78 protein-coding genes and 1 other RNA gene are annotated in these 108,682 nt (G+C 60.5%); 20 read left to right on the forward strand and 59 right to left on the reverse strand.

Going from position 1 to position 108,682, the window contains the following annotated elements; genetic code table 11:
* The 4 genes from cysC to cysG all read right to left on the reverse strand — a co-directional run.
* A partial coding sequence (cysC, locus tag B3797_RS03730; protein WP_311790424.1) for an adenylyl-sulfate kinase occupies positions 1–520 on the reverse strand: 520 nt, incomplete at its 3' end.
* Complete coding sequence (gene cysN / locus B3797_RS03735; RefSeq protein ID WP_311783931.1) at positions 520–1,947, reverse strand: sulfate adenylyltransferase subunit CysN; 1,428 nt, start codon at positions 1,945–1,947, stop codon at positions 520–522. The genes cysN and cysC, both read right to left, overlap by 1 nt.
* A gap of 10 nt (positions 1,948–1,957) precedes the next feature.
* Positions 1,958–2,866 (reverse strand): sulfate adenylyltransferase subunit CysD, encoded by a 909-nt coding sequence (cysD, locus tag B3797_RS03740; RefSeq protein ID WP_311783930.1) that lies wholly within the window; start codon positions 2,864–2,866, stop codon positions 1,958–1,960.
* Positions 2,867–2,875: 9 nt separating this feature from the next.
* Positions 2,876–4,291 (reverse strand): siroheme synthase CysG, encoded by a 1,416-nt coding sequence (gene cysG, locus B3797_RS03745; RefSeq protein WP_311790425.1) that lies wholly within the window; start codon positions 4,289–4,291, stop codon positions 2,876–2,878.
* 253 nt (positions 4,292–4,544) lie between these two features.
* Between cysG and B3797_RS03750 the strand changes: the two genes are divergently transcribed.
* Positions 4,545–5,564: an aminopeptidase gene (locus B3797_RS03750; RefSeq protein WP_120454437.1), complete on the forward strand. Its 1,020-nt coding sequence runs from the start codon at positions 4,545–4,547 to the stop codon at positions 5,562–5,564.
* A 73-nt stretch (positions 5,565–5,637) separates the two neighbouring features.
* Here the strand turns inward: B3797_RS03750 and B3797_RS03755 are convergent, their stop codons facing one another.
* From B3797_RS03755 to cysJ, 3 genes are read right to left on the reverse strand one after another with little or no spacing between them, the layout of a single operon-like run.
* Complete coding sequence (locus B3797_RS03755; RefSeq protein ID WP_311783928.1) at positions 5,638–6,372, reverse strand: phosphoadenylyl-sulfate reductase; 735 nt, start codon at positions 6,370–6,372, stop codon at positions 5,638–5,640.
* Positions 6,369–8,093, reverse strand: coding sequence for an assimilatory sulfite reductase (NADPH) hemoprotein subunit (gene cysI / locus B3797_RS03760; RefSeq protein ID WP_311790426.1), 1,725 nt, complete (start codon positions 8,091–8,093; stop codon positions 6,369–6,371). Before cysI ends, B3797_RS03755 begins: the two co-directional genes overlap by 4 nt.
* The gene (cysJ, locus tag B3797_RS03765) at positions 8,093–9,898 is read right to left on the reverse strand and encodes an NADPH-dependent assimilatory sulfite reductase flavoprotein subunit (protein WP_311790427.1); all 1,806 of its coding nucleotides are present in this window, start codon (positions 9,896–9,898) and stop codon (positions 8,093–8,095) included. Before cysJ ends, cysI begins: the two co-directional genes overlap by 1 nt.
* Before the next feature lie 296 nt (positions 9,899–10,194).
* On the opposite strand from cysJ, the gene queD reads away from it, so the two are divergent.
* Positions 10,195–10,554, forward strand: coding sequence for a 6-carboxytetrahydropterin synthase QueD (gene queD / locus B3797_RS03770; protein ID WP_120454443.1), 360 nt, complete (start codon positions 10,195–10,197; stop codon positions 10,552–10,554).
* A gap of 128 nt (positions 10,555–10,682) precedes the next feature.
* Positions 10,683–11,279 (forward strand): inorganic diphosphatase, encoded by a 597-nt coding sequence (locus B3797_RS03775; RefSeq protein ID WP_120454445.1) that lies wholly within the window; start codon positions 10,683–10,685, stop codon positions 11,277–11,279.
* A 40-nt stretch (positions 11,280–11,319) separates the two neighbouring features.
* On the opposite strand, the gene queE is transcribed toward B3797_RS03775, so the two are convergent.
* The 6 genes from queE to rlmD all read right to left on the reverse strand — a co-directional run bounded on the left by queE (position 11,320) and on the right by rlmD (position 19,838).
* Positions 11,320–11,991 (reverse strand): 7-carboxy-7-deazaguanine synthase QueE, encoded by a 672-nt coding sequence (gene queE / locus B3797_RS03780; RefSeq protein WP_311790428.1) that lies wholly within the window; start codon positions 11,989–11,991, stop codon positions 11,320–11,322.
* A gap of 172 nt (positions 11,992–12,163) precedes the next feature.
* Entirely contained in the window at positions 12,164–13,462 is a 1,299-nt protein-coding gene (gene eno / locus B3797_RS03785; protein WP_120454447.1) for a phosphopyruvate hydratase, read from the reverse strand.
* Positions 13,463–13,538: 76 nt separating this feature from the next.
* Complete coding sequence (gene pyrG / locus B3797_RS03790) at positions 13,539–15,176, reverse strand: glutamine hydrolyzing CTP synthase (RefSeq protein WP_311783923.1); 1,638 nt, start codon at positions 15,174–15,176, stop codon at positions 13,539–13,541.
* A gap of 229 nt (positions 15,177–15,405) precedes the next feature.
* Positions 15,406–16,194, reverse strand: coding sequence for a nucleoside triphosphate pyrophosphohydrolase (mazG, locus tag B3797_RS03795; RefSeq protein WP_311790429.1), 789 nt, complete (start codon positions 16,192–16,194; stop codon positions 15,406–15,408).
* 62 nt (positions 16,195–16,256) lie between these two features.
* Positions 16,257–18,488 (reverse strand): GTP diphosphokinase, encoded by a 2,232-nt coding sequence (relA, locus tag B3797_RS03800; RefSeq protein ID WP_311790430.1) that lies wholly within the window; start codon positions 18,486–18,488, stop codon positions 16,257–16,259.
* Between the two features lie 33 nt (positions 18,489–18,521).
* Positions 18,522–19,838 carry a 23S rRNA (uracil(1939)-C(5))-methyltransferase RlmD gene (gene rlmD / locus B3797_RS03805; protein ID WP_311790431.1) on the reverse strand — a complete coding sequence of 439 codons (1,317 nt, stop codon included), beginning with the start codon at positions 19,836–19,838 and terminating at the stop codon, positions 18,522–18,524.
* 87 nt (positions 19,839–19,925) lie between these two features.
* Between rlmD and barA the strand changes: the two genes are divergently transcribed.
* The 3 genes from barA (at position 19,926) to B3797_RS03820 (ending at position 23,296) form a co-directional block, all read left to right on the forward strand.
* Positions 19,926–22,673, forward strand: a complete 2,748-nt coding sequence (gene barA, locus B3797_RS03810) for a two-component sensor histidine kinase BarA (RefSeq protein WP_311790432.1) — start codon at positions 19,926–19,928, stop codon at positions 22,671–22,673.
* Positions 22,674–22,745: 72 nt separating this feature from the next.
* A complete protein-coding gene (locus B3797_RS03815; protein ID WP_311783918.1) occupies positions 22,746–22,985 on the forward strand; it encodes a type II toxin-antitoxin system CcdA family antitoxin in 240 nt (79 codons plus the stop codon).
* A gap of 2 nt (positions 22,986–22,987) precedes the next feature.
* Entirely contained in the window at positions 22,988–23,296 is a 309-nt protein-coding gene (locus B3797_RS03820; RefSeq protein WP_311790433.1) for a CcdB family protein, read from the forward strand.
* Positions 23,297–23,353: 57 nt separating this feature from the next.
* Here B3797_RS03820 and lplT read toward each other — a convergent pair whose 3' ends face one another.
* From lplT to B3797_RS03880, 12 genes are all read right to left on the reverse strand, one after another.
* Positions 23,354–24,559 carry a lysophospholipid transporter LplT gene (lplT, locus tag B3797_RS03825; RefSeq protein ID WP_311790434.1) on the reverse strand — a complete coding sequence of 402 codons (1,206 nt, stop codon included), beginning with the start codon at positions 24,557–24,559 and terminating at the stop codon, positions 23,354–23,356.
* Positions 24,556–26,706, reverse strand: coding sequence for a bifunctional acyl-ACP--phospholipid O-acyltransferase/long-chain-fatty-acid--ACP ligase (aas, locus tag B3797_RS03830; protein ID WP_311783915.1), 2,151 nt, complete (start codon positions 26,704–26,706; stop codon positions 24,556–24,558). The genes lplT and aas overlap by 4 nt, the downstream gene beginning before the upstream one ends.
* Before the next feature lie 77 nt (positions 26,707–26,783).
* Positions 26,784–28,172: an efflux transporter outer membrane subunit gene (locus tag B3797_RS03835; RefSeq protein ID WP_311790435.1), complete on the reverse strand. Its 1,389-nt coding sequence runs from the start codon at positions 28,170–28,172 to the stop codon at positions 26,784–26,786.
* Positions 28,173–28,175: 3 nt separating this feature from the next.
* Positions 28,176–31,277, reverse strand: coding sequence for an efflux RND transporter permease subunit (locus tag B3797_RS03840; RefSeq protein WP_311790436.1), 3,102 nt, complete (start codon positions 31,275–31,277; stop codon positions 28,176–28,178).
* Complete coding sequence (locus B3797_RS03845) at positions 31,274–34,474, reverse strand: efflux RND transporter permease subunit (RefSeq protein WP_311790437.1); 3,201 nt, start codon at positions 34,472–34,474, stop codon at positions 31,274–31,276. Before B3797_RS03845 ends, B3797_RS03840 begins: the two co-directional genes overlap by 4 nt.
* Positions 34,471–35,700, reverse strand: a complete 1,230-nt coding sequence (locus tag B3797_RS03850; RefSeq protein WP_311790438.1) for an efflux RND transporter periplasmic adaptor subunit — start codon at positions 35,698–35,700, stop codon at positions 34,471–34,473. Before B3797_RS03850 ends, B3797_RS03845 begins: the two co-directional genes overlap by 4 nt.
* Positions 35,701–35,843: 143 nt before the next feature.
* Positions 35,844–37,241: an efflux transporter outer membrane subunit gene (locus B3797_RS03855; protein ID WP_311783910.1), complete on the reverse strand. Its 1,398-nt coding sequence runs from the start codon at positions 37,239–37,241 to the stop codon at positions 35,844–35,846.
* Entirely contained in the window at positions 37,231–40,368 is a 3,138-nt protein-coding gene (locus B3797_RS03860) for an efflux RND transporter permease subunit (RefSeq protein WP_311783909.1), read from the reverse strand. The genes B3797_RS03855 and B3797_RS03860 overlap by 11 nt, the downstream gene beginning before the upstream one ends.
* A gap of 10 nt (positions 40,369–40,378) precedes the next feature.
* Positions 40,379–41,515, reverse strand: a complete 1,137-nt coding sequence (locus B3797_RS03865) for an efflux RND transporter periplasmic adaptor subunit (RefSeq protein ID WP_311790439.1) — start codon at positions 41,513–41,515, stop codon at positions 40,379–40,381.
* 173 nt (positions 41,516–41,688) lie between these two features.
* Complete coding sequence (locus tag B3797_RS03870; RefSeq protein ID WP_311783907.1) at positions 41,689–41,877, reverse strand: toxin-antitoxin system HicB family antitoxin; 189 nt, start codon at positions 41,875–41,877, stop codon at positions 41,689–41,691.
* 411 nt (positions 41,878–42,288) lie between these two features.
* A complete protein-coding gene (locus tag B3797_RS03875) occupies positions 42,289–44,016 on the reverse strand; it encodes a penicillin-binding transpeptidase domain-containing protein (RefSeq protein WP_311790440.1) in 1,728 nt (575 codons plus the stop codon).
* A gap of 273 nt (positions 44,017–44,289) precedes the next feature.
* Positions 44,290–46,563: a molybdopterin guanine dinucleotide-containing S/N-oxide reductase gene (locus B3797_RS03880; protein WP_311790441.1), complete on the reverse strand. Its 2,274-nt coding sequence runs from the start codon at positions 46,561–46,563 to the stop codon at positions 44,290–44,292.
* Positions 46,564–46,741: 178 nt separating this feature from the next.
* Between B3797_RS03880 and galR the strand changes: the two genes are divergently transcribed.
* Positions 46,742–47,743: an HTH-type transcriptional regulator GalR gene (galR, locus tag B3797_RS03885; RefSeq protein WP_120454479.1), complete on the forward strand. Its 1,002-nt coding sequence runs from the start codon at positions 46,742–46,744 to the stop codon at positions 47,741–47,743.
* Here the strand turns inward: galR and B3797_RS03890 are convergent.
* Both B3797_RS03890 and lysA read right to left on the reverse strand, forming a co-directional pair.
* On the reverse strand, positions 47,740–48,192 hold the full coding sequence (locus B3797_RS03890; RefSeq protein ID WP_311783904.1) for a GNAT family N-acetyltransferase: 453 nt from the start codon (positions 48,190–48,192) through the stop codon (positions 47,740–47,742). The genes galR and B3797_RS03890 overlap by 4 nt on opposite strands.
* 12 nt (positions 48,193–48,204) lie before the next feature.
* A complete protein-coding gene (gene lysA / locus B3797_RS03895) occupies positions 48,205–49,461 on the reverse strand; it encodes a diaminopimelate decarboxylase (RefSeq protein WP_311790442.1) in 1,257 nt (418 codons plus the stop codon).
* 97 nt (positions 49,462–49,558) lie between these two features.
* On the opposite strand from lysA, the gene B3797_RS03900 reads away from it, so the two are divergent.
* The gene (locus tag B3797_RS03900; RefSeq protein ID WP_311783902.1) at positions 49,559–50,479 is read left to right on the forward strand and encodes a LysR family transcriptional regulator; all 921 of its coding nucleotides are present in this window, start codon (positions 49,559–49,561) and stop codon (positions 50,477–50,479) included.
* On the opposite strand, the gene B3797_RS03905 is transcribed toward B3797_RS03900, so the two are convergent.
* The gene (locus B3797_RS03905; RefSeq protein WP_120454487.1) at positions 50,476–51,639 is read right to left on the reverse strand and encodes an MFS transporter; all 1,164 of its coding nucleotides are present in this window, start codon (positions 51,637–51,639) and stop codon (positions 50,476–50,478) included. The genes B3797_RS03900 and B3797_RS03905 overlap by 4 nt on opposite strands.
* Before the next feature lie 353 nt (positions 51,640–51,992).
* Between B3797_RS03905 and B3797_RS03910 the strand changes: the two genes are divergently transcribed.
* Positions 51,993–52,619 (forward strand): serine protease, encoded by a 627-nt coding sequence (locus B3797_RS03910; RefSeq protein ID WP_120454488.1) that lies wholly within the window; start codon positions 51,993–51,995, stop codon positions 52,617–52,619.
* 46 nt (positions 52,620–52,665) lie between these two features.
* Here B3797_RS03910 and lysS read toward each other — a convergent pair whose 3' ends face one another.
* Entirely contained in the window at positions 52,666–54,189 is a 1,524-nt protein-coding gene (gene lysS, locus B3797_RS03915) for a lysine--tRNA ligase (RefSeq protein WP_311783901.1), read from the reverse strand.
* Positions 54,190–54,198: 9 nt separating this feature from the next.
* Positions 54,199–55,297 (reverse strand): peptide chain release factor 2 gene (gene prfB, locus B3797_RS03920; protein WP_311783900.1). Its coding sequence is split into 2 segments (ribosomal slippage): positions 54,199–55,221 and positions 55,223–55,297, totalling 1,098 coding nucleotides; the frame shifts between segments, so codons are not numbered across the junction.
* A 66-nt stretch (positions 55,298–55,363) separates the two neighbouring features.
* On the opposite strand from prfB, the gene B3797_RS03925 reads away from it, so the two are divergent.
* Positions 55,364–55,798 carry an Rpn family recombination-promoting nuclease/putative transposase gene (locus B3797_RS03925; protein ID WP_311790471.1) on the forward strand — a complete coding sequence of 145 codons (435 nt, stop codon included), beginning with the start codon at positions 55,364–55,366 and terminating at the stop codon, positions 55,796–55,798.
* A 7-nt stretch (positions 55,799–55,805) separates the two neighbouring features.
* On the opposite strand, the gene recJ is transcribed toward B3797_RS03925, so the two are convergent.
* Genes recJ through xerD form a run of 3 tightly spaced genes read right to left on the reverse strand, consistent with a single transcriptional unit; the run spans position 55,806 to position 59,171 of the window.
* Positions 55,806–57,539, reverse strand: coding sequence for a single-stranded-DNA-specific exonuclease RecJ (recJ, locus tag B3797_RS03930; protein WP_311783965.1), 1,734 nt, complete (start codon positions 57,537–57,539; stop codon positions 55,806–55,808).
* A gap of 6 nt (positions 57,540–57,545) precedes the next feature.
* Positions 57,546–58,256: a bifunctional protein-disulfide isomerase/oxidoreductase DsbC gene (gene dsbC / locus B3797_RS03935; protein WP_311783899.1), complete on the reverse strand. Its 711-nt coding sequence runs from the start codon at positions 58,254–58,256 to the stop codon at positions 57,546–57,548.
* 21 nt (positions 58,257–58,277) lie between these two features.
* Complete coding sequence (gene xerD / locus B3797_RS03940; protein WP_311783898.1) at positions 58,278–59,171, reverse strand: site-specific tyrosine recombinase XerD; 894 nt, start codon at positions 59,169–59,171, stop codon at positions 58,278–58,280.
* 102 nt (positions 59,172–59,273) lie between these two features.
* Between xerD and fldB the strand changes: the two genes are divergently transcribed.
* The gene (gene fldB, locus B3797_RS03945; protein ID WP_311783897.1) at positions 59,274–59,792 is read left to right on the forward strand and encodes a flavodoxin FldB; all 519 of its coding nucleotides are present in this window, start codon (positions 59,274–59,276) and stop codon (positions 59,790–59,792) included.
* An 8-nt stretch (positions 59,793–59,800) separates the two neighbouring features.
* Here fldB and B3797_RS03950 read toward each other — a convergent pair whose 3' ends face one another.
* Both B3797_RS03950 and sdhE read right to left on the reverse strand, forming a co-directional pair.
* A complete protein-coding gene (locus B3797_RS03950) occupies positions 59,801–60,214 on the reverse strand; it encodes a protein YgfX (protein WP_311790443.1) in 414 nt (137 codons plus the stop codon).
* Entirely contained in the window at positions 60,189–60,455 is a 267-nt protein-coding gene (gene sdhE, locus B3797_RS03955; RefSeq protein ID WP_120454504.1) for an FAD assembly factor SdhE, read from the reverse strand. The genes B3797_RS03950 and sdhE overlap by 26 nt, the downstream gene beginning before the upstream one ends.
* 218 nt (positions 60,456–60,673) lie before the next feature.
* Here sdhE and ygfZ point away from each other — a divergent pair, with 218 nt between their 5' ends.
* Positions 60,674–61,657: a tRNA-modifying protein YgfZ gene (gene ygfZ / locus B3797_RS03960; RefSeq protein ID WP_311783895.1), complete on the forward strand. Its 984-nt coding sequence runs from the start codon at positions 60,674–60,676 to the stop codon at positions 61,655–61,657.
* Positions 61,658–61,702: 45 nt separating this feature from the next.
* Here ygfZ and trhA read toward each other — a convergent pair whose 3' ends face one another.
* Positions 61,703–62,353: a PAQR family membrane homeostasis protein TrhA gene (gene trhA, locus B3797_RS03965; protein ID WP_409373297.1), complete on the reverse strand. Its 651-nt coding sequence runs from the start codon at positions 62,351–62,353 to the stop codon at positions 61,703–61,705.
* A gap of 177 nt (positions 62,354–62,530) precedes the next feature.
* On the opposite strand from trhA, the gene B3797_RS03970 reads away from it, so the two are divergent.
* Entirely contained in the window at positions 62,531–63,250 is a 720-nt protein-coding gene (locus tag B3797_RS03970; RefSeq protein WP_311783894.1) for a MurR/RpiR family transcriptional regulator, read from the forward strand.
* Positions 63,251–63,363: 113 nt separating this feature from the next.
* Complete coding sequence (locus tag B3797_RS03975) at positions 63,364–64,803, forward strand: 6-phospho-beta-glucosidase (RefSeq protein WP_126690073.1); 1,440 nt, start codon at positions 63,364–63,366, stop codon at positions 64,801–64,803.
* Positions 64,804–64,843: 40 nt separating this feature from the next.
* Here the strand turns inward: B3797_RS03975 and B3797_RS03980 are convergent, their stop codons facing one another.
* The 8 genes from B3797_RS03980 to B3797_RS04015 form a co-directional block, all read right to left on the reverse strand.
* A complete protein-coding gene (locus tag B3797_RS03980; RefSeq protein WP_311790444.1) occupies positions 64,844–65,596 on the reverse strand; it encodes an SDR family oxidoreductase in 753 nt (250 codons plus the stop codon).
* A 60-nt stretch (positions 65,597–65,656) separates the two neighbouring features.
* Entirely contained in the window at positions 65,657–68,530 is a 2,874-nt protein-coding gene (gcvP, locus tag B3797_RS03985; RefSeq protein WP_311790445.1) for an aminomethyl-transferring glycine dehydrogenase, read from the reverse strand.
* An 83-nt stretch (positions 68,531–68,613) separates the two neighbouring features.
* Positions 68,614–69,000: a glycine cleavage system protein GcvH gene (gcvH, locus tag B3797_RS03990; protein ID WP_269949887.1), complete on the reverse strand. Its 387-nt coding sequence runs from the start codon at positions 68,998–69,000 to the stop codon at positions 68,614–68,616.
* Between the two features lie 22 nt (positions 69,001–69,022).
* A complete protein-coding gene (gcvT, locus tag B3797_RS03995; protein WP_311790446.1) occupies positions 69,023–70,117 on the reverse strand; it encodes a glycine cleavage system aminomethyltransferase GcvT in 1,095 nt (364 codons plus the stop codon).
* Positions 70,118–70,559: 442 nt separating this feature from the next.
* Positions 70,560–71,762 carry an FAD-dependent 2-octaprenylphenol hydroxylase gene (ubiI, locus tag B3797_RS04000; RefSeq protein ID WP_269949885.1) on the reverse strand — a complete coding sequence of 401 codons (1,203 nt, stop codon included), beginning with the start codon at positions 71,760–71,762 and terminating at the stop codon, positions 70,560–70,562.
* A 13-nt stretch (positions 71,763–71,775) separates the two neighbouring features.
* Entirely contained in the window at positions 71,776–72,954 is a 1,179-nt protein-coding gene (gene ubiH, locus B3797_RS04005; protein ID WP_311790447.1) for a 2-octaprenyl-6-methoxyphenyl hydroxylase, read from the reverse strand.
* On the reverse strand, positions 72,951–74,273 hold the full coding sequence (pepP, locus tag B3797_RS04010) for a Xaa-Pro aminopeptidase (RefSeq protein WP_311790448.1): 1,323 nt from the start codon (positions 74,271–74,273) through the stop codon (positions 72,951–72,953). The genes ubiH and pepP overlap by 4 nt, the downstream gene beginning before the upstream one ends.
* A 50-nt stretch (positions 74,274–74,323) precedes the next feature.
* Positions 74,324–74,902, reverse strand: coding sequence for a YecA family protein (locus tag B3797_RS04015; RefSeq protein WP_120454524.1), 579 nt, complete (start codon positions 74,900–74,902; stop codon positions 74,324–74,326).
* A gap of 170 nt (positions 74,903–75,072) precedes the next feature.
* Here B3797_RS04015 and zapA point away from each other — a divergent pair, with 170 nt between their 5' ends.
* The 3 genes from zapA to B3797_RS04030 all read left to right on the forward strand — a co-directional run bounded on the left by zapA (position 75,073) and on the right by B3797_RS04030 (position 76,294).
* On the forward strand, positions 75,073–75,402 hold the full coding sequence (zapA, locus tag B3797_RS04020) for a cell division protein ZapA (protein ID WP_120454526.1): 330 nt from the start codon (positions 75,073–75,075) through the stop codon (positions 75,400–75,402).
* 39 nt (positions 75,403–75,441) lie between these two features.
* A non-coding RNA gene (ssrS, locus tag B3797_RS04025) (6S RNA) lies at positions 75,442–75,625 on the forward strand.
* Between the two features lie 75 nt (positions 75,626–75,700).
* Entirely contained in the window at positions 75,701–76,294 is a 594-nt protein-coding gene (locus tag B3797_RS04030; RefSeq protein WP_311790449.1) for a 5-formyltetrahydrofolate cyclo-ligase, read from the forward strand.
* Positions 76,295–76,395: 101 nt separating this feature from the next.
* On the opposite strand, the gene serA is transcribed toward B3797_RS04030, so the two are convergent.
* Positions 76,396–77,634: a phosphoglycerate dehydrogenase gene (gene serA, locus B3797_RS04035; protein ID WP_311783886.1), complete on the reverse strand. Its 1,239-nt coding sequence runs from the start codon at positions 77,632–77,634 to the stop codon at positions 76,396–76,398.
* 280 nt (positions 77,635–77,914) lie between these two features.
* A complete protein-coding gene (rpiA, locus tag B3797_RS04040) occupies positions 77,915–78,574 on the reverse strand; it encodes a ribose-5-phosphate isomerase RpiA (protein WP_120454532.1) in 660 nt (219 codons plus the stop codon).
* Between the two features lie 207 nt (positions 78,575–78,781).
* Here rpiA and B3797_RS04045 point away from each other — a divergent pair, with 207 nt between their 5' ends.
* The gene (locus B3797_RS04045) at positions 78,782–79,687 is read left to right on the forward strand and encodes a LysR family transcriptional regulator ArgP (protein ID WP_033752211.1); all 906 of its coding nucleotides are present in this window, start codon (positions 78,782–78,784) and stop codon (positions 79,685–79,687) included.
* Positions 79,688–79,727: 40 nt separating this feature from the next.
* Here the strand turns inward: B3797_RS04045 and B3797_RS04050 are convergent, their stop codons facing one another.
* From B3797_RS04050 to epd, 6 genes are all read right to left on the reverse strand, one after another.
* Positions 79,728–80,465 carry an oxidative stress defense protein gene (locus B3797_RS04050; protein ID WP_120454534.1) on the reverse strand — a complete coding sequence of 246 codons (738 nt, stop codon included), beginning with the start codon at positions 80,463–80,465 and terminating at the stop codon, positions 79,728–79,730.
* 142 nt (positions 80,466–80,607) lie between these two features.
* Entirely contained in the window at positions 80,608–81,231 is a 624-nt protein-coding gene (gene argO / locus B3797_RS04055) for an arginine exporter ArgO (RefSeq protein ID WP_311790450.1), read from the reverse strand.
* Between the two features lie 126 nt (positions 81,232–81,357).
* A complete protein-coding gene (mscS, locus tag B3797_RS04060; protein ID WP_311790451.1) occupies positions 81,358–82,230 on the reverse strand; it encodes a small-conductance mechanosensitive channel MscS in 873 nt (290 codons plus the stop codon).
* A gap of 187 nt (positions 82,231–82,417) precedes the next feature.
* Entirely contained in the window at positions 82,418–83,497 is a 1,080-nt protein-coding gene (gene fbaA / locus B3797_RS04065) for a class II fructose-bisphosphate aldolase (RefSeq protein WP_120454540.1), read from the reverse strand.
* A 104-nt stretch (positions 83,498–83,601) separates the two neighbouring features.
* A complete protein-coding gene (gene pgk / locus B3797_RS04070) occupies positions 83,602–84,765 on the reverse strand; it encodes a phosphoglycerate kinase (protein WP_120454542.1) in 1,164 nt (387 codons plus the stop codon).
* A gap of 51 nt (positions 84,766–84,816) precedes the next feature.
* Entirely contained in the window at positions 84,817–85,836 is a 1,020-nt protein-coding gene (gene epd, locus B3797_RS04075; RefSeq protein WP_311783883.1) for an erythrose-4-phosphate dehydrogenase, read from the reverse strand.
* Positions 85,837–86,357: 521 nt separating this feature from the next.
* On the opposite strand from epd, the gene B3797_RS04080 reads away from it, so the two are divergent.
* Positions 86,358–86,897, forward strand: coding sequence for a polymer-forming cytoskeletal protein (locus B3797_RS04080; RefSeq protein ID WP_311790452.1), 540 nt, complete (start codon positions 86,358–86,360; stop codon positions 86,895–86,897).
* 41 nt (positions 86,898–86,938) lie between these two features.
* Here the strand turns inward: B3797_RS04080 and tkt are convergent, their stop codons facing one another.
* The gene (gene tkt, locus B3797_RS04085) at positions 86,939–88,930 is read right to left on the reverse strand and encodes a transketolase (RefSeq protein WP_311790453.1); all 1,992 of its coding nucleotides are present in this window, start codon (positions 88,928–88,930) and stop codon (positions 86,939–86,941) included.
* A gap of 272 nt (positions 88,931–89,202) precedes the next feature.
* On the opposite strand from tkt, the gene B3797_RS04090 reads away from it, so the two are divergent.
* On the forward strand, positions 89,203–89,961 hold the full coding sequence (locus B3797_RS04090) for a M48 family metallopeptidase (RefSeq protein ID WP_311783880.1): 759 nt from the start codon (positions 89,203–89,205) through the stop codon (positions 89,959–89,961).
* Between the two features lie 38 nt (positions 89,962–89,999).
* Here B3797_RS04090 and B3797_RS04095 read toward each other — a convergent pair whose 3' ends face one another.
* The 6 genes from B3797_RS04095 to B3797_RS04120 form a co-directional block, all read right to left on the reverse strand.
* Complete coding sequence (locus tag B3797_RS04095) at positions 90,000–90,443, reverse strand: YidB family protein (RefSeq protein WP_414693028.1); 444 nt, start codon at positions 90,441–90,443, stop codon at positions 90,000–90,002.
* A gap of 17 nt (positions 90,444–90,460) precedes the next feature.
* A complete protein-coding gene (speB, locus tag B3797_RS04100; RefSeq protein WP_126690062.1) occupies positions 90,461–91,384 on the reverse strand; it encodes an agmatinase in 924 nt (307 codons plus the stop codon).
* 187 nt (positions 91,385–91,571) lie between these two features.
* Positions 91,572–92,792, reverse strand: coding sequence for an HlyD family type I secretion periplasmic adaptor subunit (locus B3797_RS04105; RefSeq protein ID WP_311790455.1), 1,221 nt, complete (start codon positions 92,790–92,792; stop codon positions 91,572–91,574).
* Positions 92,789–94,960, reverse strand: a complete 2,172-nt coding sequence (locus B3797_RS04110; RefSeq protein WP_414693029.1) for a type I secretion system permease/ATPase — start codon at positions 94,958–94,960, stop codon at positions 92,789–92,791. The genes B3797_RS04105 and B3797_RS04110 overlap by 4 nt, the downstream gene beginning before the upstream one ends.
* 5 nt (positions 94,961–94,965) lie before the next feature.
* On the reverse strand, positions 94,966–96,417 hold the full coding sequence (locus B3797_RS04115) for a TolC family outer membrane protein (RefSeq protein WP_311790457.1): 1,452 nt from the start codon (positions 96,415–96,417) through the stop codon (positions 94,966–94,968).
* A 76-nt stretch (positions 96,418–96,493) separates the two neighbouring features.
* On the reverse strand, positions 96,494–108,631 hold the full coding sequence (locus tag B3797_RS04120; RefSeq protein ID WP_311790458.1) for an Ig-like domain-containing protein: 12,138 nt from the start codon (positions 108,629–108,631) through the stop codon (positions 96,494–96,496).
* Positions 108,632–108,682 lie beyond the last annotated feature (51 nt).

Below are 108,682 nucleotides of genomic sequence, written 5' to 3' on the forward strand. Positions count from 1 at the left end.
TTTCCGGCTGCTCCGGCGCCTCATAAACGCTGTCGATGCCGGTAAAATTACGCAGTTCGCCCGCGCGCGCTTTTTTGTACAAACCCTTGGGATCGCGCGCTTCGCACACCGCCAACGGCGTATCGACGAACACCTCGATAAAACGCGCTTCCGGCAGCATATCGCGCACCATCTGGCGCTCGGCGCGGTGCGGCGAGATAAAGGCGGTCAGCACCACCAGCCCCGCATCCACCATCAGCTTCGCAACTTCGCCGACGCGGCGGATATTCTCTTTCCGATCCGCGTCGCTAAAGCCCAGGTCGCGGCACAGGCCGTGACGCACGTTGTCGCCGTCGAGCAGATAGGTGCTGACGCCGAGGCGATGCAGCGCCTGCTCCAGCGCGCCGGCGACCGTCGATTTGCCGGAGCCGGACAGGCCGGTAAACCAGAGCACCGCGCCCTGATGGCCATGCTGCTGTTCACGCGCGTCGCGCGTAACCGGATGGTCGTGCCACACCACGTTTTCGTCGTGCTGCGCCATTACTTACCGCCCAGCAGATCGCGCGCGTTCCAGTGCGGGAAGTGACGTCGGATCAAGGCGTTCAGCTCCAGCTCAAACTCGCTGAACTCACCCGCCTGCCGCGCCGCGCCGCTCAGCGGCTGATGGATCATCCCCGCCCCGACGGTGACGTTGCTCAGGCGATCGATAAAAATCATTCCGCCGGTCACCGGGTTCTGCTGGTATTTATCCAGCACCATAGGTTCGTCGAAGGTCATTTCCACCAGGCCGATGCCGTTCAGCGGCAGCGTCTCGGCGGCGCGCTTCTCCAGCGTATTGATCTCAACCTGATGAATGATTTTCTCTATGCGGCCGCGCGCTTTCTTACCGGCGATTTTAATATCGTAGCTCTGGCCCGGCTGTAACGGCTGCTCCGCCATCCACACCACATCGACGGTAGCGGACTGCACCGCCTCCAGCGTGGCGTCGCTGTCGACCAGCAGGTCGCCGCGGCTGATATCGATCTCGTCTTTCAGCACCAGGGTGATAGCTTCGCCCGCGCCCGCTTCCTGAAGGTCACCGTCAAAGGTAACGATGCGCGCGACGGTAGACTCTACGCCCGACGGCAGCACCTTCACGCGCTGACCGACCTTCACCGCGCCGGAGGCCAGCGTGCCCGCATAACCGCGGAAATCCAGGTTTGGACGGTTAACATACTGTACCGGGAAGCGCATCGGCTGCTGATCAACCACGCGTTTCACCTCGACGGTCTCCAGCACGTCGAGCAGCGTCGGGCCGCTGTACCACGGCATGGTCTGGCTCGGCGTCGCGACGTTATCGCCCTCCAGCGCCGACATCGGCACGAAGCGAATATCCAGGTCTTCCGGCAGCTGCGCCGCGAAGTCGAGATAGTCCTGTTTGATCTGCTCGTAGGTCTGCTGGCTGTACTCCACCAGATCCATCTTGTTGATCGCCACCACCAGATGCTTAATGCCCAGCAGCGTCGAGATAAAGCTGTGACGACGCGTCTGATCCAGCACGCCCTTGCGCGCGTCGATCAGCAGGATCGCCAGATCGCAGGTCGAGGCGCCGGTCGCCATATTGCGGGTGTACTGCTCATGCCCCGGCGTGTCGGCGATAATAAATTTACGTTTCTCGGTAGAGAAATAGCGGTAGGCCACGTCGATAGTGATGCCCTGCTCGCGCTCCGCCTGCAGTCCATCCACCAGCAGCGCCAGATCGAGCTTCTCGCCCTGGGTGCCGTGGCGCTTGCTGTCGTTGTGCAGCGAGGAGAGCTGATCCTCATAAATCTGGCGCGTATCGTGCAGCAGGCGGCCGATCAGCGTGCTTTTGCCGTCGTCGACGCTGCCGCAGGTAAGAAAACGCAGCAGACTTTTATGCTGTTGCGCGGTCAGCCAGGCTTCCACGCCGCCCTGATCGGCAATCTGTTGTGCAATAACGGTATTCATCTGCGTCTCCTTAGAAATAACCCTGACGTTTTTTCAGTTCCATCGAACCGGACTGATCGCGGTCAATCACGCGGCCCTGACGTTCGCTGGTGGTGGAGACCAGCATCTCTTCAATAATCTCCGGCAGCGTCTGCGCTTCGGATTCCACCGCGCCGGTAAGCGGCCAGCAGCCAAGCGTGCGAAAGCGCACCATGCGCTGTTTGATCACTTCGCCAGGCTGCAAATTGATACGGTCGTCATCCACCATCATCAGCATGCCGTCGCGCTCCAGCACCGGACGCGGCGCAGCGAGATAGAGCGGCACGATTTCAATATTTTCCAGGAAGATGTACTGCCAGATATCGAGTTCGGTCCAGTTCGACAGCGGGAAGACGCGGATGCTTTCGCCCTTGTTGATCTGGCCGTTGTAGTTATGCCACAGCTCCGGACGCTGGTTTTTCGGATCCCAGCGGTGGAAACGGTCGCGGAATGAGTAGATGCGCTCTTTGGCGCGCGACTTCTCTTCGTCGCGGCGCGCGCCGCCAAACGCGGCGTCAAAGCCATATTTGTTCAGCGCCTGCTTCAGCCCTTCGGTTTTCATAATATCGGTGTGCTTGGCGCTACCGTGTACGAACGGGTTGATGCCCATCGCCACGCCTTCCGGATTACGGTGAACCAGCAGCTCGGCGCCCATCTCTTTCACGGTGCGATCGCGAAACGCATACATCTCGCGGAATTTCCAGCCGGTATCGACGTGCAGCAGCGGGAACGGCAGCGTGCCGGGATAGAAGGCTTTACGCGCCAGATGCAGCATCACCGACGAATCTTTGCCGATGGAGTACATCATTACCGGATTGCTGAACTCTGCCGCGACCTCGCGGATGATATGAATGCTTTCCGCCTCTAACTGACGCAGATGAGTGAGTCTTTTTTGGTCCATGATTTTTCCTCAAGCCAGATTGACAACGGCGGACTCTCGGGTCGCCTGCTGTGCAGAATGTTGAAACCAGGCCAGCTGCCCGTGCAAATTCACCACTTCCCCGATAACCAGCAGCGCTGGCGTCGGCGCGGCGGCAGCCAGCGTCTCAAGGTTAGCCAGCGTGCCGGTCAGCACCTGTTGATCCTGCCGCGTGCCGCGGCCAATCACCGCAACCGGCGTCGCGGCGTCACGGCCGTGACGTATCAGGCCTTCGCTGATCTCCGCCGCTTTTACTGTGCCCATATAGATAGCCAGCGTCTGACGCGCACGCGCCAGCGAAGGCCAGTCGATATCGTCGCCGTCGGCGCGGCAGTGTCCGGTAATAAACAGCACGCTCTGGGCGTAGTCGCGGTGCGTCAGCGGAATACCGGCGTAGGCGGTTGCGCCCGCAGCCGCCGTTACCCCAGGCACCACCTGGAATGGAATGCCCGCCGCCTGTGCCGCCTGCAGCTCTTCGCCGCCGCGGCCAAAGATAAAGGGATCGCCCCCTTTCAGGCGCACCACGCGTTTGCCTTTGCGCGCCAGCTCCACCAGCAGACGATTGGTCTCCTCTTGCGGTACCGAGTGCGCTCCGGCGCGTTTGCCGACGCAGATTCGGTCGGCGTCGCGGCGAACCAGATCCAGCACCTCATCGCTGACCAGATGGTCATAGAGCACCACGTCGGCCAGCTGCATCACCTGCAGACCGCGCAGCGTCAGCAAGCCGCTGTCGCCGGGACCGGCGCCGACCAGAATGATTTCGCCCTCGCGGTTCGGCTCTTCCTGCAGTTCGCGCTGTAGCGTACGCGTCGCCTCATCTACGTTGCCCGCAGACATCTGGCTGGCGAACAGGCCGTTAAAGGCGCGCTCCCAGAAGCGACGACGGTCGGACATGCGGCGAAAGCGCTGTTTCACGCTGTCGCGAAACCCGCCTGCCACCTCCGCCATCTGCCCCAGGCTGGCAGGCAGCAGCGCCTCCAGCTTTTCGCGCAGCATACGTGCCAGCACCGGCGCGGTGCCGCTGGAGGATATAGCGACCACCAGCGGAGAGCGATCCACAATAGAGGGGAAGATAAAGCTGCACTTCGGCTGGTCATCCACCACGTTGACCAGCCGGTGACGGGCGTTGGCCTCGTCATAAACCTGACGGTTGAGCAGGTTATCGTCGGTGGCGGCGATGGCGAGAAAAACCGCGTCCAGCTGCGCCGGATTGAACTCCGTCGCCAGCCACTCAAGCTGTTGTTCCTGATGTAACGCCTGAAGCTCGGGGCAAAGCTCGCGCGATACCACGCGTACCTGCGCAGAGGCGCGGCGCAGCAGTTCGATTTTGCGTGCCGCGACGTCGCCGCCGCCCACCACCAGCACCGGACGACCTTTGAGATCGGCGAAAAGAGGCAAATAGTCCACGATAACCCTGGTGTTGTAACCGTAATTTAACGCGACTATACGTTGCGCCCTTCTGGCAGATGAAATTACGAATTGGAATGAGTAGTTACCGAATGGAATAACGCCCCAGGGAAGCTCATAACAAAATGTGCTTAACAGATGATCTGACAAGGCTTTAAGAGCAAATCAAATTGTTTAATGTCGATCACAGTTTCATACTGAACGGCAAAAAATTTTGGCTTTTCGCCACAGGATGACCCACAAGGAACACAGCATGTTTGCCTTTCTCCGCCTGACCGCGCTGGCTGCGCTGTTAAATTGCGGTTTCGCTCTGCACGCCCAGGCCGCCAGCGTCGCGCCGGGAGAGTTTGCCGAGCAGCAGCTTCGCCACATCGCCACTTACTTCCCTGGCCGTATGAGCGGCAGCCCGGCCGAAATGATGGCGGCCGACTACCTGCAACAGCAGTTCACCGCGCTCGGTTTTCAGAGTAATACCCGCCAGTTCAATACCGGCTATCGCTGGCGCGAAGCCAATGGCGATCTGCGCCTGCATAAAGTGACGGCAACCTCGGTAATCGCCGCGCGCGCCGGCAGCGCGCCGCAGGAGATCCTGATTGTGGCGCATCTCGATACCTGGACGCCGCTCAGCAGCAGCGAGGCGGAGCGTAATCTTGGCGGCCTGCGCCTGCAGGGGGTCGATGACAATGCCTCAGGGCTGGGGGTGATGCTGGAGCTGGCGCAGCAGCTGAGTCAGCGGCCGCTGCACTACGGCGTGCGGTTCGTGGCGCTGAGCGCAGGCGAAAACGCGCTGGGCGGCATGCAGGATTATGTGGCGCGCATGAGCGAAAAAGAGAAAAAGAACACGCTGCTGGTGGTGGATCTCAACAGCCTGATCACCGGCGACCATCTCTACTTCAACAGCGGCAGCAATACGCCGCGCGCGGTGCGCAAGCAGACCAGCGAGCGCGCGCTGCGCCTGGCGCAGCAGCTTGGCATCTCCGCCGCCAGCCATCAGATGTCGGCGCGCGACTATAGCGGCATCAACGCGTTCGATAAGGCGGGCTTTCCGCTGCTGGACGTGACGGCAGCCAACTGGGCGCTGGGCGGCAAAGATGGCGCGCAGCAGCGCAGCCGCTCGAAGCGTTTTCCGGACGGCACGACGCGTCATCAGACCGACCGCGATAATCTCAGCTATCTGGATCGCTGGCTGCCAGGACGTATTTCACTGCGCACGCGCGACAGCGTGAAGGTGCTGCTGCCGCTGCTGGGCGAACTGACCAATCCAAAGGTATAAGGGTTTAACGCCAGCGAGAGGGTTAAGCGGGACGCGCGCCGCCTGAGGTGAGTCAGACAGCGCGCGGTAAGACTCAGCCTTCGTGCAGGCCGCACTCACGCTTCAGACCGAAGAAACGCGTCTCCTCTTCCGCCATGCCGGGTTCCCATTTGCGCGTGGTGTGGGTATCGCCCACTGACAAATAGCCCTCATCCCATAGCGGATGGTATTTAAGGTTATGCTGCTGCAGATAGTGATGAATCTGGCGATTGTCCCAGTCGATAATCGGCAGCACCTTGAAAACGCCGCGCTGCACGCCGAGCACCGGCAGATTCGCGCGGCTGCCGGACTGATCGCGACGCAGCCCGGCGAACCAGGTCTGCGCACCCAGCGTCTGCAGCGCGCGGTTCATCGGCTCGACCTTGTTGATCTGGTTGTACTGCTCAATGCCTTCCACGCCCTGCTCCCACAGCTTGCCGTAGCGCGCTTCCTGCCAGGCCGCCGACGTTTCGGCGCGAAAAACCTTCAGGTTCAGGCCGAGCTGTTCCGTCAACTGATCGATAAAGCGATAGGTTTCCGGGAACAGATAGCCGGTATCGGTGAGGATCACCGGAATATCCGGCTGCTGGCGCGTCACCAGATGCAGCGACACCGCCGCCTGAATGCCAAAACTCGATGAGAGCACAAAGGCGCCCGGCAGGTTCTCCAGCGTCCAGCTGACGCGCTCCTCCGCCGAACTTTTCTCCAGCTGCGCATTGGTGGCCGCCAGCGCCAGGGTGCGCTCGACTTTGTTCATTTCACTCAGTGCTGCGAGGTCAAACTGACTCATACTGCCTCCGAATCCCAGAAGTCTCGTGCCGGATCGACCACCGGCTTGACGATGCCCGCGCGGATCGCGAAGTCGCCGAAGCCCTCTGCGCCGTGGCGCTCCCGCGCCCAGCGTCCCACCAGCTCATCAATGCTGGCGAGGATTTCGCTTTCGGTGATGTTCTCGCGGTACATGCGAGGAATACGCGTGCCGATGCGGTTGCCGCCAATGTGCAGGTTGTAGCGGCCCGGCGCTTTGCCAACCATGCCGATTTCCGCCAGCATGGCGCGGCCGCAGCCGTTGGGACAACCGGTCACGCGTAACACAATGTGCTCTTCGCCCACGCCGTGACGGTGCATAATCTCTTCCACTTTTGTCACGAAGGCGGGCAGGAAACGCTCCGCTTCCGCCATCGCCAGCGGACAGGTAGGAAACGCCACGCACGCCATTGAGTTTTCGCGCTGCGCGGTCACGTTCTCCATCAGGCCGTGTTCACGCGCAATCGCCTCGATTCTCGCCTTTTCGTTCTCCGGCACGCCGGCCACGATCAGGTTCTGGTTCGCGGTCAGGCGGAAATCGCCCTGATGGACGCGCGCGATAGCCGCGATACCGCTTTTCAGCGGACGATCCGGATAGTCGAGCAGGCGGCCGTTTTCGATAAACAGCGTCAGGTGCCACTTATTGTCGATGCCCTTGATCCAGCCGAAGCGGTCGCCGCGCGTCGTAAATTCATAAGGGCGAATCGGTCCGAACGTCAGGCCGGCGCGCTTCTCCACTTCCGCTTTGAACGTTTCAACGCCGACGCGCTCAAGGGTATATTTGGTTTTGGCGTTTTTGCGATCGGTACGGTTGCCCCAATCGCGCTGCGTGGTCACTACCGCAGCCGCCACTTCAAGCGTTTTCTCCAGCGGCAGATAGCCGATCTCGCTGGCGGTACGCGCATAGGTCGCTTTATTGCCATGCTCAATCGACAGGCCGCCGCCGACCAGCAGGTTAAAGCCGATCAGCTTGCCCTTCTCCGCCACGGCGATGAAGTTAAGATCGTTGGCGTGCAGATCCACATCGTTGTGCGGCGGGATCACCACGGTGGTTTTGAATTTACGCGGCAGATAGGTTTCGCCGAGGATCGGCTCCTCATCCGTGGTCGCGACCTTCTCTTTATCCCACCAGATTTCGGCATAGGCGCGGGTACGCGGCAGCAGATGCTCCGAGATTTTCTTCGCCCACTCGTAGGCTTCCTGATGCAGCTCCGACTCCACCGGGTTTGACGTGCAGAGCACGTTGCGGTTTACGTCGTTGGCGGTCGCCAGCGCGTCGAGCCCGACTTCGTGCAGCATCTGGTGCGACGGCTTGACGTTCTTCTTCAGAATGCCGTGAAACTGGAAGGTCTGGCGGTTGGTCAGGCGGATGCTGCCGTACAGGGTTTTCTCAGTGGCGAACTTGTCGATCGCCAGCCACTGTGTCGGCGTGATAATGCCGCCCGGCAAGCGGCAGCGCAGCATCATAGCGTGACGCGGCTCCAGCTTCTGTTCGGCGCGCTCGGCGCGGATATCGCGGTCATCCTGCTGGTACATGCCGTGGAAACGGATCAGCAGAAAGTTATCGCCGCTAAAGCCGCCGGTCAGACCTTCGTCGAGATCTTCCAGAATGGTGCCGCGTAAATAGTTGCTCTCTTTTTTAAGACGCTCGGCGTCAACCAGCTTGCCTTCTACAACCAGCGGTCCGGGGTGTTTTTCGCTCATCAGTAAACGTCTCGTTGATAACGGCGCTCAATGCGCAGCTCACTTAAAAATTCGTCGGCCGTTTCACGATCCATTGCGCCGTGTTCGACCACCACATCCAGCAGTGCCTGCTCGACATCTTTCGCCATACGGTTGGCGTCGCCGCAGACATAAATATGCGCGCCCTCTTCAATCCAGCGCCATACCTCCGCCCCTCTGGCGCGGATTTTGTCCTGCACGTACACCTTCTGCTCCTGGTCGCGCGACCAGGCGAGATCGATACGGGTCAGCAGGCCCTCTTTTACGTACTGCTGCCATTCAACCTGATAAAGGAAATCTTCGGTGAAGTGCGGATTGCCGAAGAAAAGCCAGTTTTTACCGGTGGCGCCGTCATGGTCGCGCTGCTGCATAAAGGCGCGGAACGGCGCGATGCCGGTGCCCGGCCCGATCATAATGACCGGCGCGTCAGGGTTGGCGGGCAGACGGAAGTTATCGTTGTGCTCGATAAAGACGCGGATCGCCGCATCCTCTTCCAGACGGTCGGCCAGATAGCTGGAAGCGCCGCCTGCGCGGGCGCGGCCGTCGATATCAAAGCGCACCGCGCCAACGGTAATATGGACTTCGGTTTCATTCTCCGCCTGCGACGAGGCGATAGAGTAGAGACGCGGCGTCAGCGGACGCAGCAGCGTGGTCAGCTGCTCGGCGTTGAGTTCGGTCGGCGCGTTTCGCACCATATCGACGATGGGGAAAGTCTGCGCGTAGTGCTGCAGCTTCGCCTTGTCGCCCGCCAGCGCCAGCAGGGTTTCGTTGCGCGACAGCGCGGCGTACTGCTCGACAATCTGCGCGGTATTAACCGTCAGTTCGAAATGCTTTTGCAGCGCCTCGCTGAGCGGCAGGGTTTCGTTTTCGATCTGCACCGGCTCGTCGCCTTTCAGCCACAGCAGGCTCAGCAGTTCGGCCACCAGTTCAGGGTCGTTTTCATACCAGACGCCCAGCGCGTCGCCCGGCTGGTAGCGCAGGCCCGAATCGCCCAGGTCGATTTCGATATGACGTACATCTTTATCGGAGTGACGGCCGGTAATTTTCTGGTTTAGCGCAAAGCTGGCGGTCAGCGGCGCCTCTTTAGTGTAGGGGCTGCTGTGTACTTCATTGAAGCTGCCCGTTGCATTGGCGATCGCCTGCGCCGACGTCTCGCTCGGCACGCGCTGTTTCAGCACCTCTACCAGCGCGCGACGCCACTCTGCCGCCGCTTCAGCGAAATCAACGTCAGCGTCGACGCGGGCCAGCAGGCGCTCTGCGCCCAGCTCCGCCAGACGGCTGTCAAAATCTTTGCCCGCTTTGCTAAAGAATTCATACGAGGTGTCGCCGAGGCCCAGCACCGCAAAGGCGGTACCATCCAGCTTCGGCGCTTTTTTCGACATCAGGAACTTATGCAGCGCCACCGCCTCTTCCGGCGGATCGCCTTCACCCTGGGTGGAGGTCACCACCACCAGCAGCTTCTCCTGGGCGATCTGCTTGAATTTGTAATCGCCGGCGTTGACCAGCTTCACGTTCAGCTTCGCCGCCTGCAGATCGTCGCGCAGCTGCTCTGCGACGCGGCGCGCGTTGCCGGTTTGCGACGCCGAGATCAGCGTAATCGCCGGGATCTCCGCCGCCGCTGGCGCGCTGGCCGCGACGCTGCCGGGCGTCTGATTAATCATTCCCCAGAAATAGCCAGAGAGCCACGCCAGCTGGGTGGGAGAAAAATCAGTCGTTGCCGCCTGTAAGCGCGCAAGTTGCTCCGGATTAAGCGGGAGCAGTGAGCCTGGGGGTGCCTGAGTCGTCATCGCGTTAAAAATTCCAGTATCTGAAGTCCGGACGGTAAAGTAGCGGGAAGAGTGGTAGGTTACCGGCCCGCATATTAACGATTAAATACGGCTTCGACATAATTAATAACCAAAATGACTAAGCGGTTTTTCAGGTAGTTATAATCAGTAAAACTGGTAAACAAAGATCTTCGTTATCAATAAGTTACACGAGGGTATCTTATGGCGTTCGGCAAAAATTAGCCATTCTGGCGCGATGGATGCGAAAATTCCGTATTTCAGGTAGAATTCCCCGGTTTTTAAGCCTGAGAGCCATTATGTCTACCACACTGTTTAAAGAGTTCCAGTTCGAAGCCGCTCATCATTTGCCTAACGTCCCGGAAGGACACAAATGCGGACGCCTGCATGGCCATTCGTTTCTGGTGCGACTGGAAATTACCGGCGAAGTGGATGCGCATACCGGCTGGGTGATGGATTTCGCCGAACTCAAAGCGGCGTTTAAGCCCCTTTATGACCGCCTCGATCATCATTATCTGAACGAGATCCCCGGCCTGGAAAATCCCACCAGCGAAGTGCTGGCGAAATGGATCTGGGATGAGATGAAGCCGCTGCTGCCTGAGCTGAGCGCGGTAATGATCAAAGAGACCTGTACGGCAGGCTGCGTCTATAAAGGTTAATCCCCGCCAGGGCTGTGGTTGCACAGCCCGCTAATTCTGCTCTACGCTTCTTTACGTCCGCGTCATCTCTCTGTCATCTGCCCCCTCTACGTTGTCCTCTCCTTCATTAAAGATCAAGAGAATCAACGATGAAACTGAAATCCCTTGCCGCCATCGCGCTGCTTTTTACTGCCTCTGCCGCCGTTCAGGCGCAAAACGTGCTCGACTTTCCCCAGCCGGAAAACGTGCCGGATGAGTTCTATGCCGTCACCGAAATCCCGGCGGGCGGCATCATCAAATATGAGACTGACGCCAAAACCGGCTTTATCGTGGCGGATCGCTTTCAGTCGATGCCGGTAGCCTACCCGGCTAACTACGGCTCCCTGACCCAGTCGCTGGGCGGCGACAACGATCCGCTCGACGTGATCTTCTACACCCGCGCGCCGCTGCAGCCGGGCACGCTGATCAAACTGCGCGCCATCGGCGTGCTGAAGATGATCGACGGTGGCGAAGTAGACGATAAGATCGTCGCGGTGCCGACCAGCAAGATCGATCCCACCTGGGACGACGTGAAAAGCATGAGCGATCTGCCAAAGATCGAGCAGGAGCGTCTGGAAGCCTTTTTCCGCGTCTATAAGCAACTGCCGGACGGCCGCAAGAAGGTCGAGCTAAAGGGTTTTGAAAGCGCCGATGTGGCGAAGAACGAGATTAAACAGGCGTTTGACGCTTATAAAGCGAAGCAGTAATGGGGGCGGGCGACGCGCAGCGCCGCCCTGCTCTTTGCCGTCAGGCGATATTCAGATACTTATGGGTCTGCATAGATAAGCGCCAGTTGCGCGCGATGCAGGTTTCAATACAGAGTTTTGTCGCCGCATCTTTGCGGCTGATGGGCTGCAGCGCGATAATGCGCTGTTTGCTGTCGCTCAGCGTCGCCAGCAGTTCGTCCAGCGCCTCTACGTCACGCTCGCGCGCTACCGGGTGTTTGATCTCATCCGCACGCTGCAGCGCCTGCGCCAGCACATCATAGCCGCCGCGCATATTCACCTTCGGCGATACCGTCACCCAGGTTCGCTCAGAGCAGCGCACTTCATGCGTGCCGCTGGTTTCAATCTGGCACTGAAAGCCCTGCGCTTCCAGCGCCGCGGTCAGCGGGCGCAGATCGTAAATCGACGGCTCGCCACCGGTGATCACCACATGGCGCGCCGTCCAGCCCTGGCGCTGAATAGTCTCCAGCAGCAGCGACGCATCCGCGTTGCCCCAGGCATCGCTCTCAACCGTTTTCACCAGAATATCGCCCAGCGCCGTTTCCCGATCGGCCAGTTTTTCCCAGGTATGTTTGGTATCACACCAGCTACAACCTACCGGACATCCCTGTAAGCGGATAAAGATGGCCGGGACGCCGGTATAAAATCCTTCTCCCTGCAGCGTCTGGAACATTTCGTTAATCGGGTATTGCATTACGGACTCGCTAGAAAAAAACAGGGCGCTGATTATGGCAGATTTGTCGCGCAGCTCAACCACGCGTCGTGCCTTTTCTCAGTGCCAGCTCTACATCAATAAAGCAAAAGCCCCGCGCAAGGCGGGGCTTTATATCAGGCGAATGCCGTCCGCAGACGGCATCGTCAGGCGATTACGCCTGGCCTTTCACTTCTTTCAGACCGTTGAACGGCGCTTTTGAACCCAGCGCTTCTTCAATACGGATCAGCTGATTGTACTTGGCAACGCGGTCAGAACGGCTCATAGAACCGGTTTTGATCTGGCCTGCTGCGGTACCGACCGCCAGGTCAGCGATGGTGGCGTCTTCGGTTTCACCTGAACGGTGTGAAATCACCGCGGTGTAGCCTGCGTCTTTCGCCATCTTGATCGCCGCCAGCGTTTCGGTCAGAGAACCGATCTGGTTGAATTTGATCAGGATAGAGTTAGCGATGCCTTTCTCGATGCCTTCTTTCAGGATTTTGGTGTTGGTAACGAACAGGTCGTCACCTACCAGCTGGATTTTGTCGCCCAGCACTTTGGTCTGGTAAGCGAAGCCGGTCCAGTCTGACTCGTCCAGGCCATCTTCGATAGAGACGATCGGGTACTGTTTGGTCAGATCTTCCAGGAAGTGAGTGAACTCTTCAGAGGTAAAGGCTTTGTTGCCTTCGCCAGCCAGCACATATTTGCCGTCTTTGTAGAATTCAGACGCTGCGCAGTCCATCGCCAGGGTGATGTCTTTGCCCAGCTCGTAGCCTGCTGCTTTTACCGCTTCCGCGATAACAGCCAGCGCTTCGGCGTTAGAGCCCAGGTTCGGCGCGTAGCCGCCTTCGTCGCCGACTGCGGTGTTCATGCCTTTCGCCTTCAGCACTTTCGCCAGGTGATGGAACACTTCAGAACCCATGCGGATCGCTTCTTTAACGCTGGAAGCGCCGACCGGCTGGATCATGAATTCCTGAATGTCGACGTTGTTGTCGGCGTGCTCACCACCGTTGATGATGTTCATCATCGGCAGCGGCATAGAGAATTTGCCCGGGGTGCCGTTCAGTTCAGCGATGTGCTCATACAGCGGCTGACCTTTAGAGGCTGCTGCTGCTTTCGCTGCTGCCAGGGAGACCGCCAGGATGGCGTTTGCGCCGAAGTTGGATTTGTTCTCAGTACCGTCCAGGTCGATCATGATCTTGTCGATGTTCGCCTGATCTTTCGCGTCTTTGCCTTTTACCGCATCCGCAATCGGACCGTTAACCGCAGCAACTGCTTTAGTTACGCCTTTGCCCAGGAAACGAGATTTGTCGCCGTCGCGCAGCTCCAGCGCTTCGCGTGAACCGGTAGAAGCGCCTGACGGTGCCGCTGCCAGACCAACAAAACCACCTTCCAGATGAACTTCCGCTTCTACAGTTGGGTTGCCGCGGGAGTCGATGATTTCGCGACCGATGACTTTAACGATTTTGGCCATTACGATTTTCCTCAGTACAAGTTAGTCAATCCTAAGACAAACAACGCGCGAGAAGTTCGCGCGTTGCTCGTGAAACTTACTTCGCTAAACGCTTCTGGTGATCCTGCGCGGCCTTAACAAAGCCGGCGAACAGCGGATGACCGTCACGCGGTGTTGACGTGAACTCCGGGTGGAACTGGCAAGCAACAAACCAGGGGTGGTTCGGGATCTCGATGATCTCAACCAGCTGGTCGTCGCCAGAACGTCCGGCAATGCGCAGTCCTGCGGCTTCAATCTGCTTCAGCAGCAGATTGTTGACTTCGTAGCGGTGGCGATGGCGCTCGACGATGGTATCGGAACCGTAGAGCTGACGCACTTTGCTGTCCGGCGTCAGCTGGCACTGCTGGCTGCCGAGGCGCATGGTGCCGCCCAGGTCGCTGGTTTCAGTGCGCTGTTCCACATTGCCGTTTTCATCGCGCCATTCGGTGATTAACGCTACCACCGGGTATTTACAGTCTGGCACAAATTCAGTGGAGTTGGCGCCTTCCATCCCGGCGACGTTGCGTGCGAACTCCATCAGCGCAACCTGCATGCCGAGACAGATGCCAAGATAAGGCACGTTATTTTCACGCGCGTACTGCGCGGTCATCAGCTTGCCTTCCACCCCGCGGTAGCCGAAGCCGCCCGGGATCAGAATCGCATCCAGATCTTTCAGAATTTCGACGCCGCGCGTCTCGACGTCCTGCGAGTCGATCAGCTTGATGTTTACCGTCACGCGGTTTTTCAGGCCGCCATGCTTCAGCGCTTCAATCACCGATTTGTACGCATCCGGCAGTTCGACATATTTGCCGACCATACCGATGGTCACTTCGCCGCCCGGGTTAGCCTCTTCGTAGATCACCTGTTCCCATTCGGACAGGTTGGCTTCCGGCGCGTTCAGATTAAAGCGTTTACAGATATAGTCATCCAGACCCTGCGATTTCAGCAGGCCCGGGATTTTATAGATGGAATCGACATCTTTCAGCGAAATTACCGCTTTTTCCGGCACGTTACAGAACAGCGCGATTTTGGCGCGTTCGTTCGCCGGTACGGCGCGGTCGGAGCGGCAGATCAGCACGTCCGGCTGGATGCCGATAGAGAGCAGCTCTTTAACGGAGTGCTGGGTCGGCTTGGTTTTCACCTCGCCTGCCGCCGCCATATAAGGCACCAGCGTCAGGTGCATATACATGGTGTGCTCGCGGCCGACGTCGACCGCCATCTGACGAATCGCTTCCAGGAACGGCAGCGACTCGATATCGCCAACGGTACCGCCGATCTCCACCAGAACGACGTCGTGACCTTCGCCGCCTTCGATAATACGTTCTTTGATGGCGTTGGTGATATGCGGAATAACCTGAATGGTCGCGCCGAGATAGTCGCCGCGGCGCTCTTTGCGCAGCACTTCAGAGTAGATACGGCCAGTGGTGAAGTTGTTGCGGCGCGTCATTTTAGTGCGAATGAAGCGCTCGTAGTGACCTAAATCCAAATCGGTTTCGGCCCCGTCGTCGGTGACGAATACTTCACCGTGTTGGGTAGGGCTCATGGTGCCCGGATCGACGTTGATATAGGGATCCAGCTTCATGATGGTCACGTTAAGACCACGTGCTTCGAGAATGGCTGCGAGGGAGGCTGCGGCAATGCCTTTACCCAGAGAGGAAACGACCCCGCCGGTCACAAAAATATAATTCGTTGTCATGCTGAACCTGAGAGTTTAGGTTTAAAGACGGTGGAATAACCAGGACGGGAAAACAGTATACCTGAAACCCCTGTCAGCCACAATTGATGAATCACCGCCATCCTCCAACGCATTGCAGCGGGTAACATAGCGGATAGCTGACAAGGAAATGTTGACGCAGGTCACAACTTTTTTCTTGCGCTGAATCGAGTAAGCGTGAACGGCTAAATAGTATGCACTGCTGGAATAATCAGCGTTTTTCTGCGGCTTTAACCTGCTGCCAGGCCGCCTCCATTTGCTCCAGCGTCGCCTCCGGCATGCTCAGACCCTGCGCGGCGATAATCGCCTCTACGGCGCGGAAGCGGCGCTCAAATTTGTCGTTCGCTTTTTGCAGCGCGGTTTCCGCCTTGCTGCCCAGATGGCGCGACAGATTGACCGTGGCGAACAGCAGATCGCCTATCTCCTCTTCCAGCTTGAGCGGATCGATGGTCGCCTGCTGCGCTTCGTGCATCACCTCGTCGATCTCTTCGTGCACCTTATCCAGCACCGGCCCGATGGAAGTCCAGTCAAAGCCGACGTTATGGCAGCGCTTCTGGATTTTATGGGCGCGCATCAGCGCCGGCAGCGCTTTAGGAATATCGTCGAGCGCCGAGTGCTGCGCCTTTTCTGCCCGCTCCGCGCCTTTGATCGCCTCCCAGTTCTTCAGCACCTCGGCGCTGTTCTCCACGCTGACGTCGCCGAAAATATGAGGATGGCGGCGCTCCAGCTTGTCGCTGATGGCGTCGCAGATATCGTCAAAGGTAAAGCGATCCTGCTCGCTCGCCATCTGCGCGTAGAACACCACCTGAAACAGCAGATCGCCCAGCTCGCCGCGCAGATCGTCGAAGTCTTCGCGCTGGATGGCATCCAGCACTTCATAGGTCTCTTCCAGCGTATAGGGGGCGATAGAGGCGAAAGTCTGCTCGCGATCCCACGGGCAGCCGCGTTGCGGATCGCGCAGGGTTTGCATAATGCCCAGCAGGCGATCGAGTGAGCTCATAATTAATCCTTTTAAAACACGGGACGAAAGTGCAGGGATGAGCGCGCGCTCATCCCGCAAAATCAGTGAAGACGTCGGGCGTCGATGATATCAGGCACCTGGTTCAGCCGCGACAGCACGCGGCCCAGTACCTGCTGATTGTAGATTTCAATATCCATATCGATCGTGGCCAGCTGCTTTCTGGTGTCGCTACGGCTGGAGACGCCCAGTACATTGACCTTCTCGTTGGCGAGGATGGTGGTGATATCGCGCAGCAGCCCGCTGCGATCGTTGGCGGTAACGCGCACCACCAGCGAGTAGCCGCTGGAGTAGCTTTCGCCCCACACCGCGTCAACGATGCGTTCCGGCGCATGAGCGGTCAGCTCCGCCAGCTGGTCGCAATCGGCGCGGTGAATAGAGATGCCGCGCCCCTGAGTGATAAAGCCGACGATATCGTCCCCTGGAATAGGCTGGCAGCAGCGCGCAATATGGTGCATCAGGTTGCCGACGCCTTCGACCACCACGCGGCCGCTCTCTTTACGCGACGGCGGCGAGTAGCTTTTCTGCGTCAGCTGGCGCAGCGCCTCGCGATCTTCCTCTTCCGCGCTCGGCTTGTTGAGCTTCGCCTGCAGGAAGTTCACCATCTGGTTAAGGCGAATATCGCCGCCGCCGATCGCCGCCAGCAGTTCATCCAGCGAGGTGACGTTATAGCGCGGCAGCAGCAGTTTTTCCGCTTCGCGCAGGCTGATATCAAGCTGGTTGAGTTCGCTGTCGAGGATCTGACGCCCCGCGGCGATATTTTTGTCGCGATCCTGCTTGCGGAACCAGTTATGGATCTTGGCGCGCCCGCGGCTGGTGGTGATATAGCCGAGGTTCGGATTCAGCCAGTCGCGGCTCGGGTTCGGCTGCTTCTGGGTAATGACTTCGACCTGATCGCCCATCTGCAGCTGATAGGTAAAGGGCACGATGCGGCCGCCGATCTTGGCGCCGATGCAGCGGTGGCCGATATCGCTGTGAATATGGTAGGCGAAGTCGAGAGGCGTAGAGCCTGCAGGCAGATCCACCACGTCGCCTTTTGGGGTAAAGACATAAACGCGATCGTCGAACACCTGGCTGCGCACCTCTTCCAGCATCTCGCCAGAGTCGGACATCTCTTCCTGCCAGGCGATCAGCTTACGCAGCCAGGCGATGCGCTCTTCGTGTCCGGAGGCGCCGCGCGCGCTGCCGGTGGTCGGCCCCTCTTTATATTTCCAGTGCGCGGCCACGCCCAGCTCCGCGTCTTCATGCATCTGACGGGTACGGATCTGGATTTCCACGGTTTTGCCTTTCGGCCCGAGCACCACGGTATGGATCGACTGATAGCCGTTCGGCTTGGGATTGGCGACATAGTCGTCAAACTCTGCCGGCAGATGGCGATAGAGCGTATGCACGATGCCGAGCGCGCCGTAGCAGTCCTGCAGGCGCTCGGCGACGATGCGCACCGCGCGCACGTCAAACAGCTCATCAAACGCCAGCGACTTCTTCTGCATCTTGCGCCAGATGCTGTAGATATGTTTCGGTCGGCCGTAAACCTCGGCGCGCACGCCCTCTTTCACCATCTCTTTGCGCAGCGAATCGACAAAGTTTTCGATGTACTGTTCGCGATCGATGCGGCGCTCGTGCAGCAGTTTGGCGATGCGTTTGTATTCGTCAGGGTGCAGATAGCGGAAGCAGTAATCCTCCAGCTCCCATTTCAGCTGGCCGATGCCGAGCCGGTTAGCGAGCGGCGCATAGATATTGGTGCTCTCTTTCGCCGCCAGCACGCGCTCATCTTCCGGCGCGTCTTTCATTTCGCGCAGGTTCATGATGCGTTCTGCCAGCTTAATCACCACGCAGCGGAAATCTTCCACCATCGCCAGCAGCATGCGGCGCACGTTGTCTACCTGCTCGGAGGCCATCGAGTCGTTGTGGATCGCTTTGAGCTGACGAATGGCGTCCATATCGCGCACGCCGTGTACCAGCGTGACGATGCCGCTGCCGAAGGTTTCGCTCAGCTCCTCTTCGCTCACCACTTCCGCATTCGCCAGCGGGAAGATCAGCGCGGCGCAGGAGCTTTCGATATCCATGCTGAGCATCGACAGGATCTCCACCATTTCGATGCCGCGCCAGAGCAGCAACGACTGATCGGGGTGATCTTTCGTCTGCGCTTCGCAATAGCGCCAGGTCTCAGCGATGCGTTCACATGATTGCGGGTTGGCAATGCCAAGAGTGGCGATCCACTGATCGAGAGCGAACTCTCCTGCCGTATTTAAATGCGCACTTCTGACCGCAACCATATCCTCTCCTGCCACAGCAGCATCAATTGCCGCTTATGTTTTACTGAACAGCACCATGGATTCGAGATGACGGGTATGAGGGAACATATCCAGCATCGCGACCCTTTCCAGATGGTAGCCCGCCGACAGCAATGTCTGGCTGTCGCGAGCAAGCGTTGTGGGATTACACGAAACATAGACCACGCGCTCAGGCGCAAGTTTAACCACATGCCCCATTACGCCCGCGGCCCCGGCGCGCGCCGGATCGAGCAATACCTTGTTAAATCCTTGCGCCGCCCACGGCTGACGCGCAACGTCTTCCTCCAGGTTGTGCTGGAAAAAGCGGACATTTTTAAGATTATTCAGCTGCGCATTATACGCTGCCTGTCGCACTAATGCTGCAACGCCCTCCACACCCACAACATTTTGTACGAATTTTCCTACAGGGATCGTAAAGTTTCCCATGCCGCAAAAAAGATCCAGCACGCGGTCTTCCGGCTGAAGATCGAGCCAGTCTAGCGCCTGCGCCACCATCTGCTGGTTAACGGCGTCGTTAACCTGAATAAAGTCCTGTGGACTAAAAGTGAGCCGCACATCCCCGGAGTGGTAAAAGGGTTCGTCGCCGCGCACCTGCTCCAGCTCATCGCCGCCGCTGTCCAGAAACAGCATCAGGTTGTGCTCATGCGAAAAGCGTTCCAGTTTTTCCCGGTCGGTGGCGTGCAGCGCATCCAGATGGCGCAGCACCATCAGCGGGCCGTTGTCCGCCAGCACCAGCTCGATGTGTCCCAGCCGGCTGGCTCCCTTCAGCGCGCTGAGAGAGTCGCGCAGCGGCAGCAGCAACGCCTCAAGTTCGGGCGCCAGAATGGGGCATTCGCGAATCGCCACCAGATCGTTGCTCGCCTCCTGGCGAAACCCCATCTGCAGCTCGCGCGTTTTAGGCTGCCACTGTAAACCAAGCCGTGCGCGACGACGGTAGCCCCAGGCAGGCCCGGCGAGGATCTCATCCACCGCGACAGTGCGCTGCGCCGCCTGGCTCAGCATGCGCGACAGCGCCGCCGCTTTGCTGCGCTGCTGTAGCGGCTCAGCGGCGTGCTGCTGCTGACAGCCGCCACAGCGGGTAAAGTGCGGACAGCGCGGCTTGACGCGCTCCGGGCTGGTGCTTAACAGCCGCGTCGCTTTGCCGCGCGCGTACTGACGTTTCTCCTCCACCAGCGTCACTTCCGCCTGCTCGCCGGGCAGCGCGCCGCTGATAAACAGGGTTTTGCCCTGATGCCGCGCCACGCCCTGACCAAAGGGATCGAGCTCGTCCACGGTGACGGTGATGCGTTGCTTAGTCGTCACGCGCTGTTTTGCGGAGTAAAATTGCGCCATAGTGTTTTACATTCTCAATAAAAATTCAGCGTGCGCGCGCTTCAACGCGGCACAGGGATAACGGGCTGGCAAAAGCCGACGACTATTATGACGAAATACAGCCTGCGGGCGCGAATGATGATTTTAATACTGGCGCCGACCTTAATGATTGGGCTGCTGCTCAGCTCCTTTTTCGTGGTGCATCGCTACAACGAACTGCAGTCTCAGGTGGTGGAAGCAGGCGCCAGCATTATCGAGCCGCTGGCGGTCTCCAGCGAATACAGTATGACCTGGCACGATCGCGACGCCATGCGCGCGCTGGTCAGCCTGCTGCACCGCCGCCACTCCGATATTGTCCGCGCCATTTCGGTGTTCGACAATAATAACCGTCTCTACGTCACGTCGAATAACAACCAGAACCTGAGTTTGCTGCAAAAAGAGGATATCCGCGCGCTGCCTGATGAGGTTTCGATGGAGCGCCACGGCACGCTGCTGATTTTACGCACGCCGATTACGCCTGAACACCATGCGGTGGATGAGCTATCCAGCGAAGAAGCCAAACCGGCGGGCAACCCGCTGGGCTACGTGGCGATAGAGCTTGATCTCCAGTCGGTACGCCTGCAGCAGTATAAAGAGGTGTTCGTCGCGACCCTGATGCTGCTGTTTTGCCTTTGCATCGCCATGCTGTTCGCCTACCGCCTGATGCGCGACGTTACCGGCCCAATCCGCAATATGGTCACCACCGTCGACCGCATTCGCCGCGGCCAGCTCGACAGCCGCGTCGAGGGCTATATGCTGGGCGAGCTGAGCATCCTGAAAAACGGTATCAACGCGATGGCGATGTCGCTCACCGCCTACCATGAAGAGATGCAGCACAATATCGATCAGGCGACCTGGGACCTGCGGGAAACCCTGGAGCAGCTGGAAATTCAAAACGTCGAGCTGGATCTGGCGAAAAAACGCGCTCAGGAAGCGGCGCGCATCAAGTCGGAGTTCCTCGCCAATATGTCCCATGAGCTGCGCACCCCGCTTAACGGCGTGATTGGCTTTACCCGCCAGATGCTGAAAACGCCCCTCAGCACCACGCAGCGCGACTATATGCACACCATAGAGCGTTCGGCCAATAATTTACTCAGCATTATCAACGATGTGCTTGACTTCTCTAAACTGGAGGCGGGCAAGCTGGTGCTGGAGTCTATCCCCTTCCCGCTGCGCGCCACGCTGGACGAAACCATTGTGCTGCTGGCGCCCTCGGCGCATGAGAAAGGGCTGGAAATGACGGTGCTGTGCGACTGCAGCGTGCCGGATAACGTCATCGGCGATCCGCTGCGCCTGCAGCAAATCCTGATTAACCTGCTGGGCAACGCCATTAAATTTACCGAGCGCGGCACCATCGATCTGCGCGTCGAACAGCGCAACGTCAGCGCCACGCGCGTCGAGCTGGAGATTCAGGTGCACGACTCTGGCATCGGCATTTCCGAACATCAGCAGACGCAGCTGTTTCAGGCGTTTCGCCAGGCTGACGCCAGCATCTCTCGCCGTCACGGCGGCACCGGGCTGGGGCTGGTGATCACGCAAAAACTGGTCAGCGAAATGGGCGGCGAAATCGCCTTTCACAGCCGCGTCAATGAAGGGTCAACCTTCTGGGTGCGGATACAGCTCGACCTTAATCCCAACGCTCCGACGCTGCCGCGCGCGCTCGACGCCCTGTCGCGTTCGCGCATGGCCTACGTAGAGGCGCACGCCGCTTCCGCCGAGGCGGCGCTGAAGATGCTGCGCGTCACGCCGCTGCAGGTTGAATACAGCGAAACGCTGGCGGGCCTGCGCGAACCGCACTATCCGCTGCTGCTGGTGGGGCTGCCAATCGATATCACGCAGCAGGAGCTGCTGGATGATGCCTTTATCGACGCCCTGCTCAATCGTGCCGACTGCGTGCTGCTGGCGTTGCCGAGCGCCATGATGCTGCTGGCGGACCGACTCAAGGTGCGCGGCATTCACGGCTGCATCACTAAGCCGGTTTCCACCACGCGTCTGCTGCCGCTGCTGGCCGATCTGCATACGCGCCAGCGCAGCGAACTGCCTGACAGCGTGCGCCTGCCGCTGCGGGTTATGGCGGTGGACGATAACCCCGCTAACCTCAAGCTGATCGGCGCGCTGCTGGAGGAGCAGGTGCAGCACATTCTGTTGTGCAACAACGCCGAGCAGGCGATCGCCGCCGCACGCGAGCAGCCGCTGGATATTATCCTGATGGATATTCAGATGCCGGAGATTGACGGCATTCGCGCCAGCGAAATCATTCGCGGCCTGCCGCTGCACGCCAGCACGCCGATAGTGGCAGTCACGGCACACGCCATCGACGGCGAGCGCGAACATCTGATTAAAGCCGGTATGAACGACTATCTGGCGAAACCGATCGACGAAAGCCGGCTCAGTCAGTTGCTGGCGCGATACAGCCCGCCGCTGCCTGCGCTGCTGCCGCCGGTGCCTGCTGTTTCGCCGTCGCTCGACTGGGAGCTGGCGCTGCGTCAGGCGGCGAACAAACCCGATCTGGCGCGCGATATGCTGAAGATGCTGCTCGACTTCCTGCCCGAAGTGCACGAAAAGCTTGATGCTTTTATGGCGGCACACGACGTGCAGGGATTACGCGAGATTATCCATAAGCTCCACGGCAGCGCCAGCTACAGCGGCGTGCCGCGCATGAAGCAGCTCTGCCGCCAGCTGGAGCAGAACCTGCGTCAGAGCGACGATATCGACGCGCTGGAGCCGGAGCTGCTGGAGTTGCAGGACGAGATGGAAAACGTGGCGCGCGAGGCGCGGCGGCTGCTGGGGCACTCACTGGAACAGCCACCTGTTTAAATGTGTATATTTTTTAGGCGGAAAACGCTATATTCCGTACACGTGCCACTACACGTGTACGGAGAGATAAGCATGAGCATTTCAGCAGGTCGCCTTAAAAAAACGGTAAGCGTTACGCTTGAGCCTGCTCTTCTTGAGCAGGCTCGTAGCGAAGGAATTAATCTTTCTGCTACTTTAACGGAGGCGTTAAAACGTGAAATCAAAAAAGCGGAAGCCGAAAAGTGGAAGCAGGAAAACAAACGCGCCATTGAAGAGTTAAATCGCATTACAGACGAACATGGCTTGTTGTCGGATGATTACAGGACGTTTTAAGTATGCAATTTACTGTTTACCAAAATAATGGAAATAGCCGGGACTATCCTTTTTTGCTCGATATCCAGAGCGATATAATTGATGATTTGAACACCCGCCTGGCTATTCCCCTTTATCCTCTAGCCAGCTTGCGCAGCCAGACTCCACTTCGCTTAACCCCTCTTCTGGAAATTAACGGTGAGCCTTATTTGTTATTAACACATGCAATGGCGAGCGTTCGCAAAGCACAGCTTGGCGCAGAAGTTTGTAGCGTTGAGCAATATCGCTATCAAATTAAATCAGCTATCGATTTTCTACTGGATGGGTTTTAAAAAAGTACAAGCGCAGCAATTCATCTCTTTTTTAACACTGAGATGAATTGCTGCCTGCTAACGTGACGCTTGTTTTTTCGGCCGCCATATCCACAGCACCGCAATCGCCAGCGCAAACAGCGCGCCGAAGCCGATGCCGGTCGCGACCGCGGGCGCGCCCGCCTTCACCGCCAGCGTATACAGCCCCAGCATCACCAGCATGGCGATATTCTCGCCGAAGTTCTGCACCGCAATCGCATTGCCTGCGCCGACGCTCGCCTTGCCGCGCGCCTGCAATACGGCGTTGAGCGGCACCACGAAAAAGCCGCCCAGCGCGCCTATCACCATCAGCAGCAGGTAAGCATTCACCAGCGAATGCTGCAGAGAGAAGATCACCACCATCACGCCAATCAGCACGCCAGCGGGCATACAGCGCCGCACCGTCTCCAGCGTCACCAGCTTCGCCGCCGCGCCCGCGCCAACCACGATGCCAATCGCCACCATGGCATTGAGCGTGGTCGGCGTGGTGTTGTCGTTGATGCCGAGCGCCACCGGCACCCACAGTACCAGCAGGAAGCGCAGCGTCACGCCCGCGCCCCAGAACAGGCTGGTGCCGAGGATAGAAAAGCGCGTCTCCGCGTTATGCCACAGCAGACTGCACGCCTGGAAAAAACGGCGCAGCATCGCGGCGGGGTTCCAGCTCTGCCCCGCCCGCGCCGCCGCCAGCTTCGGAATAAAGAGGTTCGCCGCCACCGCCGCCGCGTAGGTAACCGCGCACGCCGCCAGCGCCGCCAGCAGGCTCCAGTCGGCGAGCGCGCCGCCCGATACCGACCCCAGCAGGATCGCGGCGATGGTGGAGCTCTCCATCATGCCGTTGGCTTTCACCAGCTTCTCGCCGGAGGTCAGCTCGGTAAGGATGCCGTACTTGGCGGGTGAGTAGGCCGCCGCGCCGATGCCTACCAGCGTATAGCCCACGAAAGGATTAAAGCCGAAGCAGATCAGCAGCGCGCCCAGCAGCTTCAGGCTGTTGGCGAACATCATCACCCGGCCTTTGGCGAAGCTGTCCGCCAGCTGGCCGACAAAGGGCGCCAGCAAAATATAGGCCGCGACGAACAGCATCTGCATCACCGGCTGGCTCCAGTCGGGATAAAGCTCGCTTTTCAGCAGCGCCAGGGTGGCGAAGAGCAGCGCATTGTCGCCAAAGGCGGAAAAGAACTGCGCGCCCATAACCGCCAGCATCCCGCGCGACGTCAGCGACATCTCCTGCGTATTCAGCGTGTTCATGCCTGCTCCTCTTCCGCCATTTTTTTCAGGCTGACATAGTCCGGCTTGCCGCTGCCCAGCATCGGCAGCTGTTTCAATACGCGGATATCACGCGGGACGGCAAGCTCCGGCGCGCCCAGCTCGCGCGCCGCCTTTTGCAGCCCGTCGCGTTTCAGGTCGCCGTCGGTGGTAAAGAGCACCAGCGCTTCGCCGCGGTTGCCGTCTGCGCGCAGCGACGCCGCATGCTGTTTTTCCGGCGACGCTTTCAGAGCGATCTGCTCGACGCTCTCCAGCGACACCATCTCGCCCGCGATTTTGGCGAAGCGTTTGGCGCGTCCCTGAATCTGGCAGAAGCCGCCCTCGTCAAAGCTGACGATATCGCCGGTATCGTACCAGCCCGCCTCCATCTGACCCTCGCCGTTGTCGGCGGCGGGCGCTTCCAGCACGCCGGGGTTTTCGACGCGCAGATAACCTTTCATGATGTTGGGCCCGCGCAGCTGCAGTCGCCCGCCCTGCTCAATGCCTTCAACCGACATCAGGCGCGAATCCATGCCCGGCAGAATGCGGCCGACGGTATGCGCTTTCGCCGCCATCGGTACGTTGATCGCCACCACCGGCGCGCATTCGGTCACGCCGTAGCCTTCAAGGATACGGATGCCATATTTCTCCATATAGATCTGGCGCGTCGCTTCCTGCAGCTTCTCCGCCCCCGCCACGACGTAGCGCAGACGCGCAAAATCGTAAGGTGCGGCAAAGCGCGCGTAGTTGCCGAGGAAGGTCGAGGTTCCGAACAGCACAGTACAGTTGCGGTCATAAACCAGCTCCGGCACGATGCGGTAGTGCAGCGGGCTGGGATAGAGAAACACCTGCGCGCCGGTCATTAGCGGCGTAAACAGACCGACCGTCAGGCCAAAGGCGTGGAACAGCGGCAGCGCCGACATAAATTTATCGCGCGGGGTAAAATCCGCCACGGTGCGGATCTGCTCCACATTCGCCAGCAGGCTTTTATGGGAATGCACCACCCCTTTCGGATTGCCCTCCGAGCCGGAGGTAAACAGCACCATCGCCGCCTCTTCCGGCTGCTGCGCCACCTGCGCGCGGCGCGGGAACAGCAGATGCGCCAGGATCCAGAGTTTATCCTGCGTCGTCACGCTGCCGCGCAGATCCTCCAGGTAGATCCATTCGATATCGCTCAGCCCCTGCGGCAGATGCCAGAGGTTGCCCTTCTCAAGGAACTGACGCGAGGTAAAAATGGTTTTGACCTGCGACGCGGTCAGCGCCGCGCGCATGCCGTTTACTCCGGCGGTGTAGTTGAGCATGGCCGGAACGCGGCCGCGCAGCGAGGCGCCAAGGATCGCCGCCGCCGTTACCGTGGTGTTGGGCAGCAGCAGGCCGACAATCTCGCCCGGCTGGCTGTAGCGCTCAAGAATACGCCCGACGCCGAGCGCCTTTTTCAGCAGTCCGGTATAGCTGTCGGGCTTCAGGTTAACGTCTTCGATGCAGCGCTTGAACGCCCCGTAGCGGGTACGGGCGCTGAGGAAGGCTTCAAACAGCGTTTCACGCGGGCGCACCGCCATGCGCGCCTCCATCATAATATGGTGGAGGTGTTCGCCCGCCAGCTGACGGCGTTCGCGCGCGCGCTTCGCTTCCGGCATCGGAATGCGGGTGGCGGGCAGCAGCGTCAGCGTGATGCGGGGAAAAAGGCGGCGCTTAAAGATGCCGGCCAGGCGGCCAAAGGGGGTGTACTCCGCACCCTCGATGCGCATCGGCACCACGCTGGCCTGCGATCGGGCGGCGACAAAACCGGCGCCGCTGTAGATCTTCATCAGCGAGCCGGTAACGGTGATGCGCCCTTCCGGGAAGATCACCACCGGACGGCCGCTGTCGATCAGCCGCACCAGCTGCTTGATCGACATCGGACGGGTCGGATCGAGCGGAACGAAGTCGATCAGCGGCTTCACCAGGCGCATATACCACTGCTCGCTGACGGAGGAGTAGACCGCGAAAACCGGCCTGATCGGCAGAAACAGCGCCAGCAGCACGCCGTCAAGAAAAGACATATGATTCGGCGCGATCAGCACTTTTTCCTGATGCAGCGCAGCGGTGTCGCCGCGCAGTTCCACCCGCCACAGCAGGCGGCAGACCAGACGTAAAAATGTAAATAACATGCCAGCTCCATAGCATCGCTAAAAAGGTTCCTAACGATGCAGGATCTGACGTCGTTCGACAAGCGTAAAGGCGCGATTTAAGGCGTCGCCTGCCATCCGCCGCCGAGCGCAGCGATCAGCGCTACGCTGGTGACCCACTGCGTGCTTTGCAGCGTCAGCAGGCTCTGCTGCTCGCTGAGGCTGCTGGTCTCAGTGGTGGCGACATCGAGATAGTCGATCATTCCCGCTTCATACTGGTTGCGCGTCACGCGCGCCGACTCGCGCGCGGCGTCGCTGGCGCGCTGCTGCGCCGCCAGCTCGTTGTTTAGCGTAGCCAGCTCCACCAGATAGTCCTCTACTTCCTGCATCGCCGTCAGCACCGCGAGACGATAGCTGGCGACGCTGGCGTCATACGCGGCGCGCGCCTGCTCCACCTTCGCCGAGGTGGCGCCGAAATCGAGCAGCGTGCCGCTCAGATCGGGGCCGAGCGACCAGACGCGCCAGGGCAGTGAGAAAAGATTATGCAGCGCCGAGGCGCTGGTGCCGCCGCTGGCGCTCAGCGTCAGGTCGGGATAGTAACCGGCAATGGCCACGCCGACGGCGGCGTTGGCCGCCGCGACGTTGCGCTCGGCATAGGCGATATCGGGACGGCGCTGCAGCAGCTGCGACGGCAGCGCCTGCGGCAGCGGCGGCAGCGTCGCGTTCAGCTTCGCGACCGGCAGGCTGAATTCGGCGGGCGTTTTCCCCACCAGCAGCGCGATGGCGTGCTCCAGCTGGGCGCGCTGCCACTGGTAGTCAAGCGCCGAGGCGCGGGCGCTCTCCAGCTGCATCTGCGCCTGCGCCAGCGTGGCGCGTGACTCGCTGCCGGCCTGGTATTTATTCTCGATCACCTTCAGATAGCGCTCATAGGCCGCAATGCTCTGCTGATAGAGCGCGATCTTCTCATCCATAATGCGCAGCTGAAAGTAGTCCTGCGCCAGCTCCGACTGGGCGCTGAGCGTTACGTTCGCCAGCTCGGCGGCGCTCGCCTCGGCGCTGGCGGCGTTCTCTTCACGGGTGCGGCGCAGTTTGCCCCACAGATCCAGCTCCCAGCTGGCGCTCAGCTGCGCCGAATTGCTGTTGATGGTGCTGCGCGCGCCGCTGTTCGCGGAGCGGGTGCCGCTGCGCGTGCCGCTGACGTCATAGCCGAGCGTCGGAAAGAGCGCGGCGCGCGACTGGGCGGCCAGCGCCTGGGCTTCGCGGTACTGAGCGGCGTAGCTGGCGACATTCTGGTTGGAGATGCTGACCTGCTGCAGCAGGCTGCTCAGGGTGGCGTCATGATAGACCGCCCACCATTCGCCTTTGCTCTGGTCGTCCTGCGGCGTGGCGCGCTGCCAGCCTTTGGCCTCTTTATAGTGCAGCGGCACGCTGGCGGCGGGACGCTGATAGTCGGGGCCGACGGCGCAGCCGCCAAGCAGCAGCAGTAAAGCGAGAGAAACTTTTTTCATGGATCACGATTCCGCATGGCGCAAACGGCGCCACTGACGTTGGGTGGCCCGACTCAGACGGTCGAACCAGAGATAGACTACCGGCGTGGTAAACAGAGTCAGCAGCTGGCTCAGCGCCAGGCCACCGGCGATCGCTATACCGAGCGGACTGCGCAGATCGGCGTCACCGCCGCTGCCGAGCGCCAGCGGCAGCGCGCCGAAGAAGGCCGCCAGCGTTGTCATCATGATGGGACGGAAGCGCATCAGGCACGCCTGAACAATCGCCTGCTGCGGCGAGAGGCCAAGGCGGCGTTCGGCGTCGAGCGCAAAGTCGATCATCATAATGGCGTTTTTCTTCACTATGCCGATCAGCAGAATAATGCCGATCAGCGCGATTACCGTCAGCTGGGTGTTGGTGAGCAGCAACAGCAGCAGCGCGCCGACGCCCGCCGACGGCAGCGTAGAGAGAATGGTCAGCGGATGCACATAGCTCTCGTAGAGCACGCCCAGCACGATATAGACCGCCGCCAGCGCCGCCAGGATCAGCCAGGGCATGGTCGCCGTCAGCTGGGCAAAGGCGGCGGCGGTACCGGCAAAACCAGCCTGAATGGTTGAAGGCAAACCGAGCCTCGCCATCGCCTGCTTAATGAGCACCTGCGCCTGCTCCAGCGAAACGCCGTCGTTGAGGTTAAAGGCGATAGTGCTGGTGGCCGACTGTCCCTGATGCGCCACCGACAGCGGCGCGTTGCCGGTAGTCAGGCTGGCGAAGGCGGAAAGCGGCACCCGATCGCCGCTGTCGTTAATTACGTAAAGTTCCTGCAGAATCGCCGGATCGCGCGTGTAGCTGCTGTTGAGCGACATCACGACGTGATACTGGTTAAGCGTGTGGTAAAGCGTGGCGACCTGGCGCTGGCTGAAGGCGTTATTCAGCATGGTATCAAGCATCTTTACGTTCACGCCGAGGCGGGTGGCGCGATCGCGGTCGATATTAATTACGATCTCCTGCCCGCCGGTTTGCGAGTCGGAATCGACGCTGTTGAGCTGCGGGATCGCCGCCAGCGCCGCCTGCACTTTCGGCGTCCAGGTACGCAGCAGATCGAGGTCGTCCGCCTGCAGGCTGTACTGATAGCTGGCATTGGCGCTGCGGCCGCCGATATGCAGATCCTGCGCCGCCATCAGAAACATCTGCGCGCCAGCGATATGGCTGGTTTTCATACTCAGCCGGTTGGCCACTTCGGTGGCGGTGGCGTCGCGCTGGTCTAAGTCTTTAAGCCGCACAAAGAAGTTGGCGCTGTTGCGCGAGCCGAACATACCGCTGCCCATCGAGGACATCACGCTCTCTACCGCCGGGTCGGACTGGATAATGCGAGTAAACATCAGCATTTTCGGCTTCATCGCCTGAAACGAGATATTCTGGTCGGCGCGCAGCGCCCCCATCAGCAGGCCGGTATCCTGATTGGGAAAGAAGCCCTTCTGCACCACGCTGTAGAGAAACAGATTAAAGAGAACGGTAAGCAGCAGGCTGAATATTGTCAGCTTCTGGTGGCGCATCACCCAGTTAAGCCCGCGCGCATAGGCCGCCAGCAGCGCGTTAAGCTGGTTTTCAATAAACTGATAAACCGGATGCGGCCGCCGGGTGACGCGCGGTTTGCGCTTCAGCAGCCGCGAGCAGAGCATTGGCGTCAGGCTGAGAGAGACGAACATCGAAATCAGCAGCGATACCGTGAGCGTAACGGCGAACTCGCGAAACAGGCGGCCCACGATGCTGCCCATCAGCAGAATGGGAATAAACACCGCCACCAGCGACACCGTCATCGACAGCACCGTAAAGCTTACTTCGCGCGCGCCGCGCACCGCCGCGCGTACCGGCCCCAGCCCCTCTTCAATGTGACGCGTAATATTTTCCAGCACCACGATGGCGTCATCCACCACAAAGCCGGTGGAGATGATCAGCGCCATCAGCGACAGGTTGTCGAGGCTATAGCCGAGCAGATACATCACCGCACAGGTGCCGATCAGCGATACCGGCAGCGCCAGCGCCGGGATGATCACCGCCTGCAGGTTGCGCAGAAAGATAAACACCACGGCGATCACCAGCAGCACCGCGATCAGCAGCGTCTCTTCGGTATCGTAGAGCGAGGCGCGCACGCCCGGCGACCGGTCAACGACCACTTTTAGCTGCGTATCGGCGGGCAGATTCTTCTCCAGCGCCGGCAGCTGCGCCTTAATCGCGTCGATGGTTTCGAGCATGTTGGCGCCCGCCTGGCGCGTAATGCCGATCATCACCGAAGGGGCGGCGTTGAGATAACCGGCCTGATACTGATCTTCTACCGAGTCATAGACGGTGGCGACGTCGTGCAGACGCACCGCCTTGCCGTCCTGATAGGTGACGATCAGATCGCGATACTGCGCCGCCTTGTCGAGCTGACCGTTGCTGTCCACCACCCACGACTGGCTGCTGCCCTGCAGCATCCCTTTCGGCAGGTTAGTGGTGCTGCTGGCGATGGCGCTGCGCACGCTATCGAGCGAAATGCCGTAGTGCGTCAGCTTCTGCGGCTGTAAATCGATCCGCACCGCAGGCAGTGCGCTGCCCATCAGCGACACCTCGCCGACGCCCTTCACCTGCCCCATCGCCTGCTCAATCTTGCTTTCGGCCAGATCGTACAGCTCGCCGGGCGTGCGCGTTTCAGAGGTGAGCGCCAGCATCACGATGGGCGCGTCGGAGGGATTGGCTTTGCGGTAGGTCGGCAGCGACTCCATGCTGCTCGGCAGCAGGCTGCGCGAGGCGTTGATAGCGGCCTGCACGTCGCGCGCCGCGCCGTTGATATCGCGGTCCAGCTCAAACTGCAAAATAATGCTGGAGGAACCCTGCGAGCTGCTGGAGGTCATTTCGGTAATGCCCGCGATTTGCCCCAGCGCGCGCTCCAGCGGCGTCGCGACCGTCGCCGCCATGGTTTCCGGGCTGGCACCGGCGAGGCTGGCGCTCACCATAATGGTGGGGAAATCGACCTGCGGCAGCGGCGCGACCGGCAGCAGCCGATAACCGAGCGCGCCGAGCAGCAGGATCGCCAGCGTCAGCAGCAGCGTCGCAACCGGGCGGAAGATAAACAGCCGCGTCAGGTTCATGACTCGCCTCGCGACTGCTGCTGGCGGCGTTTCACCCAGGCGTTACCGCGCTGCGCGATGGCGTCAAACCAGAGATAGATGACCGGCGTAGAGAAGAGCGTCAGCACCTGGCTGACGATCAGCCCGCCGACGATCACCAGCCCCAGCGGCTGGCGCAGCTCCGCCCCCGAACCCGACGCCAGCATCAGCGGCAGCGCGCCAAGCAGCGCCGCCATGGTAGTCATCAGAATCGGACGGAAGCGCAGCAGGCAGGCCTGATGGATCGCCTCGCGCGGGCTGAGGTGCTGCTTGTTCTCCGCCTCCAGCGCAAAGTCGATCATCATAATGGCGTTCTTTTTCACGATGCCGATCAGCAAAATCACGCCGATCAGGGCGATCAGGCTGAATTCGCTGCCCGCCAGCAGCAGCGTCAGCAGCGCGCCGACCGCCGCCGACGGCAGCGTCGAGAGAATAGTGACCGGATGGATAAAGCTCTCATAGAGAATGCCCAGCACCACGTACATGGTGAGCAGCGCGGCGAGGATCAGCCACAGCGTATTGCCGGTCGCGCTCTGGAAAGCGGAGGTTTCACCCTGATAGCGCAGCGTTATGCTCGACGGCAGCTGCAGCTGCCGCTCTACCTCGGCGATCGCCTTTTGCCCATCCTCCAGCGAATAGCCGCTGTTGAGGTTAAAAGAGATCATCACCGCCGGGAACTGGTTGAGCCGCATATGCATCAGCGAACCGGCGCGCTGGTGAATGGTGGCGACAGAGGTCAGCTTTACCATGCCCTTGCTGGCGTTGCTGCTGGCCGAGCCGGATGTCGTCGTCGAGGAGGTCGAAGTCGAAGCAGAGGTCGAGGTCGTCGCTGAGCTGGTGCTGGTGCTGGTCGACGGCTGGAGATAAACCTCCTCAAGGGAGGCTGGCGACTGCTGCCAGGCAGGCGCGACTTCCAGCACCACGCGATACTGGTTTGACTGCGTAAAGATGGTCGACACCAGACGCTGGCCGAAGGCGTTATAGAGCGCGGTATCAACGTCCGACGCGGTAATGCCGTAGCGCGCCGCTTTGTCGCGGTTCAGCTCCACCCAGGCGACGCGCCCCTGATCCTGCAAATTACTGACCACGCCGTTAAATTCCGGGCGTTTTTGCAGCGCCGCCACCAGCCGCGGCGACCAGGTGACCAGGTTTTCGCTATCGGGGTCGTCAAGGGTGAACTGATACTGACTTGGCGTGACCTGATCGTTGACCGTCAGATCCTGCGCGGGCTGCATATAGAGCTGAATGCCCGCCACCTGCGCCGCCGCCTGCTGAAGCTGCTTAATCACCACGTCAGCTTTGACGTCGCGCTCGCTGAACGGCTTCAGGTTAATCTGCAGCCGCCCGCTGTTAAGGCTGGTATTGCTGCCGTCGATGCCGATAGTGGATGAGACGCTCTCCACGGCTGGATTCGTCAGCACCGCTTTCGCCAGCGCCTGCTGACGCTTCGCCATTTCGCTAAAGGAAACGTCCTGTGACGCCAGCGTAATGCCCTGAATCAGTCCGGTATCCTGCGTCGGAAAGAAGCCTTTCGGCACCGCCAGATAGAGCAGCGCGGTAAGCGCGAAGGTCGCCAGCGCCACCAGCAGCGTCAGCTTCTGGTGGTTGAGCACGATGGTCAGCAGCCGGTCGTAGCCGCGGATCAGCCTGTCGAAGAGTTCGCCGCCCTTGCGTGCGAAGCGTGACTGCTTCTCCGGCGGGATATGGCGCAGCAGATAAGCGCACAGCATCGGGGTGAGCGTCAGCGACACCAGCATCGACACCAGAATGGAGACCGCCAGGGTAATGGCGAACTCGCGAAACAGCCGCCCGACCACGTCGCCCATAAACAGCAGCGGGATCAGCACCGCGATCAGCGAGAAGGTCAGTGAGATAATCGTGAAGCCGATCTGCTGCGACCCCTTCAGCGCCGCCTGCATCGGGGGTTCGCCCTCCTCCAGCCGCCGCGAGATATTCTCCACCACCACGATGGCGTCGTCGATAACAAAGCCGGTGGCGATGGTCAGCGCCATCAGCGAGAGGTTATTCAGGCTAAAGCCCGCCAGATACATCACGCCGAAGGTGCCCACCAGCGACAGCGGCACCGCGACGCTGGGGATCAGCGTCGCCGCCACGTTGCGCAGGAACAGAAAGGTCACCATCACCACCAGCGCGATCGACAGCATCAGTTCGAACTGCACGTCGCTGATCGAGGCGCGAATAGTCTGGGTACGGTCGGAAAGAATGGTCATCTTTACGCCATCCGGCAGCGCGGCCTGCAGGGTCGGCAGCGCCGCTTTGATGTTGTCCACTACCTGAATTACGTTGGCGCCCGGCTGGCGCTGCACGCTGATAACAATTGCCGGACTGCTGTTGGCCCAGGCTGACTGATAGCTGTTTTCCGCCCCCTGTTCGATATGGGCGATATCCTTCAGGCGCAGCGCCGCGCCGTTCTGATAAGTGAGGATCAGATTGCCATACTCGTCGGCGGTGCGTAGCTGGTCGTTGGCGTCGATGGTGACCGAGTGATATTTGCCATCGAATCCGCCTTTCGAGCCGTTGACGTTGCTGTTGCTAATCAACGTATTAACGTCCTCCAGCGTTAGCCCGTGTGCGGCGAGCGCCGTTGGGTTCATCTGGACGCGGATCGCTGGCTGATGGCCGCCCGCCAGCGTAACCATGCCGACGCCGGAGATTTGCGACAGCTTCAGCGCCACGCGGGTATTAACCAGATCCTGCACCTGCGTCAGCGGCAGGGTATCGGAGCTGGCCGCCAGGGTGATCACCGCGCTGTCCGCCGGATTGACCTTTTTATAGGTCGGCGGGTTGGGCAGGTCGCTCGGCAGCAGATTATCAGCGGCGTTAATCGCCGCCTGCACTTCCTGCTCTGCGACGTCGAGCGAGAGATCGAGGCCGAACTTCAGGGTAATGATGGACGATCCGCCGGAGCTGGTGGAGGTCATCTGGCTCAGCCCCGCCATCTGCCCCAGCTGGCGCTCCAGCGGCGAAGTGACCGACGACGCCATCACATCCGGGCTGGCGCCGGGATAGAGCGTGGTGACCTGAATCGTCGGGTAGTCCACCTGAGGCAGCGCCGAGGTAGAGAGAAACTTATAGGCGAAAATACCGGCGACCAGCACGCCGACCATCAGCAGAATGGTCGCCACCGGGCGCAGGATAAACAGGCGTGACGGATTCATTTTGCCTCGGCGGGTGCGGTCGGTTGCGTCTCATCCGCCAGCGTGACCTTGCTGCCGTTAGTCAGGCGATCGATGCCTTCGGTCACCAGGCGATCGCCAGGCTCGACCCCCTTGAGGATCGCCTGTTTGTCGTCGCCGAATGCCGGACCGGCAGAGACCGCCTTGCGCGTCACGGTGTTGTCTTTGTTGATAACGAAGACAAAGCTGCCGTCGCTGCTCAGCTGCAGCGCCTGCGACGGGATCACCGTCGCCCCTTTCAGGATACGCGTCTGCACGCGCAGGTTAACGAACTGGTTGGCGTAGAGCGCCTCATCCTCATTGGCGAAGGTGGCCTTCAGCGCCACGGTGCCGGTATCGGTGTCGATCTCGTTGCTGATAAATTTCACTTCGCCCTGCGCCAGCGCGCGGCTGTTGTCCTGATCAAAGGCGGTGGCCGGCAGCGCCTGCCCCTGGTGCAGCGCCTTAATCAGATCGGGGATATGGCTCTGCGGCACGCTGAAGGTCACGGCGGCAGGCTGCATCTGCGTGATAGTGACCAGGCCAGTGCTGCTGGAGCTTTGCACCATATTGCCCGGATCGACCAGCCGCAGCCCGACGCGGCCGCTGACCGGCGTGGTGATGCGCGCATATTCGATGCTCAGCTTCGCGCTGGCGATCTGCGCCTGATCGGCCGCCACCGCGCCGCGATACTGGCCGACCGTGGCGATTTGGGTGTCGAGATCCTGACGCGCCAGCGAATCCTGCGCGTAGAGCTTGCGGTAGCGCGCCAGCGTCAGCTCGGCGCTTTTCAGCAGCGCCTGGTTCTGGCTCAGCTCGGCCTGATACTGATTAAGCGTCGCCTGGAAGCTGCGCGGATCGATCTGCGCCAGCAGCTGCCCCGCCTCTACTTTTTGCCCTTCGGTGAAGTAAACCTTCTCCAGCTGACCGTCGACGCGGCTGGTCACCGTGACGCTGGCGTTAGGGATCACCGTACCCAGCGCGTTAAGGTAAACCGGCACGTCGGCAGTGGTCGCCACGCCGCTATGCACCAGCGTCGCGCCGCCGCCCATCATCGCCATTCCCGGCGGGCCGCCGCGTCCGCCGTGAGGGCCGCCAGGCGGCATTGCGCCCTGCCCTTTGCCAGACGGCAGCACCCGCCAGACGACGCCGGCAATAATCGCAATCAGCATTAACAACAGCAGCCACTTAAACCAGCGGGAGCGAGAAGAGCGGGACGCATTAGTCATTATCAAAGTCTTACAAAGAGTAAAAAGGAAAAATCCCCTTATTTCAGGGGATTATTTAAAGTCTAAAGCATAGCGCCGCGTATTATCCGCGAAAGCCCGTACGTTTTTCCATCGGGAAACTGTAATGGTTCCGTTAAGAAAGGTCAGGCTTTCCAGCCGCCGCCCAGCGCTTCATACAGCGTGATTTTCTGGTTTAGCTGGCCCAGACGCGCCGTTATCAACGCCTGCTGCGCGCTGTAAAGCGAGCGCTGCGCCACCAGCACATTCAGATAGTTGTCAATGCCTTGCTTATAGCGCAATTCAGAATAGTCGTAATCGCGCTGGTTCGCTGCGACCTCTTTTTCCAGGGCCGTTAGCTGATCCTGCCAGGTATCCTGACCGGCCAGCGCGTCATTCACCTCTTTAAATGCGGTCTGGATCGCCTTCTCATAGTTGGCGATTTCGATACGCTTCTCAATTTTGGCGATATCAAGATTGGCCTGATTCACGCCGCCGTCGAAGATCGGCAGGTTGATCGAGGGCACAAAGGACCAGGAAGCGGTTCCGCCCTCCAGCAGGTGCCCCAGAGAACTGCTGGCCGAACCGCCTGACGCCGTGAGCGAGATGCTGGGGAAAAAGGCGGCGCGCGCCGCACCGATATTGGCGTTGGCCGCCTTCAGCGTATGCTCGGCGGCGATAATATCGGGACGACGGGTCAGCAGATCCGACGGCAGACCCGCCGGGGTCGCCGGGAAGTCCCAGCGATTATTCAACGTGGCGTTTTTCAGCAGATCGGCGGGCAGCTCGGTGCCCGCCAGCAACCGCAGTGCGTCAACATCCTGGCGCACCTGACGCGTGTAGCTCGCCACGTCCGCCTCAGCGCTGCGAACCGTACTCTCCGCCTGCGCCACATCAACATCGCTGCTTACGCCGCCGCGATAGCTGAGCTGGGTTAATTCATAGGATTTCTGCTGGCTCTGGGCGGTCTGCTGCGCCAGATGCAGCAGATCGTTGTCGGAGCAGAGCGTCAGCCAGGCTGACGCCACCTGGGCAATCAGCGCAATACGCGTGGCGCGCTCGGTCGCCTCGGTGGAGAGATACTGCTCCTGCGCCTCGTCGCGCAGGCTGCGCAGACGGCCGAAGAAATCAAGCTCCCAGGAGGTGACGCCCAGCCCGGCGTTAAGCTCGTGATAGGTCACCGCACCGGAGCTTTTGGTGCTGTAGAGATTGGCGGGCTCGTGCGCCGAAGTCTGGCTGGCGGTGGCGCTGATCGACGGCAGCAGCGCGGCGCGGTTGACCTGCACCGTCGCGCGCGCCTGCTCAACGTTAAGCGCCGCGACGCGCAGGTCGCGGTTATTTTGCAGCGACAGCGCAATCAGCTGACGCATTTTTGCGTCGGTAAAGAAATTTTGCCACGGCAGATCGGCCACGTTGCCAGCGGGCGTCTGCTGGTCGTAGCGCGTCTCGACAGGCATGGCCGGGCGATGGTACTCCGGCTGTAGACTACAGCCCGCCAGCAGCAGAGCGAGCGGCAGCAACTTACAGCGAACATTAACGATCATGATTAACTTCCTCAGCGGCCGCGTTCTCTTTCTTACGTGAGAAGAACTGCGCCACGACTACGTAGAACATGGGAACAAAGAAGATGGCGAGGAAGGTTGCGGTGATCATTCCGCCCACTACCGCCGTACCGATAGAGTGCTGGCTGCCTGCGCCCGCGCCGTTCGAAATGGTCAGCGGCAGCACGCCAAGGATAAAGGCCATCGAGGTCATGATAATGGGGCGGATACGCAGCCGCGCCGCCTCTACCGCCGCCTCGACCAGACTCTTGCCGTCGCGCTCATGCAGCTCTTTGGCGAACTCGACGATCAATATCGCGTTTTTCGCTGCCAGCCCGACGGTAGTCAGCAGGCCGACCTGGAAGAAAACGTCGTTCTGCAGGCCGCGCAGCAGCACCGCGCAGATCGTGCCGAGAATGCCGAGCGGTACGGACAGGATCACCGAGAAGGGTATCGACCAGCTCTCATAGAGCGCCGCCAGGCAGAGGAAGACCACCAGGAGCGAGAGAACGTAGAGCTGGGTAGTCTGTGAGCCGGACGTCTGCTCCTCATAGGAGATGCCGTACCACTGCACGCGGAAGCCTTTCGGCAGTTTCGCCGCGATCTCCTCAACCGCCTGCATCGCCTCGCCGCTGCTGTAGCCCGGCGCGGGCGATCCCTGAATCTCCTCCGCCGTCATGCCGTTAAAGCGCTCGTAGTGCGGCGAGCCGCTGACCCATCTGCCGCTGCCGAAGGCGGAGAACGGCACCATGGTTCCGCTGCTGTTGCGGAAGTACCACTTATTGAGATCCTCCGGGGTGACGCGCGACGCCGCCTTGCCCATCAGGTAGACCTGCTTGACGCGGCCGTTATACATAAACTGGTCGATATAGCTGGAGCCCCAGGCCACCGACAGCGTGTTGTTGACGTCAGACATGCTGAGGCCGAGCGCGCTGGCGCGTTCGTCGTTGATCTCCAGCTGGTACATCGGCTCATCTTCCAGGCTGTTCATACGCACCTGCGTCAGACGCGGATCCTGGTTCGCCAGCTGCAGGAACTGGTGAGTGGCGTCCATCATCTGCTGGTGGCTGTGCCCGGCGGTATCCTGCAGGTAGAAGTCGAAGCCGGTGGCGTTGCCCAGCTCCATCACCGCAGGCGGCACCATGGCAAAGACCTTCGCGTTCGGGTAGCTGGCGAAATGCGCGCTGATGCGCGCCGCCAGCGCCTGGACGCTCTGGCTGCTTTGCTTGCGTTCGCTCCAGTCTTTGGTGCGCACAAAGACCATCCCGCTGTTCTGCCCGCGACCGGCGAAGCTAAAGCCGTTAACGCCGAACATACTGCTAAATACAGAGGCTTCGTTCTTTTGCAGATAGTCGTTGATATCGTTAAGCACCAGCTGGGTGCGCTGCGCTGAGGCGTTTACCGGCAGCGTGACCTGCAACATCAGCACACCCTGATCTTCTTCAGGCAGAAAAGTGGTCGGCACGCGGGTAAAGAGGAAGCCGGTGACGCCAACAATCGCCAGATAGACAACGATAAACAGACCGCGCCGCGAGATCACTGTGCTCACGCCGCGCGTGTAGTACAGCGTGCCGCTGTCGAAGTGACGGTTGAACCAGCCCGCAAGTCCGGTGGTTTTATGCTCCGCCGAGGCGCGTTTAAGGATAGTGGCGCAGAGCGCCGGGGTAAAAATCAGCGCCATCAGCACCGAAAGCGCCATCGCCGAGACGATAGTGATAGAGAACTGGCGGTAAATTACGCCGGTCGAGCCGGCGAAAAAAGCCATCGGCAGCAGCACCGCCGAGAGCACCAGCGCGATGCCGAACAGCGCACCCTGAATCTGCTCCATCGACTTGATGGTGGCAGTTTTCGGATCGACCTGCTCTTCATGCATCACACGTTCAACGTTCTCCACCACCACGATGGCGTCATCCACCAGCAGCCCTATCGCCAGCACCATGCCGAACATCGTCAGGGTGTTAATGCTGTAGCCGCAGGCGGCGAGAATGCCGAAGGTGCCTAGCAGCACCACCGGCACCACCATGGTAGTGATCAGCGTTGCGCGCAGGTTCTGCAGGAAGATCAGCATCACGAAGAACACCAGCACGATCGCTTCGATCAGCGTTTTCACCACCTCTTCGATCGAGGCGCTGACCACCGGCGAGGTGTCATAGGGATAGACCACCTCCACGTTGTCTGGCAGCGAATCTTTCAGCGAGGCAATAGTGGCGCGCACCGCTTTGGCGGTCTCCAGCTCGTTGGCGCCGGTAGCCAGACGCAGCGCGATCCCGGCGGAAGGCTTGCCGTTCATGATGGAGTCGATGGTATAGCTCTGCGGCCCCAGCGCCACGCTGGCGACATCTTTCAGGCGGATTTGCGAACCGTCGCTGTTGACCTTGAGCAGCACGTTTTCAAACTGGCTGACCGTCGTAAAGCGCGACTTGCCCAGAATGGTGGCGCTGGTTTTCGCGCCCGGAACGGTCGGCAGCCCGCCGAGCGAGCCGGAAGAGACCTGCACGTTCTGATTATTGATGGCGGTGGTGACGTCGCTCGGCATCAGGTTATATTTGTAGAGCTTCTCTGGATCGAGCCAGATGCGCATCGCATATTCCGCCCCCATCACCATAAAGTCGCCAACCCCTTTGGTACGGGAAATCGGATCCTCCAGCTTCGATACCAGTACATCCGCCAGATCGCCATTGCTCAGCTTGCCGTCTTTCGAGATCAGGCCAACGACCATCATGAAGTTTAACTGGTACTTACGGATACGGATGCCCTGCTGGGTGACGTCAGTGGGAAGCTGCGACTCAGAGAGCGAGACGCGGTTCTGCACCTGGACCTGGGCGATATCGGGGTCAACGCCCTGATTAAAGGTGGCGATAATCTGCGCGCTGCCGTCGCTGGCGCTGCTCGACTCGATATAGCGCAGGCCATCCAGCCCGTTAAGCTGCTGTTCAATAACCTGCACCACGGTGTTTTGCGTGGTTTCCGCACTGGCGCCCGGATAGGTAACAGAGATCGATACCGCCGGCGGCGAGATATTGGGATACTGATTAACCGGCAGGCTCAGCGTGGCGATAGCGCCGACCAGCATCACGATAATGGCCACAACCCAGGCGAAGATCGGACGCTCAATAAAAAATTTAGACATGACCTCTCCTTTACTGCGCTGACGGATCGGTCATCGACAGACTGACGCCGCCGGCAGCCGGCGTATCCTGGCTGGTCGCGGCCTGGGCTTTGACCTTGATGCCGCTGCGCACGCTCAGAAGGTTGTTAATGATGACCTGCTCGCCGCTCTTCAGGCCGCTGTTAACCAGCCAGCTGCCTTTCACCATCTCGCCGGTCGTAATGTTGCGCTGTTCAACGCTGCTGTCCGGTTTAACGACGTAGACATAGGGCTGCCCTTTGGTGTCATGCATGATCGCCTCCTGCGGCACCAGGATGCCCTGCTGCTGCACCCCCTGCGGGAAGACGGCGTGGACATACATGCCCGGCAGCAGCTCGTTATGCGGGTTCGGGAAAACGGCACGCAGCACGACAGTGCCGGTCGTCTCGCTGACGTTCACCTCGGAGAAAGCGAGCTTGCCTTCCAGTGGATAGGTGCTGCCATCTTCCAGCTGCAGCTTCACGGTGGCGGTGTTGTCATCTACCTTCTCCAGCCTGCCCTGCGCCATGGCGCGACGCAGGCTCAGCAGATCGGCGACCGATTCGCTGACGTCCACGTAGATCGGATCAAGCTGCTGAATAGTGGCGAGATAGTCGGTCTGCCCGTTGGTAACCAGCGCGCCGGCGGTGACCAGCGAGCGGCTGATATGACCGGAGATCGGCGCTTTCACCAGCGTGTAGTCCAGATTGACTCTGGCGGTCTCGAGATCCGCTTTGGCGGAACGCTCAGCGGCGACCGCATCGTCATAGGTCTGCTGGCTGATGGCGTGTGCCGCTGCCAGCGGCTGATAGCGCTTCGTTACCATTGCGTCGTTCTGCCAGGTCGCCAGCGCTTTGTCATAGGCTGCTTTATAGGTTGCCGGATCGATCTGGTAGAGCGGCTGCCCGGCTTTTACTTCGCCGCCTTCGGTAAACAGCAGCTTCTGTATCACGCCGCTTACCTGAGGGCGCACCTCGGCGGTTTTGACCGCATTGGTGCGGCCGGGCAGCTGTTTCATTAAGGTGACGGGCTGGCTTTTAACCGTTGTTACGCCTACTTGCGGGATGCTGGAGGCAGCAGGCTGGCCTCCTCCCTGATCGCAGGCCACCAGTAAAAACACCACGCTGGCAGAAAGGAATTTCAGACGCATAGTTCTTCTCATTACAGGAAAAAGTAACGAGAGTGATTACTCTCGTAGGGAAGCCTATTGTAGAGAAGCGCTGATGCAGGAATCTGTTAAGGTTGCGTAAAATATATTTTCTGGACGAAAATTCCGCGCTTTTGTGCCGCGATCCCGCACGTTTCGTTCAAGACAGAAGCGGCTTAACCCCGAGGTTCAATGCCGCGACGGCGCAGCTCGCGGCGCGCCAGTTCTTTAAGCCAGCAGCCGAGCGTCACATTTTCAGCATCGGTCAGTTCACGCAGCTGCTGATGCAGCTGATAAGGGATACGTAGTTGAAACGCAGCGGATCTTCCTTCGCCGCGCGGCGTTCGATCTTTGGTTTTCGGCATAGGTTTTTCCCTGAGCGACAGAGCGCCTTTTGCGGCGCTACCCACGCCGCAAAAGGCTAACGCCCCGTTATGGAATGCAGGATAACGGTTCGTTGCAGTTACCCTATCGCACCGGCTTTTTTTTTGTTCGCGTCAAAGCGTTAAGGGCGGGTTAAGAGATGTGTGCAGATTGCGGCGGGTTAACAAAAGACAAAAAAAACCCACGCATCCGCGTGGGTTGGTGCAATAAACAGGGTGGATTATCCTTGCGGATATCGCTGCCTGGGCAGCGCGTCTTCGCACCTATCAATACCTCTGGGACTGCTATCCTCGCACTCTGCGGCGGGACAAAACAGCGCGAAAACGCAACGATATTCGGGGAAATGAAACCAGGTATGAATAAGTTCCACTTCCGGTTACACCCTGATTTTATTAAGATTTATCTGAAGGCTTACTGTAAATCGCATCCGGCGCGATATTCATATGCTTCAGCACTGGGCCCATGATATTGCCGAAAATAGGCGCGGCGACCGAGCCGCCGAAGTGATCCCCGGCGGTGGGATGGTTAATCATTACCACCAGCGCCACTTCCGGATGACTGGCGGGCGCAATGCCGGCGGTATAGTTGATATAGCCGCCATCATATTTGCCGCTGTCGCCCATCTTCTCCGCCGTACCGGTTTTCGTCGCCAGCCGGTAGCCAGGCACCGCCGCTTTGATCCCCGTACCGCCTGGCAGCACGTCGCTCTCCAGCATATGCACTACCTCTTTTACCGTTTCCGGATTCGCTACCTGCCTGCCAAGCACCGGCGGCGTCACGCGGGTAATCGACAGCGGACGGTAAACGCCGAAAGAACCCAGCGTGGCGTATTCCCGCGCGATCTGCAGCGGCGTTACGCGCAGGCCATAGCCGAAGGAGAAGGTCGCGCGCTCGATATCCGCCCAGCGCTGACGGTGCGCCGGAAAGTAGCCGACGCTCTCGCCGGTCAGCCCCAGGCCGGTCGGTTTGCCCAGGCCAAACGCCTGATAGGTATTGACCAGCGCCTCGGCGGGCATCGCCAGCGCGATATGGGACACGCCGATATCGCTCGATTTCTGCAAAATGCCGGTCATGGTCAGGCGCGGCCAGTGGCCGACGTCGCGGATCAGGTGGCCGTTTACCCGATACGGCGTGGTGTCGATTACCGAATCGGGGCGCACCAGATGACGCTCCAGACCTTCCATCACAACCAGCGGCTTCACCGTTGAGCCGGGTTCATAGCTGTCGTTGATCGCCGCGTTGCGCATCTGCGCCGGGGTGGCGCCGTCGTAGTTGTTCGGGTTGAACGACGGGTAAGAGGCCATGCCAAGAATTTCGCCGGTATCGATCTTTATCAGCACCGCCGCGCCGGAATCCGCTTTATTCAGCAGCACGCCATCACGCAGCTTGCTGTAGAGGGTGTACTGATCGAACTTATCGATGCTGAGCTGCACCGTCGGCGGCTGCGTCGGCGGCGTATAGCTCAGCATTGAGATAATATTGCCGGCGGCGTCCTGACGGTACACCTCTTTGCCCGGCACGCCCTGCAGCAATTTGTCATAGCCTTTTTCCAGCCCGTTCAGGCCAGAGTTGTCTGCGCCAACGATGCCAATAAGCGGCGCGGCCGCCTCGCTCATCGGGTAGAAGCGGCTGTCGTCATAGACTTCGCTGATGCCCTTCAGATGCAGTTCGGCAATATCTTTAGCGATGCCAAGCTCGATTTTACGGCCCAGATAGAGAAAGCGGCGTTTCGGGTTGGCGGTGATCTGCGCGGCGATCTGCTCTGGCCGCATATTCAGCGCCGAGGCCAGATAGGCCCATTTGGCGCTAAGGAAGTCGGGGTTCGCCTCCAGCACGCGCATTGGATCGGCGATAACGTCGCGCGACGGCACCGAAAGCGCCAGCGCTTCGCCGTTGCGATCCAGCAGAGTGCCGCGGTTGGTCGGCAGCGTGACGGTGCGCAAGGAGCGCTGGTCCGCCTCGTGCTCCAGCATCGGCTGGTTAAGAAACTGCAGATCGGCGATGCGCGCCAGCAGTACCACCATGCAGGTCAGCACGCCAAGGCAGATCAGGCGAAAGCGAAACGGGTTAAAAGGGGCTTTGATCTGGTCTTTTCCCAGTAGTTTTTTTATCCGGGGCATGGCAATCCGCTGCAAAGAAAAAGTAAAAAATATCTACGCGAGCAGTTATAAAGAAAGCGTTACGTTGTTAACAGGAAAACTGTGTATCAGTTCGTAATCGGCGCGCCAGGCAAAAAAAAACCTGCGCATCTGCGCAGGTCGGTGTAATCAAGAAAATCTATTGATGTTCACCCATCAATACCTCTGGGACCCTGACTGTAGCAAGGCCGCGAGACGGGCTGCCATCACTCAAACGCAACAGTGTCCGGCAAAATGTAACCAGCCATGTGTTTGTTAAGCAATTTTGCAAACCGCATGTTTTTTGATGTCCACCAGGCAACTCATGGCGTTCGGCCCCTGCGTCAGCGACGAGGTGCCGATATCGAGCGTCAGCACATTGGGGTTGCCCGCGCGGTCGAACGGCTGCCACTCTGCGCCAAAACCGGGATCGAACCAGGCGCCGGTGGCGACGATGACCACGCCCGCCGTCAGCCCGTCGGTCAGGCGCACGCCCGCCAGCATCGCGCCGCGCGCGTTGCGCACTTCAATCACCTCGCCGTCCGCAATGTCGCGCGCCGCCGCGTCCTGCGGATGCATATAAAGGGTTTCATGTCCGGCGGTTTTATTGCCCTGCACCGTCGGCGTGGCGTCAAGCTGACTGTGCAGCCGATCCGACGGCTGGATAGAGATCATATGCAGCGGGAACTGTTCGCTCAGCGCCGCGCCCAGCCACTCCTGCGGCTCGCGCCATTCGGGATGACCAGCGAAATCCGCCAGCTTATAGTCGGCGATGGTCTGGCTGAACAGCTCAATCTTGCCGCTGGCGGTCTTGATCGGATGACGCTCAGGATCGGCGCGGAAATCCTCCATAAAGATATAGGGCTTGCCCCCTTCCGGGATCTCGACAAAACCGCGCGACCAGAACTCCGCAAACTCCGGGAAATCGATCCCTTTGCGCGCATGCGCCACCGCGCACTGCTGGTAGAGATACTCAATCCACTGGCGTTCATCGCGCCCCTCGGTAAACGCCTCGCGGTAGCCGAGACGCTCGGCCAGATCGGCGAAAATATCAAAGTCGTTACGCGCCTGATGCTGCGGCCTGATCGCCTGGTGCATCGCCAGCACAAAGCGGTCGCGCGACGAGCCGCCAATATCGTTGCGCTCCAGCGTGGTAGTCGCGGGCAGCACGATATCCGCCATCTGCGCCGCTGGCGTCCAGACGATATCCTGCACTACCACGGTATCGGGCTTCTGCCAGCCCTCGACCAGCCGGTTAAGCTGCTGATGATGATGGAAGGGATTGCCGCCCGCCCAGTGCACCAGATGAATGTCGGGATAGGTCAGCGTTTCCCCCTGAAAGGTATAGGGCTGACCGGGATTGAGCAGCATATCGCTGATGCGCGCCACCGGAATCGACAGGCCCGAAGGATTGGGGCCGGTGGCCATCAGCGGCGCGGGGCCGTCCTGACGCGGGTTGCCGACGCTGTTCATCGAACCGTGGCCGAAGGAGAAACCGGCGCCCGGCAGGCCAGGCTGGCCGAGCATGGACGACAGCGCAATCATCATCCAGTAAGGCTGCTCGCCGCGATGGGCGCGCTGAACCGAGTAAGAACAGGTAATAAAGCTGCGCTTGCCGATCAGCTGTTCGGCCAGTCGCACAATGCGCTCCGGCGGAATGCCGGTGATGCGGCTCGCCCAGCCGGCGGTTTTGGCGATGCCGTCGCTTTCGCCCAGCAGATAGGCGCGCAGCTGCGGCCAGCCGGTGCAGTGGCTGGCGAGAAACGCCTCATCCACCGCGTTGCGCTGGGCGATCTCATAACCCAGCGCCAGCATCAGCGCCACGTCGGTATTGGGGCGAATCGGGATCCAGTCGGCGTTGACGAACGCCGGACAGTCGTCGCGCATCGGGCTGATATTAATAACCGGCGTGCCTTTGGCCGCCAGCTGTTCCAGCGCCGGTTTCAGGCTGTGCTGGCCCGCGCCGCCCGACGCCACCTGGGCGTTTTTCAGCGCCAGCCCGCCGAAGGCGACGAAGATTTCCGCGTGCTCTACCACCTGCGGCCAGTCAGTAACGCGCCCGGTCAGCGGCATATAGGTGCCAATCACATAGGGCAGGAAAAACTGCGCCGCTCCCCAGCTGTAATTGCCTTGCTGATCGACGCCGCCACCGCCCTGAAAATAGAAGCGACGGATCAGGGAGCGCGCATGGTTGACGCGGCCCGCCGACGACCAGCCGTAAGAGCCGTTGAAAATGCCTGAGGCGCCGTAGCGTTCGCGGATGCGGCGATTTTCCTCCGCCACCAGATCCAGCGCGGTCTCCCAGTCAACGGCGACGAAGTCTTCCCGTCCGCGCAGCGTGCGGTCGCTTTTTTCGCGCGCTTTCAGCCAGGAGCGGCGCACCATCGGCTGGCGAATACGTTTGTCGGAGTAGACCAGTTCAGGAATGGTGTTCAGCATCGGCGACGGATCGGCGTCGGCGAAGAACGGCTCGCAGCCGATCAGGCGATCGTTTTCAGTTACGGCGGAGAATGCGCCCCAGTGCGCCAGATGCGGCACTCGCTTTTTCATGGTTTCTTTTACGGCAGGTAAGGGAAAAACGCAGGATACCACGCGACCCTGCGCCGGGTTAAGCCTGGAATTTTGCCCCTTTTTGCGACGGCGCAGACATTCTACCGGCTTGATGTAGGCCGCCTTTTCCGTAACACTGCTGCCATGTGTAAACGTTTTCCCTAAAGCAGGTCGAGGCATGGCTACGATTAAGGATGTTGCCAGACTGGCGGGTGTTTCCGTCGCGACGGTTTCCCGTGTGATTAATAATTCGCCTAAAGCCAGCGAGAGTTCGCGTCAGGCCGTCAGCCAGGCGATGGAGGAGCTGCAGTACCATCCTAACGCCAACGCGCGCGCCCTGGCGCAGCAGTCGACAGAGACCTTAGGGCTGGTGGTGGGCGATGTGTCCGACCCTTTTTTCGGCGCAATGGTTAAGGCAGTTGATGAAATAGCCGGACAGACCGGCAACTTTTTGCTGATTGGTAACGGTTACCACAACGAGGAAAAAGAGCGTCAGGCAATTGAGCAGCTGATGCGCCATCGCTGCGCCGCGCTGGTGGTGCATGCCAAGAAAATCCCCGACGCCGAGCTGGAGCTGCTGATGAAGCAGGTGCCGGGCATGGTGCTGTTAAACCGACTGCTGAAAGGGTTTGAACAGCGCTGTATCGCGCTCGACGACCGCTACGGCGCCTGGCTGGCGACGCGCCATCTGATCCAGCAGGGGCATCAGAATATCGCCTTTATCTGCTCCACCCATCCGATTTCTGACTCCGAAGACCGCCTGCAGGGCTATTACGACGCGCTGAAAGAACACGGCCTGCCCTGCAACGATCGGCTGGTAACGCTGGGCGAACCGGATGAAGTCGGCGGCGAACAGGCGATGACCGAGCTACTGGGGCGGGGCCGCAGCTTTTCCGCCGTGGCCTGCTATAACGACTCGATGGCCGCCGGGGCGCTGGCGGTACTGAGCGACAACGGCGTGCGCGTGCCGGAGGAGATGTCGCTGATCGGCTTCGATGACGTGCTGGTGTCGCGCTACGTGCGCCCACGCCTGACAACGGTGCGCTATCCCATCGTCACCATGGCGCAGCAGGCGGCAGAGCTGGCGCTGGCGCTGGCCCACGGGCAGCCGCTGCCGGAGGTGACCAATATGTTCAGCCCGACGCTGGTGCGGCGGCATTCAGTGAGCGGGCCGGGTTAAATCTCGCGCCGGTAAAGCCTGACCCTTTTATGCGGGTAGTCCAGCGCCTCGCCCGCTGGCGTCCAGCCGTGACGTTCGTAGTAGTCGCCAAAGGTGGACCAGAGCCACAGGCGGCCATAGCCGCGCTGCCGCGCGTAGTCGATCACATGCTGCTGTAGCGCCGCGCTCAGGCCGCTGCCGCGCGCGCTTTCTTCGACGTAGAGCGCAGCGAGCCAGGGAAAGAGATCCTGACGGCTGATCAGGTCGCAGCGCCAGAAGCCCACCGTACCCACCGCCCTGCCCGCGTCGTCAACGGCGACGAAGGTGACGGGGAACTCCGCCTCCTGTAGCGAACTCTCTACCACGCTGGCCATAAAGTCGCGGCTGTTGTCCGCGTCAAAAGCGCGCCACAGCCAGTCAGAGACCTGTCCGGCAAACTGCGGCGCGTCGCGCAAAGAGAGGATCTTCACCTGACGCGCGCCTTAGCTCAGCTCAAGCGCCAGCAGTTCCTGAATGGTCTGCGCCCGACGGATTTCACGCGGTCTGCCCTGTTCGAACAGCACTTCCGGGATCAGCGGACGGCTGTTGTAGTTAGAGGACATCGATGCGCCGTAGGCGCCGGTATCGTGAAACACCAGATAATCGCCCACCCGCGCCGCAGGCAGCGCGCGCGTTTCGACCTTGCCGCCTTCCAGCTGGGTAAAGACGTCGCCTGACTCGCACAGCGGCCCGGCGACCACGCTGTCAACCAGCGTCTGCTCATCGACAGCGCGTCCGTCGCCCGCCAGCAGCGAAATATGGTGATAGCTGCCGTACATAGAGGGGCGCATCAGATCGCTGAAGCCCGCATCCACCAGCACGAAGTGGCGGCTGCCCATCGCTTTCACCGCGCGCACCTGCGATACCAGCACGCCTGATTCAGCAACCAGAAAACGGCCCGGCTCGATCTCCAGCTTGACCGGATGGCCGAGATGGGCGGCGATACGCTGGCGCGCCGCATCCCACAGCCCGAAATAGTGCGCGGTGTCGATCGCCTCTTCGCCGAAGCGGTAAGGAATGGAGAGGCCGCCGCCCGCTGAAATCGCCTCAAGATCGTGGCCGAGCGCGATCACCTGCTCCACCATCGCGTCGCATACCTGCTGGAGATGGCCGTAATCGACGCCGGAGCCGATATGCATATGCAGACCGACCAGCCGCAGGCCATGCTGTTCAATCGCCTTCAGCGCCTGCGGCAGCTCGCTGTGCCAGATGCCGTGTTTGCTGTTCTCGCCGCCGGTATTGGTTTTCTGGCTGTGGCCGTGGCCGAAGCCGGGATTAATGCGCAGCCACACCGCGTGGCCAGGGGAAACGTCGCCCAGCTGATGCAGCATATCCACCGAACCGGCGTTAACCGGCACCTTCAGCTCCGCGATGCGCGCCAGCGTCGGCCGATCGAAAACGTCGGCGGTAAATACGATCTCTTCGCCGCCAGGCTGAAAACCCGCCGCCAGCGCGCGTTCGATTTCGCCGAGCGATACCGAATCGACCTTAACGCCCGCCGCGCGCATCAGGCGCAGGATATGAATGTTGGAGCAGGCTTTCTGCGCGAAGCGCACTACGTCGAAGGCGCGCAGCTGTTCGATACGCTGCTGAATAATCTGGGCATCATAGGCCCAGAACGGGCCGTTGTACTGCTGCGCCAGCGGCAACAGCTGTTGGGCGTTGAGCGCAGTAGTGTGGTCGGTTAAGGCGCGTGGCATAAGGATTCTCCTGTGGTTACGCCTATTAAGCCAGAACAGTGCCATGCTGAAAAATATCTGTTTTAATAGCTTCTATGCAAAATGGATATGGTAGCCCATGGCGAAAATCAACTGGCGACACATCGAGATCTTTCACGCGGTGATGACCAGCGGCAATCTGACGCAGGCCGCTACGCTGCTCAACACCTCGCAGCCCACCGTCAGCCGTGAGCTGGCGCGACTGGAAACGCAGCTTGGGCTACGGCTCTTCTCGCGCGTGCGCGGTCGGCTGCAGCCCACGGTGCAGGGGTTGCGCCTGTTCGAAGAGGTGCAGCGCTCGTGGTACGGGCTGGATCGCATTATGGAGGCGGCGGACGGGCTGCGTCAGTTTCGTCAGGGGGAGCTGTCGATCGCCTGCCTGCCGGTCTTTTCGCAGTCGCTGCTGCCGCCGCTGGTGCAACCCTTTATGCAGCGCTATCCCGACGTCAGCCTGAACATTATCCCGCAGGAGTCGCCGCTGCTGGAGGAGTGGCTGTCGGCGCAGCGCTACGATCTCGGCCTGACCGAAACCCAGCACGCCCCCGCCGGTACGGAACGCCTGGCGCTGCTGACCTGCGACGAGGTGTGCGTTCTGCCGCAGCAGCATCCGCTCTGCGCGCGCGCGGTGCTGACGCCGCAGGACTTCGCCGGAGAAAACTATGTCAGCCTGTCGCGCGCCGACAGCTATCGCCAGCTGCTGGATACGCTGTTTCATGAAAATGGCGTGGAGCGCAGGCTGGTGCTGGAGACGCACAGCGCGGCGTCGGTTTGTGCGATGGTGCGCGCGGGAGTGGGGATTTCGGTGGTAAATCCGCTGACTGCGCTCGATTATGCCGACAGCGGGGTGGTGATGCGTAAATTCAGCGTCGCGGTGCCTTTTACCGTCAGTCTGGTGCGCCCGCTGCACCGCCCCGCCTCAGCGCTGGTCGCCGCCTTTATCGACCACCTGCAGACGCAGGTGGCCGACTTTCCCCGACGTATCGCCGAGCGGCTGGCTTAGGCGCGCACTGTCGCGGCGCTGCCGCCCGCTTTACGGAAGGTGATCAGACAGATAAGCAGGCCTACAGCGGCCAGCGCGGCGGCGGCGACCGGCACCGCGGTCAGGCCGTAGCCTCGGCCGATTACCGCGCCGCCGACCCACGCGCCCAGCGCATTGCCGACGTTAAAGGCAGAAATATTCAGCGTCGAGACCAGGTTCGGCGCCTCCTTGCCGTGGCGCACCACGTTGATCTGCAAACCCGGCACGGTGGCGAAAGTCGCCATCGCCCACAGGAACAGGGTGACCTCCGCCAGCCACAGCGCATGGCTGGTCCAGCTAAACAGCAGCGAGAAGATGGCGATCAGCGAGAAGCTTAAAATCAGGCTGAAGGAGACCTTCCAGTCCGCCAGCTTGCCGCCGAGGATATTGCCGACGGTCAGGCCTGCGCCAATCAGGAACAGCGTCCAGCTGACGCCGCGCGCGCTGATGCCGGTAACCTGCAGCAGCAGCGGCGCGATATAGCTGAACAGCGCGAACATCGCCGCGGCGAAGAACACCGTCATCAGCAGCGAAAGCCACAGCTTGCCGTTAGCCAGCGCGCTGATTTCGCTCGCCAGATGCACCGGCTTCTCTTCTTTATTGACCGGCAGGCTGACGATCAGCGCGATAAAGGCCAGCACGCCGATAATGGCGACGCCCCAGAAGGTGGCGCGCCAGCCGAACAGCTGACCAAACCAGGTGCCGAGCGGCACGCCGAGCACGTTCGCCAGCGTCAGGCCGGTAAACATCAGCGCCACGGCCGACGCCTGACGGCCCGGCGCCACCAGGCTTGCCGCCACGACCGCGCCGATGCCGAAGAAGGCGCCGTGACAGAGCGCGGTAATAACGCGGGCCATCATCAGCAGGTTATAGGTGTAGGCCAGCGCACAGAGCACGTTGCCGATAATAAAGATGATCATCAGCAGGATAAGTGTTTTTTTACGCGGCAGCCTGGCGGTCAACAGCGCCATAATCGGCGCGCCGATGGCGACGCCCAGCGCATAGCCGCTGATGAGCCAGCCTGCCGACGGAATCGAGACCCGCAGATCGCCCGCCACCTCGGGCAGCAGGCCCATAATGACGAACTCGGTGGTTCCAATCGCAAACGCACTTAGCGCCAGCGCCAGTAAAGCAACAGGCATAACACACTCTCCCAATTAATAAGCAGGTGAACGCCGCAGCGGACGCCGGGCGTGGACGGTTATAAAAATTTGAACTTCGTCACGGTGGGTATTAAATCATAGCCGTCTTTCGGCATACACCCCGCGTGCGGCAAGGATCTTTTGCCGCAGAGGCAATAATGCGCGTCAGATGCTTGCCAGAATCTTAACAATAGCCTTCTCTTTTACGCGCTACGCTTGATGTTGAGGGAGAGCCGCGTTATCAAAAGGGGTGCTTTGCGTGTTGATTTATCAGGTAAAGGAATAGGGCGCGTTGCCGATACCCCAGATGCACTGTCCGATAATGTGAAGCCATTTTTAAGCGGGGAGAGAAAATGCAACGGCTAATTGCTCTGATGGCGCTCTGTCTCAGCGGCTGCTCCGTCGGCCACTACGAGTACAGCAGCGAAGCGCAAAAGCGCGTTGATATGACCTATACCGGCATTCCTACCGCGCTCGGACTGGGAACCCTGGGCACCACTATTCCGCTGACGGCGGAGTACAGCCTGACCGCCGCGCACGTTGCTAAATTCTCGCTCTATCGCGTTAAGGCCTGGCATCCTGAGTGCGATCTCGCCGTGGTTTACCATAAAAATAGCGAAGCTAATCTGCCGCCGCGCTTTCGCAACAGCCATATCGGCGACAAAGTGAATCTCTACGGCTACAGCTTTATCAGCGCAATGCCGGTCAGCTCCAGCGGCGAGAACCTGATTAATACGTCATTAGCGAATAGCTGGAACAAGGCGCAGTGCGTGGTGGTCGCGGCCAATGCCGGCGTGGTGAAAGGCATGTCGGGTGGCGCGGTCTATAACGCCTCGGATGATACCCTGGCGGGCGTGATTGTCGGCTACAGCAGCCGCATTGATGATAACCAGAGCGGGAAAACCCTCTATCGCGACGTTGCGCTCTATGTGCCCTATGCGCGCTTCGAGGCCTGGCTGAACGGCGTAGTGAAATCCTGACGGCCAGAAAAAAAGAAGGCCAGCATCGCTGGCCTTATTTGTTTATTTACTTCGCGCCGCCCGGACGCAGCGCCGGGAACAGGATCACGTCGCGAATGGTATGGCTGTTGGTGAACAGCATAACCATGCGGTCGATACCGATGCCCAGACCCGCCGTCGGTGGCAGGCCATGTTCCAGCGCCGTAACGTAGTCTTCGTCGTAGAACATCGCTTCGTCGTCGCCCGCGTCTTTCGCGTTCACCTGCTGCTGGAAACGCTCCGCCTGATCTTCTGCGTCGTTCAGCTCCGAGAAGCCGTTGCCGATTTCGCGGCCGCCGATAAAGAATTCAAAGCGATCGGTAATTTCCGGGTTCTCGTCGTTGCGGCGTGCCAGCGGTGACACTTCCGCCGGGTATTCGGTGATAAAGGTCGGCTGGATCAAATGCGCTTCCGCCGTCTCTTCGAAAATCTCCGTCACTACGCGGCCCAGGCCCCAGCTCTTCTCGACTTTAATGCCAATAGCCTGTGCAATCGCCACGGCCTTGTCGAAATCATCCAGATCCGCCAGATCGGTTTCCGGGCGGTACTTTTTGATCGCTTCGCGCATGGTCAGCTGCTCAAACGGCTTGCCGAAATCGAACTCCTGATCGCCGTAAGGCACTTTAGTGGTGCCGAGAACATCCTGCGCCAGGGTGCGGAACAGGCTTTCAGTCAGCTCGATCAGATCTTTGTAATCCGCGTAGGCCATATAGAGTTCCATCATGGTGAACTCAGGGTTATGGCGCGGCGAGATGCCTTCGTTACGGAAGTTACGGTTGATCTCGAATACGCGATCGAAACCGCCCACCACCAGACGCTTCAGGTAGAGTTCCGGCGCGATACGCAGATACATGTCGATATCGAGCGCATTGTGATGGGTGATAAACGGACGCGCCGAGGCGCCGCCCGGGATCACCTGCATCATCGGGGTTTCCACTTCCATAAAGTCGCGGCTTACCATGAACTGGCGGATGCCGGCCATGATTTTTGAACGCACTTTAAAGGTGTGGCGCGAATCGTCGTTAGCGATCAGATCGAGATAGCGCTGGCGATAGCGGGTTTCCTGATCGGCGAGGCCGTGGAATTTATCCGGCAGCGGGCGCAGCGCTTTGGTCAGCAGACGCAGCTCGTGGCAGTGAATCGACAGCTCACCGGTTTTGGTTTTGAACAGCTTGCCGCGCGCGCCGAGGATATCGCCCAGATCCCATTTCTTGAACTGTTCGTTATAGATGCCTTCCGCCAGATCGTCGCGCGATACGTAGAGCTGAATGCGGCCGCCCACGTCCTGCAGCGTCACAAAAGAGGCCTTGCCCATAATGCGGCGGGTCATCATACGTCCGGCGACGCTGACCTCAACGCCTAAATCTTCCAGCTCTTCGTTGCTCTTCTCGTCATACTGCGCGTGCAGCACGTCCGAGGTAGTATCACGGCGGAAATCGTTAGGAAACGCCACGCCGTTTTCACGCAGCGCGCTGAGTTTTTCGCGACGCGTTTTCAGTTCGTTATTTAACTCAAGGGCGGCATCAGCGCTCTGCGGTTGTTGTTCTGACATGTCGGTTCCTTATAGCCCTGCTTTTAAACTTGCTTCAATAAAACGATCGAGATCGCCATCCAGCACCGCCTGAGTATTGCGGGTTTCAACGCCGGTGCGCAAATCTTTGATGCGGGAATCATCCAGCACATAGGAGCGAATCTGGCTACCCCAGCCGATGTCAGACTTGTTGTCTTCCAGCGCCTGTTTCTCAGCATTTTTCTTTTGCATCTCAAGCTCGTACAGCTTCGCCTTCATCTGCTTCATCGCCTGATCTTTGTTTTTGTGCTGAGAGCGGTCGTTCTGACACTGCGTAACCGTACCGGTTGGAATATGGGTAATACGCACCGCTGATTCGGTACGGTTAACGTGCTGACCGCCCGCGCCCGACGCGCGGTAGACGTCAATGCGCAGATCCGCCGGGTTGATGTCGATATCAATATCGTCATCCACTTCCGGATAAACAAACGCAGAGCTGAATGAGGTGTGACGACGGCCGCCGGAGTCAAAAGGACTCTTACGCACCAGGCGATGCACGCCGGTTTCGGTACGCAGCCAGCCAAACGCGTAGTCGCCGGAAATGCGTACGGTAGCGGATTTCAGACCGGCCACTTCGCCTTCTGATTCTTCGATGATTTCGGTTTTAAAGCCTTTGGCTTCGGCCCAGCGCAAATACATACGCAGCAGCATGCTGGCCCAGTCCTGCGCTTCGGTGCCGCCGGAACCGGCCTGCAGATCGATATAGCAGTCGGCGCTGTCATATTCCCCGGAGAACATACGGCGGAATTCCAGTTCGCCCAGTTTGGTTTCCAGCGTGTCGAGTTCGGCAACGGCTTCGTTGAAAGTCTCTTCGTCGTCCGCTTCTACCGCCAGCTCCAGCAGCCCTTCAACATCTTCCAGGCCCTGCTGCATTTGATCGAGGGTGTCGACGATGGCTTCCAGCGAAGAGCGTTCTTTACCCAGCGCCTGCGCGCGTTCAGGTTCGTTCCAGACGTCTGGCTGCTCCAGCTCGGCGTTTACTTCTTCGAGGCGTTCTTTCTTGGCATCGTAGTCAAAGATACCCCCTAAGAACGTCGCTGCGCTCGGTGAGGTCCTGGATGCGGTTTTTAACCGGATTGATTTCAAACATGGCTTTCGGGTCTTTTCGCTGAATGTCGGGATGGAAACCCCGCAGTCTAACTGAAATAGCCGTGAGATTGTAGGGTTTCAGTGGCGCGCCGCCGCTGGCTGTAAACCTCTTCGTCAGCGTGATCTCACCAGGGTGTTTGAGCCGCTCGTCACGTTTATGCTGCAAAATTCAGTGACCCACAAACAACGGCTGGCGCTGATTAACTCTATGATTCAGGCGGGCGACGTACCGCAGGCGAAAAGTTTTATCGAGGCGCTTGCGCGTCGTGTACCGCAGCAAAAGGAGGAACTGATGACGATTGCGGAACAGCTTAAGCAAATGGGACGCGAAGAGGGCCGCGAGCAAGGCCTTAGCGAAGGCCGTTACAAAGGGCGCAATGAAGGTCAGCGCGAGGCGACGCTGGCGATTGCGCGCAATATGCTGGCCAGAGGACTCGATTTTACCCTGGTGCAGGAAGTGACCGGGCTGTCAGTGGCGGATCTTCAGCAGATCCGCCACTGAGGCCGGATTAATTCAGCGGCCAGAGATGATCGATAATCAGCTGTACCGAGCGATTGCCGCGGTATTCATTGATATCGAGCTTAAAGGCCAGCTCCACCTGACGCACGCTGCTGTCGGGCCACAGCGTGGTGTCGACGTTAAAAGCGATGCCGTCAATCAACGGGCCGCCGCCGAGCGGCTCCAGCATCACTTTAAGATGGCGTTCGCCTACCAGCCGCTGCTGCAGCAGTTTGAATTTGCCGTCGAAGGCGGGTTCAGGAAACGCCTGTCCCCATGGCCCCGCTTCACGCAACAGCTCGGCGGTCTGTATGCTGAACTCGCCCGGCTGCAGCGCGCCATCTGACCAGATAACGCTCTGTAGCGTCTCTTCGCTCAGCCATTCCCCCAGCAGCTCGGCGAAACGCTGGCGAAACGCCTCGAACTGCGTCTCCTCCAGCGACAGCCCCGCCGCCATGGCGTGACCGCCAAACTTCAGCATCATGCCGGGATAGAGCGTATCGAGCCGCTCCAGCGCGTCGCGCAGGTGCAGGCCGGGAATCGACCGTCCAGAGCCTTTTAGCGTGCCGTCGCCCGCCGGGGCAAAAGCGATAACCGGACGATAAAAACGCTCTTTCAGCCGCGAGGCAAGAATGCCGACCACGCCCTGATGCCATTCGGGATGGTAAAAAGCCAGTCCCAGCGGCAGGTCGGTCTGCTGACGCTCCAGCGCCTGACACAGCGCCAGCGCCTCGCTCTGCATACCCTGCTCTATCTCTTTGCGCGTCTGGTTCAGCGCGTCCAGCTCGCTGGCCAGCATGCGCGCCTGGGTAATGTCGTCGGTAAGCAGCAGCGCCACGCCGACCGACATATCATCGAGCCGTCCCGCTGCATTCAGGCGTGGGCCGAGGGCGAAGCCGAGGTCGCTTGCCACTAGCTGGCGCGCGTCGCGATTAGCGATCTCCAGCAGCGCGCGAATGCCCGGACGGCACTTTCCGGCGCGAATGCGGCTCAGCCCCTGCCACACCAGAATACGGTTATTAACGTCGAGCGGCACCACGTCGGCGACGGTGCCGAGCGCGACCAGATCCAGCAGCTCCGCCAGGTTCGGCTCGGCGCGCGTTGCGCCAAACCAGCCCAGCTTACGAAGATGCGCGCGCAGCGCCATCATCAGGTAAAACGCAACGCCGACCCCCGCCAGCGCGCGCGACGGAAAGGCGCAGTCGTGCAGGTTGGGGTTAACGATCGCCTCCGCCTCAGGCAGCGTTTCGCCCGGCAGATGGTGATCGGTGATCAGCACCGGAATACCGTACTGATGCGCGCAGGCGACGCCGCTGTGGGAAGAGATGCCGTTATCCACCGTCAGGATCAGCTGCGCGCCGCGCGCGCGCGCCTGCTCCACCACTTCCGGGCTCAGGCCGTAGCCGTCGTCGAAGCGGTTAGGCACCAGATACTGCACGTTATGGCCGCCCATGCTGCGCAGCGCCAGCACAGTCAGCGCGGTGCTGGTCGCGCCGTCGGCGTCGAAATCGCCCACGACCATAATGCGCCGCCCGTCGAGCAGCGCCTGGTGCAGCAGCTCAACCGCCTCATCCAGCCCGTTCAGGGTGGTGAAAGGCAGCAGATGCTTCGCGCCGCGCTCCAGCTCAGCCGGGCTGCGCACGCCGCGCTGCAGATAAAGCCGTTTAAGCAGCGGCGGAAGATCTGTCGGGAGTTGATCCTCAACGCTCACTTCGCGCCGCCGCAGTTCTACTGATTTAATCACTGCCAATTAGCCACCGCGCTTCTGCTGATCCAACACCTGCTTCAGCTCCTGCGGCCCCTGATAACCCGGGATCATCATGCCGGAGTCGGTCAGGATCGCCGGCGTGCCCTGGATGCCGTAAAGAATGCCCAGCTTGTAGTGCTGATCGAGATCGATCTTACAGCTGTCCGGCGCGCTCATCTGCGGCGCGTTGCCCTTCATCGCTTCATCAAAGGCTTTGTTACGATCGGCCGCGCACCAGATCGCCTTCATGGCGTTTTCTATCTGGCCGTGCAGCCCTTCGCGCGGGAAGGCGAGATAGCGCACCGTGATGCCCAGCGCATTGTAGTCGGCCATTTGCTCATGCAGCTTGCGGCAGTAGCCGCAGGTGATATCGGTAAAAACGGTAATGACGTGCTGCTCTTTCGCCGCTTTATAGACGATCATCTGCGGCGCCAGCGCCTCGACCTTTTTGTCGAGCAGCTGATTGGTGACGTTGACCGGCTGCGCGCCGCTGACGTCGTAGAGCGGGCCCTGAATCATATGTTTGCCATCTTCGGTAACGTAAATCACGCCGCTTTCCGTCAACACGGTTTTAAATCCCGGCAGCGGCGACGGCGTAATTTCCGTCTGCTTCAGGCCCAGCTTTTTCAGGGACTGCAGGATCGCGCCGTCATCGGCCTGAGCTACGCTGCTGAAGGCACCAGCCAACAGAGCCAGCAGGAGAAATTTCTTCATCTTCTTTCCTTAATGTCCGCGTCAGGCGCGCGGATGATGCTGTTGATGCAACTGACGCAGCCGCTCGGTAGCGACATGCGTATAAATTTGCGTGGTAGAGAGGTCGCTGTGTCCCAGCAACATCTGTACGACACGCAGGTCGGCGCCGTGGTTCAACAAATGGGTAGCGAAGGCGTGGCGCAGCACGTGCGGCGAGAGCTTTTCGCCGTCGATGCCCGCCAGCACAGCGTAGTGCTTGATGCGGTGCCAGAACGTCTGTCGCGTCATCTGCTGCGCGCGGCTGCTGGGAAACATCACGTCCAGCGTCTGCCCGTTAAGGAGCCAGGGACGGCCATGTTCAAGATAGTGCTCCAGCCAGTAAACGGCCTCTTCACCCAGCGGCACAAGACGCTCTTTATTGCCTTTACCAATCACGCGCACCACGCCCTGGCGCAGACTGACGTCGCTCAGGGTCAACCCGACCAGTTCAGAGACGCGCAGTCCCGTCGCGTAGAGCAGCTCCAGCATCGCCTTGTCGCGCAGCTCCAGCGGAATCTCGGTGCTGGGCGCCTGCAGCAGTCGCTCGACCTGCGCTTCGCTGAGATCTTTCGGCAGCCGCTGCGGCAGCTTTGGCGCAGAGAGCAGCGTGCTGGGATCGTCACTGCGTAGCTTTTCGCGGTAGAGATACTGAAAGATGCGGCGCATGGCGCTGAGCAGGCGCGCCGAACTGCTGGCTTTATAACCGCCTTCCAGCCGCTCAGCAAGAAACTGCTGTAAATCCGCCGTCTGCAGCGTCAACAGCGTCAGGCCGTGATGCGTCAGCCAGTCGGTCAGCGTCTTTAAGTCCTGGCGGTAAGAGGACAAGGTATTTTGCGCCAGATTGCGTTCAATCCAGAGCGCATCCAGAAACTGTTCTGTCAGGTCGCTGTCTTGCACGGTATCCCCGCCCTTGAGGTAAAATCATGCTCATTATGCCTGAATCCGCCCTGCTTCTGATACAATTGCGCCAAAGTCAGACTTACTCAGAGCATTATCTGCATGAAAATTGGTCTTTTTTACGGCTCAAGTACCTGCTATACCGAAATGGCCGCAGAGAAAATCCGCGACTTTATCGGCGCTGAGCTGGTCACGCTGCACAACGTGAAAGATGACGATCCGCTGCTGATGGAGCAGTACGATTTGCTGATTTTAGGCATCCCGACCTGGGATTTCGGCGAGCTGCAGGAGGACTGGGAAGCGATCTGGCCGCAGCTGCCGACGCTCAACCTGCGGGGTAAAATCGTCGCGCTCTACGGCATGGGCGATCAGATTGGCTATGGCGAATGGTTCCTGGACGCGCTGGGCATGCTGCATGAGCTGCTGCAGCCGATGGGGGTGACGTTCGTTGGTTACTGGCCGCTGGAAGGCTATGAGTTTACCAGTCCGAAGCCGCTTAGCGCCGATGGAAAACAGTTCGTCGGCCTGGCGCTGGACGATGTTAATCAGTTCGACCTGACCGATGAACGCATCGAACAGTGGTGCGAGCAGATCCTCACCGAAACCGCCGCGCTGCTGTAGCGCTCGGCCTACCTCTTTTCCGCGCCGCAGAGCAAGCGGGCGCGGAACTGACGCCACCGGGCAGGCGGCATCATATCCTGCATCAGCCACAGCCTGTACAGGCGTCCTTTTTCACTGCGCAACACCAGCAGCGCCGCGCCAGGCAGCCAGCGGATCGGCCCGACGATGCGCCAGCGCGCGCCCTGCCAGCGCCAGCTGTCGTCGCTTTTGTGCTGTAACAGCCCCTGCCGCTGCGCCAGCCGTCGCTGCTGCCGCAGGCTTTCGCGCATCATCAGCAGCAAGATCGGAATTTTTATCAGCCAGAAAAGCGCGGGCAGCGGCGCGCTCGCCACAATAAGCAGCGCGCCTGCTGCAAACACGCCGTGTAGCAGGCGTGCCTGCCGCGACGGCCGCAGCTTACATTGCCACGGGGCCGCGTTCACGGTTGCGCTGTTGGATCAGCCGGATAATGCGCTTCAGCTCAGGATCGGCCGGTTCGCCATGATCCATCATCCAGTTAAAGAGATCGGGATCGTCGCTCTTCAGCAGCGCGACAAAAGCCTTTTTGTCGGTGTCGCTGAGGGTGTCATATTCATATTTGAAGAAAGGCATAATAGCCACATCCAGCTCCAGCATGCCGCGACGGCAGGCCCAGTGAATGCGCGATTTGTCATGAATGTCCATGTGAGTTATTTCCGCAGTTCAGACAGTGCGGCTAGTGTAACCTGGTTTTATTGCGCCTGCAGGCGCCGGTTGCGATGCTGTGCGATGCCCCGCGCGCGCATGCCTGTTGTTACCGCGCCGACTCGCGATTTGTGCGCCCGATTCCGTAAACCTGTTGCAAAGCCAGTACGCTCTTTTAACATTGAGTTCAGGATTAACCTTTTTAATCAGGACAGCCTATGCCTATTTTCAGCTTACCGCCGCGCCAGCCCGTGGCCGCCTCTCGTCTGCCGTTAACCCTGATGTCGCTGGAGGCCTGGGCGCTGGTATCGGTGCAGGGTGCCGACAGCACCTCTTATCTGCAAGGCCAGCTTACGCTGGATGTCGCCGCGATGGGGGCGGATCAGCATCGTCCGGCAGCGCACTGCGACGCGAAAGGCAAGATGTGGAGCAATCTGCGTCTGTTCCATCGCGGTGAAGGCTACGCCTACCTGGTGCGCCGCGAGCTGCGCGACACGCAGCTGGCCGAACTGAAAAAATATGCGGTGTTCTCTAAAGTGACGCTGTTGCCTGACGATGAAGCGGTGCTGCTTGGCGTAGCGGGCTTCCAGGCGCGCGCGGCGCTGGCCAGCCTGTTCGATACCCTGCCGGACAGCGAGACGCCGGTGGTGCAGCAGGCGGACACCACGCTGCTGTGGTTCGCCGCGCCCGCAGAGCGCTTCCTGATTGTGACCACTGACGAGCAGGCGCAGGCGCTGCAGCAGAAGCTGGCCGACGACGCGCAGCTGAACGACAGCACGCAGTGGCTGGCGCTTGATATCGAGGCGGGCATACCAGTGATCGAGCCTGCGACCTCGGCGCAGCTGATCCCGCAGGCCGCCAATATGCAGGCACTCGACGCCATCAGCTTCAAAAAAGGCTGCTATACCGGCCAGGAGATGGTGGCGCGCGCCAAATTCCGCGGCGCCAACAAACGCGCGCTTTACTGGCTGGCGGGCCAGGCGAGCCGGGTCCCCGCAGCGAATGATTCGCTGGAGCTACAGATGGGCGAGCGCTGGCGTCGTACCGGCACTGTACTTGCCGCCGTTCAGCTTGAGGATGGCGACGTGTGGGTTCAGGTGGTGATGAATAACGATCTGGAGCCGGAAAGCGTACTGCGCGTGGAAGGCGATGAGGGCGGCCGTTTGCTGATTCAGCCGCTGCCCTATTCACTGGAAGAGTAACGTCTGGCTGCAACCTCCCTCCCCTTATGGGAGGGAGGTTGCGGTTTACATAACATAAAAGTAGATAGCGCAGAAATGACAGGCGCTGCCGCCCAGCACAAAGGCGTGCCAGATGGCATGGTTATAGGGTATGCGTCGCGCCACGTAGAAGATAACGCCGAGCGAATAGATAATGCCGCCCGCCGCCAGCAGCCAGACGCCCCCTGGCGATAGCTTCAGCGTCAGCTGATAAATCACCACCAGCGACAGCCATCCCATACAGAGATAGGTCACCAGCGACAGCGCCTTGAAGCGGTGCGCAATGGTGAGCTTAAAAATAATCCCCGCCAGCGCCAGCCCCCAGATCACCACCATCATCCCATGCGCCAGCGGCGACTTCAGCCCTACCAGCAAGAAAGGCGTATAGGTGCCAGCGATCAGCAGATAGATGGCGCAGTGGTCGAGCTTTTTCAGCCAGCGCTTGGCGCCGTGATGAGGAATGGCGTGATAAAGCGTAGAGGCCAGGAACAGCAGAATCATGCTGCCGCCGTACAGGCTATAGCTGGTGATGGCGGTGGCGCTGGCGCCCATTTCAACCGCCTGCACCAGCAGCAGCACCAGTCCGACAATGCCGAAAAGGCAGCCGAAACCATGGCTGATGCTGTTGGCGATCTCCTCAGCGAGCGAATAGCCCTGAGCGACTAACCGATTTTTCATAATGGAGCGATCCTGAACGTCGGGTGAGTGAGGATTTTATAAGCACCAGCATAACCGGGAACATTTTGAGAGTACACTTGTACGCTAAAATTAATCTGTGAATGCGTGTTACAGCCTGCGCGCTGCGCAAATCTGGTACACTGCGCGCAGATCCATTTTTAATGAGCGCGCCCGCAGATGTTCTCTCATCACGATCTTGCCAGCCTGAATGACCTGGAGATGCAGGTTTATCACGACATCATTAAACACCCGGAAAGCGTCAGTTATATGACCATCCGCGAGCTGGCGGAGCGGGCGGGCGTCTCTACCACCACGGTGCTGCGTTTCTGCCGCAAAATGGGGTGCGACGGCTGGTCGGAATTCCGCATCCGTTTTCGCCTGGCGCAGCAGCAGACGCAACCGGTACAGCCAAACGTCGGCGTCAGCGAAATGCTGAGCTTTTTCAAAAGCATTAATAATGACGAATTCAGCGAGCTGATATCCCGCGCCGCCAGGATGATTAATCAGGCTGAGCAGCTTTTCTTTATTGGCGCGGGTACTTCAGGTAGCCTGGCTAAATATGGCGCGCGCTTTTTCTCTAACGTAGGGAAATTCAGCCACTATATCGACGATCCCTATTATCCGGTCAGCGGCAGCGTGGATGAAAATACGCTGGCGATATTGCTTTCCGTCTCTGGCGAGACGCCGGAAATATTGCGCCTCGCCAGCCAGTTCAGTCTGCGTCGCTGTCAGACCCTTGCCATTACCCATTCCGAGAGCAGCTCGCTGGCGAAAATGAGCGATTTCGCCCTGGCTTATCATGTGCCGGTTATCCGCCTGAGCGATAATTACGACATCACTACCCAGGTGCCGGTTATGTATATTCTTGAAGCTATCGGTCGCCTGCTGATTAAATAAAACAGGCTGTTTTACGGGCGTAACATATTACCCTGACGCGCCGGTGTTATATCGTGACTTCCCTTTTTGCTTTGCTACACTCGCGGCAAGATTTATTTCGCTGAGAGGGACGTATGCATAACGAATCAGGCTTTCCGCAACATTTCTTATGGGGCGGCGCGGTGGCGGCGCATCAGGTCGAAGGCGGCTGGGATCAAGGCGGCAAAGGCGTCAGCATCGCCGACGTGCTGACCGGCGGCGCGCATGGCGTCAGCCGCGTTATTACCGACGGCGTGCAGCCAGGCAACTTTTACCCTAATCATCAGGGCGTGGAATTTTACTCCCGCTATAAAGAGGATGTGGCGCTGTTTGCCGAGATGGGCTTTAAGTGTTTCCGTACCTCCATAGCCTGGACGCGCATCTTCCCTGACGGCGACGAGCAGGAGCCAAACGAAGCGGGCCTGCAGTTTTACGACGACCTGTTCGACGAACTGCTGAAATATGGCATCGAGCCGGTTATCACCCTCTCCCACTTTGAAATGCCCTATCACCTGGTGAAACAGTATGGCGGCTGGCGCAGCCGTCAGGTGGTGGATTTCTTTGTGCGCTTTAGCGAAGTGGTTATGCGTCGCTATCAGCACAAGGTGAAGTACTGGATGACCTTCAACGAGATCAACAATCAGCGCAACTGGCAGTATCCGCTGTTTGGCTACTGCTGTTCCGGCGTGGTCTTCACCGAGCACGAGAAGCCGGAAGAGGTGATGTATCAGGTAATGCATCATCAGTTTGTCGCCAGCGCAAAAGTGGTCAGCCTGGGTCACGCCATCAATCCCGATTTTCAGATCGGCTGCATGATCGCCATGGTGCCGATCTACCCTTACTCCTGCCATCCAGACGACGTGATGCTGGCGCAGGAAGCGATGCATCAGCGCTATGTCTTCAGCGACGTGCAGATGCGCGGTGCTTATCCGGCCTATACGCTAAAAGAGTGGGCGCGCAAAGGCTACCAGATTCAGATGGAGGCGGATGACGCCGAGACGCTACGCAACGGCTGCGCCGACTATGTTGGCTTCAGCTACTACATGAGCAATGCGGTAAAACATGACGCCAGCGGCGTGGAAGATCCCATTACCGGCTTTGAAGGCGTAGTGAAAAACCCACACGTTGGCGCCTCCGACTGGGGCTGGCAGATCGATCCGGCCGGGCTGCGCTATGCGCTGAACGTGCTTTACGAGCGTTACCAGAAGCCGCTGTTTATCGTGGAGAACGGCTTTGGCGCGATCGACCAGCCGAATGAGAACGGCGTGATTGAAGATGACTACCGCATCGACTACCTGCGCGCGCATATCGCCGAGATGAAAAAAGCAGTGGTGCATGACGGCGTCGCGCTGATGGGCTATACGCCCTGGGGCTGCATCGACTGCGTCTCTTTCACCACCGGCCAGTACAACAAGCGCTACGGCTTTATCCACGTCAACAAAAACGACGACGGCAGCGGCGACTTTGCCCGCTCGCGTAAGAAGAGCTTCGGCTGGTATCAGCAGGTTATCGCCAGCAACGGCGAAACGATCTGAGTTTCACAGGGCTGCGCCGCAACAGGCGCGGCCCAACTTTTTAGCGGCCGCCCGCGGCGTCGATAAAGGTGCCGGTAATATAGGAGGCCGCCTCGCTCGCCAGCCAGGCAATCGCTTCGGCAATCTCTTCCGCCTCACCGCCGCGCCCCATCGGGATCACCCCTGCCATACCCGCCACGCGATCGACGCGTCCTGGCTCGCCGCCGTCCGCATGCATCTCGGTATAGATAAAACCCGGCCGCACGCCGTTAACGCGAATACCTTGCGCCGCTACTTCCAGCGACAATCCGCGCGTCAGCGTATCCATCGCCCCTTTCGACGCCGCGTAATCGACATATTCTCCCGGCGCGCCAAGACGCGACGCGGCTGAGGAGACATTAATAATCGCCCCACCCTGACCGCCGTGATGCGTGCCCATACGCTTTACCGCCTCACGGCAGCAGAGAAAGGCGCCAGTGACGTTGGTGGCGAAAACGCGCTGCAGCCGTTCGGCGCTGAGATCCTCAACGCGGCACTGCGTAAAGAGGATGCCCGCATTGTTGACCAGCACGCCGAGCGGCATCGCTTCTTCGTCCAGCCGCTGAAACAGCGCCACGATCTGCGCCTCATCGGCAATATCCGCCTGAGCGGCAAAGGCTTCGCCGCCCTGCTCGCGGATTTCTGCCACCACCTGCTGCGCCTCTTCTGCGCGCTGACGATAGTTAACCGCCACGCGATAGCCCTGCTGCGCCAGCTTCAGCGCCGTCGCGCGGCCAATGCCCCGGCTTGCGCCGGTAACCAGAGCCAGTGTCATATTTTCTCCAGAAAAAAGGGCCGGATAAGCGGCCCTTGTTGTCTATGTTTTGCGTGACGCTTACTGATAGTCGCTCATCGGCACGCAGGAACAGAACAGGTTGCGATCGCCGAACACGTCGTCGAGACGCTTCACCGTCGGCCAGTATTTATTGTCGCTGCCTGCCGGGAAGACTGCCAGCTCGCGACTGTAGGGATGATTCCACTCGCCTGCCAGTTCGACCTGCGTGTGCGGCGCGTTAACCAGCGGATTATCCTCCGCAGGCCATTCGCCGTCCGCTACGCGATCGATCTCCATCCGGATAGAGAGCATCGCATCGATAAAGCGATCCAGTTCCGTTTTGCTCTCGGACTCGGTTGGCTCCACCATCAGGGTGCCGGCGACCGGGAACGACATTGTCGGCGCGTGGAAACCGTAGTCGATTAATCGCTTGGCGATATCCAGCTCGCTGATGCCGGTCTGCTCTTTCAGCGGGCGAATGTCGAGAATACATTCGTGCGCCACGCGGCCGTCGCGTCCGGCGTACAGGATCGGGTAGGCCGACTGCAGGCGGCTGGCGATATAGTTGGCGTTAAGAATAGCGACCTGGCTGGCGCGCTTCAGTCCCTCCGCGCCCATCATGCGGATATACATCCAGCTAATCGGCAGAATAGAGGCGCTGCCGAACGGCGCCGCTGATACCGCGCCCTGCTGCGTCAGTACGCCGTCGATCTGCACCACGCTGTGGCCCGGCACGAACGGTGCCAGATGCGCTTTCACGCCGATCGGCCCCATGCCGGGGCCGCCGCCGCCGTGTGGAATACAGAAGGTTTTATGCAGGTTCAGGTGCGACACGTCCGCGCCGATATAGCCTGGCGTGGTAATGCCCACCTGTGCATTCATATTGGCGCCGTCGAGATAAACCTGCCCGCCGTGCTGATGCACGATCTGGCACACCTCACGGATGGTCTCTTCATAGACGCCGTGAGTTGAAGGATAGGTCACCATAATGCAGGAGAGATGCTCGCCTGCCTGCGCCGCTTTTTCACGCAGGTCGCCAAGGTCGATATTGCCCTGCTTATCACAGGCCACCACCACCACTTCCATTCCCGCCATCTGCGCCGAGGCAGGGTTGGTGCCGTGTGCAGAGCTCGGGATCAGGCAGAGATTACGCGCGCCTTCATTACGGCTTTCGTGATAGCGACGAATAGCCAGCAGTCCGGCATATTCGCCCTGCGCGCCGGAGTTCGGCTGCATGCAGAGCGCGTCATAGCCGGTAAGCTGAACCAGCCACTGCGACAGCTGGCCAATCATCTGCAGATAGCCAGAGGCCTGTTCCGCCGGACAGAACGGGTGCAGTTCGGCGAACTCCGGCCAGGTGATGGGGATCATCTCGGCGGCAGCGTTAAGCTTCATGGTGCAGGAGCCGAGCGGGATCATCGCCTGATTCAGCGCCAGATCCTTTTTCTCCAGGCTGTGCATGTAGCGCATCATCTCGGTTTCGCTGTGATAACGGTTGAAGACCGGATGGGTCAGGATTTCGCCCTGGCGCAGCTGCGCGGCGGGGATCGCCTGACTGTCGGCCGCAACGGCGGCGTCCAGCTTGTCGATATCCTGGCCGTGATCGTCGCCCAGCAGGATAGCGAACAGCGCCAGCACATCTTCACGGCGCGTGGTTTCGTCCAGCGTAATGCCGACCGCGTGATGAATATCGCTGCGCAGGTTGACGCCGAAGCTCTGCGCGCGGTTCAGCACCGCGCCTTTGTCTTCCACCTCAACCGTCAGGGTATCGAACCAGCTGTTGTGGCGCAGCTTCAGCCCGCCGTTTTGCAGGCCGGTTGCCAGAATAGTCGTCAGGCGATGGATGCGGGAAGCGATGCGCTTCAGCCCTTTCGGACCGTGATAAACCGCATACAGACCGGCGATATTGGCGAGCAGCACCTGAGAGGTACAGATATTCGAGTTCGCTTTTTCACGACGTATATGCTGTTCGCGCGTCTGCATCGCCATGCGCAGCGCGGTGTTGCCTGCGGCGTCGCGCGAGACGCCGATGATGCGTCCCGGCATCGAGCGCTTGTGCTCGTCGCGGCTGGCGAAGAAGGCGGCGTGCGGGCCGCCATAGCCCATCGGCACGCCGAAACGCTGCGCCGATCCGAAGACAATGTCCGCGCCCTGCTTGCCGGGCGCTTCCAGCATCACCAGCGCCATAAAGTCCGACGCGACGCTGACGATAATTTTGCGGCTTTTGAGCTCGGCGATCAGCGCGCTGTAGTCGTGCGCTTCGCCGGTGGTGCCGACCTGTTGCAGCAGCACGCCGAACAGCTGGTCATGCTCCAGCGCTTTCTCGGCGCGGTCGATAATCAGCTCAAAGCCGAAGGTCTCCGCGCGGGTACGCACCACGTCGAGCGTCTGCGGATGGATATCTTCCGCGATAAAGAATTTACCGGCGTTTTTAAGTTTGCTGACGCGCTTCGCCATCGCCATCGCTTCTGCCGCCGCCGTGGCTTCATCGAGCAGCGAAGCGGAGGCGACGTCCAGACCGGTAAGATCGAGCGTTACCTGTTGAAAGTTAAGCAGCGCTTCAAGTCGGCCCTGCGACACTTCCGGCTGGTAAGGGGTATAGGCGGTGTACCAGCCCGGATTTTCCAGCATATTGCGCAGGATCACCGGCGGCGTTACGACCGCGCTGTAACCCATGCCGATCCAGGATTTGTAGCGCTGATTCTGACTGGCGATCGCCTTAAGCTCGGCCAGCGCCTGCTGCTCGGTCGCCGCGTCGCCGACGGCGGGCGGGCCAGGCAGCTGGATGTCGGCAGGCACAATCGCGCCGATCAGCGCGTCCAGCGAGCTGGCGCCGATCGCCTCCAGCATCAAAGCCTGTTGTTCCGGCGAGGGACCGATATGGCGTTCAATGAAGGCGCCGTTGTGTTCGAGCTGGCTCAAAGTCTGGGTCATTAGCAGTCAATCCTGAATCGGGCTGGAATACAGAGAAAGCAAGGTCGTTAAAAGCGGCCAGAGCGCGCTGGCCGCCGTGTTGCTTATTCGTCGATGGAGGCTTTATAGGCGTCCGCATCCAGCAGCGAATCGAGTTCTGATTCGTCGCTGGGTTTGATTTTGAACAGCCAACCGGCTGCATAAGGCTCGCTGTTGACCAGCTCCGGCGCATCGCCCAGCTCGTCGTTTACGGCTACGATTTCACCGCTGACGGGCGCATAAATATCGGACGCGGCTTTGACTGACTCCGCGACGGCGCACTCGTCGCCAGCGGAGTAGGTGTTGCCGACCTCTGGCAGATCGACAAAGACCATATCGCCTAACAGCTCCTGAGCGTGCTCGGTAATGCCGACGGTAAAGGTGCCGTCCGCTTCCTTACGCACCCACTCATGACTGTCGCGGTACTTCAACTCATTTGGCACATTGCTCATCGCCCTTTCTCCTGAAAATAGATTACTGAACCGGCTTGCCGCCGCGTACAAAAACAGGTTTGGTTACTTTTACCGGCATCTCGCGCTGACGGATCTCAACGATGGCGTGCTCGCCGATACCTGCCGGCACGCGCGCCAGCGCGATGCTGTAGCCGAGCGTCGGCGAGAAGGAGCCGCTGGTGATAACGCCCTGCTGCGATTGCCCCTGCGCGTCAGTGAAGCGTACCGGCTGACCGCTACGCAGCACCCCTTTTTCCGTCATGATCAGGCCAACCAGCTTCTCTGTGCCTTTTTCGCGCTGCATCTCCAGCGCCTCGCGGCCGATAAAGTCGCGATCGGCAGGCTCCCAGCAAATCGTCCAGCCCATATTGGCCGCCAGCGGCGAAACGCCTTCGTCCATCTCCTGCCCGTAGAGGTTCATGCCCGCTTCCAGACGCAGCGTGTCGCGCGCGCCCAGCCCTGCAGGCTTAACGCCCGCCGCAAGCAGTCGCTGCCAGAAATCCGCTGCCATGGTCGCGGGCAGCGCAATCTCATAGCCCGCTTCGCCGGTATAGCCGGTCGTAGCGATAAAAAGCTCGCCCGACTGCACGCCGAAAAAAGGTTTCATGCCGGCCACCGCTTCGCGCTGCTCCGCGCTGAACAGGGTCTGCGCTTTCTGCTGCGCCTGCGGGCCCTGCACAGCGATGAGCGCCAGGTCATCGCGCTCCGTCAGCGCGACGCCGTAGGCCTCGGCATGTTTGCCGATCCACGCCAGATCTTTCTCTCGCGTCGCCGAGTTAACGACGAGACGGAAAAAGTCTTCGGTCATAAAGTAAACAATCAAATCATCAATGACGCCACCGGAGGCGTTCAGCATGCCGGTATAAAGCGCTTTGCCGGGCTGCGTCAGTCTGGCGACATCGTTCGCCAGCAGATGGCGCAGGAAGTCGCGCGTCTGCGCGCCATGCAGATCGACGATAGTCATATGCGAAACGTCGAACATACCAGCGTCCTGACGTACGGCATGATGCTCGTCCATCTGCGAGCCGTAATGCAGCGGCATCATCCAGCCGTGGAAGTCGACCATGCGGGCGCCGCAGGCCTGATGCTGTTCAAACAAAGGGGTTTGCTGAGTCATAACCATCCTGTCGCGAAGCGGGTAAGTTTCGGGCGGGCGTCAGCCTGCAAATCGCCCGGCGCAAACGTTCTCTTTTCCCTGACGTTATCATTGAAAAGACGATTTAACCATAAGCTGTACAGGGGCGAATTGCAGCATGTCTTTAAAGGAGCGCGCAAAGCCAGCAGCATAATTAACTGTAGATTTGTGATTTTCATCGCAGAAAAGAAGCGAAACGCCGCTTGAGATAGCAAGATAATCAGCTGTGCCGCGCAGAATGTTAACAACGCGCTTTAAAGCCCGCGCACAGGAATAAATAAAACTAATGCGAACAAGAGGGTGAAATTAGAATAAATCAAACGAGGCACGCTGCGGGTGCAGCTCCGCTCTTTTTTGGTGCATCCCTGAACAACAGGCATAAAAAAGCCAGCGCAAGGCTGGCTTTTAACAGAAATGACCGGCGTTAACGCAGCCAGGCGGGCATATCGTGCAGCCCCATCGCCTGACGCAGCATAACCGGCTTGACGCCCGGCAGCGTATCCGCCAGCTTCAGCCCCAGATCGCGCAGCAGCTTTTTCGCCGGATGGGTACCGGCGAAAAGCTCGCGGAATCCCTGCATGCCCGCCAGCATCAGCGCCGCGCTGTGCTTGCGGCTGCGCTCATAGCGGCGCAGATAGAGATGCTGACCGATATCTTTACCCTGCTGATGCAGGCGGCGGATTTCGCCAATCAGCTCCGCCGCGTCCATAAAGCCGAGATTTACGCCCTGCCCCGCCAGCGGATGAATGGTGTGCGCGGCGTCGCCGACCAGCGCCAGACGGTGCGCCGCAAAATTGCGGGCGTAGCGCGCCATCAGCGGGAAAGATTTGCGTTCGCTCTGCAGGTGACACAGGCCGAGGCGCATATCGAACGCCACCGCGAGCTGCTGGTTAAACAGCGCCTGCGGCATGCTCTCCAGCCGACTCGCCTCCTGCGGCGACAGCGACCAGACGATTGAGCTGAGGTGTGGATCCTGCATCGGCAGAAACGCCAGAATGCCGTCGCCGTGAAACACCTGGCGCGCCACCGCGTCATGCGGCAGATCGGTGCGAATATTCGCCACCAGCGCGTGGTGATCGTAATCCCAGAAGGTTAAGGGAATATCCGCTTTGTTACGCAGCCAGGAGTTGGCACCGTCTGCGGCAATCAGCAGGCGCGCGGTCAGCATCGTGCCATCCTGCAGCGTAATAAAGGCTTCATTTTCGCCAAACGCTACCTGCTGCAGCTGCGAAGGCGCCATCAGCGTAACGTCGCTGCAGCGGCTGGCGCGCTGCCAGAGGGCGCTGTGAATCGCCGGGTTTTCGATAATATGCCCCAGATGCGTCAGACCCTGCTGCTCGTCATCAAAGCTGATGGCACCGAAGCTGTCGCGATCCCACACTTCCATGCCGTGATAAGCGCTGGCGCGCCGCGCCAGAATATCGGACCAGACATCCAGCTTCTGCAGCAGCCGCTCGCTGGCGGCGTTGATGGCCGATACGCGAATCGACGGCGCAGCGCTGGCGTCGAACTGCGGCTCCGCCGTTTTTTCCAGCACGGCGACGCGCAGCCCGCTGCCCTGCAAACCGCAGGCGACTGCCAGTCCTACCATGCCGCCGCCGGCGATAACCACATCAAAACTTTGCATCGGTGCCCCTTAGTTAACGCTTAACCCAGCCAAGCGTGCGCTCGGCCAGTTGATTACGCAGCCACGGCAGATGATCCATTGCCATCAGCCCCAGATTTCGTCCCGCCACCAGCGGCGCGTAGCGATTGGCAAACAGCCGCACCAGCCCGTCGGTGATGCCAATAGTCGCGTCTCGATCGGGCTGGCGACGCTGTTGATAGCGTTGCAGCACGTCATAGCTGCCCACATCCTGCTGCTGACGATGCGCGGCCGCCAGCGTTTCCGCCAGCGACATAACGTCGCGCAGCCCGAGGTTGAAACCCTGCCCGGCGATGGGATGCAGCGTCTGCGCTGCATTGCCGACCAGCGCCAGCCGATGCGAAACCTGCCGCCCGGCGCTCTGCAGCGCCAGCGGATAGCTTTCGCGCTGGCCGGTATGGGTAAAACGCCCAAGCCGCCAGCCGAATGCGCGCTGCAGCTGCGCCAGAAATTCGCTGTCGCTCCAGCCCTCGACTTTCTCGCGCGCCGCCAGCGGATGGCACCACACCAGCGACAGACGATTGTCCGACATCGGCAGCAGCGCCAGCGGCCCGTGTTCGGTAAAGCGCTCAAAGGCGCGTCCCTGATGCGGTAGCTGGGTAGAGACGTTGGCGATGACCGCCAGCTGATGATAATCCTCGCACTGCCATTGGATGCCGAACGATGCGGCCAGCGGCGAGCGAGAGCCGTCCGCGGCCACCAGCAGCGTGCCGTCGAGCCGTTCGCCGCTCTCCAGAGTCACCTGCACGTTATCCTGCTGGCGCTGAGCGCTGCTGACGCGAGCCGGACAGTGCAGAGTAACGCCTGGCGCGCTTTTCAGACGGTCGAACAGCTTCTGGCCTACTTCAAAAAGCTCGACCACATACCCGAGCGCGGGGATCTGATACGCCTCGGCGTCCAGCGTGACAAAACCGGCATGTCCGCGATCGGAGACGTGAATATCCGTGATGGCGGTGGCGTGCTTCTCGATGCTGCGCCAGAGGTCGATATCCACCAGCTGCTGACGCGTACCGGCTGCCAGCGCGATAGCGCGACTGTCATACCCCGGATGCGAGCGGCTGTCGGGCGCGCTGCTCTCAATCAGCGTGACCGGCAGCTGCCCCTGGGTCAGATGGGAAATAGCCAGCGCAAGCGTCGCGCCGGTCATGCCGCCTCCGGCGATAATAACCGTCATGGCTGGCGCGCCGCTGCCATCAGCGCCTCAATCGCATCCGCGTCTTTAACCACGCTGTCGGTAAGATTCTCGTTGCCCGTTTCAGTGATCAGAATGTCATCTTCGATACGAACGCCGATGCCGCGATACTCTACAGGCACGTCGGAATCCGGCGCGATATAAAGCCCTGGCTCAACGGTCAGCACCATGCCCGGCTCCAGAACGCGATCGCGCGACGGGGTGCCGTAATGGCCGACGTCATGCACGTCCAGGCCCAGCCAGTGGCTCAGCCCATGCATAAAGAACTGGCGGTGCGCCTCTTCAGCGATCAGCGTCTCCACGTCGCCCTGCAGAATGCCCAGATCCACCAGCCCGCTGACCATAATGCGCACCACCTCTTCGTTGACCTCGCGGATGCTGACGCCGGGACGGAAGAGCGCTAGCGCTTTGTAAAGCGACGCGAGCACGATGTCATAAATGGCGCGCTGCGGCGCGGAGAAGGTGCCGTTCACCGGGAAGGTGCGGGTAATATCGCCGGCGTAGCCGTGGAATTCGCACCCCGCATCAATCAGCACCAGGTCGCCGTCGCGCAGCTCGCTCTCATTTTCGGTGTAGTGCAGGATGCAGCCGTTTTCGCCCGATCCGACAATGGTGTTATAAGCGGGAAAACGCGCGCCGTGACGGTTAAAGACGTAATGAATTTCGCCTTCAAGCTGATATTCAAACTGGCCGGGACGGCAGGCTTCCATGGCGCGGGTGTGCGCCAGCGCGCTGATTTTACCGGCGCGGCGCAGCAGGTCGATCTCCTCTGGCCCTTTAAACAGGCGCATTTCATGCACCCAGGGACGCCAGTCGGTCAGCGTCACCGGAGCGCTGAAGTTCTGTCGGAAGCCACGGCGCAGTTTCTCCAGCGCGGCGAACACCAGCTTATCCGCCTCAGCGTACTCGCCCTGCGCGTGATAAACCACGTCCAGCCCGTTCAGCAGCAGATGCAGCTGCTGGCCAATATCATCCCAGGGCAGCGCGCGATCGACGCCTAATTTTTCCGGCGCGGCATCCTGACCCAGCCGACGGCCAAACCAGATTTCCGCCGTGAGATCCCGCACGCGGTTGAACAGCACGCTGTGGTTGTGGGTCACATCGCTTTTTATCAGCACCAGCAGAGCCTGCGGCTCGTTGAAGCCGGTGAAATACCAGAAGTCGCTGTTCTGTCGGAACGGATATTCGCTGTCGTTGCTGCGAGTCACCTCCGGCGCGGCAAATATCAAGGCGGCGCTGCCCGGCGCCATTTTCGCCAGTAGCGCCTGTCGACGCTGCTGAAAAGTATCCAGAGAAATCATCTTTGCACTCCCTGTAGAAACGGGCGCGTTCACGCCCTGAGATATCTGGCTTAGTGTAGCGTCGGTTTTTTCACTTCGGGGGCGGTAGGTTGCGGGCGATTGAAGGTATCGTGGCACAGCAGCGCCGCCACGCGCACATATTCAATCACCTCTTCCAGCGACTGCTCCAGCTCATCCTGGTCTTCGTCTTCTTCGTAGCCAAGCTGGGCGATGGTGCGCAGATCGTCAATCGCTTCGCCGGTTTCGCCGGTGACCTTATCCAGCTTCGGCTGCGTGACGCCCAGCCCGAGCAGGAAATGATTAACCCAGCCCGCCAGCGCATCGGCGCGATCGAAGACGGTGATATCTTCATCGTCCGGCAGCATCAGCTGAAACAGGAAGCCTTCATCTTCCAGCGTGTTAGCGGTGCTGTCATGCAGCGCCTGTAGAGGCAAAGCCAGCCCCTGCGAAAACGCCATGCCTTCGTTGGTAAGATCGTGGACCAGCGTTCTCCAGCTGTTATCCTGATTGCCACCGCACAGAATGCCGCTGAGCAGGCCATGCATTTCCGCTGGCGTCATCCCCACGCCTTGTTGAGAGAGCGCCGAAGCCAGCGCGTTGTAATCGGGGGTTGCGTTCTGTAAAGACATAAGGATTCATCGTCGTTGGCAGAATAAGTTCGTGGTATGCTACCACTAGCTGCCTCAAGGTTTCCAGAAAAGGGGTTGTAACTTATTTCGCGGGTCTATATAGTTGCCCGCCTCCCAAAGCATTGAGCGTCCAGGGAGATGCGGGCGAAGTAATCAGTCAGGAAGGTGGCATGTCTGCACAACCAGTAGATATACAAATTTTTGGTCGTTCATTGAGAGTGAATTGTCCGCCTGAACAGCAAGATGCGCTGAATGCGGCTGCCGAAGACCTCAATCAACGGTTGCAAGATTTAAAAGTTCGCACTAGAGTCACAAATACCGAGCAACTGGTGTTCATTGCCGCGTTAAACATCTGCCATGAACTGGCGCAAGAGAAAGTGAAAACGCGCGATTATGCTGCTAATATGGAACAACGTATCCGTATCCTGCAGCAGACGATTGAACAGGCTCTTGTTGAGCAAGGTCGTATCACCGACCGCCAGGGTGCGAAGTTCGAATAATACTTTATGGTTGCTGTGTTACGGTAACGGTGAAGTCCAGTTTCTCTGAGATGTTTGCAAGCGGGCCAGTCCCCTGAGCCGATATTTCATACCAACAGAGTGTGGCGCTCTGTAACCTGTGAGCATGCTCGGTTCGTCCGAGAAGCCTGATGGTTGCGACGGCACATTCACCTTGAACCAAGGGTTCAAGGGTTACAGCCTGCGGCGGCATCTCGGAGATCTCCTTACGTTTTGCATCTGTTTTTCCCCGTTGTGAATGATATAGTTGCTTAGTCAGCGACTTATCAACGGGGTTTCTGTGTCTCATCCCTCTCTGCTCGATCGACACCATATCCGCCAGCATGTGCGCCATCTGCGCCGCGCCCTGACGCCTGAACAGCAGGAACAGGCTGCCGACAGCCTGGCGGAACATGCCGTGAACTTTGCTCCCCTCGCCAACGCCAGCCATATCGCGCTCTTTTTATCGGTGGATGGCGAGCTTAATACCCGTCCACTCATCGCTAAGCTCTGGCAGCAAAATAAACAGGTTTACCTGCCGGTACTGCACCCTTTCGCCTCTGGCCATCTGCTGTTTCTCCGCTACACGCCTGAAACGGTGCTGACGCCGAATAAACTGCGTATTCCCGAACCGCCGCTCGATATCCGCCAGATGATTACGCTGGATCGGCTGGATGTCATGATGGTGCCGCTGGTCGCTTTTGACGACAGCGGGCAGCGTCTCGGCATGGGCGGCGGCTTTTACGATCGCACCCTGCAAAACTGGCGTCAGCATGGCTTTCTGCCGGTTGGCGTGGCGCATGACTGTCAGCAGGTAGAGCGGCTGCCAGCGGAGGAGTGGGATGTCCCCCTGCCCGCGGTGCTGACGCCGTCGCGTCTGTGGCAGTGGGAATAGCGGCGGTTGCCTGACAACTTCTCAGAGACCGGCGTCGGGGTTTTACAGTGATGCGCCGTCTGGAGGAAGAAGCAGACGGCGCATTTTCTATTGAAGCGGAATCAGTAGAGCAGACGGGCGCGGATGGTGCCTGGAATCGCCTTCATCAGCTGCAGCGCTTTATCCGCCTGATCCTGCGGCGCATCGATATCAATTACGACATAACCCATCATCGGCGAGGTTTGCAGGAACTGCGCGGCGATATTAATGCCCTGCTCGGCAAAGATCTGGTTAATGGCCGTTAACACGCCCGGACGGTTTTCATGAATGTGCAGCAGGCGGCTGGCGCTGGCGCCATGCATCGGCAGCGACACTTCCGGGAAATTGACCGCCGAGAGCGTTGAGCCGTTATCGGAATATTTGGCCAGCTTGCCCGCAACTTCAATACCGATATTCTCCTGCGCTTCCTGCGTGGAGCCGCCGATATGCGGCGTCAGGATCACGTTGTCGAACTCGCACAGCGGCGAATTGAACGGCTCACTGTTGGTGGCAGGCTCAAGCGGGAAGACGTCGATCGCAGCGCCCGCAAGGTGTTTGCTCGACAAGGCGCCGCACAGCGCTGGAATATCGACCACGGTCCCGCGCGAAGCGTTGATCAGCAGTGCGCCCTTCTTCATCTGCGCCAGCTCCTGCGCGCCGATCATATCCTGGGTTGACGGGGTTTCCGGCACATGCAGGCTCACCACGTCGCTCATATTCAGCAGGTCGGAAAGATGGCGCACCTGGGTGGCGTTGCCCAGCGGCAGTTTGTTTTCAATGTCGTAAAAGAAGACGTGCATCCCCAGGCTTTCAGCCAGCACGCCAAGCTGCATACCGATATGACCATAGCCGATGATGCCGAGCTTTTTGCCGCGCGCTTCGAAAGAGCCAACGGCGTTTTTATTCCAGATGCCGCGGTGCGCTTTGGCGTTCGCCTCAGGAATGCCGCGCAGCATCAGCAGCATTTCGCCGATGACCAGCTCAGCGACCGAGCGGGTATTAGAGAACGGGGCGTTAAAGACCGGAATGCCGCGCGTCGCCGCCGCGTTGAGATCGACCTGATTGGTGCCGATACAGAAGCAGCCTACGGCGACCAGTTTCTCCGCCGCGGCGAAGATCTCTTCCGTCAGTTGGGTACGGGAGCGGATGCCGATAAAGTGCGCATCCCGAATGGAGGATTTCAGCGCTTCGTCATCCAGCGCGCCTTTATGGAATTCGATATTGGTGTAACCCGCCGCGCGCAGATTCTCCAGCGCGCTCTGGTGGACGCCCTCCACCAGCAGGAACTTAATCTTGTCTTTTTCCAGTGATACCTTTGCCATTTCCCCGACCCTATTGTGATTTCAACAATGGCCGCCATAAGCGCGCCTTCTGTCAAAATATCAAAATTTACGCCTGCGGCAATACAACCGATTGCCTTACTGCCAGCACGGGGAAGCCTGAGCTCAGCACATTGCCACAGAAAATCGGGAGCTGAACCAGGAACAAAGGACGAACCTGCTGTCGATGACGGTTATGTGACATAAGTCACCGAATTTAAGCGATGAAAGAAAAGATGTTTTGCGCAAGGAAATAACCGGCGCGTTTTCCGCGCCGGACAGATCATTTTTCGATGGTTTTGACGCCGTCCGGCGTGCCGATCAGCGCGATATCGGCGCCGCGCGTGGCAAAGAGACCCACGGTAACCACGCCAGGGAGCGCATTAATGGTTCTTTCCAGCGCAATCGGGTCGAGGATACGCAGGTTATGCACATCAAGGATGATGTTGCCGTTGTCGGTGACCACATGCTGGCGATATTCAGGCAGGCCGCCGAGCTTAACCAGTTCACGGCCGACATAGGCGCGCGCCATCGGGATCACCTCTACCGGCAGCGGAAAACGTCCCAGCACGTCCACCTCTTTCGAGGCATCAGCGATGCAGATGAACTTGTGCGCGACGGCCGCCACGATCTTCTCGCGCGTCAGGGCCGCGCCGCCGCCTTTGATCATCTGCATCTGCGGATTGATCTCATCCGCGCCGTCAACGTAGATCGACAGATCGTCAATCTCATTGAGATCGAAAACCGGAATACCGAGCGCTTTCAGCTTCAGGGTTGAGGCTTCCGAGCTGGAGACCGCGCCCTCAATCTGATGTTTCATCGTGGCCAGCGCGTCAATAAAGTGCGCCGCGGTGGAGCCGGTGCCGACGCCGACGACGGTGCCCGGCTGCACATATTTCAGTGCGGCCCAGCCTACGGCTTTTTTCAGTTCATCCTGGGTCATGGTATGTTTAAAACCTGTGCGACAACGAAGTGCGCGTAGTATAAATCAACGCCCGCTGAATGTGCGCGGCTGTTTAGGCTGGAATATTCGCTTTGGAAGCCAGCCCGCAAAAAAGGCGGTGCGCGGCGTGCGGAAAGATCCTTTCAGGCGCGTCAGATGAATTTTTTGTGGCATAGTATCGTCCACCCTGAAGGAGAGAGAACAACAATGAAACGCCCCGATTATCGAACGCTTCAGGCGCTGGACGCAGTGATACGCGAACGCGGCTTTGAGCGCGCCGCACAAAAGTTATGCATTACGCAGTCGGCCGTATCGCAGCGTATTAAACAGCTGGAGAACCTCTTCGGCCAGCCGCTGCTGGTGCGCACTGTGCCGCCGCGCCCCACCGAGCAAGGCCAGAAGCTGCTGGCGCTGCTGCATCAGGTAGAGCTGCTGGAAGAGGAGTGGCTGAGCGATGAGAATGGCGGTACTACGCCGCTGCTGCTGTCACTGGCGGTAAACGCCGACAGCCTGGCGACCTGGCTGCTGCCTGCGCTAAAAGATGTGCTGGCGGACTCGCCGGTACGCCTCAATTTACAGGTCGAAGATGAGACCCGCACGCAGGAGCGTCTGCGCCGTGGCGAAGTGGTAGGCGCGGTGAGTATTCAGCCACAGCCGCTACCGAGCTGCCTGGTGGATCAGCTTGGCGCGCTCGACTATCTCTTTGTCGCCTCGCCGGAGTTCGCCGCCCGTTACTTTCCTAACGGCGTCACGCGCTCGGCGCTGCTTAAGGCGCCTGCGGTCGCTTTTGACCATCTCGACGATATGCATCAGGCCTTTTTACAGCAGAACTTCGATCTGTCGCCTGGCAGCGTGCCCTGCCATATCGTTAACTCGTCAGAAGCCTTCGTGCAGCTGGCGCGACAGGGTTCGACCTGCTGTATGATCCCGCATCTGCAGATTGAGCGCGAGCTGGCGGGCGGCGAACTGCTGGACCTGACGCCGGGCCTCTGCCAGCGCCGTATGCTCTACTGGCACCGCTTTGCGCCGGAGAGCCGACTGATGCGCCGCGTCACCGACGCGCTGATTTCACACGGCCATCGCGTGCTGCGTCAGGACGATCTGGCGGCCTGAAAAATCGGCAAAAAAAGGGGCGCTAAGCGCCCCTTTTCCTTTACTGAGAACCGGCTGTATTCGGCTTGATGTCGAATACCACATCCACCTGATCGTCAAAGTGAATGCTCTGCTGCTCGTAGGTCTGCTGCGCGGAGGTATCCGCAGAAGGCGCAGCGGCTTTGTACATGCGCGCCATCGGCATCGGCTGGTAGTTAGCGACATGGTAACGAATGCTGTAAACCGAGCCGAGCTTCGCGTTAAAGCCCTCCGCCAGCGCCGCAGCCTGCTGGGTAGCGTTATCAATCGCCGCCTTGCGCGCCTGCGCCTTATAGCTGTCTGGGTTGGTGACGCCCAGCTCGACTGAGCGGATTTCGTTCAGGCCGCTTTTCAACGCGCCGTCCAGCAGCTCATTCAGCTTATCGAGCTGGCGCAGCGTAACCTGCACCTGACGCACCGCACGGTAGCCTTTCAGCACCGACTTGCCCTCTTTGGTATAGTCATATTCCGGCTGAGTGCTGAGGTTAGCGGCATCGATATCTTTCTTCTCAATGCCGTTTTTTTGCAGGAAATCAAAATATTGCGCAACGCGATCGTCGGCCTGCTTTTTCGCGTCCGCTGCATCTTTAGAGGAGACGTTGACCACGATAGAGAGCGTGGCGATATCCGGACGCGCATCCACGGTCGCCTGGCCGGAGGTCACCACATGCGGGCCGTTCGGCAGTTCGTCGGCTAATGCGCTTAACGGCAGCGCTAAAGCGCCTGTCATGGCGACCAGCGCCAGTGCTTTCAGTTTCACGAAAGTCCTCCTTGAAATCTCTGTTTTGCTGCGGCATCAAAGGCCAGAGCATGAGCGGAATAGTATGCACAGCTAAGAGCGTGTTATACCGCAAAAGTTCGCGTTTTGCTTATCATGTTCTGTCGCTTTCGGACTATTCAAATCAGAAATTCGCTATTCCCTGTAGCGCCAGCTGGCTGGCGATAATCCACATCACGGCACCGACCAGCAGATTGATTGCGCGCTGCGCGCCGGCGGTGCGCAAGCGAGGCGAAAGCCAGGCCGCCATCAGCGCCAGTCCGAAGAACCAGATTACCGACGCGCTGATCGTGCCCAGCGCGAACCAGTGGCGCGCTTCCTGCGTCGGCAACTGACCGCCGAGGCTGCCCAGCACCACGAAGGTATCGATATAGACGTGGGGATTAAGCCAGGTGACCGCCAGCATGGTGGCGATGATGCGCCAGCGGCTCTGCTTAAGCTCGGCGTTGCTGGCCAGATCGACATTGCCGCTAAAGGCGGCCCGCAGCGCATTCCAGCCGTACCACAGCAGAAAGGCGACGCCAGCCCAGGTAATCAGCATCAGCAGCAGCGGAGACTGATGCAGCAAGGCGCTGCCGCCGAGGATCCCGCCGCATATCAGCGCGATATCGCTGAGCGTGCAGAGCGTCGCCGTCATCAAATGATACTGGCGCTTGACGCCCTGATTCATCACGAATGCGTTCTGCGGCCCCAGCGGCAATATCAGCGAGGCGCCAAGAGCAAGTCCTTGTAAATACATTGATAACACGGAATTTTCCTTACATCGACGAGATGCAGAGGAGTATAAAGAAGCGGGATTATTAGCGGAAATTGAAAGATTTAATCTGGCATTAGGCAGGTTAATAAAGGCGGCCTGAGCGCCGCCCTGATAGGTTTATTCTGCTTTCGCTTCTGCTTCCGGCTGGCTGACGCGATGCAGATGCACGTCCATTTGCGGATAAGGAATGCCGATGCCTTTCGCATCCAGCGCGCGCTTGAAGTTCTTCAGCAGATCCCAGTAGACGTTCTGCAGATCGCCGCTGTTGCTCCAGCAGCGCACCACGAAGTTCATGGAGGACGCGGCCAGTTCGTTAAGGCCAATCTGTACGCCCATATCCTGCAGCACGCGTGAATCGGCATCAACCACCTCACGCAGCAGCGTCAGCACCTGATCGACATCCGCATCGTAAGAGACGCCGATAATAAACTCGTTGCGGCGCACCGGCTCGCGTGAAAAGTTCACGATATTGCCGGTGATGATTTTACCGTTCGGCACCACCACCATCTTACCGTCAGCGCTTTTCAGCGTGGTGGAGAAAATCTGCACGTTCATAACCGTACCCATAATGCCGCCGAGGTCAACGAACTCGCCTGAGCGGAAGTGGCGGAAAATCACCAGCAGCACGCCTGCGGCAAGGTTGGACAAGGAGTCTTTCAACGCCAGGCCCACGGCCAGACCGGCAGCGCCGAGAATAGCGATGACCGAGGTGGTCTGCACCCCGATGCGGCCCAGCGCAGCAATAAGGGTAAAGGCGATAATCCCGTAGCGAACCAGCGCCGACAGGAAATCAGCAACGGTGGGATCAATATGGCGAGCCTGCAACAGGCGGTTGGCGGCATTGGCGATAATACGCGCGATTGTCATACCAATGACAAGGATCACTACCGCCGCCACGATATTCACCGCGTAGCTAATCAGCAGCTCCTGATTGCGGACAATCCAGCTGCCCGCATTGTTGAGGTCATCGACCACATTCAAATGTTCCATTTATGCACCCTGTTGAATATTCCCCGGGGGAAATGACAAAACATTGTCAGAGGCGTTCCGACAATTCCTTACTGAAGGGTAAACAAAAAAGGGGGAACTGCCAAATCAGCCTTGAATTCCCTTACATTTTGTCGGCAAAGCGCATAAAAAAAGGCCCTTACGGGCCTTTTTTGTACTCTGTAGCGAATTACAGACGATCGATGGCGTTCAGCTCTTTAAAAGCCTGCTCCAGGCGCACAACCATTGAGGATTGCGCTGCGCGCAGCCAGACGCGCGGATCGTAGTATTTTTTGTTCGGGCTGTCTGGACCCTGCGGGTTGCCGAGCTGGCCTTGCAGATACTCTTCGTTCTTTTTGTAGTACTGCAGAATACCGTCCCATGTTGCCCACTGGGTGTCGGTATCGATGTTCATTTTGATCACGCCGTAGCTGATTGACTCTTCGATTTCCGCTGCGGAAGAACCGGAGCCGCCGTGGAAAACGAAGTCCAGCGCGTTGTGCGGCAGGCCATGTTTTTCACAAACGTATTTCTGCGAGTCGCGCAGAATGGTCGGGGTCAGCTTAACGTTGCCCGGCTTGTAAACGCCGTGTACGTTGCCGAAAGAGGCAGCGATAGTGAAGCGCTTGCTGATTTTGCTCAGTTCGGTATAGGCGTAATCAACGTCTTCCGGCTGGCTGTAAAGCGCAGAAGCGTCAACGTGGCTGTTGTCCACGCCATCTTCTTCACCGCCGGTCACGCCCAGCTCGATCTCCAGCGTCATGCCCATTTTGTCCATGCGCGCCAGGTATTTGCTGCAAATCTCGATGTTCTCTTCCAGAGACTCTTCAGAGAGGTCGATCATATGAGAAGAGAACAGCGGTTTACCGGTTTTCTTAAAGTGCTCTTCGCCTGCGTCCAGCAGACCGTCGATCCACGGCAGCAGTTTTTTCGCGCAGTGGTCGGTGTGCAGGATAACCGGCACGCCATACTGTTCAGCCATCAGGTGAACGTGATGCGCGCCTGCGATAGCGCCGAAAATCGCCGCGCCCTGCGGCTTGTCGGTTTTGAAACCTTTACCGGCGATAAACGCGGCGCCGCCGTTAGAGAACTGGACGATAACCGGCGCTTTCACTTTCGCAGCGGCTTCCAGTACGGCGTTGATAGAGTCAGTGCCGACGCAGTTTACCGCTGGCAGCGCGAATTTGTTCTCTTTCGCTACCTGGAAGATCTTCTGAACGTCGTCGCCAGTGACAACGCCGGGTTTAACGAAATCAAAAATTTTAGACATGATTGTGTCCTGTTTCGTGACCGATTATCCCTTAAGGGACAGCGATTTAAACGCCCAACGGGGCAAGTCTTCAGGCGACGCGCCAGCGCGTCGCCCCCAAAGGATTACTGCTTAGCACGCTCTTCCAGCATTGCAACCGCAGGCAGTTTTTTGCCTTCGACGAACTCCAGGAACGCGCCGCCGCCGGTAGAGATGTAAGAGATTTTGTTTTCGATGCCGAACAGGTCGATAGCCGCCAGGGTATCGCCGCCGCCCGCCACAGAGAAAGCGTCGCTGTCAGCGATAGCATTCGCGACGATTTCGGTGCCCTTACGGAAGTTCGGGAACTCGAACACGCCGACCGGGCCGTTCCACAGAATGGTTTTCGCCTCTTTCAGCAGCTTCGCCATGGCCTGTGCGGTTTCGTCGCCGAAGTCCATAATCTCTTCGTTATCCGCCACTTCGGAAACCTTTTTCACGGTTGCCGGGGCAGTTTCAGAGAATTCCGTGCCAACGCGTGAATCGGTCGGAACCGGAATGCCGTACTGGTCGCGCAGGCCTTTCGCCGCTTCAACGAAGTCCGGCTCATAGAGCGATTTGCCGACGTTGTTGTCGATAGCGACGAAGGTGTTGGCGATGCCGCCGCCGACGATAACGGTGTCAGCGATTTTCACCAGCGACTGCAGCACGTCGAATTTAGTAGAGACTTTTGAGCCGCCGACTACCGCCACCAGCGGACGCTCCGGGTTGCTCATTACTTTACCCAGCGCTTCCAGCTCGGCTGACAGCAGTGGGCCTGCGCAGGCGATCGGCGCGAATTTGCCAACGCCGTGAGTCGAGGCCTGTGCGCGGTGCGCGGTGCCGAAGGCGTCCATGACGAAGACGTCGCACAGCGCTGCATATTTTTTCGACAGCGCTTCGTCGTCTTTCTTCTCGCCTTTGTTAAAGCGCACGTTTTCCAGCACGACCAGCTCGCCCGCGTCAACTTCAACGCCGTCGAGGTAATCTTTCGCCAGGGTGACTTTAGTGCCGTTCAGTTTTTCTTTCAGATAGTTAACAACGGGCAGGAGGGAGAATTCTTCGTTATATTCACCTTCGGTCGGGCGACCCAGGTGAGAGGTGACCATCACTTTTGCGCCCTGTTTCAACGCCGATTCGATGGTAGGCAGAGAGGCACGAATACGTGCGTCTGACGTCACTTTCCCTTCTTTTACTGGTACGTTGAGATCGGCGCGGATCAGAACGCGCTTACCAGCCAGATCCAAATCGGACATCTTAATTACAGACATGGTGAACCCTCTCGTTGATTCTCGTAAGTTTTGTCAGACGCAGACCGCGCCTTACCTGAAACCGCTTGCGGCCATCGCTAACGTCGTGTCGAGCATTCGGTTAGCAAAGCCCCATTCGTTGTCGCACCAGACCAGGGTCTTGATCAGGCGCTGACCGCTGACCCGCGTTTGCGTGCCGTCCACAATGGCACTGTGCGGATCATGGTTAAAATCTACTGAGACTAACGGTAATTCCGTATAGTCAACTATACCACGAAATGCCCCCTCTGACGCGTTTTGCAGCAGCGCGTTGACCTCGCAGGCCCTGACCGCCTCGCGTACGGAAACGCTGAGATCGATGGCCGTAACGTTGATGGTCGGCACGCGTACCGCGATCGCTTCAAAGCGGTCATTGAATTTCGGAAAAATACGGGTAATCCCGGCGGCCAGTTTAGTATCGACCGGAATGATCGACTGGCTGGCGGCGCGCGTGCGGCGCAGATCGCTGTGATAGGCGTCAATCACCTGTTGATCGTGCATCGCCGAGTGGATAGTGGTGACAGTGCCCGACTCAATGCCGAAGGCGTCGTCCAGCAGTTTAATCACCGGAATAATGCAGTTGGTGGTGCAGGAGGCGTTAGAGACGATACGATCGGTTTGTTTAAGCGCCTGTTCGTTCACGCCGAACACAACGGTCGCGTCAAGATCGTTGCCGCCCGGATGGGAAAAAAGCACCTTTTTCGCGCCCGCCTGCAGATGCGCCTCGCCATCCGCCCGGCTGCCGTAGACGCCGGTGCAGTCCAGCACCACGTCGACGTTAAGCTCGCGCCACGGCAGCGAAGCGATATCGGCATGATGCAGGATGCGAATGGTATCCTCGCCGACCCACAGCAGATCGCGCTCCTGACGCACGTCAAAGGCGAAGCGGCCATGGCTGGTGTCATATTTCAGCAGATGCGCCATACCGGCCGCTTCCGCCAGTTCATTGATCGCCACAACCGTGATTTCTGCCCGGCGGCCGGTCTCATAGAGCGCGCGCAGCACATTGCGTCCGATGCGACCAAATCCATTTATGGCAATGCGAACCGTCATACCACCCCTGCAATTAAAATCAGTGTCAAATCGGAACGTTAGCCTGAGCCAGACGTTCTCGTTTGTACAGGAAATTCTTGCGCTTTTGCAGCGTTATGCCGCTCGACAAAACGCCGTCACAGCGCCTACTGAAACGGTTCAGCTACAATAAAGAGAAGCAGTAATAATTGGAATGCGTCAGATCAAATCAGACTTTAAAAATCTGACGAGGATCACACTCGCCCCTGCATTATGGATATAAAACGACCGCCAGACGCGACCTGCTTTAGTAAAATAGCCCGGCTTAGCGCCATTTAACCCAATAGCGGCAACAGGCGCGTCATTACGACAGACAACCTATGAACTACAACCTGCTTTGGTATCTCTGGTTTATCTGGTCTTGCGCTCTGGTGATCTACGTATTGAGCTGGAGCGTTACACTGACGCTGGTGCGTCAGTATCGCGGGCTGCTGCTGGCAGTAGCGGTAACGCTTATCGCCCGGGCGGCTTTCAGGAGATTAAGATTCAACAAAGGAATAATTATGTTTAAACGCAAAGAAAATAGCTTCAACGCCAGCTTCACCGAAACGGCCAGCGCTGCGGCAGCAGTGACGCCGCCTGAGGATGATTTTGAAGAGAGCGTGTCCGCCGCCACTGTCGTCAAGGCTGCGCCGGCTGCACCGGTCAACACCACGACTATCCCGGAAACCTGCACGATTACGGGCGAAGTTAACGCTCAGGGCGACGTGCATATCAACGGCAATATCACCGGCAAGATTATTGCGGAAAAAACGGTTTTTGTGCAGAAAAAGGGGCGGGTCGATGGAGAGATCTATGCGCAGCGTACGGAAATCAGCGGCGAGCTAAAAGGATTGTGCCGCAGCCGTGAAATCGCCATCAATGCGGAAGGGTTTATGGATGGCACCGTCGAATGCGAATCGCTGGCTATCCATCACCAGGGCCGCTTCTATGGCACCTCTAATCCCTGGCAGCAGGATAAAAGAGAGAGCGGCCTGAGCGAAGCATCTGTATCCTCCGCTCAGGAATTTCAACTGCATAAGGCGACGCTGCTACAGCAGTAGCCCGACAGGGTTCGCCAGCATAAGCGGCGAACCCTTACCTCTTACAGCACCGCTTTCGCCTGCGCCACCACGTTGTCCACGGTGAAGCCGAACTCCTCGAACAGCTGCTCCGCCGGAGCGGACTCGCCGAAGGAGGTCATGCCCACCACCGCGCCATGCAGGCCGGTATACTTCTGCCAGTAGTCCGCAATGCCCGCCTCAATTGCAACGCGCGCGCCGACCGATTTCGGCAGCACCGCCTCGCGCCACGCCGCGTCCTGCTTGTCGAAGGTGTCGGTTGACGGCATGGAGACCACGCGCACCTTAATCCCTTCGCTGCTCAGCCTGTCATACGCCGCCACCGCCAGCTCTACCTCTGAGCCGGTCGCAATCAGGATCAGCTCCGGCTGGCCGTCGCTCTCCTTCAGGATGTAGCCGCCGCGCGCGATGTTCGCCAGCTGCTCCGCGCTGCGCGCCTGCTGCGCCAGGTTCTGGCGGGAGAAGATCAGCGCGGTCGGGCCGTCCTTACGCTCGATGGCGTATTTCCACGCCACCGCCGACTCCACCTGGTCGCACGGACGCCAGGTGCTCATGTTTGGCGTGGTACGCAGGCTGGCCAGCTGCTCCACCGGCTGGTGGGTCGGGCCGTCTTCGCCCAGGCCGATAGAGTCGTGGGTGTAGACCATGATCTGGCGGATCTTCATCAGCGCCGCCATGCGCGCCGCATTGCGCGCATACTCCACGAACATCAGGAAGGTGGCGGTGTAAGGCAGAAAGCCGCCGTGCAGCGCCAGGCCGTTGGCGATGGCGGTCATGCCGAACTCGCGCACCCCGTAGTGGATATAGTTGCCCGCCGGGTCGACGTTGATCGGCTTAGAGCCGGACCACATGGTCAGGTTGCTCGGCGCCAGGTCGGCGGAGCCGCCCAGATATTCCGGCAGCAGCTTACCGAACGCCTCGATGGCGTTCTGGGAGGCCTTGCGGCTGGCGATTTTCGCCGGGTTGGCCTGCAGCTGCTCAATGAACTTCTGCGACTCTTCCTGCCAGCTCGCCGGCAGCTCGTTGCTGACGCGACGCCTGAACTCGGCGGCCAGCTCCGGGTACGCCTGCGCGTAGGCGGCGAACTTCTCGTTCCACTTCGCCTCTTTCGCCTGGCCCGCCTCTTTCGCGTCCCACTCGGCGTAGATTTCTGACGGGATAACGAACGGAGCGTGCGTCCAGCCCAGCTGCTGGCGGGTCAGCGCCACCTCGTCGTCACCCAGCGGCGCGCCGTGAGAGTCGTGGGTGCCCGCCTTGTTCGGCGAGCCGAAGCCGATAACGGTTTTGCACATCAGCAGCGAAGGCTTATCGCTGACCGCTTTCGCCTCGTCAATCGCCCGGGCGATAGCCTCCGCGTCGTGGCCGTCCACGCCGCGCACCACGTGCCAGCCGTAGGCTTCGAAGCGCTTCGCGGTGTCGTCGGTGAACCAGCCGTCGGTATGGCCGTCGATAGAGATGCCGTTGTCGTCATAGAACGCCACCAGCTTGCCCAGCTTCAGGGTGCCGGCCAGAGAGCAGACCTCGTGGGAGATGCCCTCCATCATGCAGCCGTCGCCCATAAACACCCAGGTGTTGTGGTCAACGATCTCATGGCCCGGACGGTTGAACTGCGCCGCCAGGGTGCGCTCGGCGATGGCGAAGCCGACCGCGTTAGCGATGCCCTGGCCCAGCGGGCCGGTGGTGGTTTCAACGCCCGGGGTGTAGCCATATTCCGGGTGACCTGGAGTTTTTGAATGCAGCTGGCGGAAGTTCTGCAGCTCGCTCATCGGCAGATCGTAGCCGGTGAGGTGCAGCAGGCTGTAAATCAGCATTGAGCCGTGGCCGTTCGACAGCACAAAGCGATCGCGGTCGGCCCACTGCGGGTTGGTCGGGTTATGGTTCAGGTAGCTGCGCCACAACACCTCGGCAATATCTGCCATACCCATCGGGGCCCCCGGATGTCCCGATTTGGCTTTCTGTACTGCGTCCATACTTAACGCGCGAATGGCGTTGGCAAGCTCTTTACGAGAGGGCATTTTCTACTCCAGGTCGGATTAATGATTCGCCTATTTAACTCATTGTTATTAATGATTTATCGGGCAAAACAAGGAAAAAGTCGCTCATCAATGTACATGAAAATAGAGGCAAAAGTACATGCCGCACCGTGCTAAATCTCGCCGCTTCGCCTGGCTTTTACGGCAATGTCTGCTAGCGAAGTGGCTGACTACAGGCTATAACCCACTCTTTACTGTATCTGACCCTTTTCAGATACCGGCTTTTCCTACCTTGTTACTGACAGGATGTACGCATGAAGATTAAGACAGGCATCATGGCAATCAGCCTCGCGGCGCTGCTCAGCGGCTGCCAGGGCATGGACAATAACGCGCTGCTGCAGTCGGGCGCCCAGGCTTTTCAGGCCTACACCCTCAATGACGCACAGGTAAAACAGCTCAGCGATCAATCCTGCGCGCAGATGGATAAAGAGAACCAGCTCGCGCCGGCCGACAGCACCTATCAGCAGCGGCTGAACAAGATCGCCGCCGCGCTGGGCGACAACATTAACGGTACGCCAGCCAACTACCGCGTCTACATCACCAAAGACGTTAACGCCTGGGCGATGGCGAACGGCTGCATCCGCGTCTATAGCGGGCTGATGGATATGATGGACGACAACGAAGTCGAAGGCGTGCTGGGACATGAGATGGGACACGTCGCGCTGGGCCATACGCGCAAGGCGATGCAGGTCGCCTTCGGCACTACGGCGGCGCGCACCGCGGCCTCTTCGGTGGGCGGCGTTATCGGCTCGCTGTCGCAGTCGCAGCTGGGCGATCTGGGCGTGCAGCTGGTCAACGCGCAGTTCTCGCAAACCCAGGAGTCGCAGGCGGATGACTACTCTTACGAGCTACTGAAGAAACGCGGCATTAATCCGCTGGGGCTGGCGACCAGCTTTGAAAAGCTGGCGAAAATGCAGCAGGGCCAGCAAAGCTCCCTGTTTGATTCACATCCCGACTCTGCGGCGCGTGCGCAGCATATTCGCGATCGCATCGCGGCAGACGCCGGAAAATAAGCGGACGTGCGTCGCCCTGTGGCGGCGCACGCAATCTGTTATCGCCTGAAAAGCTGATCTACCATCGATCCCAGATCGAGTTGCTTGTCGTGCAGGGATTGATCGTCCATCTGTCCCTGCGGCGACATGCGGTCAATCAGGTGCGGCAAAAGCTCCGCCAGTTTGCCGGAGGCGCCGTTCACATCGGTCCCCAGCTTCTGCGCCAGCGACTGCAGCGCCTCTTCGCCAAAGGCCGAGCGCAGTTCGCCGCCGCTCACCGACCGGTTGCTGCCTGTGCCGATCCAGGAGCTTAAAATCTCGCCCAGCCCGCCCTGCTGGAACTTATGCAGCAGCACTTCAATACCGCCCTGCTCCTGCACCCAGTTCCACACCGCTTCCAGCTCGCCTAACGTATTGCGTCCGTTGCCGTTGCCTAAAGCACCGACTAATTCATCAAGCAGGCCCATATTGCTCTCCGTTAAGGTTAAAACCGGGCGCGGCATACGCCCGGCTTGAAAAGTTACTTGCCTTTGTTCGCCGCCTGAACGTGCAGCATATCAAGCGCCAGCGTCGCCGCGGCCAGCGAGGTGAGATCGGCGTGATCGTAACCCGGCGCTACCTCTACCAGATCCATACCGACAATGTTCAGCCCCTGCAGGCCACGCACCAGTTTGGTGGCCTTGTCGGTAGTCAGGCCGCCGATAACCGGCGTGCCGGTACCGGGCGCGTGCGCCGGGTCCAGGCAGTCGATATCGAAGGTCAGATAGACAGGCAGATCGCCGACGGTGCGCTTCACTTCCGCCAGGATATCGTCGACGCTGCGATCGTTGACCTGCGCTGCATCCAGCACGTTAAAGCCCAGGCTCTTGTCGAACTCGGTGCGGATGCCGATCTGCACTGAGTGCTGCGGATCGATCAGCCCCTCTTTCGGCGCGGTAAAGAACATGGTGCCGTGATCGAACGTCGGGCCGTTGGAGTAAGTATCGGTATGGGCGTCAAAATGCACCAGCGCCAGCTTGCCGAAATGCTTCGCATGGGCGCGCAGCAGCGGCAGCGTAACGTAGTGGTCGCCGCCAAAGGTCATCATGCGCTTGCCGTTCGCCAGCAGTTTTTCCGCATGCGCCTGCAGCTTGTCGGAAAGATCCTGCGAATCGCCAAAGGCGTAGACCAGATCGCCGCAGTCCACGACGTTCAGGCGCTGACGCAGGTCGAAATCCCACGGCCAGCGACACCCTTCCCAGGCGAGGTTGGTGGAGATCTGACGGATCGCGCCCGGGCCCAGGCGGCTGCCCGGACGGCCAGAGGTGGCGGCGTCGAAAGGCACGCCGGTGATCACCCACTCGGCGTCGCTGTCGTAAGGCTGGAAGTTCACAGGAAAACGCATGAAGCCGAAGGCGTTTGAGACCAGCGAATTGTCATACTGATTGCCCAGGGTGTTATACATAAATCATCCTCACTGCCGCGTGGCGTTAAGTTACAGGTGATAAAAGGCTTGATAAAAAAAATCCCCTCCGCGTCGTTAAACCCGACGAGGAAGGGATTTTGCGTTGCCGCATTTTACGCAATTATTGCGGAGTTCGGCGCGCGCTGCAATCCGCGACGCGCCTGAATAAAAAAGTATTGGGAGGCCATTACCGCTCCCGCAGCGCCTCTTTGGCGCGGTTAAACGGCTTGACCAGATAATCCATGACCGTTTTCTCGCCGGTTTTAATATCCACCGTAGAGACCATGCCGGGGCTGATAGCAAAGCGGCGTCCAGCTTTGTTCTGCACGTAATCCGTTTCGGTGCGGATAAAGACGCGGTAGTAGTAGATCTCTGGCTTGACCTCATCCTGAATGGTATCGGGCGAGATGCTCTCCACCACGCCATGCAGCCCGCCGTAAATAGCGTAATCATAGGCGGAGATCTTCACCAGCGCCTTCTGGCCCGGATGGATAAAGGCGATATCGCGCGGCGAGAGGCGCGCTTCAATCAGCAGACGATCGTCCATCGGCACGATATTCATCAGCTCGCCGTTGGGCGGGATCACCCCGCCAACGGTAGTGACCTTGATGTTTTTCACGATGCCGCGCATCGGCGAACGCAGCGTCAGGCGGGTGACGGTATCTTCGCGTCCCTTCACCGTTTGCGCCAGGCTGTCCGCTTCCGCCGACGCCTTCGCCAGATCCTCACGCGCCTGCACGTAATACTGCGAACGCATATCGGTGAGCTTTAGCTCCAGATCGGACTTGTCGCGCTGTAGCCGCAGCACCTCGACGCTGCTGGCGGCGCCGGTTTTCGCCAGCCGCTGGGTAATCGCCAGTTCGCGGTTGGCCAGTCCAAGCGACTCCTGAATCTGCGCCGTCGAGTCTTTTAGCTGCGCGCGGCGGGTATTGTAGAGCCGCGTTTCAGAGGCGATAAGGTCGGGGAAGGCCTTCAGCTCTGCCGGAAAGCGCAAGGGCTGGTCGTTCACCTCGGCGTAGAGCCGCGCGCTGGCCGCCAGCGCGGCCCGGTAGCGCGCCGCGCTCTCGCCGACGCTGGAGACGGATCGCGTCGGATCGAGCTTCGCCACGATCTGCCCCGCCTCGACCCGATCCCCTTCGTGAACGTTAAGCTCGGCGAGGATCCCGCCCTCCAGCGAGCTGAGCACCTGATCGCGTGAGCTGGGGATCACTTTGCCGGTGCCGGTCGACACCTCATCCAGCACGCCGAACCACGCCCAGATCAGCCCGGCCAGCAGCAGAAAGAAGCTGATGACAATCAGGCGCACCGCGCCGGTATAGTAGCTTTCCGAGCGCAGATCGCCGTTGATATCGTCTGACGTTTCCGCTTCGGGCGCGACCAGCCGCAGTTTTGTCGATAGCTCGCTCATGCCTTATCCTCCGGCCGGTTAAGCGACGGCCGCGCCGGTGGCAGTGCGCTCTCTTTCGGGCTGTCCATTACCAGCTGCCCCTCTTTTAATACCAGCACGCGATCCACCAGCGCGAGGATGGCGGCGCGGTGGGTCGCCACAATCAGCGTGCGGCCATTCAGCCACTGCCCAAGCCGTTCGATAAACTCTTTTTCGGTGTGATCGTCCAGCGAGGCGGTCGGCTCATCCAGCAGCACAATATTGGGATCGCGCAGCAGCATGCGCGCCAGCAGCACTGACTGCCGCTGTCCGCCGGACAGCCCGACGCCACCCTCCATCACCGGATGATCCAGGCCGAGCGGCAGGCGACGAATAAAGTCCGCGCCGCCGCTCACCGTCAGCGCGGCGAAGATCGCCTCGTCGCTGGCGTGCGCCGCGCCCATCGTCAGGTTTTCGCGCAGCGTGCCGTGAAACAGCCGCGCATTCTGCGTCATCAGGCCGACATTGCGCCGTACGTCGGCAAGATCGATATGCGGCAGGCTCAGGTTATCGAGCCGCAGCTCGCCGCCCACCAAATCCATGCCGCCGATCATCGCCTGCAGCAGCGTCGATTTTCCCGATCCGTTGCGGCCCAGCACCGCGACGCGTTCGCCAGGCTTGATCGTCAGGCTCTTGATGCGCAGCGCAATAGTGGCGGAGTCGCTGTAGTAGCGAAACATCGCCTCGCTGAACTGGTAGTGGCCGAACAGTACCGGACAGTGGATGCGCGTTTCATCTTTGCTGTTCTCTACCGGCAGCGCCATCAGCGCGTCCAGGCTGCTTTTCGCCGCTTTGACCTGCTGCCAGCGCGCCAGCACGCCGCACAGGGTGCCCATCGGGGCGATCATGCGCGACGAGAGCAGCGACGCCGCCACAATCGCGCCGGTGGTGATATCGCCATTAATTACCATCGGCGCGCCGATAACGATCACGCTGGCGTAGACCAGCCCCTGCACCGTAACGCCCCAGCTAATCAGCGAGTGCATCACTTTACGCATCTCAACGCCGGACTGCGCGGTAATGCGGATATAGCTGTTCCACTGCTGCAGAAAACGATCCTCCGCCTGCATCAGCTTAATATCCTCCAGCCCCTGCACGCTCTCCACCAGCACCGCGTTGCGCAGCGTCGACTCTTTCAGCGACTGATGCGCCAGCCTGGCCAGCGTTTTCTGCTGCAGCAGACCGGGCAGGATCATCAGGATCACCGCCACCGGCGCGATCCACGCCAGCTGCGGCGCAATAATCGCCATCACCAGCATAAACAGCAGGAAAAAGGGCATATCGACGATGGAGCTGACCGTGGTCGAGGTCACCATTTCGCGGATCGCCTCCAGCTCGCGCAGCTGCGAGATAAAGGTGCCGGTAGAGCGCGGGATAGCGCTGTTGCGCAGGCGCAGCGCATGGCCAAACACCCGATCGGAGACGCGCATATCGGCGCGCTTGCCCAGCAGATCGGTGACGTGATCGCGCCCGACGCGCAGAATATAGGTGAAGATCACCGAGATAATTACCCCGCCGTAGAGCACGTAGAGGGTCGGATAGGATTGTGCCGGGATAACCCGGTCATAAACCTGCATCGAGAAGATGATGCCCACCAGTGCCAGCAGGTTGATCAGAAAAGATCCCAGCATGACGTAGCCGTAGGGGCGCAGATCGCGCAGCACCAGGCGACGCAGCCAGTCGGGCTTGATGGTTTCCAGATAGCGGTCAACGCGGCTGTCTTTTGCGGCGGTGAGCGGACGAAAGGCGGCGGCGAAGCGAATATCGGGCAGCAGCGCGCCCAGCGACAGCGGCGTCGGCTGCTCATCGCCGCTGAAGTGCACCCGCACCTCATCTTCACCGTCGAAACTGGTAATCACCCCGACCTGCCCGTCCGCCAGCTCGACCGCCAGCGGCAGCCGCCAGTGGTTAATTTCCCATTTATTATCCTGATAAAGCTGCAGCGACATGCCCGCCTGGCGCGCCAGATGGCGCAGCGCTTTGTCGCGTGTCTGTTTGCCCTGCCACTCGCTGGCGGCAAGGATCATGCCCGGCGAGCAGGGCAAGCGATAGTGGCCGGCGATCAGGATAATAGCTGTCGCCCAGCCCTGTAACGGCACCCCGCCTTCGGCCCCGTCGGGCTTTCCGGCGGGCGACTCTGGAAGCTGCATTTGCGTCATGGCTGGATCTCCACGGACTGGATCCGCTGATTATTCAGGGCAAACGCCGACCGCATATGGCCGGTGCTGTAAAGGCAGTCGAGCTGCAGCGAGCGTAACTGGCTGATGGTTTGCTGCAGCGTGAAGCGGGTCTGGAATACTTCCTGCTCGGCATTGAGCACGTCGAGCAGCGGACGGGTGCCGAGCTGCAGATATTGATCCTGATAGAGCGACTGGGTTTTCTCGCCGAGCCGCTGCTGCCGCGCCTGAATCGCCAGGCTGAGCGCCAGGCTTTGCGACTGACTCTGCGATTCGCTCAGCTGCTGGCGCGCCTTCAGCCGCGCCGAATTCACCGCGGCGTTGGCGGCGTTCAGCGCGTTGGCGGCGGCATTGCGGCTGGCGGTCATGCCGCCGCCCTGATAGAGCGGCATCTCGACCTTGACCCAGGTTGAATATTGCGTGCGATCCAGCGTCTCGCTGTTGGCGTAGTGATTGTTAAGGTAGTGCGTCACCTGCGGCTCCAGCGAGATGGTAGGCAGCATTTGCGCGTTGGCGTTGTCCAGCTTCGCCTGCGCCTCGTTGGCCTGCGCCCAGGCGGCGAGCACCGCCGGGTTGGTCCGGTCATCCGCCTTCGCGACATCGCAGGAGCGCGTCAGGCTGGCGGGAAAGTCGTCGCTGACTTTTTTCACCAGCGGCCAGCCCAGATAGGTCGCCAGCGTGGCGCGCCAGCGGTCAAGGTTCGCCTGGTACTGTGTCAGCAGGGTGCGCGCGCCTTCAATGCGGGCGTCGGTTTGCGTCGCGTCGGAGAGCGAGGCGGCGCCTTCATCGTTGCGCTGGCGGGCGAGATCGCCGATTTTCATCAGCGCCGTCAGCTGCTCCTGCGCAATCTTCACCAGCTGCTGATAACCCTGCACCTGAATCAGCGCCGCGGCGGTATCGTGCGCCACGGTATCGATGCTGAGCAGCACGTTGGCCTGCTGCTGGGCGACGCCCGCCTCGGCGGAGCGCACCGAGCTGCTGACCTTGCCGAAATCGTAGAGCATCTGCGAAACCGACAGCACGAACGAGGGGCTGAACCCCTTCTCGCTGTAGCTGTTGCTGTAGCCGTTATTCATACCGGCGCTGACCTGCGGATAATATTTGGCTTTCGCCACGTCGACCTGATCGGCCTGTTCGAGCAGTTTTCCCACCGCTTCGGCGATATCGGGATGCCACTGGATCGCCCGCTGCACCGCCTGATTGATCGTCAGGGTGTCAGGGACGTGCGCCAGCGCGGGTTCGGCGCTCTCGCCGGTTAATGAAGGGAGATCCTGCTGTTTCGCCAGGCCGGTTGCGGTGATCTGGCTGGCCATCTGCGCGACGTCGCTGCCGGCCGCCAGAGGGGAAGTTGTAAAAAAAGCGATGCCAGCACAGAGAACGCTGAGTTTAAAAGAACGGCGATATATTGCGCTTGATTGCATCCGATCCATCGTTTTCCACTCATCAGTTAGAGAAAGGGGCGCATCCCTGCGCCCGATAATGCTTCCCTGCCAGACATCACGGCGATCAGACCGTGTGAACCTGGTGCGGCTGTTGCAGTAGCTCCTCCAGTGAAACGTTAACCCCCTCCAGCGTGACCAGCTGCGTACTGCTGTAGGCGGTGCCGGTGCCGTCGCGGTCAATCGACAGGACGGTATTGCCATCCGCGGTATGGTCCACCTTCACGAAATCGTTGACGTTGCTGGTGCTGTCGTTCCAGCCGACGAGCAGACTGCTGACGTCAATCTTGTCGCCGTCGGCGACAGAGAAATCGGTCCAGGTGTCATGCCCGTTGCCGCCGACGGCATCCGCGCTGTTTAGCAGGTGATACACCAGGGTATCGGCGCCCGCTCCGCTCGTGATGGTGTCGTCATAGGCGCTGCTGGTCAGCGCATCCGCCCCTGCGGTTCCGGTAATGGTCGGATGCAGATCGATGGTGAAGCTGTTGGTGGTAATGGTGCCGTCGGCTGCCGCCAGGCTATAGCTGAACACCTCTTTATGGGCGATCTCCTGCGCATTGACGGCGCTGTTAAGCGCGTAGGTGTAGTGACCGTCGGCGGTGATGCTCAGGGTGCCGTAGTCCCCCGCCACCAGCGTAACGCCGCTGCTGCTGACGGCAGTGGTCAGGCCCGCCTCGTTGGTGATGCTCAGCGCGCCGGTATGGGTTGCTGTGCTGTCGCCGTAGATGCTGCCGCTCGCCGTGGTGCCGTCATCAACGCTGGTTTCCGCAAACAGGCTGTTTACGGAAAGCAGCGTGACTGCCGGGCCGTTGTGCAGATCGACCGTCAGGGTGGCCGAGGTTACCGCGCCGCTGGCGTCGCGCACCGAATAGCTGAACACATCTGTCGCTGGCACCGTATCAGCATCCAGGCCCGCCTTCAGCGCGTAGGTGTAGTTGCCTTTGGCGTCTATGGTCAGGGTGCCGTAGGTGGCGTTGATAACCGTATTGCCCGTGGCTGAGATGGCGCTGCCGGAAACGGCAGTCACCTGCGTGCCCGTCGGTATCGTACCGGCCACCGAACTGGTGTCGTTCGTCAGCAGGTTGCCCGTCACGGTGGCCGCCACCGTCACCGCCAGCGTGGTGATATCGGAGGTGGTGGTGACGGTCGTGGAAGGCAGGACGCCCACGCCGCTACTGGTGCCCAGCAACACGGCGTAGTTGCCTGTGCCGAGGTTGCTGTAGGTGACGTTGCTGCCGGTCTGCGTCCCCACCGTCAGGAAGGTGGAGATGTAGTTGGCGTTGCTCGATTTCACCACCCAGGTGCCGTTCGCCTGCTGCTGGTAGAGGTAGAGCGTATAGGTAGAGGTCAGCGCCACCAGGCTGGTCGCCGAAGCGTGCAGCGTTACCGTACGGGTATCGCCGGTTCCCACGCTGAACTGATAGGCGTTCGCGCTTTGCAGGACATCGAGCGTTACCGCGCCGCCCAGATTGACGTTCAGCAGCGAAACACCGGTATGGCTGCTGTTGGTGTTGGTGATGGTGCCCGTCTGGGTGGCGTAATCCACGGTGCTCACATCATTGGCTGCTACCACGCGGATCGCCCCCAGTACCGTCGCGATCGGCGAAACGTTGCCTGCGCTGTCAGCCTGGGTCACCGACAGCGTCGCGCCGGTGGTCTGCGCAGTCGTCAGCGCCACCGAGAAGCTGCCGTTGGCCGCCACGGTACCGCTGCCGATGGCGTTGCCGCCCGCGTCGCGTACGGTAACCGTCGCGCCCGCTTCGCCGCTGCCGGTCAGGGTGGTACCCGCCGTATTAATGGCCAGCCCGGAGACCGCCGTCGGTGCCACGCTGTCCACTACCACGTTTGCCGCAGTGGTGGTGCTGACGTTGCCCGCCGTATCCGTCACCGTCACGCTCAGCGGATGGGCGCCCTGCGACAGCGTGGCGGTGGTAAAGCTCCAGGCGCCACCGCTGCCCGCAACTACGCTGCCCAGCAGCGCCGTACCGTCGTAAATGGTGACAACCGCGCCCGCTTCCGCCGTACCGCTCAGTACCGGCGTGGTATCGCGCGTTGCCCCACCGCTCGGTACCGTCACGTTCGGCGTAACCGAGTCGTTAGTGATCACCAGGGTGCTGGCCGCCGGAGCCGTGGTATCGATGGTCAGGGTGGTATTCACGCCCGGACTGACGTTGCCCGCCGCATCGGTCGCGGTGACGGTCAGGGTGTGCGCGCCGCTGGCCAGCACCGGCGTAATCAGACTCCACTGCCCGTTGCTGCCCACCGTCGTACTGCCCAGCAGCGTAGCGCCGTCATAGACAGTGATACGCGCGCCGACCTCGCCGCTGCCGCTCAGCAGCGGCGTGTTGTCGTTGGTGACGCCGCCGTTCGGGATGGTTACCGGCGTACTGCCGTTGTTATTGCTTACCGCCAGCGCCGTGACCGCCGCTGGTGCCGTGGTATCGACCACGATGGTCGACGAGGTAGAACCGCTGACGTTGCCGGCCGGGTCGGTGACCGTCACGCTCAGCGGATGCGAGCCTTGCTGTAGCGCGCTGGTGGTAAAGCTCCAGGCACCGCTCGCGCCCGCCGTTACCGTCCCCAGCAGCGTCGTGCCGTCAAAGATAGTGACGCGACTGCCCGCCTCCGCCGTCCCGCTCAGGGTCGGCGTATTGTCGTTCGTCGAGCCGCCGTTCGCCACCGCTGTGCCGGTAACGTCGTTAACGATCTGTAGCGTCGAGGCCGCTGGTGCCACCGTATCCACGGTAATAGAAACCGTGGGCGACGCGGCGCTGGTATTGCCCACCGCGTCACGCACCGTCACGCTCAGCGGATGCACGCCGTTGCTCAGGGCGCTGGTGGTAAAGCTCCATGCGCCGTTCGCGCCCGCCGTGGTGGAGCCGAGTGCCGTGGTGCCGTCAAAGATAACAACGGTCGCGCCCGCCTCCGCCGTACCGCTCAGGGTTGGCGTATTGTCGTCCGTGGCCGCGCCGTTCGTCAGGTTGCCCTGAATCGTCCCGACGTTATCGCTGACCGTCAGATCGGTCACCGCCGCGGGCGCCGTGGTATCGACGGTCAGCGTCAGCGTGGTCGGCGAGCTGCTGTTGCCCACCGCATCGGTGGCGGTGACGCTCAGGGTATGCGCCCCGTCCGCCAGCGTCGGCGTGACGAAACTCCACTGTCCGTTGCTGCCCGCCGTCGTGCTGCCCAGCACCGTCGTGCCGTCAGTAATGGTGATGCGGCTGCCCGCCTCGGCGCTACCGGTCAGCGCAGGCGTGTTGTCGTTGGTGCTGCCGTTGCTGGCGATCGGCACCGGCGTGGTGCCGTTGTTGTTGCTCGCCGTCAGGGTAACAGCGGCGGGCGGCGTGGTGTCCACGGTAATGCTGGCCGTGGTGGCACCGCTGACGTTGCCCGCCAGGTCCGTTACCGTGACGCGCAGCGCATGCACGCCCTCAGCGAGCACCGGCGTGGTAAAGCTCCAGCCGCCATCAGCGCCGACGGTAGTCGAGCCGAGCGGCGCAGCGCCGTCATAGAGAGTAACAGTACTGCCGGCTTCCGCCGTTCCGCTCAGCACCGGCGTGTTGTCATTGGTCGATCCGCCATTCGGCACCGTCACGCTGGCGGCGTCGTTGGTGATAGCCAGCGTCGAGGCGGCTGGCGCGACGGTATCCACCGTCAGGGTAAACGGCGTCGCGGCGCTGGTGTTGCCAGCGGCATCGGTCACCGTCACGTTCAGCGTATGCGCGCCGTTGCTCAGCGTGCCGGTGGTAAAGCTCCATGCGCCGTTCGCGCCCGCCGTTACCGTACCGAGCAGCGTCGCGCCGTCGTAGACGGTCACAATATTGCCCGCGCCGGTAGTGCCGCTAAGGGTTGGCGTGCTGTCGTCGGTTACGCCGCCGTTAGTCAGACTGCCCTGCGTCGCGCCGACGTTATCGGTAACCGTCAGGTCAGCGACGGGCGCCGGTGCGGCGGTCGCCACCGTCATCGTCAGCAACGCAGCCTCGCTGACGTTGCCCGCCGCATCGGTTGCGGTCACGCTCAGCGTATGCGGCCCGTCGGCCAGCGTCGGCGTGGTGAAGCTCCACTGGCCGTTGCTGCCCGCCGTTACGCTGCCCAGCAGCGTGGTGCCGTCGGTGATGGTAATGCGGCTGCCCGCCTCTGCCGTACCTGTCAGCACTGGCGTGCTGTCGTTGGTGATGCCATTACTGGCGATCGGCGTGATGGTCGAGCCGTTGTTATTGCTGGCGGTCAGCGTCACGGCGGCAGGCGGCGTGGTATCCACTATCACCGTGGTGGTGCCGGAAAGCACGCTGACGTTGCCCGCCGCATCCGTGACGCGGGCGCTCAGCGTATGCGTACCCTGCGCGAGCGCGCGGGAGACAAAGCGCCAGCTGCCGCCTGCGTTTGCGGTGACAGAGCCGAGCGCCGTCGTACCGTCGTAGACGGTCACCAGGCTGCCCGCTTCGGCGGTGCCGCTGAGTACCGGTGTGTCATCGTTAGTCAGGCCGCCGTTCGGCACGACCCCACTGGTGGCGTCGTTGGTGAGCACCATATTTGCCGTCGTCGCAGGCGCAACGGTATCCACGGTAAAGGCGATCGCATCAGAACGGCCGCTCAGGTTACCGGCGACATCCGTCACCGTGACGCTCAGCGCGTGCGCCCCGTTAGTCAGCAGCGGCGCGGTGAAGCTCCATACGCCGTCGCCGCCCGCCGTGGTGGAGCCGATAACGGTATCGCCATCGTAAACGGTGACCAGCGCGTTAGCTTCGGTGGTTCCGCTCAGCTGCGGCGTGTTGTCGTTGGTAGCGGTGCCGTCAGGGATGTTAACCGCTGTTGTGCCGTTATTGTTGCTCAGCAGCAGATCGGTGGCCGTGGTCGGGACGGTGGTATCGACGGTAATGGTAACGGGCGGAACGGCTGCGCCCGGATTACCTTCTGCGTCCACAGAGGTGACAGAGAACCTATGCGCCCCTTCCGTCAGCGGCGCTGGCGTAAAGCTCCATATGCCGCCCGCGCCAACGGTAACGCTGCCCAACGTGGAGGCACCATCCAGAATGGTGATCACGTCGCCCGCCGTCGCCGTACCGCTAAGTACCGGCGTGGTGTCACCCGTTGACGCGCCGTCCGCCAGAGTAACCAGCGTGCTGCCGCTGTCGTCGGTAATTTGCAGCGTGCTGGTGGTCGGCGGCAGGCCATTCTCTATGGTGATGACGAAAGGCGCCGACGCCGCGCTGACGTTGCCCGCTACGTCGGTCTGGGTCACCGTAAAGCTGTGCGACCCGTTGCTCAGCGCCGCCGCCGTAAAGCTCCAGCCACCGTTCGCAGCCGTCGTAACCGTACCCAGCAGCGTCGTACCGTCATAGAGGGTAACGGTGCTGCCTGGCTCCGCGGTTCCGCTCAGGGTCGGGGTGTTGTCGTCGGTGGTAGCACCGTTGGCCAGCGGGCCGGTAGTCGCGCCCGCATCGTCACTTACCGCCAGATCGGCGATTGCCGCCGGAGGCGTCAGATCGACGTTAATCGTGTAAGGCTGCGCCTCAGCGCTGGTATTGTTCGCCGCATCGGTGACCGATACGGTAAAGGCGTACTGACCGTCAGTGAGCGCGCCGGTTTCAAAACGCCAGACGCCGCTTTCGTTCACCGTGGCGCTGCCGATCAGATCGCTGCCCTGATAGATATTGACCGTGGTGCCCGCCTCGGCGGTGCCGCGCAGCACTGGCGTGGCGTCGTTGGTATAGCCGCCATTGGCAATTAACAGCGGCGTGGCGCCGTCAGTATCGTAAATATCGAAAGTGGCAACCGGCTGCGGCGCAACGGTGTCCACCGTCAGGGTGGCTGAAGAGGTGGCGCTGATATTGCCCGCTGCATCGGTCACCGTGACGTTCAGCGTATGGGTGGCGTCGGAGAGCGCAGCAGCGGGGGTGAGGCTCCATGCGCCCGCGCCGTCCGCCAGCACCGATCCAATCGGTGAAGTGCCGTCATAGACAGTGACAAGGCTGTTCGCTTCCGCCGTACCGCTGATGGCGGGCGTGCTGTCGTTGGTCACGCCGCCGTCGGCAATAATCGTGCCGCCATCGTTACGCAGCGTCAGCGCGCCAGCCGGTTCCGGCGGCGTCACGTCAACCACTACGTTAAAGGTTGCAGAACGCGCGCTGACGTTGCCGATCTCATCGGTGACCGTCGCGCTCAGCGCGTGGGTGCCCTCCGCCAGCGTCGGCGAGCTAAAGCTCCACGCGCCGTCGCCGCCTGCCGTCGTCGACCCGATAATCACATCGCCGTCATAAAGAGTAACCAGGCTGTTGGCTTCCGCCGTACCCGTCAGCAGCGGCGTGTTATCGCTGGTGGTGGCGCCCTGCGTCAGCACAACATTTTCCGCGCCGTTGTCATTGCTGACCGTCAGCGCAGTCGCTGCCGGTGCCAGCGTATCGACCGTAAAGCCGATCGCCGCCGAAGGCAGGCTGGTATTGCCCGCCGCATCGGTAAGGGTCACGGTCAGGCTATGAGCGGCGTCGCTCAGCGTCGGCACCGGGAAGCTCCACAGCCCGCTGGCGCCCACCGTGGTGGTGCCCAGCACTGTGGTGCCGTCATAAACAGTGACGATAGTGTCCGCCTCTCCGCTGCCGCTCATCAGCGGCGTGCTGTCGCTGGTAGTGCCGCCGTCGGCGATCGCCACTGCGGTTGCGCCGTTATCGCTGCTGAGCGCGATATTCGCCGCCGTCGCTGGCGCGGTGGCGTCAACCACCACGCTGATAGCGGCGGAGGCGCCGACGTTGCCCGCCGCATCGACAGGCGTGACGGTAAAGGAGTGGGTACCGTCGGCAAGCACAGGCGAAATCAGGCTCCAGCTGCCGTCGGCGTTGACCGCGACGCTGCCCAGCAGCGCTGCGCCCTCATAGACGGCGACCGTACCACCCGCCTCCGCAAAGCCGCTCAGCACCGGGGTGTTGTCGCTGGTAAGACCGCCGTCCGGTATCGCCACCGCCACCGCGCCGCTGTCGTTGCTCAGCGCCAGGCTGGTGACCGCCGCAGGCGGCTGGGTATCGACGTTTACCGCGATTGCGTCGCTTGCCGGGCCGACGTTGCCCGCCGCATCCGTCACGACAGCGCTCAGGCTATGCGCGCCGTCGTTAAGTGTCGGCGTGGTAAAGCTCCAGTTGCCGTTGCCATCCACGCTGGTGGTGCCGAGCACCACCGTACCGTCCAGCACAGTAACCACCGTGCCCGCCTCTGCTGTGCCACTCAGCACCGGCGTGTTGTCATTGCTCAGTCCGCCATCTGGAATAGCTGTGCCGCTCGCGTCGTTGGTCAGCGTCAGCCCGGCCGCGGCCACAGGCGCGACGGTATCGACAGTAAAGCTAACCGGCGTGGTAGTGCCGCTGCTGTTGCCCGCCGCATCCGTCACGCTGACGCTCAGGCTGTGCAGCCCGTCCGCCAGCGTCGGCGTGCTCAGGTTCCAGCTGCCGTCTGGCCCTGCGGTGACCGAGCCGATCGCTGCGGCGCCGTCATAGAGGGTGACGATGCTGCCCGCTTCAGCCGTACCGGTAAGCTCCGGCGTGGCGTCGTTGGTTGTGCTGCCGTCAGCAATCGGCGTCAGCGTCTGGCCGGTGTTGTTGTTGATCAGCACGTTGCCAGCCAGCGCTGGCGCGGTGGTATCGACGCTAAAGCCAAAGGCGGTTGACGCCGGGCCAAGGTTGCCCGCCGCATCGGTAACGGCAGCGATCAGGCTGTGCGCGCCTTCGGCCAGCGTGGGGGACGTAAAGCTCCAGCTACCGTCAGTGCCGACGGTCGCCGTACCGAGTACGGTAGCGCCATCAGAAATGGTCACCGTACCGCCCGGCTCCGCTGTGCCGCTCAGTACCGGCGTGGCGTCATTGGTCGAGCCGCCCGCCGCGATCGCCGTGTCGCTGGCGTCACTGGTGAGCGCCAGATCGGTCGCCGCCGCTGGCGCAGAGGTGTCGATGGTAAAGCCGATCGCCCCAGACGGTGCGCTGCTGTTGCCAGCGGCGTTAGTCACCACCACGCTCAGGCTGTGCGCGCCTTCGCTAAGGGTCGGGGCGGTAAAGCTCCAGTTGCCGTTGCCGTCGGCCGACGTGCTGCCCAGTACGGTCGCCCCATCAGAAACGGTGACGGTGGTGCCAGCCGCGGCGGTGCCGCTCAACACCGGCGTGGTGTCATTGGTCTGGCTGCCCGCCGCAATTGCCGTACCGCTGGCGTCATTGGTGAGCGCCAGGTTCGTCGCTGCCGCTGGTGCCGTCAAATCCACGCTAAAGAGATAGGCCGCCGAGGCCGGGCCGGTATTGCCGGCAGGATCGGTGACGGTAGCGGTCAGGCTGTGCTCGCCCTGCGCCAGCGCTGGGGTCGTGAAGCTCCAGCTGCCGTCGCCTGCCGCGGTTACCGTACCCAGCACAGTGCCACCGTCAGAAACGGTAACGGTGCCGCCCGGTTCCGCGGTGCCGCTCAGTACCGGCGTCGCATCGCTGGTGGTGCCGTCCGCAGGGATCGCCGCGCCGCTCTGATCGTTGCTGAGCGAGAGATCCTGCGCCGCTGTCGGCGGCTGGGTATCTACCGTGAAGCTCAGCGCGTCGGTCGCCGGGCTGACGTTGCCCGCGCCGTCGGTTACGGTCGCCGTCAGGCTGTGCAGGCCGTCAGCCAGCACAGGGGAAGTAAAGCTCCAGCTGCCGTCGGCGTTAGCGGTTAGCGAGCCAAGCACGTTATCGCCATCGGAGACGGTAACCAGGCTGCCCGCGTCGGCGGTGCCGCTCAGCACCGGCGTGTCAGAGTTGGTCAGCCCGCCGGAAACGATAGCCGTACCGTTCTCACTGCTGAGCAGCAGAGCGGCCGCCGCCGCTGGCGGCGTGGTATCAACGGTAACGGCCAGCGCATCAGAGGCCGGACCGACGTTGCCTGCCGCATCGGTGACGGTAGCGCTCAGGCTGTGGCCCCCTTCGCTCAGCGCTGGGACGGTAAAGCTCCAGCTGCCGTCTGTGCCCGCTGTTGCGGAGCCGAGCGCGGTCGCGCCGTCATAAACGGTGACGATGCCGCCCGCCTCTGCGGTTCCGCTCAGCACCGGCGTCGGATCGTTGGTGACGCTGCCGGTAACCGGCACAGGCGTGCCGCTCTGGTCGTTGCTGAGCTGCAGGCCGGTCGCCGCTGTCGGCGCCAGGGTATCAACGGTGACGAGAAGCGGCGCTGTGGCCACGCTGCTGTTGCCCGCCAGATCGGTGGCGGTAGCGGTCAGGCTGTGATCGCCGTCTGCCAGCACTGGCGCGGTATAACTCCAGCTGCCGTCGCTGCCTGCCGTGACGCTGCCCAGCACCGTAGCGCCGTCGGAAACGGTCACGATGCTGCCTGCGTCGGCCGTCCCGCTCAGCGTCGGCGTCGCGTTATTGGTCGCATCGCCAGAAGCAATCGGCGCGCCATCGTTGCTCAGCACCACATCCGCAGGCAAGGAAGGCGGCTGGGTGTCGACGGTGAAGGTCACAGGGGCGGAAGCCGCTCCGGCGTTACCCGCCGCATCGGTGACCAGGGTGGTGAGGCTATGCGCGCCGTCGGAAAGCGTCGGTGTGGTGAAACTCCAGCTGCCGTCCTGGGCAGCGGTTACCGAGCCAAGCACCGTGTCGCCGTCAGACACGGTCACGGTGCTGCCCGGCTCGGCGCTGCCGCTCAGCACAGGCGCGCTGTTGCTGGTCGGCGTGTCGGTAGCGACCGGCGTGCCGCTGGCGTCGGTGAGCGTAACGCCCGTCGCGGCTGCCGGCGCGGTGGTGTCGATAGTCAGGGTCAGCGGCGTGGATGTCACCAGGTTGCCGGTCGCATCGGTATAGCTGGCGAGGAAGGTGTAGGTGCCGTCCGTCTGCGCCGCAGGGGTAAAGGACCACTGGCCGCTGCCATCCGCGGTCACGCTGCCCAGCGCAACATCGCCGCTAAAGAGCGTCACCAGCGCGCCCGCCGTCGCCAGGCCGCTCAGCAGCGGCGTCGCATCTGACGTCGTGGCACCGTCGGCCAGGGTGACCAGCTGGCTGCCGCTGTCATCGGTCGCCTGCAAAGAGAGGGTCGCGGGCGGCAGATCCGCCTGAACATTCAGGTTAAAGGCGGATGTCGCCAGGCTGACGTTGCCCGCCGCGTCGGTAACGGTGACGGTCATACTGTGGTTGCCGTTGCTCAGCGCGGTGGTGGTCAGGCTCCAGTTGCCTGCGCCATCCGCCGTGACGGTGCCGATCAGCACGTCGCCGTCATAGATGCTGACGAGCGCGCCCGCCTCGGCCTGGCCGCTCAGAGTCGGCGTGTTGTCATCGGTGGTGTCGCCAGAGGTCAACGGCCCCTGCGTGCCGCCGACGTCATCGCTTACCACCAGCCCGCTGGCGGCGGCTGGCGGCGTGGTATCAACGGTAAAGGTAAGCGGCGCTGTCGTCGGGCTGACGTTGCCGGCGACATCGGTCACGGTGGTGGTGAAGCTGTGCGCGCCCTCCGCCAGCGCTGGCGAGGTAAAGCGCCAGCTGCCGCTGGCATCCGCTGTCGCTGTGCCCAGCAGATTGCCGCTGTCGGAAATGGTGACGGTGCTGCCCGGCTCGGCCGTACCGCTCAGTACCGGCGAGATATCGCTGGTGGCGCCACCTGCGCCGATCGGCACGCTGGTGCTGCCCGCGTCATCGGTGAGCTGCAGGTTGTCGGCCGCCGCTGGCGCGACAGTATCGACGTTGATGGTCAGCGGCCCAGAGGTGGTTGTGGCCCCGGTCGGACTGACCGCGGTGGCAAAGAAGGCGTGCGAACCGTTCGACAGCGAGAAGAGCCTGAAGTACCAGTGGCCGCTGCTGTTTGCCGTGGTGCTGCCTGCCAGCGTCTGGCCGTCATAGAGCGTGACCACGCTGTTTGCATCAGCGAGGCCGCTCAGTACCGGGCTGTCGTTATTAGTGGTCGCGCCATCTGCCAGCGGCGTGACCGTGCTGCCCGTTTCATTAACCGCCTCAAGCGGCGTGGTAGCGGGCGGCAGGCCGCCCTCGATAGTGAGATCGAAGGGGTCGGAGGCGCTGCTGACGTTACCTGCCGCGTCAGTGACGGTGGTGGTCAGGGTGTGCAGGCCGCTGCTCAGGGTCGGCGTGGTGAAGTTCCAGCTGCCGTCGGTATCGACGGTGGTGTAACCCAGAACGGTCTGGCCGTCATAGATGGTCACCAGCGCGTTTGCTTCACCCTGCCCGCTCAGCGTCGGGGTGCGGTCATCGGTGGTGTCGCCTGAGGCGAGCGTTCCCTGAACGTCACCGTAGTCATCTGTCACCACCAGGCCGCTAACGGCCGCTGGCGCGGTGGTATCGACGGTAAAGGCCAGCGGAGCGGAGGCTGCGCCGGTGTTGCCCGCCGGATCGGTCACCGTGGTGGTCAGGCTGTGGCCGCCCTCGTCCAGCGCTGGCGTAATAAAGCTCCAGCTGCCGTCGGTATTGACCGTGGCGGTGCCCAGCACCGCGTCGCCGTCAGAAACGGTAACGATGCTGCCCGGCTCCGCCGTCCCGCTCAGGGTGGGGCTGGTGCTGCTGGTGGAGCCGCCTGCGGCTACCGGCTGTAGCGTGCCGTCGCGGCTGTCGCTCAGCACCAGATCGGCTGCCGCCGCTGGCGGCGTGCTGTCGACGCTAAAGGTGACCGGCGCGGAGGCGCTGCTGACGTTGCCCGCCGCATCGGTGACGGTCGCGCTCAGGCTGTGGTCGCCTTCGCTCAGTGCGGGCGTCGTGAAGTTCCAGCTGCCGTCCTGGGCAGCGGTTACCGAGCCAAGCACGTTGTCGCCGTCAGAAACGGTGACGATGCCGCCCGGCTCCGCCGTGCCGCTCAGCAGCGGGGTCGTATCGTTAGTCGCGCCCGTGGTAACGGCAACCGGCGTGCCGCTGCTGTCGCTGCTCAGCTGCAAATTGCTGACCGCGTCCGGCGCAACGGTGTCGACGGTGATATTAAGCACAGGCGAGTCGGTAACGGTGCCTGCGCCGTCAGCGGTGGCGGCGCGGAAGGCGTAGCTGCCATCCGTCAGCGCGTCCGGCGTAAAGCTCCACTGCCCGTTGGCGTCAGCGGTGACGGAACCCAGCAGCTGGTCGCCGTTGTAGAGCGTCACCAGCGCACCGGCAGTGGTAACGCCGCTCAGCACCGGCGTCGCGTCGCGCGTACTGGCCCCGTCAGTCAGATCGACCGGCGTGCTGCCGCTGTCGTCAGTCGCCACCAGCGTCAGGGTGGCAGGCGGCTGAACGGTCGCCACAGTCAGGTCGAAAGGCGCCGTCGGTACGCTGACGTTGCCTGCCGCATCGGT

The sequence above is a fragment of the Pantoea sp. UBA5923 genome, from assembly GCF_002431095.1.
Taxonomy (GTDB): Bacteria; Pseudomonadota; Gammaproteobacteria; order Enterobacterales; family Enterobacteriaceae; genus Pantoea; species Pantoea piersonii.

Coding starts and splice junctions, on each gene's coding strand:
- aas (WP_311783915.1), bottom strand. CDS start 26,706: ATGTTATTTACATTTTTACGTCTGGTCTGCCGCCTGCTGTGGCGGGTG.
- B3797_RS03975 (WP_126690073.1), top strand. CDS start 63,364: ATGCATAACGAATCAGGCTTTCCGCAACATTTCTTATGGGGCGGCGCG.
- cysJ (WP_311790427.1), bottom strand. CDS start 9,898: ATGACGACTCAGGCACCCCCAGGCTCACTGCTCCCGCTTAATCCGGAG.
- gcvH (WP_269949887.1), bottom strand. CDS start 69,000: ATGAGCAATGTGCCAAATGAGTTGAAGTACCGCGACAGTCATGAGTGG.
- queD (WP_120454443.1), top strand. CDS start 10,195: ATGTCTACCACACTGTTTAAAGAGTTCCAGTTCGAAGCCGCTCATCAT.
- cysD (WP_311783930.1), bottom strand. CDS start 2,866: ATGGACCAAAAAAGACTCACTCATCTGCGTCAGTTAGAGGCGGAAAGC.
- B3797_RS03875 (WP_311790440.1), bottom strand. CDS start 44,016: ATGCCCCGGATAAAAAAACTACTGGGAAAAGACCAGATCAAAGCCCCT.
- B3797_RS04015 (WP_120454524.1), bottom strand. CDS start 74,902: ATGTCTTTACAGAACGCAACCCCCGATTACAACGCGCTGGCTTCGGCG.
- epd (WP_311783883.1), bottom strand. CDS start 85,836: ATGACGGTTCGCATTGCCATAAATGGATTTGGTCGCATCGGACGCAAT.
- B3797_RS03855 (WP_311783910.1), bottom strand. CDS start 37,241: ATGATCGTTAATGTTCGCTGTAAGTTGCTGCCGCTCGCTCTGCTGCTG.
- ubiI (WP_269949885.1), bottom strand. CDS start 71,762: ATGCAAAGTTTTGATGTGGTTATCGCCGGCGGCGGCATGGTAGGACTG.
- B3797_RS04045 (WP_033752211.1), top strand. CDS start 78,782: ATGAAACGCCCCGATTATCGAACGCTTCAGGCGCTGGACGCAGTGATA.
- B3797_RS03870 (WP_311783907.1), bottom strand. CDS start 41,877: ATGCCGAAAACCAAAGATCGAACGCCGCGCGGCGAAGGAAGATCCGCT.
- rpiA (WP_120454532.1), bottom strand. CDS start 78,574: ATGACCCAGGATGAACTGAAAAAAGCCGTAGGCTGGGCCGCACTGAAA.
- B3797_RS03900 (WP_311783902.1), top strand. CDS start 49,559: ATGGCGAAAATCAACTGGCGACACATCGAGATCTTTCACGCGGTGATG.
- dsbC (WP_311783899.1), bottom strand. CDS start 58,256: ATGAAGAAATTTCTCCTGCTGGCTCTGTTGGCTGGTGCCTTCAGCAGC.
- barA (WP_311790432.1), top strand. CDS start 19,926: ATGACGAAATACAGCCTGCGGGCGCGAATGATGATTTTAATACTGGCG.
- B3797_RS04090 (WP_311783880.1), top strand. CDS start 89,203: ATGAAGATTAAGACAGGCATCATGGCAATCAGCCTCGCGGCGCTGCTC.
- mazG (WP_311790429.1), bottom strand. CDS start 16,194: ATGAGCTCACTCGATCGCCTGCTGGGCATTATGCAAACCCTGCGCGAT.
- fbaA (WP_120454540.1), bottom strand. CDS start 83,497: ATGTCTAAAATTTTTGATTTCGTTAAACCCGGCGTTGTCACTGGCGAC.
- B3797_RS03820 (WP_311790433.1), top strand. CDS start 22,988: ATGCAATTTACTGTTTACCAAAATAATGGAAATAGCCGGGACTATCCT.
- B3797_RS03835 (WP_311790435.1), bottom strand. CDS start 28,172: ATGAAAAAAGTTTCTCTCGCTTTACTGCTGCTGCTTGGCGGCTGCGCC.
- B3797_RS04105 (WP_311790455.1), bottom strand. CDS start 92,792: ATGAGCGAGCTATCGACAAAACTGCGGCTGGTCGCGCCCGAAGCGGAA.
- ubiH (WP_311790447.1), bottom strand. CDS start 72,954: ATGACGGTTATTATCGCCGGAGGCGGCATGACCGGCGCGACGCTTGCG.
- B3797_RS03980 (WP_311790444.1), bottom strand. CDS start 65,596: ATGACACTGGCTCTGGTTACCGGCGCAAGCCGGGGCATTGGCCGCGCG.
- B3797_RS03845 (WP_311790437.1), bottom strand. CDS start 34,474: ATGAATCCGTCACGCCTGTTTATCCTGCGCCCGGTGGCGACCATTCTG.
- gcvT (WP_311790446.1), bottom strand. CDS start 70,117: ATGACTCAGCAAACCCCTTTGTTTGAACAGCATCAGGCCTGCGGCGCC.
- pepP (WP_311790448.1), bottom strand. CDS start 74,273: ATGATTTCTCTGGATACTTTTCAGCAGCGTCGACAGGCGCTACTGGCG.
- tkt (WP_311790453.1), bottom strand. CDS start 88,930: ATGCCCTCTCGTAAAGAGCTTGCCAACGCCATTCGCGCGTTAAGTATG.
- pyrG (WP_311783923.1), bottom strand. CDS start 15,176: ATGACAACGAATTATATTTTTGTGACCGGCGGGGTCGTTTCCTCTCTG.
- B3797_RS03815 (WP_311783918.1), top strand. CDS start 22,746: ATGAGCATTTCAGCAGGTCGCCTTAAAAAAACGGTAAGCGTTACGCTT.
- trhA (WP_409373297.1), bottom strand. CDS start 62,353: ATGAAAAATCGGTTAGTCGCTCAGGGCTATTCGCTCGCTGAGGAGATC.
- eno (WP_120454447.1), bottom strand. CDS start 13,462: ATGGCCAAAATCGTTAAAGTCATCGGTCGCGAAATCATCGACTCCCGC.
- B3797_RS04080 (WP_311790452.1), top strand. CDS start 86,358: ATGTTTAAACGCAAAGAAAATAGCTTCAACGCCAGCTTCACCGAAACG.
- rlmD (WP_311790431.1), bottom strand. CDS start 19,838: ATGGCGCAATTTTACTCCGCAAAACAGCGCGTGACGACTAAGCAACGC.
- B3797_RS03840 (WP_311790436.1), bottom strand. CDS start 31,277: ATGAACCTGACGCGGCTGTTTATCTTCCGCCCGGTTGCGACGCTGCTG.
- sdhE (WP_120454504.1), bottom strand. CDS start 60,455: ATGGACATTCATGACAAATCGCGCATTCACTGGGCCTGCCGTCGCGGC.
- ygfZ (WP_311783895.1), top strand. CDS start 60,674: ATGCCTATTTTCAGCTTACCGCCGCGCCAGCCCGTGGCCGCCTCTCGT.
- pgk (WP_120454542.1), bottom strand. CDS start 84,765: ATGTCTGTAATTAAGATGTCCGATTTGGATCTGGCTGGTAAGCGCGTT.
- speB (WP_126690062.1), bottom strand. CDS start 91,384: ATGTATAACACCCTGGGCAATCAGTATGACAATTCGCTGGTCTCAAAC.
- serA (WP_311783886.1), bottom strand. CDS start 77,634: ATGGCAAAGGTATCACTGGAAAAAGACAAGATTAAGTTCCTGCTGGTG.
- B3797_RS03755 (WP_311783928.1), bottom strand. CDS start 6,372: ATGAGTCAGTTTGACCTCGCAGCACTGAGTGAAATGAACAAAGTCGAG.
- queE (WP_311790428.1), bottom strand. CDS start 11,991: ATGCAATACCCGATTAACGAAATGTTCCAGACGCTGCAGGGAGAAGGA.
- B3797_RS04095 (WP_414693028.1), bottom strand. CDS start 90,443: ATGCCGCGCCCGGTTTTAACCTTAACGGAGAGCAATATGGGCCTGCTT.
- B3797_RS03910 (WP_120454488.1), top strand. CDS start 51,993: ATGCAACGGCTAATTGCTCTGATGGCGCTCTGTCTCAGCGGCTGCTCC.
- mscS (WP_311790451.1), bottom strand. CDS start 82,230: ATGGAACATTTGAATGTGGTCGATGACCTCAACAATGCGGGCAGCTGG.
- B3797_RS03775 (WP_120454445.1), top strand. CDS start 10,683: ATGAAACTGAAATCCCTTGCCGCCATCGCGCTGCTTTTTACTGCCTCT.
- B3797_RS03880 (WP_311790441.1), bottom strand. CDS start 46,563: ATGAAAAAGCGAGTGCCGCATCTGGCGCACTGGGGCGCATTCTCCGCC.
- B3797_RS03850 (WP_311790438.1), bottom strand. CDS start 35,700: ATGACTAATGCGTCCCGCTCTTCTCGCTCCCGCTGGTTTAAGTGGCTG.
- relA (WP_311790430.1), bottom strand. CDS start 18,488: ATGGTTGCGGTCAGAAGTGCGCATTTAAATACGGCAGGAGAGTTCGCT.
- B3797_RS03970 (WP_311783894.1), top strand. CDS start 62,531: ATGTTCTCTCATCACGATCTTGCCAGCCTGAATGACCTGGAGATGCAG.
- galR (WP_120454479.1), top strand. CDS start 46,742: ATGGCTACGATTAAGGATGTTGCCAGACTGGCGGGTGTTTCCGTCGCG.
- B3797_RS04115 (WP_311790457.1), bottom strand. CDS start 96,417: ATGGATCGGATGCAATCAAGCGCAATATATCGCCGTTCTTTTAAACTC.
- cysI (WP_311790426.1), bottom strand. CDS start 8,093: ATGAGCGAAAAACACCCCGGACCGCTGGTTGTAGAAGGCAAGCTGGTT.
- B3797_RS04110 (WP_414693029.1), bottom strand. CDS start 94,960: ATGCAGCTTCCAGAGTCGCCCGCCGGAAAGCCCGACGGGGCCGAAGGC.
- zapA (WP_120454526.1), top strand. CDS start 75,073: ATGTCTGCACAACCAGTAGATATACAAATTTTTGGTCGTTCATTGAGA.
- lplT (WP_311790434.1), bottom strand. CDS start 24,559: ATGAACACGCTGAATACGCAGGAGATGTCGCTGACGTCGCGCGGGATG.
- gcvP (WP_311790445.1), bottom strand. CDS start 68,530: ATGACCCAGACTTTGAGCCAGCTCGAACACAACGGCGCCTTCATTGAA.
- cysN (WP_311783931.1), bottom strand. CDS start 1,947: ATGAATACCGTTATTGCACAACAGATTGCCGATCAGGGCGGCGTGGAA.
- fldB (WP_311783897.1), top strand. CDS start 59,274: ATGAAAATTGGTCTTTTTTACGGCTCAAGTACCTGCTATACCGAAATG.
- B3797_RS03865 (WP_311790439.1), bottom strand. CDS start 41,515: ATGCGTCTGAAATTCCTTTCTGCCAGCGTGGTGTTTTTACTGGTGGCC.
- lysA (WP_311790442.1), bottom strand. CDS start 49,461: ATGCCACGCGCCTTAACCGACCACACTACTGCGCTCAACGCCCAACAG.
- lysS (WP_311783901.1), bottom strand. CDS start 54,189: ATGTCAGAACAACAACCGCAGAGCGCTGATGCCGCCCTTGAGTTAAAT.
- B3797_RS03860 (WP_311783909.1), bottom strand. CDS start 40,368: ATGTCTAAATTTTTTATTGAGCGTCCGATCTTCGCCTGGGTTGTGGCC.
- B3797_RS03750 (WP_120454437.1), top strand. CDS start 4,545: ATGTTTGCCTTTCTCCGCCTGACCGCGCTGGCTGCGCTGTTAAATTGC.
- B3797_RS03905 (WP_120454487.1), bottom strand. CDS start 51,639: ATGCCTGTTGCTTTACTGGCGCTGGCGCTAAGTGCGTTTGCGATTGGA.